The following is a 115,343-nucleotide window of genomic DNA, read 5'->3' as shown; positions in this document are numbered from 1 at the left end:
CTCAGAACAATAAAAAAATCACCCATATATTGAATTTTTTTTCATAACATTTTGATTTTCAGACAGAAAAAATATTATTGTTTTTCGCCTTTTTAATCTGTTCAACACATTTGTACTTTTGATTCTGAGCATTATGCCTGCTGGAATACTGATATTTATCCTGAATTTCCTCCATGCTTTTATTTTCGATAAAAATGTCATGGATCAGATTCTGGCAATGGGAAGAAATAGACTTGATATAACCCATCAGCTTTTCCCAGTAATATCTTTCATTCTCAATGGCAGCACTTATTTCCTGCTGATGTTCTAAGAAGTAAACCTCAGGAGATTCTATATAAAAATGTTGATGCTTTAATTTTTTAAACCAGAGGTTTTTAACAATTCCGATAATATAATTTCCAAGACAGGTTTGAACTTTAAACTCGTCAGCATTCAGTTTTTGATAAAGAATGAGTAATGCATCCTGAAACACATCTTCAGCATCTTCCTGATTACCTTTATTCTTGAGAATGAATTTTTGAGTATAACCAAAATACTGTTGGTATAAAATTCCAAAAGCTATATTGCTGTCTTTCTTAAAATCATCAACAGCTAACGAATTAGTTGTTTTTCTGTCCACTTTACAGTTATCTTTTTTTGAGTCGTTCTGTCTGCCTGGTATCTGCGGTCCTGTCTAAGAGGGACTACCCCCAAAATATGATTTCTGGAATCACATAGTAACCAGGTCTTTTCCCTGACCAAAGCAGATAATTTCTCATCCCTGAAAAATTTTGAAATCTTCTTTTTTCCCGAAAAACCGGTGGGATAAAACTCATCTCCCTCTTTTTGCTTTCTCAAACGCAGTGGGAATTGAAGTTTTTCAGCAGCAAAATGCCATTCAAAATCCTTATTCATTCCATCATTGCTTTCAATATAATCTACGAGATTGATGTTGATTTGGTTTTCAGAAAAATCAGAATGATCCATCAGTTCTATTTCCTCGTCAGTATCCTGATCATCATTCTTACTGATAAAGATCAGCTGATCGCGGTTAACGATCAAACGATATTCTTTTGAAAAAAAAGAACGGTTGTTTTCTGCTTTAAAAATTTTGGGGATTTCTTCCTCCCGGATGAATCCGTATTTTTTTAAAATTTCAAATTTTACGAAATCACTTTGCTGATCCAGCTGTTTCTTTGATAGGATTTTGAAGTCCGGGTTAAATACAGTAAGACGATTTTCTATTTCCTGAATCTGTTTTTGAACAAAATCTTTGGTCTGATTGAGGTACAAAGAACTTTTTCTGAAGTTTTCAAGAAAGTGATCATTGGTTTCCATCAGAAGCGGAACAATTTCATTTCTAATCTTATTTCTCAAATAATCATTCTTTTTATTAGACAGATCTTCCCTGAATTCAATATGGTTTTGCTCTGCAAACTGATAAATTTCCTTTTTTGAAAAATCTAAAAGCGGTCTGAGAATAGAATTGTCATTCGATGGAATTCCGCTCAGTCCATTGATGCCGGCTGCCTTAGAAAGATTGATGACAAAGGTCTCCAGCTGGTCATTCAGATGATGGGCTGTAACCAGAAATTGCAGATTTTCTTTTTTCTGGATTTCTTTGAAAAAATGGTATCTAAGTTCCCGTGCCCAAAGCTGAATAGAGTTCTCTGGTTTCTGATCTTTTTCTGAAACTTCATACAGATGAAATTTTATATGATTTTTCTCACAAAAACCCTGTACTGTTTTTTGGTCCAGATCTGAATCATTTCCACGAAGTTTATAATTGATATGGGCAACCTGAAACCTGAATCTGGAATCCTGGATTTCAGATGCAAAATCCTGGAACAAAGAGGCCAGAACCATAGAGTCAGCACCTCCACTTACCGCCAGAAGATAGGTTTTATTTTCCGGCTCGGGGAGGAGATTTTTTAATTGACTGATAAAGGTGGATTTTGCCAACATATATGTTGAGAATTTCTTTTATGCAAAGATAACCGATATAATTCAATTGAATTTCCCTAACTTTGAGTAGTCTAAAAATGATTATTTATGAAGATTTTAAAAATTTTAGCAGTTTCTGCAATGGCGCTGGGAATGACATCTTGTGTCAGCAAGAAGCAGTATGATGCTTTGAGCACAAACTATAAGCAGTGTATTGAGAATATTGGAGAAAGACAGAGAGAAATTCAGGATTTGAAATCTCAGAACTCTGCATTGACAGGCGAAAATAACCTGCTGAAAAGCCAGCATGATGCCTTAAAGTCATCACTTGATGCATGTCTTTCCAATACCGGGAAAAGCTCTGCTAACATTGATAAGCTGGTAGGTGAAATCAATGCTTCCAATTCTTATATCAAGCAACTGATCTCCAGCAATGCGAAGAATGACAGCCTGAACCTTGCATTGTCTAACAAGCTGAAGAGATCTTTGGATAATGTATCAGATGAAGATGTACAGGTAAAAGTATTGAAAGGGGTAGTAATGATCTCTCTTTCTGATAAAATGTTATACAAAACAGGAGATTATAACATTCTTCCTGCTGCTCAGGAAGTGTTAGGTAAAGTAGCTAAAGTAATTAACGATTATGATAAATACTCAGTATTGATCGAAGGTAATACAGATAACGCTCCATTGAATTCTCCAAATCTGCCGAGAGACAACTGGGATCTTTCTGCATTGAGAGGTACTTCGGTGGCTAAAGTTCTTCAGACTCAGTTTGGAGTAGACCCTGCAAGAATTACAGCAGGCGGACGTTCTGAATACAATCCTAAAGCGACTAATATGAGCGTTTCAGGACGAGCAGAAAACAGAAGAACAGAAATCATCATTATGCCTAAACTGGATGAGTTTATGAAACTGATGGATATTGCTCCTAAGAAATAATCACTAAAATATATTCATGATAAATCCCGAAGCAATTCGGGATTTGTTGTTCATATGCCTTTCTGTTAGGGTATATAATGGGATGGAATTTTTTTATTTGAAATCCTGACTGTCTTTCCTGCGGGGTGCTCAAAATAAAAATTGGTAATGTTCCATACAATCATAATAGCTGAAAAATAGTACAGATTGAGAATGAGTGCAATTCCTATATGCATGGAAACCGTAAGGAAAAGCCATGTTTTTTGAGTGGGTTTATACCAGATGAAAAAAGGATAACCTATTTCAATGATAATGGTGCTCCATCCTATGAAGTTCAGAATATATGAATGTTCAGCAAGCCAGCTGAAATCAATATTCAGATCTCTGTTGGAGTAAGGAAGATGAATGGCTTTCCATATGGATTCTCCATTCCACCAGTTGAAGCCTAAAGCTTTATCAAGACCTGAAAAGAAATAAGCAATGGAAATATGAACCTGGAATAATCTTTTGACCAGAGTGAAATTTATGTCTCCATGTTTTTTGCTGAAAATATAATTTCTCAATGAAAAATACTGATCAGCTGGAAAAAGAATCAGATAAAATAAAGACATGCTTGTAAAAAAATCTGCACCATAGGCAAAGAAAGAACTTCCTTTAAGCAATGCAATCTGTAGGATAAGCAATAAAATTGCAGCAATTCTTGAATAAAACCCAGTGATAATAAAAATACACAGTGTGATAAATACTATTTTGGTTATCACAATCGTTGTGTTTTCTTCAATTCCAAAACTTTGTAAGAAACTTACAATTTTTGAAAAGGTGATCATCCATTCAGGAGTAAAAACCCCCATGACATCCTGTGGAATAATGCTGCTGCTTGAAAATAGCCGGCCAAAATCAGGCAGTACTGCGACAAACTGTAATAGGATAACTGCTGCTATGGTAATCCGGAAGAAACTTAAAAATTCAGTTTGATTATCTTCTTTAAAAAAGAAATTTTCAACTTTTGTGTAGATTAAATTCAGTTTTTTCATCACCTTGTTATTTGAATTCATCAATAAGAATAAGATTTTCATTCGTTTTTCCCTTTTTGAAACCGGTAATAGTAGGGTAGTCGTACAGATAGAGTTTTGTTGTCACGCTGAATGCATTGGGATTTTCTCTTATTACATGGGCAGCGATCTGTCTGATGATGATATCCAGATATTGATAATATTTCTGGTCATATGTGTTTTTGTCAGACATTTTATCAAGAAACATATTAAAGACGGTAGTATACCTCACTCTGCTTTCTTTGTTTTTGAAATAAGGCATAGTCTTTTGCTCCAGTATATTTCCATTTTTATCTTTCAGCTCAAAGCTCATCACAAAATCACTGGCAACATTAGGTGCATAAAAACCATATCCTGTATCAAAACCGGTATAGGATGTAAATATATTGATGGGTTTTGATTGTGCTATATTTTCTGAAATCTTATAAAGAAGCGGTTTTTCATAGTTTTTGTTTTCATAATAAAAACCATAATAGCCATCAAATGTTCCCTTCAGACCAATAACGAAGACTACCAGCAGGATAATAAGAATTCCGGATAACTGAAGCTTTCTTTTCATGACAAAAGATTTAAAAAAGGCTGTTTTCAGAATAAAAAACAGCCTTTTGCTGTTATTTGTAACTGGCCAATACATTATTAAGCTTAACATTGATTCTTGGATCAATTGCTGTATTGACTTTGTAAGATTTTATAATCACGTTGGTAAGATTCCTTCTTCCCATAGTTGGTGGGCAGATGGTATATTCTTCAGCACCTCTTACTGTTAATTTATTTAAAGAGGCAATGTCTTTTTGACTCAGCAAAGCAGCACTGGTTGCAACCTGATTGTTTTGAATGGCATAATAATCTGTTCCCAGTTCTTTAGCATTGTATTTTTTTAGAATTTCGTCTACTTTTGCCCTTAGATCACCATATTTTTTCCAGTCGATGTTTGCTTTCATTAAGCATCCGCGGATGATATACTGTCTGTTGATTTTGTAAATAATAAAATTCGTACCCAAACTGCTCTGGTGCAGTTTCTGTAAGCTTAATAAACTCTTTATGTCTTCGTCAGAAATTTTTTTGACATCTTTCAGGATGTAGTTATTGTCTACGATGTAATTGCCCTTTTCTTTATAAAAAGACATTTCCTGCGGTTTTAGCTGGGAAAAAATAATAACAAGTCCCACTATCGCTCCAATTAAAAATAAAGTCTTTGTTTTCATGTGGTTGTTTTTTAAATATCCCTACTCTGTTTCAGGATTTTCGGGTTCCTCCTTGATGTGAGTATTTCATGGTTGGAAAACTTATATCAAAGGTAGAAGCATATGAACATTTGGGAGTAGGTGTTTTTCCTGTTTTTTGTAAGGATTTTGACTTTTGAAGATGAGATAGGAGATTGTATTTATTCAAAAAGAATACTCGTTCATGGCTATTTCTGGCGATTGGAAATGGTTTACATCACTTATATCAATGAACGGTATAAAAACTTGTAGAACCTGGAAATGTTCTGTATAATGAATGTTTTTGAAAATGATGAGGTTTAAAGCAAAAAAAAATCCCGAAGGTGGCCGGGATTTTTTTAATCAAATTAATTCTTCCTTTTTCAGGAGCGAAATAATTCGTTGCAAAAATGAAGTGGATATTTCTTTCTTAGTTTTTGCTGCAGAAGAATCTGTTCTACCTTTCGGTATAACTTTTTGGTGATTCTCATGGTTAGTTTGTGTCTCTCCTGCAATCATCTTGTTTTCTCTTAGTGTTTTTACCCCTTATTCTTATTGCAAACTTATCATTAATACCACAAAAATACCATCCGTGTTTTCCCGGTATTTCATATGGGGTTTTTACTGATTTGTTATAATGAAGATTTTTATGCCAGATTATTGGTCTTGTAATGGTCTGGTTAACAATAAAAAGTGTATATTTAAATCTCTGTATAAGGAATTAAATAAAGAGGACCCCGAAAATCTAAAGAGTAGGGATTAATACTAAACTACAATAATTATGAAAAATTTAAAGAAACTTTCAAGAGGAGCAATGAAAAACGTACAAGGCGCTGCTCTGGACTGTAATCCGCAAATCATCTGTCAAAGAACGACTGACTGCTGCCCGGGATGGGTTTGTGCATCAAGAGGACAGTATTGTGTGGCATTGTAATGACCTGTAAGAACATACAGAATAGTTAAGAGAGATTAATTTCTCTCTTTTTTTATCTACTTTTTCCATGGAAAAAGTAGCTTTAAAATCCTTAAATTTGTTTTAAATTAAATTGTATGAGTTTTTTTGAAGAAAAAAATCCTGAAATGGACAGATATTTGGAAGCACATGCTTCTTCGGAATCCGAAATTCTGAAAAAACTGAGAAGAGAGACTTACCAGAAGACGACACAGCCTCATATGATTTCCGGTTACCAGCAGGGAAGACTTCTGACGATTATCTCCCAGATGCTTCAGCCGAAAAGTATTCTTGAAATAGGAACATTTACAGGGTATGCTACCTTATGTCTTGCTTCAGGGTTGGCAAAAGACGGAAAGATTACTACTCTGGACGTTAATGAAGACCTTGCTTACCTGCCGAAAAAATATTTTGAATCAAGTGAATATGCCGGGCAGATTGATTTCAGGCTTCAGGATGCTAAAGAGTTCTTAAAAGGAACAGATGAGTTCTTTGATCTGATTTTTGTAGATGCTGATAAAGAAAATTATGCGGAATATTTCAGGCTGATCAAGCCCCATACAAAATCCGGAAGCGTAATTCTTTTTGATAATGTTCTGTGGTACGGAAAAGTCCTGGAAGAAAATCCGAAGCTTAAATCTACCCAGTCTATTCAGGAGTTAAATGATTTAGCGGCAAAAGACGAAGATTTTGAAAATCTTATTTTACCTTTGCGTGACGGAGTCAACTTTCTTCGCAGAAAGTAATTAAAATATTCAAAGATTAAAAACATTTAAAGATCGTATTTTAATCTTTAAATTATTCAATCTTTAAAGTGAGAATTAATGAATAAAGGAATTTGTATTGTTACAGTAGCGCCGGTCCGTGCAGAGAATTCTGACAGGGCTGAAATTGTTACAGAAATATTGTTTGGGGAAAGTGCAGATATTTTGGAAGTCAATAAAAACTGGACCAGAATAAAAATGCATTATGACGGGTATGAAGGATGGATGGATACCAAACAGCTAAAACCGGTGACAGACGAAGAACTGGCCAGCAGAAAAGTGACTGTTGTTACTGAAGATTTTTCTTCCGTATTGATGAATGATGGGAAGACTTTGCTTTCTATGGGATCAGAAGTGGAGTTTCCGGTAGTGGCTTCGAGAAGGAGTCATGATGTACGTGAAAGTATCGCGCTGACAGCAAAAGAATTCCTTAATGTACCCTATCTGTGGGGAGGTAAAAGCTTTTTTGCCGTTGATTGCTCGGGCTTTACCCAATTGGTGTATAAAATTCACAATATCAAAATTCCGAGAGATGCTTCCCAGCAGGCAGAGGTAGGAGAGCCGCTTACTTTTGTAGAAGAAACACAGCCCGGAGACCTTGCCTTCTTTGAAAATGCAGAAGGAAAAATTATTCATGTAGGAATAATGCTGGATAATCAGAAGATCATCCATGCTTCCGGGAAAGTAAGAATTGACACCTTAGATTCCACAGGGATTTTCAATAAAGAAATGAACAAGCATACTCATAAGCTGAGAGTGCTGAAAAGTGTAATTTAGCCTCAGTTAAATCTCATTTGAAATGGAAAATATTCTTTTTATAATTTTTGATATTTTTAATTTTGGATGGGTTGCTTTTTTATGGTGGTTTACCCTGAAAAACTATAGGACTTTACCAGATCGGATTCCTGTACATTTTGATATGGAAGGAAAAGCTGATGGCTTCGGGGGAAGAATCTATGCCTTTCTGATGCCCGTATTGGCCTTGGGATTGTATGCTGTGTTCACCTATGGAACAAGACATCCCGAAAATACTAATTTTCCGGTAGAAATTACAGATCAGAATATGAATGCCCAGTATTTAATTATGAAAATAGGACTGAGGACCCTCTTTATCGTATTGGGAATGGTTTTTTTGAATATTCAGGATTATATGTTCAGATATGCTGTTGATGATAAGGCCAAACTCAGGATTTCATTTGCGACCATATTTTTGTCCGTTGTTTTATTTGTCCCCTTGTTACTTTTTATTACTCACTTATTTAAATGATACATTCTAAAGAAAATTCAGAATACTATATCTGGGGAAACCTTTGTGAGAGTTGGATTCTGAAAAATACAAATAAAATATCCATAAAGCAGGAAAAGATGCCTGCTGGAACTTCAGAAAAACTACACTTTCATAAAGTGGCAGAACAGTTTTTCTACATTCTTAAAGGAGAAGCGGTATTCTTTATCAATGAAGAAAGATTTTGGGTTAAACAAAATGAATCTATTTCTATTGCCCCGGAATCAAAGCACCTTATCTCCAATGAATCTGCTGAAGAAATTGAATTTTTAGTCATATCAAGTCCACCTGCGGATCATGATAGAATTGAAGTTAAAGAATAATTAAATGGCTTTTCTATACAATATATTTATCAGTCTCCTTACTTTCGGAATGAAGGTTTTTGCTTTATTTAATGGTAAAACTAAAAAAGGCGTTGAAGGGAGAAGCCAGTCTTTGGCTCAAGTAAAATCTGTATTTTCGAAAACAGATAAAGTCATCTGGATGCATGCAGCCAGCCTCGGTGAATATGAGCAGGGATTGCCCGTTCTGGAGAAGCTTAAGGAGAATTTTCCACAACACAAAGTTCTGGTAACCTTCTTTTCTCCATCTGGATATGAAAATGTGGTGAAAAAGAAGCATATTGCAGATGTTATCTGTTATTTACCCTTTGATAAAAAAAGCACTGTAAAAAAATTTACATCACAGTTTAATGCTGAACTATTTTTTACGGTTAAATACGATTATTGGTATAATCTCCTTGCAGAACTTAAAAACCAAGGGACTAAAATTTATGTAATTTCTGCACTGTTCTATGAAAGGCAATCATTTTTTACTTCTTATGGAAAATGGTTTGTAAGGCAGCTTAAGAACAATGTGGATTGGTTTTTTCATCAGACCCAGTTTTCATTGGCCCTGGCAAAAAGTGTGGGGTTGCTACAATCTTCTGTAACGGGAGATACAAGGTTTGACAGAGTAAAGCAACTGCGAAAACGCGATAATCATGTAGATTTTATTTCTGATTTCAAAGGAGAAAATAAAGCCGTTGTTTTTGGAAGTTCCTGGCAGGCTGAAGAAAAAATAGCAGAAGTGGTTACTCTTAAAAATAAGGCCGTAAAAATCATTATAGCACCGCACGATCTGAAAAGGGTAGAGCATCTTAAAAATATATTTCCCGCTGCTTTACTGTACAGTGAAATACAAAATAGCCAATCTTCAGCTCTGAATTCCCAGATTCTGATTATAGACAGTATAGGCTTATTGTCAAAATTATATTCTTATGCAGATGTAGCCGTTGTAGGAGGAGGATTTCATGATGCAGGGCTTCACAATATTCTGGAGGCGGCAACCTTTGGTGTTCCTGTAATCTTTGGAAATCATTATAAGAAGAACCCTGAAGCTGATGACCTGATCTCATTGAACGGTGGAAAGGCCTTCCCTGATGAATATACGGCGTCAGAATTTGTTTTGTTTCTCACCAATGAGGATAATAAAGAAGAACTATCAGCAATGTCTCAAAATGCAGGAAGATTTGTTGATGATAAGCCTGATTCTACCAGGATGATTCTACAGAAAATTTTATCTTAAAAATCCCTGACTTTTAATTTCTTTCATGATCTGATCGATATTCTCAGGTATTTTATCACATTCAAACCAGTTGAAATCAAGTCCATTATTGATACAAAGCTTTTGCAGGTAGTGATTTTCTGAAATTTTACTTAAAGTTTCACGAAGATATTCATCAATTTCCATCCAGTAATCCTCATCCAGTTTTTTAATCAGGACCAAAGATTTGAATACTTTATTGATGATATAAATATAAAGCTTATAAACATTGTCAAAACGTTGTCTGCTGAAGTCACTATTGCTGTTCAATACTTTATTGATAAGAAGAAGGTTAAGGGTGGCTTCTCCGAATTTATCCGTAGTAATTTTTACATGTTCAGTGATTTCGGCACTTATTTTACGGATGATGGTAAGGAAGTATTTGGCATTTCCGACATATTTTGAAGCCAAGAGTACCTGCTCTTGTAGATGGTCTTCCATAGCATTCCTTTTATCATCGGTGGTTTCCGGATCAATAAGTTCGAAATACAGTTTTTTAGATAACAATTTATCCTTTCTCAGAAGTCTGAAAATAAGTTTATCTTTCTCTGCTCCGGTAAAAGCACTTAAAGCGGCTTTAAACTCTTTTGAATACTCCATTAATTGAAAATTTTTGAATACTTCATAAATCCGTTTAACGCCCAGTTAGCCGTATAGTATAATGATTTTACTGTTGAGAACCCCATGAAATCTTTATAGACAAGATATTGATCTTTAATGATATTCTTTTTTTTTCTGGAAACACTGTTCTCGCGCATTCTGTATTTTGCCAGTGTCTGCTTTACAGGTATTCCTTCCGGAATTTCTTTTAAAAGGTTAAGCCACATCACATGATCTTCGCGCTTGCTTTTTACAGGAAATAAAAATTTTCCAACCCTCTTTGTATCATACATTGTGGAAACCGGGGCCAGACGGCATGTCTTCAGCAGATTGGAAAAAGTAACGACTTTATCTGCGAGAAAATCTTTCAGAATAGGCTGCAGCTGTTCATTACACCTGGAATAGTTACAGTAAACCAGTTCCGCATTGTTTTCCCGCATGTAATCTGTCATTGTTTCCAGATATTCCGGGTACCAGTAATCGTCAGAATCCAGAAAAGCAATATATCTTCCTTGTGCCCTTTTCAGGCTGTTGTTTCTGGCATTTCCGGCTCCTCCATTTTTCTCCAGTACCTGCAGTTTTATTCTGGGGTCGTTGTATTTTCTGATGATCTCAACAGTATTATCTTTGGAAAGGTCATCGGTGATCAGCCATTCCCAGTTTTCATAGGTTTGGTTGAGAACAGACTGGATGGTTTCCTCGATAAATTCAGCAGAATTATAACAGGGAGTGATAATGGAGACAAGATCTTTCATTTATGCTTTTTGAATATGTAAAATTATAAAAATCTTTTTTCATAAAGATGCCAGGAAGCAATTCCTACGCTGATGACCACCAGCATACATACCAATCCCATAAAATAAGGGTTGTAATTGGCAAAAAGTCCTAAGGTCGCAAATACCCTGATGATTGGAAAATGGAAGATATAGATCCCGTAAGTGAAATCTCCATACTTCCCGAAATTGTTCAGAAATTTAAAAGAATAGGCAACATACAGCACAATAATACTGATCATTATAGGAGAGAACAGCTTTATTTTAAAAATAAGATCTATCCATACTGTAAGCACAGCAATGATGAATAAGACATTTTTATGTTTGATAAACTTATCAAAATTAAAATAGATCAGCATCCCGCCGATGAAGTAACATAGTGACCCTGGCAATTGTCTTGAAAGAGCTGCTTTTCCGGCCATTTCAAAATAATTAAGATAAACCAGCGAGAGAAAGTACAACACGATCAGACTGAGACTTCTGTATTTATTATTTTTTCCAAACAATAAAAACATCAGAGGAACAGCGATATAAAAACACATTTCTATCTTAAGCGTCCATAATGCGCCATTCACCGCCTGATTGCCAAATACACCAGGAAGCCACGGGGCCTTAAAATTCATAAAAATTGAATTCCAGAACAGATACTTATAAACCTGTGTGTTTCCAAAATATTCTGAAAAAGGAAGCGTACTGAACAGGCTCAGTAACAGGGCACATAAAAATACAACCAATAAATAAGCAGGAACAATTCTGTTGAATCTCTTTTTGGCATAACTTTTTAGACTGGAAGATCTTTCGTAGCTTCTTGCAATAAGAAACCCACTCACAATGAAAAACGAAAAAACGGCTACTTCTACGGGGCTGTATGTTAAAATGGTGAGCTGATCAGAGCCACTTAATGCTCCCAGGTGTCCTATAAAGACAATGAAAGCAAGGAGAACACGGATGAAATCAAAATTGTTTTTCGTAATATCCTGCATTTGTATTTTCTTTTCCTACAAAAATAACTTTTTTAATAAAATGAAAGGGTCAACTGTACATTATTTGTTAAATAAAGGGGAAATGAAGTCTGAGCATTTTAAAATATATATAAATAACGCTGAATGAAATAATTTTTCATAAAAAATAGTAATATAAATCAAAAAAATTATAATTTTAGCGCTTGAAAAAAATGATCTATGAAGAAATTAGCATTACTATTTGCAGGTTTGTCGTTGTTTGCCGCTACAGGATGTAGTGATAACAATGATACTGTTCTGGAAGCTCCTCTGGTTGGGACCTGGCAACCATTAAAAGAAGTAGTTACTACTGTTGAGGTAGGCGAAGACCCGGTTTCTAACACGATTACTTATACTGACTGCCAGAAGCAGACCAGATGGTGGTTCGGTGCAGACTCCAAAGGTGGAAAAACGAACTGGGGAGATACTGCTACACCAGGTCAGTGTGCTATTCTTTCTGATATAAAATTCAACTATACCTATAATAAAGAAGGAAAAGACGTTCAGATGAAGATCCAGGGCATAGTAGAGCCGCAAAATGCAAAGGTGGTTACTTTGGACAATACAACACTCAATCTTGCTGTAAGAGAGGAAACTCAGGATCCTACTGTATTCCAGACAAGAACTTATACATTCAAAAGAGTTCCTCAATAATAATTAGACTTCAGGACATCAAAAAATAAATCTCATCCACGGATGGGATTTTTTTGTTGAGATGGGAATTGCAATTCATTATAAATTAAATTTCTATTTCCTTTAAAATCATTATTTTTGTGAATCTTGTTAAAAAGAAAAAATAATTCAATATTTTAAAATCTAACATATAATATATATAAAGTGTTTTACGATCATCAGCAGATAGAAAAAAAGTGGCAGAAATACTGGGAGGATAATCAAACCTATAAAACCTCTAATAACACAGATAAACCTAAGTTTTATGTACTCGATATGTTTCCGTATCCATCAGGAGCAGGACTTCATGTGGGGCACCCGCTGGGATATATTGCATCGGATATCTATGCAAGGTACAAAAGGCATCAGGGGTTTAATGTGCTCCATCCGGTAGGATATGACAGTTTCGGACTCCCTGCTGAGCAGTATGCGATCCAGACCGGACAGCATCCGGCCATCACTACTGAAGAAAATATCAACAGATACGAGGAGCAGTTGAGAAAGATCGGTTTTTCATTTGATTGGAGCAGGGAAGTCAGAACTTCAGATGCATCTTATTATAAATGGACGCAATGGATTTTCATCAAGTTGTATGATTCCTGGTATAATAAAAATACGGATAAGGCAGAAGCTATTGATTCTTTGATTCAGCATTTTGAAGAAAAAGGGACAGAAGGTTTAAATGCCAATCAGAACGACGAATTAAATTTCACCGCAGAAGAATGGAAGAATGCTTCCGATCTTGATAAAGAAGACATCTTATTAAACTATCGACTTGCTTACAGGGCTGAGACTACTGTAAACTGGTGTCCGGCATTAGGAACAGTACTGGCAAACGATGAGGTGAAAGATGGAAAATCCGAAAGAGGTGGTTTCCCGGTTTTCCAGAAGAAAATGATGCAGTGGAGCATGAGAATCTCTGCATATTCTGAAAGACTGTTACAGGGATTAAATACTTTAGACTGGCCACAGCCGTTGAAAGATTCCCAGGAATACTGGATTGGAAAATCTCAGGGAGCGCAGGTGCAGTTCCAGGTAGAAGGGCATGACGAGGTTGTTGAGGTCTTTACAACAAGACCTGATACTATCTTTGGAGCAACTTTTATGGTATTGGCTCCGGAAAATCCTTTAGTGGAAACTATTACTACGGATGCACAAAAAGTAGAAGTGGATACTTATATTGAAGAAACCTCCAAAAAAACGGAGCGAGACAGAATGGCTGACGTGAAAAACGTGAGCGGTGCATTTACCGGAAGCTATGCAGTGAACCCATTCAGCAATGAAAAAATGCCAATCTATATCTCTGATTATGTATTAATGGGATATGGAACAGGAGCCGTGATGGCTGTTCCGGCACATGATGAGCGTGATCACAGGTTTGCAAAGAAATTCAACCTTGAGATCAAAAAAGTGGTAGACACTGAAGAAGATGTTCAGGAGAAGTCTTTTGATTCTAAAGATTCCGTTTGTGTAAACTCTGATTTCCTGAACGGATTACATTATAATGATGCGAAAGCAAAAATAATTTCCGAGATCGAAACCAAAGGAATCGGCCACGGAACGACCAACTACAGACAGCGTGACGCTATTTTCTCAAGACAGCGTTATTGGGGAGAACCTGTTCCTATATATTATAAGGATGGGATGCCTTACACACTGCCTGCTTCTGCTTTACCGTTGGAACTTCCTGAAGTTGAAAAATACTTACCAACAGAAGATGGAGATCCGCCACTGGGAAATGCAAAAGAATTTGCCTGGGATGAATTGAATCAGAAAGTAGTTGCCACAGATTTAATTGATGATAAAACAATTTTCCCGTTAGAATTATCTACAATGCCAGGCTGGGCAGGAAGCTCATGGTATTTCCTTAGATATATGGATCCGAATGACGATGAGGCTTTTGTTAAAAAAGAATTGGCAGATTATTGGGGACAGGTAGACTTATATATAGGAGGGAGCGAGCACGCAACCGGTCACTTGTTATATTCCCGTTTCTGGAACATGTTTTTAAAAGACAGAGGCTATATCAGCCATGATGAGCCTTTTCAGAAATTGATCAACCAGGGGATGATCTTAGGGATGAGTGCATTTGTTTACAGAATTGACGGGACTAATCAATATGTATCTAAAAATTTAGCTAAAGACTACCAGACTCAGCAGATTCATGTGGACGTGTCCTTATTAAAAGGAACTTCTGATGAATTGGATACTGAAGCTTTTAAAGCATGGAGGCCAGATTATGCTAACGCAGAATTTATTCTGGAAGATGGAAAATACATCACTGACCGTGAAGTGGAAAAAATGTCCAAGTCTAAATATAACGTGGTAAACCCTGATGATATCTGTGAAGAGTACGGGGCTGACGGTTTAAGACTATATGAAATGTTCCTGGGACCATTGGAGCAATCCAAGCCTTGGAATACACAAGGGTTAAGCGGAGTATATGGTTTCCTTAAGAAATTCTGGAATCTTTATTTCAATGGAGATGTATTTGAAGTTTCAGATGATGAACCTTCAAAAGCTGAATACAAAGTTTTACATACCTTAATAAAGAAGGTAGTATATGATATTGAAAACTTTTCTTTCAATACATCGGTATCCTCATTTATGATTGCTGTAAACGAGCTTCAGAAAATAAAATGTAACAAACGCAATATTTTAGAGCCGTTAGCCGTTATCATTTCTCCTTATGCGCCTCACATCTGTGAAGAACTGTGGAGTTTATTAGGACATAATACATCCATCGAATTTGAAAAATTCCCGGTATTGAATGAGGATTATCTGGTGGAAGACGAAATTGAATATCCGGTAAGTGTAAATGGCAAAATGAAGTTCAAAATTTCACTTTCAGCTCAATTATCTGCGAAGGAGGTGGAAGATTTGGTGATTTCAAATGAAAAAATGCAACAGATTTTGGAGGGTAAAACCCCTAAAAAAATCATTGTAGTTCCTCACCGTATTGTGAATATCGTAATTTAAAAAAAAATTAACATTGGGAAATTAAAAAAAATGGGTGTCTTATTTTTTTGATTTTTTAATTCAAATGTTAAATTTGGAAAAAATAAATAAAATAATTTAAAATAATTATTATTTCGAAATCGTATTAAAATTTCTTTATCAAAAAAAAGCAAAATGTTTAATTAAGACTCTTGCATTTTAATTAATTTTGCCTTTAATTTACACCCTGTAAAATTTTAAAACAATATAATTTAGTTAAATATGGAAATGAATGTTTCAAAAAATGATGAGCAAGTAGTTGCTAGAAAGGCAGGAGGTTTAAATCCAGCTGTTATTATTCCTATTCTATTTGCTATAGGAGTATGTATTTATTTATTTGTTCTTGGGAGCCCAGGAAACTTTAAAGATGCAGATAAACTAGGAAGTGGATCTGTAGCTTTTTCAAGTGTTGAAGGAAAAGACATTCACCCAGAATCGTTTTTAGGTATTATCTACAAAGGAGGGGTTATCGTACCAATCTTGATTACTTTCATGATTACTGTAATCGTTTTCTCTTTTGAAAGATATTTCGTTCTTGGTAAAGCAGCTGGAAAAGGAAACTTAGACAACTTTGTTGTTCAGGTAAGAAGCTTGCTAAACCAAAACAAAATCGACGAAGCTATCGAAGAGTGTGACAGACAACAAGGTTCTGTTGGTAACGTAGTAAAAGAAGGTCTTACTACTTATAAAGCACTTGCTCACGATACTACATTAAATAAAGAGCAGAAAATGGTAGCTCTTAACAAAGCTATCGAAGAAGCTACAACTCTTGAGATGCCAATGCTTGAGAAAAACATGATGATCCTTTCTACTTTAGGTACAGTTGCAACGTTAGTAGCACTACTTGGAACGGTAATCGGGATGATCAAGGCGTTCTTTGCATTAGGTTCAGGAGGTGGTACTCCGGATGCTGCTGCTCTATCTACCGGTATCTCTGAAGCCTTGATTAACACGGCATTAGGTATTGGTACTTCAGCGATCGCTATTATCCTTTACAACTTCTTTACTTCTAAAATTGACGGATTAACTTACAAGATCGATGAGATCTCTATGAGTATCCAACAATCTTTCGCTGAATTCAACTAAGAATTAGCAAGGTATTTGCATTAGCAATTAAAAGAAGTTTAATTAATAATATTTTATAATAATGGCGAGAGTCAAACCTAAAAGACATGGAGTAGTGACGGACATGACCGCAATGTGTGACGTTGCGTTCCTACTTCTTACGTTCTTTATCTTGACCACTCAGTTTAAAAAACCTGATGTGGAGCAGATTAAACCGCCATCTTCAATTTCGGAAAAACTGCTTCCTGATGCTAGTTTAATGACTATCAACGCTACTCCGGATGGGAAATTCTATTTCCAGCCAGTAGAAAACGCATCAGAAAGAGTTGCTCTTTTGGAAAAAATGGGACAAAAGTATGGAATTACTTTTGACAACAACCAAAAAGCTGCTTTCCAGAAAGTTCAGGCAATTGGAGTTCCAATGAACCAACTTAAAGGGTACTTGGACATGCCTGCAGATGAGCAGAAAAATTATAAGAGTCCTACAGGTATTCCTATGGACAGTACAAATAAACAGTTAGTTGACTGGGTAAAAGAAAGTTTGAGCGTTAACCCTGACTATAAGTTAGCAATTAAAGGTGACGTGACAACTCAGTACCCTAAAGTTAAAGGTCTATTTGAAGGTTTAAGAGATATTGATTTTCTTAAATTTTGGTTGATTACATCACAAGAAGGTAAACCTAACGAATAATATCGATAGAAATGGCAGAAGTACAAGTACAAGAGAAAGGCGGCAAGGGCGGCAAGGTCCGTTCCAAGAAGCAAAGTACCAGGGTCGATATGACTCCGATGGTGGACTTGGGTTTTCTATTGATTACCTTCTTTATGTTCACAACTACATTCAGTAAACCGAATGTTATGGATTTGGGTCTTCCGGCTAAACCTAAAAAAGATCAGCCGAAACCTCCTCCAACAGAAATTAAACTTTCTAACTCTATCTCTATACTATTAGGAAAAAATAACAGAGTTTTCTGGCACCAGCAGGATGCTACATCCCTGAATGACCAGACTCTTATGGAAACTACTCTTGATAGAGAGGGAATCAGAAAAGTAATTCAGCAGGCAAAATCTAGAGCTGCAGATCCGACTAAATTTACCGTGATCATTAAGCCGACTGACGATGCTGTATATAAGAACTTTGTTGATATTCTTGACGAAATGGCAATTACCAAAAGCGAGCAGTACGGAGTTACGGATGTGAAGCCTTGGGAGAAAGCTGTTTATGAGAAGAAAGTAGGAGGTGCTGCTGCACAGGCTGCTGCTACAAAGTAATTTAACCATAAAATTGTTATATCTAATCTATGGCAGATGAAAATGTATACGGTCAGAATCTTACTTTAGATGAGATCGTATTTGAAAATAGAAACAAGGAATATGGTGCCTATGATCTTAGACATCAGTATCCGAGACTTTTAACAAAGTCTTTTATCATCGGAACAGCTTTATTCCTTTTGGCAGCTTTGTCTCCGTTCATCTATCTTACGATTAAAAATCTTACAGCTCCGCCTAAACAGGAAGTGAAGGCAGATTTGGTAGATATTATCGAAGAAGATCCGATTATTGAGCAGCCTAAAGAAGAAGAACCACCTCCACCACCTCCACCTCCAAAAGAAGAGGAGAAAATTGAGGTAATTCAGAACGTGGTTCCTGAGCCTGTAAAAGCTCCGAAAATTGAAACTCCACCGCCACCAATCTCTAAACAGTTGGAAACTACAACTGGTTTACAGAATCAGGAGGGGGTAAAAGCTCCGGCTTATACGCCACCACCGCCACCACCATCTACAGGTACTAAAGCTAGTACAGTAGAAGTAAAAGCGAACAACCCTAACGAGATCTATAAAGATGTTGACCAATCTGCAGAATATCCTGGAGGTATGGGAGCATTGAGAAAGTTCTTGGGAGATAACTTCGATACATCTTTGATGGAAGGAGGTGAAGGAACGCTTAAAGCGAAACTTAAGTTCGTTGTAGAAAAAGATGGAACTGTTTCGAATGTTACTATTGAAGAGAAATCTCCAAATGGCGACTTCAACAATGAAGCTATGCGTGTAGTTAAGAAACTTAAAAAATGGACTCCTGCGAAGAGAAACGGGGAGAGCGTTAGATCTTACTATAGCGTACCATTTACTATGAACTTTGAATAAGACTTATTTATTCAAAATATAAATAAAAAGAGAAGCATATGCTTCTCTTTTTATTTTTTTTGGTATTTTTGTTACATGATGTTCAATTGGTTATCCCTGGTTACGGGATTGTTTTATATCGTTTTAGGAATTGTAGTGATTGTCTACAAATTCTTCTTTACTATTTTGGAGCCGGCTGTTGCCTATGCATTAGGGGTGGTGCTGGTTATTTATGGTATTTTCAGAATTTACAGGGCAATCTCAAGAATTAAAAAATCGAGAAATGAAGAATAGTTTTAAGCTTGCAGTAGTTCTTGTTTTGGGCATGATGCTGGCAAGCTGCAAGAAGGATCAAAATACTCCTTCCTACCATAAGGGTGATCTTACAATTTTTACAGATGAGTCCTTTCAAAGCGTTACAGAAGCATTAGCGGAAGGCTATATGATCAACTATCCTGAAACACACATTAAAGTAGAAACCAAGAAAGAAGATTTAGGACTTCTTGATCTTTTGAAAGGAAGTGCTAAAGTGGTAGTAATGTCCAGAAATCTTAATCCTGAAGAAATAAAAACCTATGAGGAAAGAACAGATTTAAAGTTTCTTCCTGCTAAATTTGCTGCTGATGCAGTGGTTTTTGTTGTACCTAAAGATTCCCCAAAAGAAAGTATTTCAATAGAAGAAATCAGCAGCGGTCTGATGTCTGATAAAAAAGAATTTATTTTTGACGGAACCAACTCCAGTAATCTGAACTTTGTGGCTGAGAAACTAAAAAAACAGCCAAAAGACCTTAAATTTTCCATTATTCCGGGGAATCAGAAGATTATAGAGGAATTGGGAAAATATCCCGATAAAATAGGCGTTATTGGATTGAATACTTTCAGCCGTCCTTATGATAAAACTTCAGAAAAGCTCAGAGAAATGGTAAAAGTGCTTCCTGTGATAGATAAAGGAAAATCATACACTCCCGATTTTGATGGACTTCGTACAATGGAATATCCGTTTACCAGAGTACTTTATTTCTTGATTAACGAAGGTAACTTTAATATTGCCAATGGTTTTATAAGATTTTCATGTACCCATTTAGGACAGAAAATTGTACAGAAAGAAGGGCTGCAACCTTACAATCTTTATAAGAGAGAAGTTCAGATGCGTTAAAAAATATTAAATTCACAATTTATCCTTATTAAAAATTTTGATTTGGTCTGAAAGTTGTGTACAATAAAACTCAATTATTAGAAAATATAAAATGAAAGATATAATGAATATGAATGTAAAGAAGATTGCTTTTGGAGCAGCCGTGGTATTTTTTACCGGTTTTGCCTCTGCACAGACATTGCAGGATGGTATTAACAGTATAGACAGTGATAAATTTGCGCAGGCAAAAACAAATTTCACTGAAATGATCGCTAAAGAGCCTACAGCTGAAAACTACTTCTATTTGGGAAATACTTTCTTAAGACAAGGAGAGCCAGATTACGCAAAGGCAACTGAAAACTTTAACAAAGGATTAGCTGCTGACGGTAAAAGCTATCTGAATAAAATCGGTTTAGCTGCTGTTAAATTAGGTAAAGGTGATAAAAATGCTGTTGCTGAAATTCAAAAAGTAGTTACTGATTCAAAAGAAAAAGATGCTGAAGTTCTTTTCAGAGCAGCAGAAGCTTTAACTTTATTCGAGAAAAACAGTTCACCAGATCTAGCAATCCAGTTTTTGACTAAAGCTATTGAGAAAGCCGAGAAAAAAGGTGTTCCTGCACACTATTATTATACCTTAGGAGATGCTTACAGATTAAAGAGAATGCCTGGAGAGGCTATGTCTGCTTATGACAAAGCGTTACCTACTGCTAAAAATAAAGCTTCTGTTTATACAAGAATGGCAACTTTATGGATGGCTGCACAACAATGGCAGCAAGCTAAGCAAAACATTGATAAGGCTATTGGTGTAGATGCTACTTACGCTCCTGCATATAAAGCATTGGCTGGTTATGATATTAGATACCAACAGAATGCAAAAGCTACGCAAGACCTTATCAATTATACAAAATATGCTGATGAAGATCCGTATACTCAGTTAGAAATTGCAAAATTATATTTCACAAACGAAGATTATGCAAACTCTAAAATGGTATTGGACAAGATTTTCGATAAAATTGATGATCCTATTAAGTTCAAATTAAGAGCTTATAACGCATATGCAGACAGAAACTATGCAGATGCTAAACAAAATATGGATACTTTCGTTTCTCAGGCTGAGAAGACAAGAGTATTGCCTGCTGACCAAGGTTTACAGGGGCTTATTGCTGCCGGTTTAGCAAAAGATGAAAAAGATGCTGCTAAAAAATCTGCTCTAATGGCTGAAGCTCAGCAAAAAGTGGGTATTGCAAAAGCTGCTAAAGATGAAACCATGAAGTGGGATCTTGAATTGGCCAACATTGCAGGTGGTGGAGGTGCTTCTCAGGCAGAAGCTGACAAAGGACCTACTAACCCTACCATTGAAGCGTTGAAAAAGCAGGTTGCTGCTAATAGCCAGGATTCTGATGCATTATTCAAGTTGGCAACAGCTTATCAGGACGTAAAAAACTGGAACGGAGCAATCCTTACATGGCAGAAAATGTCTGCACTGCTTCCAGACTGGGCTCCGGCTTATTACAGCCAGGGGTATTCTTACCAGCAGGCTGGAAATAATGAGGCTGCAAAATTAGCTTATGAGAAATTTATCAGCACCGTAAAACCGGCTGATCAGGAAGCGAATAAGCAGACTCTTGCCTATGCTTACTTTGCGGTAGCTTATATGAGCAAAGATTCTGATGTTGCTAAAGCTAAAGATTATGTAGCTAAATCTTTACAGTTAGATCCGACTTATCAGGATGCTGTAAAATTAAATGCAGAAATCAATAAGTAATTTAAAATTTAAATTATAGATATAAAAACTTCCCATTCGTAATGTTTGGGAAGTTTTTATTTTAAATCCTATCTTTGAATTTATGAAAACTGATATACTTGCTTTTGGTGCACATCCGGACGATGTAGAACTTGGGTGTGGCGGAACTATTGCCAAAATGGTTTCTGAAGGAAAAAAATGTGTTGTTGTTGATCTTACAAGAGGCGAGCTCGGAACAAGAGGTACAGACGAAACCAGAAAAACAGAAGCGGCAGATGCTGCAAAAATATTAGGGCTTTCGGCAAGAGAGAATCTGGGTATGAAAGATGGTTTTTTGGTAAATTCTGAAGAATACCAGATGAGGATTGTAAAAATGATCCGCAAATACAGGCCAGAAATCGTCTTGGCTAATGCTATTGATGATAGGCATCCGGATCATGCAAAAGGAGCGAAATTAGTATCAGATGCGTGCTTTTTGTCCGGGCTGAGGAAAATTGAAACAGTATTGGAAGGAGAAACTCAGGAAGTGTGGAGACCGAAGCATGTTTTTCATTACATCCAATGGAAAAATATCCAGCCGGAGTTTGTTATTGATATTTCTGAATTTCTTGACAAAAAGATCGATGCATGTATGGCCTATAAAACCCAGTTTTATGATCCAACATCTAAAGAACCTGAGACTCCGATTACAACAAAAGACTTTTATGAAAGCTTAACGTACCGGGCACAGGATTTAGGGCGATTATCGGGAGTCACTTATGCTGAGGGATTTACGTCAGAAAAATTAATTTCTTTGAAAAATTTTGACGGAATTGTTTGGTAGTTGAGGAAAATGTCCTATATTTGCACTCAGAAAAACGGTGATTGTAGCTCAGTTGGTTAGAGCGTCGGATTGTGGTTCCGAAGGTCGTGGGTTCGAGACCCATCATTCACCCCAAATTAGCACATTTTCTATTGAAAATGTGCTTTTTTATTTTATATCAAAAGAATCCCAATATATTCAAATAGCACTTTTTGACATCTTATTTTTTTATACCAGTTTAGGAAAAAGTATATTATCACGGCAGGCATCTGCATAATTCGTATGAAAAATAGATACTTTTATTTTCAACTTCCTCAACAATAGGTTGCGTGAATGATAATTACACAACCCTGTACTTAAACTTCTGTTACTTTTTCAAATTTTGTTTTCTTGATTTTCGTCATAAACTCTCAGGTTGATACAATAGCAGCTGGAAATTTTATTATCTTTAGTCCACACTAAGTTCAAATATGGAAATAAAGGTCACAGTAAAGCAATTGGGAAAAAAGCATCCTGTTCTTTCGGAACAAAAAATTGAAATTGCATACGACGGAAATCAAATCTCACTTGAAAATCTATTAAAATTAATTGTTCAGCAGCAGGTAGAAGTATTTAATGATAAATCCTTTGAGCTGGAAGAAGACGATTACTCCAAAATTCCTCATGAAAGCTATCTTAATATTCTTACAGATACAGGAAAAATAGGTTTTGAAAGCATTTATAATCTCAAAAAAGCAGACTTGCAAAAAGCGCAGGAAAATGCTGTTCAGGCATTTGAAGATGGAATATTCGCCGTATTTTATCATGATGAACAGCTTGAAAATCTTAATCAGAGTATAGATCTCAGTCTGGGGCATTCATTCACCTTTATCAGGCTTACATTTCTTGCAGGAAGTTACTGGTAATTAATCATATGATATAACATAATACAGCACATGGAAATCACAAAAAAATTAGAATCGAAAAAACTGGCTAAAAATTATCACGAAAAACTAAGGAAAGACTTATTGGAGCGCGCGGAAAAAGGAACTTCATCGGATATTTTTCCTGATAAACCCATCATTAAAAAAGAAGTTGCTGAGCTTGGAATTCTCTTCAAAGGTAAAACCAACTATTTTCAGGCAATGACACTGGGGTCAAAGGAATCTTTACAATTTCAGGAATTAATCAAACCTGATATCTGGGAAAATAAGGCGTATTACAATCTTTTGATATATTTCTTTGGTGAAAATGCAGCATTGGTAAAATACGCATGGGACAGAATGCCTTATAAAATGTACCAGACGGGTTATTATCGCCGTTCTTTCCGGGCTCCTCACAATCAAAAATACATTCAGATCAATCAGGTCAATCTGATAAGAGAGCTGTTACAGCTTCCTCACACATATTCCTATGATGAAGGAGATCATTATTTTGATCTTACACTGGAAGAGCAGATTATATATGATCATGCATTGACGAATAACTCAAGTCAGTTTTACATTTGGTCGGCTGCAATTGATACCGGAAATACGTCTGTTTACCAATTGATTGAGGACATTATTTTCAACAAACATCCTGAGGGTAAAGTTTCAAGAAATATCATAAAAGCCCTTTTAAACAGTGAACAGAAGCGCTGTTGGGAGCTGGTGGAAAAACTTTTACTGGCAGCCCAGAGACAGGAAGGCTTAAGGCAGACTATCCTGGAGGCTCTGGATGAAACAAGTGTGGGTGCTTTAGAATATATGATTAATGTTATCATTGAGCATAAACTAACCCGCTTTTCCTCTGTTGTACGTTCTATAGATACATGGACAGGTCTCGGTTGGGAGGCTGAAAAAGAAACCGTTGTTAAAAATATTATTTCACTGGCTCAAACTTACTTCAAAAATCCGGAGATGATTCCTGGTGCTGTGAAAAGTAAGAATAATAATGAAGCCTATATGGCACTTTGGGTTCAGTCAGTATGGGATGTAGAAAAAACAACACCTTATCTTCACGAACTTTTTGATAATGGAAACATAGAAAAAAAGTGTCTGGCAATAAAATTTGCTGTAGAGACTCATGATCCTTATATCCAGATGCCTCTGTACTATAAAGCTGTGGCCAATGGTGATGTGCAGGTTTTGGCTTTTGCAGCCAGTTCAATGTCAGGGCTGCTCAGCGTCAATACAGAATCAAAGTTTTTTATCAACAATCCCGATTATCCTGCGTTCTTTGAAAAGCTGCATACCCTTACGCAGCAAATAGAGATCAAAGAGAAGAAATTTGAGGGGAAAATATTCTCATGGCTTAATGCTACTTTCAGAAAAAGTGATCTTTATGCATCCATGTTCTATCTGGTAGGAGAGGATCATGAAAAGCTGGACATTGTAATTTCATATTTTGATCAGTTTGATCTTTCATTGCGTGAGCTTTTAACGAGAAATATATTGGGTGAATTCTACTGTTACTCTCTTTCATATGGACTCACGAAGAAAAGTAAAAAAGTTACGGCGTTTCAAAAAGAATTTGCCTTTAAGATTATCAGAGACAGAGGAGAATCTTTGATCGCTTCAGGAATTAATGTATTGCTGCAAAATCCTTTAAGCAAAAAAGAGATTATGACTTTCTTCGAGATGTTTAAAAGAAAAGGAGGAACACTCCGCAAAAAACTTATAGAGCTTGTTGTAGAACAGGATGACGAAGTAATAATCCCGTTGGTAAATGAGCTTCTTGCAAAAGGAGATGTAGAACAGAGAACCGCATCGCTTGACATCATGATTCAGCTTCAAAAATCTAAAAGAGCAGTAGCTCAGATGAGCCGATGGGTGCAAGAGTACAGCGAGAGATCAAAAATATCGGAAAGAGAACGGAGCTTACTTGAACAGCTTAATCCCTCTTCAGATAAAAAAATCCTTTCTCCGGAAAATGGATTTGGATTTTATAATCCTGTAGAAATATCAGAATATACTTTGCCAAAGGTTGAAAAAGACTCAATATATGCACAGGCAACTGAAAAAGACCGATATGGATTCACACAATCTGTTGATCACATCAAAGAGCACCTTAAAAAGCTCAATGATTTATATCTGCAAAACAGAAACTATGAGTACGAATCCGAAAACTGGGATGGCGCTGTAACTACAGTTTTATTGGGGAATGAATTCCGCCAGATCAAAAGAAATACCGAAGGTTTTACTCCGGAACAGCTCGCCGCCAACTACCCACTGCATGAAGTATGGAAGCAATGGTATATAGAATCAGGATTACAGCCGAGAGATTTGTTTTTAATAACATTTGCTGAAAACTGTGACCGGAAAAAGTTCAGAGATTTTTTACAGGATTATGTCTTTTATCATAAGGAAATACTGCCTAATCCTATGAAAGGAGGCTATTATTGGAATAATCCCATCAATTTTATTCTCCATTCTTTACAGCATACATTTGTGTTTAAAGAAAAAACAGACTTCCTGATAGATGCCTGCAGTACCTTGTTTGCTAATCTTCCGGAAGATATTATCAACTATAAAGGAAAAGATGAAAATGAATATTATTACAGCTATAACAGAGGGAATGGCTGGCAGGAATTAGGTTTTTTCAATGTATTTTTAATGGCAGTCCCATTAAGAAATCTCAAAGATGAGCAATATATCAAGCTGTGGAATTTATACCGTTGGATGCAATATAACGGTTTGGAAGAAAACAGAAAGTTTGCCGTTCCTCCATTTTATTTATTTTGCAAAGCCTATGAATTAAAAGCTATCACTAAAGAGGAACTTTACGAGGGAATTCTCACTGCAGATTCGGCAATCAGAGACCTTACAGCAATAAAATTTCATCCGAATAATGAAAAATATACCGAGCTATTTCCTTTTCTGAAGCCTATGATTGATGAGATTCAGAATAAATTCCTTGATGTAGAGCTGGTTCGTGGCGATGCCAATACTCCGGTTTCCCATTTTGTACAGCAGTTCCAAGCCATTTATGGAACCCATAGATTCATTCAGATTTTAAAAGGTCTTGGTAAATCAGGGCTGTATGCCAATTATATATACAGCTATGGAAATGAAAATATGACCAGGCAAAAGCTATTTTCAATGCTTATCTCCAATAGTTATCCTTTAGAAACTGACACCCAGGAATCATTCAATGAAATGGTAAAGAAGGAGAAGATTACTGAGCTCCGCCTGATACAGGCTGCTGTCTATGCACCGCAATGGCAGAAACTGATCAGTACTTATCTGGGGTGGAAAGGACTGGATTCTGCAATATGGTGGATGCATGCCCATACCAAAACAAGCGCCTACGAAGCTCAGAATGCAAAACTGGAAAGTGAGGTTGCTAAATATTCTTCGGTAGATGTTCAGGAATTTAAAGACGGGGCTGTAGATAAAGATTGGTTTACCAAGGCCTATAAAGAATTAGGCAAAAACCGCTGGGAAATGTTGTATGAATCCGCAAAATATATTTCTGACGGCAACGGACACCGTAGGGCAAGACTTTATTCTGATACGCTGACCGGAAGTTTAAAAATAAAAGAAGTAACAGCAAAAGTAAAAGAGAAGAGAGATCAGGATTACCTGCGTGTCTATGGGCTGGTGCCTTTGAGCAAGGCAAATCCTGAAAAAGATGTATTGAGCCGGTATGAATATATCCAGCAGTTTAAAAAAGAAAGTAAGGAGTTTGGGTCAATGAAGCAGGCAAGTGAGGCTTTGGCCATTAGGGTGGCATTGGAAAATCTTGCCCGAAATGCAGGATATCCAGATCCGGTAAGACTTACCTGGGCTATGGAAACCAAACAGATTCAGGGACTGTTATCCAGGGAAATGCAGGTGACAATTGATGGAGTTACAGTAGGACTGATTATAGAAGATAGCGGAAAAGCAGAACTTGTAGTCTTCAGAGATCATAAACAGCTGAAATCTATTCCCCCAAAAATCAAAAAGGATAAGGCGGTCATTGAATTAGGAAATTACCGCAAGATTATGCGTGAGCAATGGAACCGTTCGAGAAAGGGACTGGAAGAAGCGATGATAAGAGGAGATCAGTTTCTTTTGAAGGAAATGACAACCCTTTTTGAACATCCTGTTATTGTAAAGCATCTTCAGAAGCTGGTATTTATTTCCAATGATCATACAATAGGATTTTTTCATGATGGGAAGCTTGTGAATGCTCATGGGGAAATTCAGGAACTCAATGATGAACATACGTTACGCATTGCACATTGTGTGGATTTACACCAATCTTCAGTATGGGCAGATTATCAGCATTATTGCTTTAAAGAAAAACTTGTTCAGCCGTTTAAACAAATTTTCCGTGAATTATATATTCCTACGTCGGACGAATTGAAGGAGAAATCCATATCGCGCCGCTATGCCGGACATCAGATTCAACCTAAGCAAACTTTAGCATTGCTTAAAACAAGAGGATGGAAGGTAGATTATGAAGAAGGACTTCAGAAGGTATATCACAAAGAAGGCTTCCAGGTTAAGCTGTATGCATTGGCTGACTGGTTTTCACCTGCTGACATAGAAAGTCCTACCCTCGAAACAATAGAATTCCATTCCTTAAAGGACTATAAAAATATTCCTTTTGAAGATATTGATCCGAGGTTATTCTCAGAGGTGATGCGTGATATAGACCTTGTAGTATCTGTTGCCCATGTAGGGGGAGTGGATCCAGAGGCCAGTCATTCATCCATTGAGATGAGGGCAGTACTGATGAAAGAGACTGCCAGATTATTTAAACTCGAAAATATTAGGATTGAAGGTTCCCATGTTCTGGTAAAAGGTGGGATGGCAGAATATAGTGTGCATTTAGGAAGTGCTGTAGTCCACCAGGTTCCGGGTAAGTATCTGTCGATTCTTCCTGTGCATTCACAGCAGAGAGGAAGATTATTCCTTCCTTTTGCCGATGATGATCCAAAGTCGGCAGAAGTACTGTCCAAAGTATTATTACTGGCAAAAGATAATGAAATACAGGATCCCGCTATATTATCACAGATCAAACGTGAATATGTGTAAATAAACAGAAAAAGGTGCACTTTCAATAGTGTACCTTTTTTCTTTTATAATAAGTCTGCTATGCATAAAAAAAGCATCTTTTTCAGATGCTTGTGTTTTTAGATATTCTTTTTTTAAACCTCGTCGTCAGAATCTATTGTGTAAGATCTGCTCTTGAAGTCTTTGTCATGTTTTTCTGAAATTACATCCTCACCCTTTTCATTAATGATGAAATCTGTGGACTCATTAAACATCTCCTGGAAACTCTTAAAATCTTCCTTGTAAAGGTAAATTTTATGCTTCTCGAATGTAGCTTCCCCATTCTCTCCGAAATTCTTCTTACTCTCAGTGATGGTAAGATAATAATCTCCTGCTTTCGTCTCGCGCACATCAAAGAAATAAGTTCTTCTCCCTGCTTTTAACACCTTCGTGAAAATCTCATTTTCATGGCGTTCCTTGTATTCACTCATTGTTAGATATTTTTTAATCTTGTTAAGAACAAATATAAAAGAATTCTTTTAATCACAAAATTTTTTTTATGATTTATTTAACAATTGAGAACGAAATGGCTATGCGGTTACAGAATTGGTAATTTCAGTCAGGTTAATAATTTGGTGAGCTTTTTGGGCGCTAGACTCTCTGTGTGTGATAATTATAGAAGTCGCGTTGCTTATTTTCCGGTCAATATTTTCCAGAATATTCTGCTCTGTTTCGGTGTCTAAAGCAGACAGGGAATCGTCAAAAATAATGATATTAGGATCTTTAATTAAGGCTCTGGCGATGCAAATCCTTTGTTTCTGACCTCCCGAAAGCATAACCCCCCGTTCACCCACAAGTGTTTTATATTGGTCTTTAAACTCTACAATATTTTTATGAACATCTGCAATATTGGCATACTCTACCACTTTCTCGTGAGATGGATTATCAATGGCAAAGCCAATATTGTTTTCAATAGAATCGGAAAATAAATAGCTCTCCTGCGGTATGTACCCGATAAAATTTCTGTAGTTGGTCAGATTATGGTCTTTCAGGTTTTTACCGTCAATCAGAATCTCTCCTTCGCTAGGATCAATTAATCTGCATAAAAGCAATGCGATTGTCGACTTTCCGCTCCCGGTTTTACCCATAATTGCTAAAGATTCCCCTGCTTTTACTTTAAAGCTTAAGTTATCAAGGGCTTTGATTCCCGTATTCGGATATACATAAGAAACGTTCCTGAACTCAATATCTCCTTTAATAGGATAATTTTCAAAATTAGTATTGATGATCTCGGATTTTTTATCCATAAATTCATTGATTCTCTGCATAGATGCCTCAGCCCTCTGATTTACGGAAGTAACCCACCCTACCATGGAGAATGGAAAAATAAGAGTGTTGATATACATAAAGAAATCAGCAATTTTACCAATGCTTAATTCTCCGGCAATGTATTTTGTACCACCTATCAAGATAACGGCAACGTTCAGCAATCCGATGACAAAAAGAATAATAGTGAAGAAATATGCTTCTGTTTTGGCAAGATCCAAAGCCTTGTTCTGATAATCAGTAACTTTGATTCCGTAATTTTTTTCAATATATTTTTCTCTTGCAAAGAATTTTACGACACGGATTCCGGAAAAGCTGTCCTGAACAAAAGTGGAAATTGCAGACTGGCTTTTCTGCATGATCTTCGACTTTTTATTAATGATCGAACTTACTTTGTAAATTGCATAAGATAAAATCGGAAGTGGCAGTAAAGTCCACATCGTCATGGAGGTATCTGTCTTTACCATGTAAATTGCCGTGATCAGCACAAGAACGATCAGGTTGGCTACATACATCACTCCCGGCCCCAGATACATTCTTACAGCAACAACATCTTCACTCAGTCTGTTCATTAAGTCTCCGATGGTGGTCTGCTTATAATCTGTTAACGACAGATCCTGATAATGTCTGTAAATTTTATTTTTAAGCTCATATTCTATCCTTCGGGAAGCAACAATAATGGTCTGTCTCATCATAAAGGTGAAGAATCCGGTAAGAAGAGAACATCCTACAATAATCCCAACATAAATTAAAACCTGCTGATTGAAGCCAAGATTACCACTTTTTGTAAGCTCATCAACGGATTTCCCTACAAACTGAACCTTATATATATTAAAGAAATTACTGGCAATGATAAATAGTACCCCCCAAAACAATAGTATTTTGTGTTTCCAAAAATAAGGGTTTAAGGTTTTTAGCGCTTTCATATAGTTTGACAAAATTACAAAAATGTCATCACACTACGAATTTCATCAATTTTAAATTTTGTATCTTTGCACCCATAAAAAAGCTCTTTGAATGTTAGGAAGACGACAAATCCGTGAAAAAGTAGTACAGACCGTGTATTCATACTACCAGAATCCTGTAAAATTTGATGTTTTAGAGAAAAACATGTTTGCTGGGATAGAGAAAATCTATTATCTGTACATCTACCAGCTCAATTTTTTGGTAGCTCTGAAAGAATTGGCAGAACATCAGATCGAAATTGGTAAGAATAAGTTTCTTAAGACTGATGCTGATATCAATCCTAACCAAAAATTCATCAACAACCAGGTATTGCTTAAACTGGAAGAGAATCCTGAAAGATTATTTTTTACAGGCCAGCATAAGCAGTTGAAATGGGATATGCATGATGATTTATTGGTCAAAACTTTCCAAAGAATTACTGCAGGGAAACGTTATCAGGATTTCATGAAAGAAGAAGGATACTCCTTTGAAGAAGATCAGAAATTTATCGGTAAATTATTTTTAAGATATATCGCTGAAAATGAGGATTTTCATGATTATCTGGGGGATAAGGAACTTTCATGGTATGATGATATCCACATTGCCAACTCAATGGTGCAGAAGACTATTGGTTTCCTGAGAGAGGATGAAGAAAGCAGAACTTTAATCAAAATGATTAAAGATGAGGATGATAAAACTTTTGCTGCAAAACTGTTGAAAGATACACTGAACAATTGGGAAAACAACGAGAAGAAACTGGAAGAAAGACTTGAAAACTGGGATCTGGAAAGAGTTTCTTTAATGGATAAAGTAATTTTGTCTACGGCGATTGCTGAACTTGATAACTTTGCTTTCACGCCTTCAAGAGTCATCATTAATGAATATATTGAAATTGCAAAAGTATTTGCTACAGACCGTTCCAATATTTTCATCAATGGTATTTTAGATAAATATTGTAAAGATCAAAATAGAATATAAAATGAAAAAGACGTTATCAATTATCGCCTTGTCAATTATAGGCTTTGGGTTAGTTTCATGTAAAAAAGAAAACAAGGAAACTCAAGGTACTGAAACTGCAACTACTGATTCTGCAGCTACAACTCCGTTACTTGTTGATTCTACAAGAACTTCTGTAACTCATGATAAAGCGGCTCCGGTTTCTAACGAACCATCTACCTCTGTTGCTTTATCTGAAAACAGCTTTGATTTCGGAAAAATCAAAAAAGGAGATAAAGTAGAGCACGTATATGAAATTACCAATACAGGGAAAAACCCCTTGATTATTTCTGAAGTGAAGCCAGGGTGCGGATGTACAGCTCCGGACTTTACAAAAGAACCGATTATGCCTGGTAAAAAAGGTAAAGTGACATTGCATTTTGATTCTTCAAGCTTTGACGGAAATGTTCAGAAATATGCTGATGTTTTTGCAAACGTAGAAAAATCTCCAATCAGATTAACGTTCACTGCGAACATTCAACCTTAACAATTAAGATATGCTGACATTATTTTTACAGGCACAGCCACAAGGATCTTCATCAATGATGCTGATTATGATGGGTGTGATGTTTGTAGGGTTTTACTTCCTGATGATAAGACCTCAGATGAGAAAACAGAAGCAGGAAAAGAATTTTCAGGAAAACCTTAAAGTAGGAACAAGAGTAGTCCTTACATCAGGTCTTCATGGAAGAATTGCTCAGGTGCAGGATGACGGTTTTGTCATTGAAACTTTATCCGGAAAGCTGAAATTCGAAAAAGCTGCGGTTTCAAGAGAAATGACTGAAGCTCGTTTTGGAGCAAAATCTGCGGATAAAGCAGACGATAAAAAAGAAACAGCCACTGAAGAAAAGAAATAATTCAGTCTGAAGATATTTTGCTGCGGCGGGTGAACTTTGTTCACCCGCCGCAGCTTTTTTTGTATAAGGTTTGATCTCATAAATCATATTTTCTTGGTGGCCTTTTGTGCCTATTTGTGGAATCAATTAATAGGATTAGTGTTTAATAAAAAAATTATCTTTGTTCTATGAGTCAAAACACAAACAAAACAGTTCTTATACTTGGTGCTAATTCAGATGTTGCTAAACAATGCATAAAACAATACCTTGAAAAAGGATTTTCAGTGATTGCTGCTTCCAGAAATACTACCTCACTGGAAAATTTTATCAGCTCAAACAATCTGGATCAGTCAAGAGTTTCTGTTCTGTATTTTGATGCTGCAGATTTTGATTCTCATCAGAAATTCTATTCTGATCTTGCAGTAAAACCTCATATTGTGGTATATGCAGCAGGCTTTTTAGTAGATAATCAAAAAGCTTTAGCAGACTTTAAGGGCGCCAGACAAATGATGGAGGTCAATTATATGGGTGGAGTGTCCATTCTGAGTATTATTGCAATCGATAACAGTAATAAGAATCTGGAAAGAATTATTGGACTTTCTTCATTATCCGGAGTAAGAGGAAGAAAGAGTAATTTTGTCTATGGAAGCACAAAAGCCGCATTTACGCAGTTCCTGGCCGGACTAAGACAGGAACTGGCTGCCCGTAAAATCATTGTAAATGCTTTGGTCATCGGTTATATCAGAACCAAAATCAATGAAGGGCTGGAGTTGAATGAATCATTGATTATGGAGCCTGATTATGTGGCAAAATTTATTGTCAATGCAGGAAGCTCTTTTACCATTGTTCCAAACTTTAAATGGAAAGTTATTTACCATATTCTTAGGCTTTTACCAGAAAGTCTGGCAGCAAAATTACCTTAAGCGATATTGGATTGATTGTGGTTTTCTTTGAAGTTGCCACACTTCGGTACCGTTTTTGTAATTCTATGACCCGAAAATTATTTCTTCCTGCAAGATTCAATTTCTGAATAATTATTGAGTAAAGCTGAACATTCCGTTCTGCTTCCAATCTATTTTAAGAATCAATAGGATTTACTTTTGCTTAAGTAGGGAAAGGTAAAACTCTTATATAATCTTGTAAAAGATGTCAATAGTTTATTGATATACATTATAAAACACATACGCAATACAAAAATGGACGATTTAGAACTGAACAAGATTCAACAGCATTGGGATACATTAATCTCTTCAGCAATTTCATGGGCACCTAGAGTTTTTACTGCAATTATTTCTGCATTATTGATCTACCTTATTGGAACATGGATGATCAGAATGATTAAAAAGCTGATTGAAAAAGCTTTCAAAAAACGAAATATGGAAGCTTCTCTTCAGCATTTTCTTTTAAATATAATCAATTGGGGACTGAATATTCTGTTGTTCATTGTTGTTGTAACGCAGCTGGGAGTACAGACTTCTGCATTTGTTGCCATGATTGGTGCTGCCGGTTTGGCTGTAGGTTTGGCGTTACAGGGATCCCTGACGAATTTTGCCGGTGGAATTTTAATTTTATTATTAAAGCCTTTTAAGATCGGAGATTTCATTTCTACCAGTTCCGGAGTTTCAGGAACGGTACAGGCAATCGATATTTTTCATACAAAACTGATTACACCACAAAATCAGCTGATTGTTATTCCTAACGGAGTAGTGTCAAATAATAGCATTACCAATTTTACTCAGCTGGGAACAAGGAGAACATCATTGGATATCGGAGTTGCCTATGATGCGGATTTAAAACAGACCAAGGAAATTCTGATGCAAGTCATTAAAAAGAATCAATATGCGCTCTCAACTCCTGCGCCACAGGTAATGGTAACAGAACTTGGAGAAAGTGCTGTCAATTTATCCGTAAGAGTGAGTACTTCCACAGAAAATTTCTGGTTGATGAACGAAGAATTGATTATTGATTGTAAAGAAGCTCTCGATAAAGCAGGAATCGGAATTCCTTTTCCGCAAAGAGATGTACATATTTACAATAAGTAATTCATTGATATAAAAAACACCTGTATTGTTTAATGCAGGTGTTTTTTTATTCTTTACAATTCAAATGGAAATTATTTACCTTTTGGTCTTGCTTTACTTTTTAAAAAATCAAGAATTTCCTCATATTGATTGGTTTCTTCTTTACTGACAAGGTAAGTGAAGACTGAACCTAATTCAATATGGATGAATATGATTTTATTCGAAACTTCATAGGTGACTTTTTTCCAGATACTTCTTACATCAAACTGTTCACTTTTGATAAGAATGCTGTCTTCATCAAAATATAATTCTGTTATAGCATGGTAACCTTTCAACTCATCAATATGTTTATCTAGTTTAATGGAATAATTAGCCTTCTGATAAAAAAAGTAGATAACATAGAAAATGCAGATTACCCCGGAAAATATAAATGCAAATCGTAAAAAATCATACCTGCTTTTATTACCGATAAGACTATCAAAAACAAAAAGAGCAAGAAGAGTGTAACATAAATTTCTAAAAATAGTGGGGAGTTTCTTTTTCCATGAATAATAAAAATATTTCCACAATTGGTTACGTACAATATTTTCATTAAAAGTTACCGGAACATTCAATGTGTTTTCCATGATTATAATTTCCGGCAAAAGTATATAAATTATTCAATATTTTGCAGCAATTCCAGGGCTTTTATCATATCAATTCCCTTACCCAAGACTGGTTTGAACAAATCGCCTTTTTCTTTGATTCTGTCCAGAGCATTATTAATATTAAAATCTGCAGGTTTCAGCCCAGGTTTCAGTTCATCCCAATCCAAAGGCATAGAGACTGAGGCTCCCTGCTTGGGTCTTAAGCTGTAGGCGCTTGCCAGAGTTTGACCTGTTCTGTTCTGCAGATAATCGAGATAGATTTTTTGAGTATCTCTTTTCTGAAGACTTCGTTCTAAAGTAGTGAGTTTAGGAAGTCTTTCATTCACCTGTTTCATCAGGATATGAGCGAAGTCTTTTACCTGGTCAAAATCATATTTACCACCCATCGGAATATAAATATGAATACCGGTGCTTCCGGAAGTTTTACAGTAGCCTTTTATTTTGATAGCTTGTAAAACTTCATTCACCTGAAGAGCGGTTTCAATGACATCATCAAATGTATTCTTCTTTGATGGATCAAGATCCAAAACAAGATAATCAGGATGTTCAAGGTCAGGAAGTGAACTGTTCCATGGATTCATATCAATACATCCTAAATTATTCAGATAGGCCAAACTTGCTTTATCATTACAGTAAATATAATCAATGTATTTGTCATTCGATTCAGAATATACCTGCGTGGTTTTTATCCAATCCGGTATGGTGTCCCCTGCATCCTTCTGATAGAATCCCTGTTTCTCAATTCCGTTCGGAAAACGGTTCAGAGAAAGAGGACGGTTCTTTAGATAAGGTAAAATATAAGTCGCCACAGACTGGTAATAGTCAATAACATCTCCCTTCGTAATATCTTCTTTAGGAAAATAGATCTTGTCCTGATTGGTCAGTTTAACTTTATGCTTATCTAATGTGATCTCCTTTTCTTTTTCAGAATTTTCAGTTTTTTTAGATGATGTTTTTGTCTTCATTTCTTTAGGTTTTTCGGTGAAGGATGATTCCTTAATATCTTCTGGTCCTTTATCCTCTCTGACGGTTATAAAAACAGGATGTCTGAATATTCCGTCCCGGGTAATCTCAGAATATTTGATTTCGCATACCAGTTCCGGCTTGATCCAGGTTACAGGCATATTGGTTTTAGGGGTTTTTTCGAAAGGGGAGGATTGTACAATTAATTTCTCAAGTCTTTGATAAAGCTCTTTCAAAGACGTTTTATTAAATCCTGTACCTGTATGGCCGCAATACGTAAGCTTTTGATTAATGTATCTCCCCAGTATCAATGCCCCGAAACTTTCACGGGATCCTCTCGGTTCTGTAAAACCACAAATAATTACTTCTTCAGTATTTGAAAATTTTATTTTAAGCCAGTCACTGGTTCTGTGGTTTTCAATATATAAACTGTCCGCCCGCTTTGCAATCATACCTTCCAGCTGCATTTTTTTCATCTGTACAAAAAACTCAATCCCTTTTTCAGGAATATGGTCACAATATTTAATCCTATCAGTTTCAATTAAAGCTTCTTTTAAAAGTTCCTTTCGCTGAATGAGCGGAAGTTCTTCAGTAGAATGACCGTTCAGCCAGAGGAGGTCAAAAACCTGGTAAACAAGGGCTGCTCCGGGGTTATCTCCGATTTGTTGTAAAAGTTGAAAATCGGGCTTTCCCTGTTCGTCATAGGCGACAACTTCGCCATCCAGAATCATTTGATATTTCTGCTTATCGAAATCCTGGCTGATTTTATCGAATTTTGATAAAAATGAAATTCCGTTCCGGGAATAGAATAGTGGAACTTCATGAGTGAGATCTGCAATAGCTCTGTAGCCGTCCCATTTTATTTCGAAGATCCAGTCTTTATCGTTGAATGCTTCTTCGGAAAGCTTAGCCAGCATCGGTTTGATATAGGATTTAAGCTTTTTTTCGTTTGTTAAAGAGTTAAAACTTCTGAAAGGTTTCTCAGTAGTTATGACTTCTTTTTTTCCTTTATTTTTAGGCTTTTTTTTTCCTCTAAAAATTGGGTGACCAGAGATTTTGGAGAGGTATTCTCTTCAGCGTCATAAGGGCTTTCTGCAAATTCATCTTTATGTTTGATAAGCAGCCATGAATTCTCATCTGTATTTTTCATTTTGACCAGGGCAAATTCTCCTTTCAGTTTTTTACCATGCAGGATGAATTTTAAGGAACCTGCATGCAATTCTTTCAGCAGCTCTTTTTCATCAGAAAGTTTAGAATTTTCTTCCAAGGGCTCATATGTTCCGCTATCCCAGATTTCTACCTGTCCTGCACCATAATTTCCTTCGGGAATATTTCCTTCAAAATCTTTGTAATCATAGGGATGATCTTCTACCATCATCGCCAGACGTTTATCTTTTGGGTCTAATGAAGGTCCCTTCGGAACGGCCCAGCTTTTCAGCACCCCTTCCATTTCAAGGCGGAAGTCATAATGAAGTCTGCTGGCGGCATGCCTCTGAATCACAAAAATAAGCTTATCCTTACTTTTCTTTGTTTTTCCTTTAGGTTCGCTGGTCTCATCGAACTTTCGTTTTTTATGATAATCTTTAAGTGCCATTATGATGCGGATTTGGATTTGGAACTGTTCAGACTGGCCTTTAACTGTGCCATGAGGTCAATCACTTTACCTTCGTGTGCAGGCTGGGCTTTTTTCGCTTTTATGTTTTTGCCTTTTGCCTTCTGTCTGATGATCTTCATCAGTTCATCAGAATAGGTATCTTTATACATAGCGGGATCAAACTCCTGGGAAAGCTGTTCTATCAGGTTTACTGCCATTTTGAGCTCTGCAGGTTTCGGGGCTTTTTGAGCAGGGATTTTTAAGTCTGTGTAATCTCTTATTTCCTGGTCAAATCTTAAGCGGTTCAGGACCAGAATTTCATCGTTGTATGGACGTATCATTCCGATAGCTTCGCTGTCACGAAGTACAAATGTCCCGATGCCTACCATACCTGTTTTTTCAAGAGCCTTCAATAAAAGCCTGTAAGCGTTTTCTCCATTTTTCTGGGGTTCCAGATAATAAGGGGTTTCAAAATAAACACTGTCTACTTCCTCTTCTTTGACAAACTGGTCAATAGAAAGTATTTTTGTCTTTTCAGGGCTTGCCGCTTCATAATCTTCCTCATCAAGAACGATATATTTGTCGTCCATGAGGTAACCTTTAACGATGTTTTCCCATTTTACTTCTTTTCCTGTATTTTCATTGACTCTTTTGAACCGGATATTGGAAAAGTCTGATTTATCGAGCATATCGAGATCCAGTTTTGTGGTTTCTGTTGCAGAGTAAATTTTAACGGGAATGTTGACTAAACCGAAGCCAATGGCGCCGTTCCAAATTGCTTTCATTGTCTTACGTTTTTAAAAATCAAGCAATTAATATGCCGCCGGAAACTTATGTGGTACCTTTTATAAACTTTTGTTACCAAAAGACAATTGTTTTTACCAGCGACTTTTATACCTTTATATTTCCGTAATCTGCGGTTATAAAATATGAAAGAGCTTTTTACATATATCAAAAAATTCGGAATACTTAATCCTCAGGATGAACTTCTGATTGCTGAAGGAATTCAGGAAATCACAGTAAAGAAAGGGGAACCTTTTGTAGAAGCCGGGAAGGTAAGTCAAAGAATTGCTTTTGTGAAAGAGGGAGTCTTTCGTTCTTTATATTATAACAAACAGGGAGATGATTTTACCCGGTATTTCATCTATGAAGGGAGGTTTATAGGAGACTTTCAAGGTTTTACCGATCAGCTTCCTGCCCATGAAGATATTGAAGCGATTACCGATGCAGTACTATTGGTGATCGATCTTAATCATTTTAAAATTCTGGAAGAGAAAATCGCGGTATGGCCGGTTTTGTTTGCAAGGATCCACGCCTTTGTTGTAGAGAATAAACTGAAGGTGGCAAGTATCATGCTGAACCAGGATGCTAAATCCCGTTATATTCATTTTTTAAATCATTATCCGGGCCTTGCCAACAGGGTTCCGCAGTCTATGCTGGCGTCCTATTTGGGCGTTACTCCTTCGTCTCTCAGCCGCATCAGAAGAAATATAGTTTAGGTATAAGTTAGAGAGTGATAAGGTGATGTGTTTGAGCGCTTCCAGGCAAATTTTCCAATCTTAGTCAATACATTGTACAACAGAATTTTCTTTTTGCCAAATGACAATGGTCTTTCTTATTGACTGTCATAGCTTTGTCCTATAAAAATTAAAGTACGAATATGGATATTGTATTAGGATTACAATGGGGAGATGAAGGTAAAGGAAAGTTTATTGATCTGATCAGTGAAAATTATGACATTACAGCCCGTTTTAATGGCGGAGCTAACGCTGGGCATAGTATAGAGAGAAAAGGGCGGAAAATAACCCTTAAAATGATTCCTTCAGGAATCTTTATGGAAGAGGTACAGAATGTGATCGGAACAGGAACGGTCATTGATCCTGTAAGTTTTAAAAAAGAAATTCTGAATCTTCAGGTATTTGACGAAACCATTCGGCCGGAAAACAATATTATTATTTCCAAAAAATCGCACCTGGTAATGCCAACGCATAAGCTCTCGGATATTTTTATGGAACAAAGTCCTGAGTATACCACGATCGGAACTACAAAAAATGGAATTGCCCAGGCGTATTCAAACAAAATATTAAGACAGAACCTGAGAGTAGGGGATATATTTTCATCAGATTTTCAAAGCAGGGCGCAGCAGATTCTTGATAGAGATTACAAAATGCTGAAAGAAGAAGGTATGATTGTTTTGCCTGCCTTAGAAGAGATCAGTAAAGAATTTTTTGATGCGGTGGAATTCCTTAAAAAATTCAAGTGTACAGAAACTGAAATTTATCTTAACAAAGCTTTATCCGAAGGTAAAAAAGTATTGGCAGAAGGATCTCAGGCAGCGATGTTGGATATTGATCACGGTACTTACCCGTATGTAACGTCATCCTCAACAACAGCATCAGGGGCGAGTAGTGGTTTAGGTGTGTCGCCGAAAAAGATCGGTGATATTTACGGAATAGCGAAAGTGTATTGTACCCGTGTGGGAAATGGTGCATTTCCAACGGAACTTTTAGATGAATTTGGAGATGATCTCAGAATGAAAGGGAATGAATTTGGTTCCAACACAGGCCGGCCAAGAAGAATAGGATGGCTTGATCTGCCTGCCTTAAGGTATGCGGTAATGATCAATGGGGTTACTCAGCTGGTTCTGACTAAAGCAGATGTTTTGAGTGGCTTGAAATCAGTGGCGGTTTGCACCCATTATGAATTGGAAGATGGGACTATCGAAACGAGTGCTTCAACACTGCCTGAAAATGCTAAGCCTGTATTGAAAAAGATGGCTGGCTGGAATGCTGATTTCTCAGTTATGAAAAGTCCTTCAGAGCTGCCAAAAGAAGTGAATGATTTTCTATCATTTCTGGAAGCAGAATTAGAGATTCCGGTGGCTTATCTTTCGACTGGTCCTGGAAGGCAGCAAATGCTAAAAATGAAATAATTTTTTACAGATAAGAAAGCGGGATTGAGTTTCCGCTTTTATTTTTTCCAGTTTTGCAGGAACTCCAGATCAAGATAATAATGTCCGGGAATATATTTGTCAAAGTATACGGTTGTTGAAGAGTACTGATTCTTAAAAATTTCTTTTAAAGTTATTTTATCAACATTGGTATATGCTGTAAGTAAACGGCGGATAGAGTTTTCTTCCGTGTATTCTACAGTGATTTTGGTTTTTATAAATTCAATGTCTGTTTTGTTGTAAGAAATATTAACATAATCATTTTGATCTTTCCCTACACCAAAAATAAAATTTTCTATCATAGCATTTCTCAAATCTACATGACCACAGATTTTGTACCGTTTTATATCCTGAATGATCAGATCTTTATTGAAATTTTCTAGTGGAAATCCTTTTTCACTTTCGATAATAGTATGAATATAATAATAAACAGGAGCAAGAATAAGAATTCCGATTACAAAATAACCTGCTTTAAAATCTAAACTATCTTTATATTTTGAATAGCCGATCCCGTGAAATAAGGAAAAAAGGCCAACCAATCCAATGATGGTGATTGCAATGGTCCATGGCGTCCATTTTTTGTTTTTCGGGATCGGATTACTTGTTTTTTCCTCTGATTTATTCATCTGTCGAATTTTCGTTTAAATATAAAAAGCGAGGAAAGTACCCCGCTTTAAATTTATGCTTTTAAATTCAATTGTAATTCCATTTCGGCAAACTGTGCATCCTCAATAGAAGCAGGAGCGTCAATCATTACATCTCGTTCTGAATTATTCTTGGAAAGTTTATTTTCTAATCTCTTTTTTGGTATAAAAAAGTTTAGTTAACTTTTGTAAGGATAAAGCGTTGTTTTGTGGAAGGCTGAACCGTTTGGTCTGTAGTGCCAATGACAATAGGGGTGAGATTGGTTGTTGATCCATTTTTTACCTCTAATCTCAGTGCCGGCGCATTCTTGGGAGCGAATCCAAATCCATTATTTCCTAGATTGAATAATAACCATTTCTGTGCATCCGTATTAGAATTGGTTCTTAATTCAACTGCTGTTCCATTCGTTGTCCCGTTACTTTTTACGGTTAATACTTTTGTTGGATCTAATATAGATTTGATGATATAGTATCCATGGTCTGATTTGCTGAAAGTAAATCTCTGGTTATTCCCTGTAGAAGCTGAATACAGAATGATACTGGTGCCATCTGTAGTGGAACTTCCGGAAATATCTACATTTTTATCATTCGCTAAAGCTGTTTTGATTGTATAAGTTCCGTTGATTGCAGAAGTGGCATTCACAGGTCCATACAAATGATTTATTCCTGCATAATCACCGGCAGACAGACCTGTTCGTTGCTTGGTAAAAGTGGATCCATCCAGCTTAGTCATTACAGGCTGACTTGGGTCAATAGCAAAATCCGTAGACTGATACATCATGACTGAACCGAAATCAAATGCACCATATCCTGCGTAATCATTATAAAGATTGAAGTTGTGACGGCTTCCTTCTACAGCTTTGTTAACATCTACAATAATGTACTGATCTCTATCTGGGCGGCATTGCTCATGCATGATTCCCATAGAATGCATTATTTCGTGAGCAATAATTGCGGGATAAGTAATATTATAAATTTTAATACCATTGACTCTGTTCTTTTGCCATCCAAGTGGAGAACTGTTGCTCGTTGTATACGTAAAGGTAATGTATTCTGTTTGATTGGTGCGTTCTACAAACTGAACACTGGTTTGAGAAGAAATCAAATCAAACGCTTTGTTGATATTGGTAAGGAATGTATTATAATTCTGAGTGCTCATACTGCCCTGGCTGGGTAGCGTATAATAGACTGTTGCGTCAGGCCATGTCTTAATAAAGGAGCTTACAATGGTGCTTTTCTGAGCTGTTGATGCTCCAGGATCAGCCTTCACCTTTAATGTGTTAAACTGTTCGGGGCTGATCGTAATATCTTCTGCATAAAAATATTCTCCATTTACTTCATTAATGTACGTGTATTTTCCGTCGATTAATAATTTGTGAATTTTTGCATTGGCTAAATTCTGTGCTGTTGGCTCCATTGAATCTGTTTGCGTATTTTCAATGTCCGACCTGCACGAGTTCAGGGCCAAAATAAGGCATCCTGATAATAGAAATAGTTTGCTTTTCATATTATTTAATTTTGGTTTGGTGATCAGGTTGTAAAATATGAACAGCTATATTATTACCCTACGCAAAAGATTATAAAAATAAACCAATTCCTAAGTTTTGATTAAGTCTTCATTATAATTCAGCTGTATGCCGTAAATATATTAATAAAATATTATGCTTGTGTATAACATAATATAATGATTGTTTTATTGTATTTTTATTTTAAACATGTATTAATTTCGGTGGTTTCCTGTTTTTGTATTAATTTTTACTATCAGATTTTAAACTAAGTTATTTCACCGGTATTTGATATGCTTGCCAAAACTTACTTTATACCAGCATAAAAGTTTATTCTATTAACAAATTAATGAAGTGTGGTGAAATAAAAAAAGCGAGGCAAATACCCCGCTTTATATTTATGCTTTTAAATTCAATTGTAATTCTAATTCATCGAGCTGTGCATCAGCAATCGAAGCAGGCGCATCGATCATTACATCTCGTCCTGAATTGTTCTTAGGGAAAGCGATATAATCTCTGATGACTTCGTTTCCGTCAAGAATAGCTACCAAACGGTCAAACCCGAATGCCAGACCTCCATGCGGTGGCGCTCCGTATTTGAAGGCATTCATAAGGAATCCGAACTGCGCTTCAGCTTCTTCTCTGGTAAATCCTAATAAATCAAACATTTTAGACTGAAGATCTTTATCAAAAATTCTGATAGAACCTCCTCCGATTTCGTTTCCGTTCAGAACCATATCGTAAGCATTGGCTCTTGCTTTTCCAGGGTCAGTTTCCAGTAAATGGATATCTTCTGGCTTTGGAGACGTGAATGGGTGGTGCATGGCGTGGTATCTTTCTGTATCTTCATCCCACTCCAATAGAGGGAAATCAACTACCCACAGTGGTGCAAACTCATTTCCTTTTCTTAATCCCAAACGGTTTCCAAGCTCCATTCTCAAGGCTGAAAGCTGGGCTCTTACTTTATTTTCATTGCCGGAAAGAATCAGCATTAAGTCTCCTTCTTTTGCTCCGAATTTTTCGATGATTTTTGTTAAATCTTCCTCATTATAGAATTTGTTCACTGATGAGGTCTTTACTCCATCATTCTGGAATTTTACCCAAACCATTCCTGAAGCACCGATCTGAGGACGTTTTACCCAGTCAACAAGTTCATCGATCTGTTTTCTTGTATAGTCTGCACATCCTTCTACATTGATTCCGACAACCAGTTCAGCATCATCAAATATTTTAAACTCTTTTCCTTTTACCAGCTCATTCAGTTCTACGAACTCCATTCCGAAACGGATATCAGGTTTGTCATTCCCATATTTTCTCATCGCATCTGCGAATGTCATTCTTGGGAAATCCCCGAATTCCTGACCTGTAATATCTTTTAAAAGAGTTTTGGTCATTCCTTCGAATACATTCATAACATCTTCCTGCTCTACAAAAGCCATCTCACAGTCGATCTGTGTAAACTCCGGCTGTCTGTCGGCTCTTAAATCCTCATCACGGAAGCATTTTACAATCTGGAAATATTTATCCATTCCACCTACCATCAAAAGCTGTTTGAATGTTTGTGGAGACTGTGGCAATGCATAAAACTGTCCCGGATTCATTCTGCTTGGTACCACGAAGTCTCTTGCCCCTTCCGGAGTAGATTTGATCAGAACAGGAGTTTCTACTTCAATGAAACCTTCGTCAGACAAATAATTTCTTACTTTCTGTGCCATATTGTGACGGAAGATCAGTTTATCTTTTACCGGATTCCTTCTGATATCCAGATAACGGTATTTCATTCTTAATTCTTCACCACCGTCAGTTTCATCTTCAATGGTAAAAGGAGGCAGCTGAGAATCATTCAGGATTGTCAGTTTTTCTACCAGAATTTCAATTTCTCCTGTTGGAATATTAGGATTTTTGCTTACTCTCTCAATAACTCTTCCGGTAGCCTGAATCACAAATTCACGGCCCAGTTTTTTAGCCTCTTCCATCAACTGTGCTGAAGAACGCTCCTGGTCAAAAACCAGCTGGGTAATTCCGTAACGATCTCGAAGATCTACCCAAATCATAAATCCTTTATCACGGATGGTCTGTACCCATCCTGATAGTGTAACTTCTTCATTCAGATTTTTCAGAGATAGCTCTCCGTTGGTGTGTGATCGAAACATAATTATTTGTTTAAAGTTCAATATTTAAGGTCCAATTCCGAACCTTGAATTTTTCGTTGGCAAAGATAAGATTTTTGCAGGTTTTATAAATAAAAAAAACTCCCTTTCGGAAGTTTCATATATTGTTTATAGATTTTTTAATTTCTATTACCACCTCTTTCGATCAGAATTTTCTTTACTTCTTCACTACCTTTGGTGTCATCAGCTACTTCCAGTGGTGTTCTGTTCTGACATTTTTTATTAACATTGGCTTTATTGTCCAAAAGGAATCGGATAATGTTTCTTCTATCAGAAGTTATACTGAAACCAAGGGGTGAATACGATTGATTTCCAATGGTGAAGCATTTGTTGTAATCTCCTGGTGTAAACTGCTTTTTGAATGTTGCTACATCATCAGAATAAATGGCTTTCATCTTTTCCTGAGTCAGTTCCTGAGCAGAAAGCATACCCGCAGTGAGTAGCATTCCCAATAGAAAGGTAGTAGAGATTATTTTTTTCATAAGAATAATTTTTAAGAATATACAAATCTAAATTAAATTTTATTACCAATTGCTAAGTTTTGCTAATAATTGGATTTGTATTTTTGGGATTATATAAATTATTAATTGCGAAATGACAAAATATGTTGAGTTTTTGAAAAAAGCCTTCAGCGGCGAAGAAACTGATTTTACAAAAGTGAATATCAGAAGTGCTGTATTGCTTTTAGCGATTCCCATGATGCTGGAGATGGCTATGGAATCTGTATTTGCACTTGTTGATCTGTATTTTGTCGGTCATCTGAAAGAAAGTGGTTTTGCAATTCAAACTGTAGGGCTTACCGAATCTGTACTTTCTGTTATGTATTCTATTGCGATTGGGATGAGTATGGCAGCAACGGCTTTGGTAGCAAGAAGAATTGGTGAGAAAAACCCTGAACAGGCTTCCAGAAGTGCGGCGCAGGTATTGCTGGTTTCATTCGCTATTACTTTTGTTTTAAGTTTATTGGGAGTCATCTATGCAGAAGAAATTCTGATTCTGATGGGTTCTAAACCTGAAGCTGCGGCATATGGAAAAAATTTCACCAGAATTATGATGGGAAGCAGTACGGTTATTATGCTTTTATTTTTAATCAATGGTATTTTCAGAGGTGCTGGGAATGCGATGATTGCAATGAAAAGCTTATGGATCGCAAATATTGCCAATATTATTCTCTGTCCGGTTCTGATAAAAGGTCTTGGTCCTGTTCCTGCTTTGGGATTGACGGGAGCGGCTCTGGCAACCACCATAGGACGCAGTATTGGAGTCATATATCAGTTGTATCATCTTTTGATTGCAGATACTCAGATTCGTATCAGGATTCCTTATTTTAAACCGAATTATGAATTAATCAAATCCATTGTCAAAATAGCAACCCCCGGAATTTTTCAGTTTGTTATCGCCTCATGCAGCTGGATCTTCCTTGCAGAACTTGTGGCCACTACAGGAGGAGAGAATGCTTCAGCCGGTTATCAGACCGCTTTAAGGCTGATGATGTTTTTTATGCTTCCGGCTTGGGGACTGAGTAACGCTGCTTCCACTCTGGTAGGGCAGAATATGGGAGCGAATGAAATGACGAGAGCGGAACAGTCAGTAATGAAAACAGTGAAATATAATGTTATCTTTATGCTGGTGGTGAGCCTTATATTTATTTTTATGGGGAATTTTTTAGTCGGTTTTTTTACTCAGGAAATGGCTATCAAGGATTTTGCCAAAAATGCGCTTCAGATTATGAGTACCGGATTTATTTTTTATGGAATCGGAATGGTAATGATCAATGCATTCAATGGAGCGGGGGACACCTGGACTCCTACCTGGGTGAATCTTTTCGGGTTCTGGCTGTTTCAGATCCCTCTGGCCTATTTTCTTTCTAAGCACCTTGGCATGGGCCCCAAAGGAGTTTTTATTTCAATTCCGGCCGCAGAAACTTTGATTACAGTAGTCGCATTTATTCTGTTTAAGAAGGGAAAGTGGAAAACGATAAAAGTTTAAGAAGCTGAGTGCCGGAAGATGGAAGAAGGAAGTACTCAAGTACTAATACACAAATTGTTTTTAAGAATAATTGATTTAAAGATCAATAATAAAGATAGTGACCTGATAGCAACTTCCAGCCTCCCTCTTACGGCTTCCCTTTTTAATTTATAAAATTTTAACAGCCTCATTAATTGGATTTTAACAAGGTATTTTCTAAATTCGTATGATAACCAATACATATTACTATGGGAAAAGGAGATAAAAAATCAAGAAGAGGAAAAATTCATTCCGGCAGCTATGGTAAAAGAAGACCGAGAAAGGCCTCGAAATCATTTGCAGCTTCTGCAGAAAAAACAAAAAAGTAATCAAATAAAAAGACCGAAGATCAGATCTCCGGTCTTTTTTATGAAAATTAAATTAATTATTTACCTCCTAAAATATTGCCGAGGATACTGCCTAGGCCTCCGCCACCTTGCTGTTGGTTTCCGCCACCCAATACACTTCCAAGTATATCGTTCAGGGGATTTCCGGATGACTGGGATTGTCCGCCTCCTCCAAGAACACTTCCAAGAATGTCATTCAAAGGATTGGACTGCTGGGCCTGCGCCTGATTGGATGCATTTCCAAGGATTCCTCCCAAAAGATCACCCAAGCCACCTGCACTTACATTATTTTGCTGTTTTTGCTGTCCGATGTATCCCATTACAACTGGTGCCAGCATAGCAAGAATAGGACCTATTTTGTCTATTGAAATTCCAGTGTTTTGTGACAGCTGGTTTTCAACAGTACTTTTTTGTCCTCCAAAGATATGATCAAGAATAGATCCGCCTTCGGCCTGTCTTGATTCAATTTGTGAAGCGTCGTTTAGGATGCTTCCGTTATGATCTTTATCTAAAGCATTATTTAAAGCTTCCGCTTCTTTAGAATCCTGAGATTTGTTTCTAAGGTAAGAAATAATAAGAGGAGCAGCTACCGCTAATAAAGCAATTACCTGATTTTTACTGATTCCGAATTTGTTTTCAGCCTGTTCAGCAACCTGGTTGCCCGTATTCCCTGTAAGTAGGTCAATTAAACTCATTTTTGTGTTTATTAATGTTAATTAACCAAAGTTATCAAAAAATATGCCTCACAAAATCACCGTCCTTCATAATTATTGTTAAAGTTTAAAGGAGTATTTCAGTGGGCTTTAATTTTTAATAATAGGAACATTAGAGCAGGCTTCACCGAACATCAGCGATTTTACAACAGGTTTTAGCTGTTCTACCAATTCTATATAGGCATTTTCCGGGATCTCTTTATCTGAGCAGCCTTTTACCAGGACTCTTTTTCCTCTCATTTCCTCAAAATCATGAGTCTGGATAGCATTGTGCATTAAAATAACCTCAAGATCTTCACGGCTTCCAAAAACTATTTTTTTTGCCACATCTGTAAGTTTTGCGGTTAAAACAAAATAAGCCCAAAGCGGAATAATGGTGTCTACAGAATTATAAATGTATATATAAGCGTCTTTATACTGTTCAGTATCGATAGCATCAACCTTTTCACGGAAATCTTTTTCTTTCAGGATCATTTCCTGAAAAAGGAAATCTTTAAGGTCAATACCCTTTCTTTCCCCTTTTGGCAGTAAAGTGGTAAGGTCAAAATTGATAAGGCCGCTTTCAGCAACTTTATTCCGGATTTCAAATTCTTCTGACATTTTTTATCATTATCTTTGAACAAATTTACGAATTAAGATCATATCTATTTTAATTTGTTCTCTATCCTTACTATAGAAATGAAGTATTATATTATTGCAGGAGAAGCTTCCGGTGATTTGCATGGAAGTAACCTGATGAAAGCCTTAAAGCACAAGGATCCGAATGCAGAGTTCAGATTTTGGGGCGGTGATCTGATGAAAGCTCAGGGCGGTACATTGGTAAAACATTATCGTGACCTTGCTTTTATGGGATTCCTGGAAGTTGTGATGAATCTCAGGACAATTCTGAATAATATTAAATTCTGTAAAGAGGATATTCAGAAGAACAGACCTGATGTTCTGATTCTGGTTGATTATCCGGGCTTCAATCTGAGAATTGCCAGATTTGCAAAAGAACTCGGAATCAAAGTTATTTATTATATTTCCCCACAACTTTGGGCGTGGAAAGAAGGCCGTGTAGAGATCATCAAAAAATATGTGGATGAAATGATGGTTATTCTTCCTTTTGAAGAAGATTTTTACAGAAAACATGGCGTACATTCCCATTTTGTTGGCCATCCTTTGCTGGATGCTATTTCGGATCTGCAGGAAATCAGTATTGAAAAATTCAAATCCGAAAATGGATTGAACGGAAAGGAAATCATTGCATTATTGCCGGGCTCCAGAAAACAGGAAGTGGAAAAGATGCTCGAAATTATGCTTTCTGTAAGGCCAAATTTTCAAAACTTCCAGTTTGTCATCGCCGGAGCACCGAGTCTTCCTAAAGAATTTTATCAGAAATATGTGGATGATAATGTTCATTTTGTTTCCAATAAAACATATGACCTGCTGCGATGTTCCAAAGCCGCACTTGTTACGTCCGGAACGGCTACGCTGGAAACTGCTTTACTGAATATTCCTGAGGTAGTGTGCTATCGTGGCAGCAAGGTTTCTTATGCTATTGCTAAAAGGCTGGTTAAAAATATCAATTATATCTCCCTGGTCAATCTGATTATGGACAGAGAAGTGGTAAAAGAACTGATTCAAAATGATCTGAATACTAAAAACCTGGTAGAAGAACTCCATAAAATTCTGGCGGGGGAGAAAAGAGAACAGGTTTTGAATGACTATAGCCTTTTGAGAGAGAAGCTGGGAGGAAAAGGAGCCAGTGAACATGCTGCTGAGGTAATATTAAAAGTATAGTTTAACCGCAGCTTTTTGAGAAATTAATCTACTTTTTAATTATGAATTATTTTTTCCGTCTTCTGCTATTACTGACGTTTACATTATTTTTCTCAAACGGTTCTGCCCAGCAGAACAATGGAAGAGACAGAGTTCAGATTTTTTATTATGGCTGGTATGGAAATCCGGAAACGGATGGAAGTTATCAGCACTGGAATCATGATATCCTTCCTCACTGGAGCAACCCGAAGTGGAACAACCTGGGACATCACCAGGGGGGAGATGATATTGGTGCTAATTTTTATCCGGCCCTTGGAAATTATAGCTCCAATGACCCGAAGATCATTGAAAAACATATGAAAATGATCAAAGAGTCCGGAGTAGGAGTCGTTGTGGTAAGCTGGCTTGGAAAAGATTCGTTCACCGATAAAAGTCTCATCAAATATCTGGATATTGCAGACCGTTTTGATCTAAAAATTGCATTTCACATAGAGCCGTTCTATAAAAATACTTCAGAATTAAAAGACCAGCTGTCTTATCTCGTAAAAACCTATTCTCATCATCATGCTTTTTATAAAAAAGAGGGTAAACCGCTTTTTTATATCTATGACAGTTATAAGATTCCTAAAGAAGAATGGGCTAAACTGCTGTCCGGAAACGGAGAGAAAACCGTTAGAAATACAGAATTGGATGCGCTTTACATTGGATTGTGGGTTGAAAAGGATGATGCAAAATTTTTTGACTCAGCAGGCTTTGACGGTTTCTATACCTATTTTGCCAGCGAAGGCTTTGTATATGGAAGCACAACGGCTAATTGGGACTTTATGGCCCACTACGCCAAAGATCATCATCTGATTTTTATCCCTTGTGTAGGCCCCGGTTATTCAGATACAAGAATACGTCCATGGAATGAAGCGAATTTCAAAAGCAGAGACAGTGGAAAGTATTACGAAAGCATGTTTGATGCCGCGATCAAAGTAAATCCTGATTTTATTGGAATCACATCATTTAATGAATGGCATGAAGGGACACAGATAGAACCCGCCATTCCTAAAAAAGCGGGGGATTTCAAATATGAAGATTATGGGAAAGATCCGTTATTTTATATCAAAGAAACAAAGCGTTTGACGGATAAATTTCTGAAAAAGAAATAACTTACTTTTAAATAATTTTTTTTTAGTAAAAAATTAAGTGCTCTGTTAAATTCATTTGAAGAAGAGGGAGTGCTTATTTGGTTATTCAAGGGATGATTTGTGATTAATTAATTACCTATTTTATCAGGATAATTAATTGATATTGCAAAAACAACCTCTTCTTATTCTCGCTGTATGTTTTATTCTTGGGATTCTTTTTCAGGAAAAGATATTGCTGAGTCAGTCCGTTGTTCATTGGCTGGTTGCAATTTGTCTAGCTCTGCTGGTTTTAATTGGTTTTCATTCTTACTTTCTGCACAAAATCAGAGCTGTTCTGTTAGGGATTTTGTTCTTTTGGGCAGGAGTTATTCTTCACTTTTATCATACTTTTTCATCAGATGATCATTTGCTGGTAAAGAAAAAACAAACCATTACTTTTAAGATTTCTCAGAAATTAAATACGACTGAAAAATATAGAAAATTTGAGGGTACCGCTCAGGCAGGCAGGATAAATTTAAATTCAGTCTTTTATATTCCGAAAGGGGGTGAAGATCTTGATTTTATTCACTATTATAAAGCTGAGGCCTACATTACACGACCTAAGGCTCCTCAATATGATTTCCAGTTTGATTACGCCAGATACCTGAAAAGAAGGAATATTGATTATCAGATTTATATTTCAAAAGAAATACAATCTGCGGAAAGGAATGATTTGACAGTTTCAGATAAGCTGCGGCAATATAGGTTCATGATTCTCAGGAGAATTGACAAAACCGGAATGAGTGGGAAAACCAGAGAATTTTTAAAGGGTATTATTCTGGCAGACCGTACAGAGATAGATGCAGGTACTGTACAGGATTTTAACAAATCCGGGTTGGTTCATTTTCTGGCTATTTCAGGGACACATATCGTTGTTATTTTTGGAATGTTTTACTTTTTGCTGATTCGTTTTATTCCCTTAAGGTTCCGAAAATATGCTATTATTTTGAGTTTAGTTTTTATCTGGCTTTTTGCTGCTTTTATCGGATTTGGAAATTCAGTTTTGCGGTCGTGTATTATGCTGAGCATTTATTTTATTTTTGTATTGCTCCAGCGGAAACCTGATTTGCTTCATGCTTTGGCGTTATCTGCATTTTTTATTTTAATGGGTGATACGCAGCAGCTTTTTGATGTTGGATTTCAACTTAGTTTTTTGGCTGTTTTAGGAATTTACTGGCTGAATCAGCCTCTTCTTAGCTATTTCCCTAAACAGGATAATTATGTGAAAAAGATACTGTTTAATACCATAACAATATCTTTATCTGCGCAACTGGCTACATTTCCTCTCGTGCTGTATTATTTTCATCAGTTTTCATTGATCTCAATCATTGCCAACTTTGTTATAGTTCCTTTTTCTGAAATCATCATTGTGTTTTCATTCTTAATGACTGCGCTCATTTCTGCCAGCGCTGATTTTGAATTGATAAACAGGTTATATGATTTTGTGATTCAGATTTTACTCAAGATGATCCATTGGTTTGCTGAGGTAGATGTATTGTTCTTTGAAAATATTCCGATGAATGGGATAGAAGTAATTTCTGTATCGGTTGTTATTTTTTTACTAAGACCTTTGATATTGAAATTTAATTTTAAAAATTCAATGGCATTGATAATGGCCGCTTTAGTATTTCTGATGATAAGATCGGGGAGTACAGCTTTTGAAAACCGTAAAGAAGAAATATTGGTTCATACCTTTGGTAAAAACAAGATTTTTTCGATAAAAACTGGTAACAGAGCCTGTTTCTGGATTCAAAATACAGAAAATAAGACCACCATTTTACGGTATATAGTGCATCCTTATTGTGCTGCCAGAAGAATAGATCATTTTGAGATAAAAAGCTTGCCACCCTCTGTTCAAAAAGTTGTTTTCAGAGATAAAATTTATGAATTGAAATAATGGTTTTTAATTTAGGTGTTTTCCTGTATTTATAATGGATGAATTCTTATTTAGAAAGATTACAAACTGTCTAATTGTGAGATTTCTCACTTTTTGATATTGTTAAACTTTCTTAATTTTGTGGAAATTCAAATTTAAACTTATATGGCAGGTTTAACGAGTTCTACGATAGGTAGAAAATATGCTATGGCATTATCAGCTCTATTTTTGCTGATTTTTCTTATACTGCATTTGACGACCAATTTGTTATCAGTTCTGAATCGTGATGCATTCAATACAGCATCAGATTTTATGGGCTATAATCCTTTTGTGCAGTTCTTAATGCAGCCTATTCTTGGTTTTGCAGTGATTTTCCATTTCATCATGGGATTTGTATTGGAGATCAAGAATAATAAAGCGCGTCCGATCAAGTACGCATCAAACAACCCTTCTGTGAACTCTTCATGGATGTCCAGAAATATGATTATTTCAGGGGCTGTGGTTTTGGCTTTCTTAGTACTTCACTTTTATGATTTCTGGTTACATGAAATTAATTATAAGTATGTAGAAGGACTGACTCCTGATGCAGAACGTTTCTGGCCGGAACTTCATGAGAAGTTTGCTGATATGTGGAGAGTGGCTTTATATGTAATTGCTTTTGTTTTATTAGGATTGCACTTAGCTCACGGATTCCAGTCTTCATTCCAGTCTATCGGAGCAAGACATCCAAAATATACACCGGTAATCAAAGCTTTCGGGAAATGGTATTCTATCCTTATTCCTGCAGGATTTATTTTTATCGCAATTTTTCATTTTGTAACTCAATAATATCAATATACTAATATGAGTAAATTAGATTCAAAAATTCCAGCGGGTCCTTTAAAGGATAAATGGAAAAATCATAAAGATCATATGAACCTTGTTGCACCCAACAACAGAGATAAGATTGATATTATTGTTGTAGGTACAGGTTTGGCAGGAGGTTCTGCTGCAGCTACACTGGCTGAGCAGGGATATAACGTAAAAGCATTCTGCTACCAGGATTCTCCGAGAAGAGCGCACTCTATTGCAGCTCAGGGGGGAATCAATGCAGCTAAGAATTACCAGGGAGACGGTGACTCTACTTACAGATTATTCTATGATACCATCAAAGGGGGGGACTATAGAGCAAGAGAGGCCAATGTTTACAGATTAGCTGAAGTTTCTGCTAATATTATTGACCAATGTGTTTCTCAGGGGGTTCCTTTCGGAAGAGATTACGGAGGTCAGTTAGATAACCGTTCTTTTGGTGGGGTTCAGGTAAAAAGAACTTTCTACGCAAAAGGACAAACCGGACAGCAGTTATTATTAGGTGCTTATTCTGCAATGAGCCGTCAGATTGGTAAAGGTAGAATCAAAATGTACAACCGTCATGAAATGATGGACCTTGTAATTGTTGACGGGAAAGCAAGAGGAATTATTGCAAGAAACCTTGTGACAGGTGAAATTGAAAGACATTCTGCTCACGCAGTTGTAATTGCTTCCGGAGGATATGGAAACGTATATTTCCTTTCTACCAACGCAATGGGATCAAACGTTTCTGCAGCATGGAAAATTCACAAGAAAGGAGCTTACTTCGCAAACCCTTGCTATGTACAGATCCACCCGACTTGTATTCCTGTTCACGGAACACAGCAGTCTAAACTGACTTTGATGTCTGAATCATTAAGAAACTCAGGAAGAATCTGGGTTCCTAAAAAGATTGAAGATTCAGTAGCTATCAGAGAAGGTAAATTAAGACCTGAAAATATTAAAGAAGAAGATAGAGATTATTATTTGGAAAGGAGATATCCTGCCTTCGGTAACCTTGTACCTAGAGACGTTGCTTCAAGAGCAGCTAAGGAAAGATGTGATGCCGGGTTCGGAATTGAAAATAATGATACTAAAGAAGGCGTTTACCTTGATTTCTCTACAGAGATCATGAAAAAAGGTAAAGAAGCTGCTATCGAAAAACATATTCATAATCCAACAGATCAGCAGATCTATGATCTTGGTAAGAGTTGGGTCGAGGAGAAATACGGTAACTTATTCGTAATGTACGAGAAAATTACTGCTGATGACCCTTACAAAACTCCAATGAAGATCTATCCTGCAGTTCACTATACAATGGGTGGTGTATGGGTTGATTATAACCTTCAGTCTACAATTCCCGGATGTTTCGTAATCGGTGAGGCTAACTTCTCAGATCACGGTGCAAACAGACTTGGTGCTTCGGCATTGATGCAGGGTCTTGCTGACGGATATTTTGTGCTTCCTTATACTATTGCGGATTATCTTTCTGCAGATATCAGAACGGGGGCTATTCCTACAAACTCAGGATCATTTGACGAGGCTGAAAAAGGAATTAAAGATAAAATTGATTTCTTCCTAAATAATAAAGGAACTCATTCAGTAGATCACTTCCATAAAAAACTGGGACACATAATGTGGAACAAAGTAGGTATGGGCAGAACTCCTGAAGGACTTAGAGAAGCGATTAAGGAAATCGAAGAAGTAAGAAACGACTTCTGGAAAAACGTAAAAGTACCTGGTGAAGGAGAAGGAATGAACACTGAGCTTGAAAAAGCATTCAGAGTGGCAGACTTCCTGGAACTTGGACAATTAATGGCTATCGATGCACTGCACAGAAACGAATCTTGTGGTGGACATTTCCGTGAAGACCATTCAACTCCGGATGGAGAAGCGGAAAGAGATGACGTAAACTACAAATACGTCGGAGCTTGGGAATATCAGGGAGCAGATATCAACGCGGAAGTGTTGCATAAAGAAGAACTGATATATGACAACATCGAGGTTAAAACTAGAAGTTATAAATAATCTCCAACCTATAAATATAACATTATGAGTGCAAAAAAAGGCTTACATCTTACGCTGAAAATTTGGAGACAAAAAAATAGTAAAACTAAAGGTCAGTTTGAGACCTATAAAATATCAGACGTATCTACAGATTCTTCATTCCTGGAGATGCTGGATATCCTGAACGAAAATTTAATTAACGAAGGTAAAGAACCTATCGCTTTCGATCACGACTGTCGTGAGGGAATCTGCGGGATGTGTTCCCTTTACATCAATGGCAGAGCTCACGGGCCGGATACAGGGATTACTACCTGCCAGCTTCACATGAGAATGTTTAAAGATGGCGAAACTATTGTTATTGAACCTTGGAGAAGTGCTGCTTTCCCTGTTATCAAAGACTTGATGGTAGACAGAAGCGCTTTTGACAGAGTAATGGCTGCAGGGGGATTCATTTCTGTGAATACGTCAGGTAATACACTGGATGCTAATGCAATCCCGGTTCCAAAAGAAGATGCAGACAGGGCAATGGATGCTGCTGCGTGTATCGGATGCGGAGCGTGTGTAGCTACATGTAAAAACGGATCTGCAATGCTGTTCGTAGGAGCTAAAGTTTCTCAGTATGCATTACTTCCACAAGGTAGAATAGAAGCTAAGAGAAGAGTTCTGAACATGGTGAAAGCTATGGACGAAGAAGGATTCGGAAACTGTTCAAACACTGGAGCATGTGAAGTGGAATGTCCTAAAGGAATTTCTCTTGAAAACATCGCAAGAATGAACAGAGAATACATGGCTGCTCTTGTAGATCAAGGATAGAATTGATTCAAATACATAAAAAATCGCCTTCATTTTTGGAGGCGATTTTTTTGTGAAAAGAATGATCTGTTAAAGTTTGTTAACTTATTGGTAGATTATAAGGATTCCTTATTTAATAAGTATATATTTGGAGAGAAGTTGAGTTGTTTTCTGATAACTTTCAATAACCTTTATCATTCAAAAAGAGATTGTTGAGATATCCTTTTGAGCGATAATAATAAAATTTTTAAAAAAAATAATCAGTGTGAATTAGCAAGCCCTAAAAAGCGTATTTTTGTGTAATATTAAAAATTGAAATGAAAAAATATCTTTTATTGTTTATCATCACATTTTTTGTGATGTCTTGTTCAAAAAAAGTAGAAGTAAAAGGAAAAATTACTGGAGGCTCATCATTAGAGAGAATTGAATTCGTAGAAGCTTCAGGGGTAGGTACCCTGCCTTTAATTAATATAGGTTTAGATAAAGACGGAAACTTTTCTGGGAGCTTTGAGGCCCCTAAAGATGGTATGTACGTGATCAACTATGCAGGAAGACAGAACCTGATCTATCTTGAGAGAGGTCAAAAAGTAAATATCTCAGGAAACGGAGCTACTTTCCCAAGTGAATATGTAATTACAGGAGATGCTAAAAAGAATAATGATTTCCTTACAGCAAGTATGAAGTTCTTGGCAGATTATGGCAGCAAAGTTAATTTACAGGCATTAATGAGTGGAGACGAAGCCGCATTCTTGAAAGGAATGCACAAAGTTGAAAATGATATTAATAAAAACGTAGATGACCTTGCAAAAAAGAATAACCCAAGTAAGGGGCTTTTAGAGTGGAAGAAAAATGATGTGAAAGTAACCATTCTTAATTTGCTTGCCAATTATGAAATGTCTCACGGACCAATGTCTGGAAATCCTTCTTACAAGGCTTCTAAGGCTTTCAAAGATTATGAGACTCAGTTGGAAACTGATAAAGATGCGATGGTAAAAACTATCCCTCTTTACAGACAATATCTTCTTGTTAAGATGACTCCTGATTTCCAGAAATATGCTGAAGCAAACAGTAAAGGAAAAACAGGCATCACGACTTCTGAAATGTTCGCTCAGTATTTAAAGACCAAGAAAGACTTATCTCAGACTGCAAAAGATTACCTTTTAGCATTTGTAATGGCTCAGGCTGATATTCATCCTACAACTCCGGCTGCAAACATTGATAAGATTAAAAAAATTATCGATTCAGATATTAAAGATGCTACGATTAAAAGCGATCTTTTAAAGATGCAAGTAGCTATTACAGGTCTTAAAATCGGAGAAGCAGCTCCTGAAGCGGCTTTGGTAAAACAGGACGGGAAGGCTTATAAACTTTCTGAAAACAAAGGAAAACCTTATATGTTATTCTTCTATGCTTCATGGAATCCTTATATCAGCGAAGCTACAGTACCTGTATTAAAAGAAGTGGTGAACTTCTATAAGTCTAAAATGAATTTTGTATTTGTAAACGTTGATGATACAAAAGATCAGTTCGTTAAGACAAGCAATTCTCTGTTAAAAGGAATTCAGGGGGTAAATGTTTACGGAGAAGGAGGTTTGAACTCTGATATTGCTAAGAAATATGGTGTATATGGATTTAAATTACCTTGCTTTGTTATCATTGATAAAGATGGTAAAATTGCCAGCAGATCGTTTGTGAACCTTGGCGAGCAGGAATTAGTAACTATTCTGGATAAACAAACAGGTCTTTCAGCTCCGAAAGTGGATCCGAATGCTCAAATGCAGCCGCAATTACAGCTAGACCCTTCTGCAATGCAGCAAGCTCCACAGCCAGCAAATCCACAGCCGGCTCCAACAAAATAATAAACTTTAACACAGTATAGAAGCCTTATCTTCGGATAAGGTTTTTTTTATTGTATTTTTGCAAACTGAAACGTAAAGGTTTCAATTAGGAAAATAGAAAATTTTAGAATGAGCAGGAAGAAAAAAAGAGATATAGTTCTTGAAAATATAAAGCTGTTAACTGCCGGTGCAAAGGGCGTGGCAATTGGAAGGACAGATGAAGGTAAGGCCGTAATGGTCTCAGGTGCAATTCCAGGTGATATTGTTAATGTAAGAGTAAAAAAAGCAAAGTCGAAATATTATGAAGGCGAGGCTGTAGAAGTTCTCGAAAAATCACCTTACAGAGTAGAGCCCAAATGTGTTCATTTTGGTACCTGCGGAGGGTGCAAATGGCAGAATATGAGCTATGAAAAACAGCTTGATTTCAAACAGGAAGAAGTTTACAATAATATTAAAAGAATCGGCGGAATTGATGATTTTGAAACCGTACCAATTCTGGGTTCCGAAGAACAGTATTTTTATAGAAATAAAATGGAGTTTTCTTTCTCCAACGCAAGATGGCTTACCCAGTATGAAATCAGTTCTGAGGAGAATTTCGGAAGTAAAGATGCTCTAGGTTTCCACATTCCGGGAATGTGGAGCAAAATTCTTGATCTGAAAGAGTGTTTCCTTCAGGAAGACCCTTCCAATGCAATTAGACTGGCCGTAAAAGAATATGGAGTAAACAACGGTCTGGACTTCTTTGATGTGAGAAATCAGGAAGGATTCTTAAGAACCTTAATGATGAGACAGAACTCCAAAGGAGAGTGGATGGTTCTTTTCCAGCTTTACAGAGAAGAAAAAGAAAACAGAGAAAAACTTTTTGAATTCTTACTGGAGAAATTCCCACAGATTAAAACACTGGTATATGCAATCAATTCTAAACAGAATGATTCTATTTATGATTTAGATATTAATGTGTATTTTGGTGAAGGGTACCTCATGGAAGAGATGGATGGGCTGCAGTTCAAGATAGGACCAAAGTCATTCTTCCAGACCAATTACAAACAGGCTTTGGAACTATACAGAAAAACCCTGGAGTTTGCTGACCTGAAAGGAGATGAAGTAGTATATGATCTTTATACAGGAACAGGAACCATTGCGCAGTATGTGGCAAGAAATGCCAAACAGGTGATCGGAATAGAATCTGTACAGGAAGCGATTGATGCTGCTATAGAACACGCTGCATTGAACGGACTTACCAATACGACATTCTATTGCGGAGATATGAAAGATATTTTCAATGATGAATTCATGGCGAACCATCCTAAAGCAGATGTACTGATCACAGATCCGCCCAGAGATGGAATGCATCAAAAGGTTGTAGAGCAGATTTTAAAACTTTCACCGGAAAAAGTAGTTTATGTAAGCTGTAATTCTGCAACCCAGGCAAGGGATCTTGCTTTGATGAAGGATCACTATACTTTGGTGAAGATTCTGCCGGTAGATATGTTCCCACAGACACACCATGTTGAAAATATTGCATTACTGCTTAAAAAATAAATTTATTTAAATTTGAATTTCAAATCTTAATATGAAATACTTTAAATTTCTCATTGCATTCTGTTTCTTAGGAATAATTTTTTCCTGTGGAGGAGAGGATGATATCTGTGAAAGCGGAGAAGGGACTCCCAGAATGAAAGTAGGTTTCAGGACATTGGCAAGCGGAAAAGATACAACCATAGATACCTTGTATGTATCAGTAGACTATGGTGCAGGAAAAGTGGATCTGGGGAAACTTGCAAATATTGATTCCAGATTAATTCCTTTACGTGTGGACAACTCGCCTTATACAGATGTTTATTTCAAAACCAGATTCAAAGGTCCGGAGTCTCATGTGAGAGTCAGCTACAGTACAAAGTCTACCTACGTATCTCCGGGATGTGGGATCAAAAAGTACTATGAGAATTTAAGTTCAGAATTAATAACTCCGAATCCTGTTCAGAAAGTGGATGTTGGACAAAATCAGATAGAAAATGAAGACAAGACTAATCTTTACCTTTCTTTTTAGTTTATTTGGAATAATAAGCTGGGCGCAGGACAAAAAAAAGGAAGCAGAGAAGAAGGTTCATGAAAAATATGAGCCCAATTTTATGGTTGGCCTTGATGCATTGAATACGGGAGTCGGATTTTTTTCGGATAGAAAACTGTATCAGGGATTTATTTCTTCTAAGATCAGAGGAAATGTACATGCCATTGCAGAAGCAGGTTTTGAAAAGAATATATACCAGAAAAATGGGTATGATGCTAAAGCAAGCGGTCCCTTCGTTAAGCTGGGAGCATTCTATATGCTTGCCAAAGATGCAGAAAATGAATTCAACGGATTCTATGCAGGCGGGAAAGTTGCCGGATCATTCTATAATCAGGAATATATGGCGGTACCCGTTCGCGGATTCGGGGGCAGTAGCTCCTCTGAAGCCTTTCCCTCATCATCACAGTCTTCTTTTTGGCTCGAGGGAACTATAGGAGGAAGGGTACAGTTATTCAGTTCCAACTTCTATATTGATGTGAATCTTCAACCAAGATACATGGTGTATACTTCCAAGCAGGACGATATTTCTCCAATGATTGTTCCCGGGTTTGGAAAAAGTTCTTCAAAGTTTAATATGGGATTTGCATGGAATATTGCTTATAAATTTTAGAAATATTAAATCTTAACTTTAAAAATATATAAAATACAAACTGTAGGATATTCTATAGTTTGTATTTTTTTTAATAAATATGTTTATTAGATATATGGTGTTGAAAAATATGGACTTATTTTGTTTGTGTGAGTTATAAATTAGCTATATTTGGCAAAAATTATAATTGTGTTTTAATTTATGAAAAGAGTATTTACTGCTTTAGTGTGTACTTTTATTGGTGGGGCAGCGTTCGGTCAATGGACGCCAACTTCATTCATTAAAGTAGACAGTAAGAAAAGAGGAACTTTTACAGTAGAGAAATCTAATGTAAAGCCTGACGGCTATTATAAATTGGACTTAGATTTACTAAGATCTCAATTGAAGAATGCTAAAGAGATGGGGCCTAATGTTGCTCCTGTTATTATTTCTCTTCCTACCCTGGATGGAAAAATTGAAAGGTTTAATGTATATAGTTTTCCAGTGGTTGTAAAAGAACTGGCAGATAAGTATGAATTAGGCTCTTATGTTGGAACAAGTGTCGATGATCCTACTAAATATTTAAGATTTAGTGTTGCTCCTAATGATTTTCAGTCTATGATTATTCAGGGAGGTAATTATGAGTTCATTGAACCTGCTAATGCTGATAAATCCGTATATGCAGTACATCCTAAAACAATGAAGAATGGAGATGGATTTGTTTGCTCTACAAATGAAAGTCCACAGGCTAAAAAGCAGATCCAGGCTTTATTGCAAAAAGGAAAATCTTTTGCAAACCAGCCAACTAATTTTGCTAAAAATTCTGATAAGAAATACAGAACAATGAGGTTAGCGATGTCTGTTACGGGTGAGTATACTCAGTACTTTATGACGCTTGCCGGTGTACCTGCTACCGCTACGGATGATCAGAAAAGAGCTCCTGCATTGGTTGCCATCAACAATACTCTTACCAGAGTAAACGGAGTTTTTGAAAAAGATTTTGCATTACATTTGAATTTACAGAATTTTCCAAATGTAATTTATATTGATCCGAGTAATGACCCGTACGATGATGCTACAACTGGAGCAGGAGGTACATGGAATCAACAGCTGCAAACTGCCTTATCAAATGGTGTAGGAGATGCCAACTACGATATCGGACATTTATTCGGTAAATCAGGTGGTGGAGGAAATGCAGGATGTATCGGATGTGTATGTGTTAATCCAACTACTCAAGTTCCTAAAGGAAAAGGTTCAGGATTTACTTCTCCGGCAAATGGAATTCCATCAGGTGATAGTTTTGATATCGACTATGTTGCACACGAGATGGGGCACCAGTTAGGAGGTAACCATACATTCTCTCACAATATTGAGGGAAGTGGTGTAAACATGGAACCTGGTTCGGGATCTACTATTATGGGATATGCTGGTATAACAGGGGCTAATACTGATGTTCAGGCGAATTCAGATGCGTATTTTCACGTTGCAAGTATCGAGCAGATTCAAGAGAATTTAATTGATAAAACATGTGATGTAGAAACTCCAATTACAAATAATCCACCTGTAATTGCAGCTTTACCAACTTATAATATTCCTAAAGGTACTGCATTTGTACTCACGGCTTCTGCTACAGATCCTGAAAATGATCCTCTTACATATGCTTGGGAAGAATATGATGATGCCATAGCTCCGATTAATAAATTTAACTTAGGGTCAACTAAAACTGGTGCGTCATTCAGATCTAAGGCTACAGGAACAAATCCAACAAGATACTTTCCTAGTTTTACATCTGTAATGAATGGAGTGTTAAATAATGCGAATAATACTTGGGAATCTGTTTCAATGGTTCCTAGAACTACAAATTTTGCGGTTACAGTAAGAGATAATAACGCAAACGTGCAACAGCAGCAAACTAAGCATGCTGTTCAGACAATTATTGTAGGTGATAATGGGCCTTTCAGATTAGCTAATCAATATGCTGATGTGAATACACCTACTCCAATTCAGTGGATTGTTGCCAACACTAACACTGCTCCTTATAATGTTGCTAATGTAAAGATCGATTATACTACAGATAACGGTACAACATGGACGGTATTATCTGCATCAACCCCTAATGATGGAACTGAAAACTTTACCTTCCCATCTTCATTAAACGGTCAGACTATTAAAGTAAGAATTTCTTCAATAGGTAACGTTTTCTATGCTGTAGGTCCTGTTAGTATTGCGCCGCTATCTGCATGTAGCAGTGCTGCTCCAACTAATGTAGTTGTAAGCAATATCACATTTAGCACGGCAAGTGTTTCTTGGATGTCTTACACTGGTGCTACTTATAAGGTACGCTACAAAAAGACAAGTGGAAGTGTTTGGACTGAAATTGATACAACAGTTCCTTCTGTTAATTTAGATAACCTGATAGATGCTACAACATATGAGGTACAGGTTGCTTTAGTTTGTAATGCTACTGTAGGTACTTATTCTACATCAGTTAACTTCAGTACCCCGGCTGTTGCATATTGTTCAGCAGCAGGAAATACTGGTAGCCCAGTGTATATCTCAAATGTAACATTGGCAAATATTAATAATACTACTGCAGCAGCTACTGGTTACACCAATTTTACAAACAATACGGCTCTTCAGGTTAATCTGACAAAAGGAAATACATATCCTATCACGGTTAAAGTAGCAAATTCATCGTCTTTAGTAAGTGCAATCGTTGCTTATATAGATTTTAATAAGGATGGATTCTTTGATGACACTGAAGCCGTTATGGACCTTCCTTGTAATACTTTTGCTAACAATACAGCTACTGCTTCATTTACAATTCCAAATGATGCAATAGAAGGTTCACCTCTAAGAATGAGAGTTGCTGGCTTTTATGTGGGAGCAAATAATGCTGGGTTTTATTTACCTTCAAGCTACCTTTGTGGTATCAATTTCCAATATGGAGAAGTTGAAGACTATAACGTAGTTATTACAGGGAACCTTGCTACTTCTGAAACAGCTGTTAAGAATGATGGTATCCAGATTTATCCGAATCCGGTAGTTGATGTTCTAAATGTTACTAAGGTTTCAGACAGAGCTACTTATAAAATTTATAGTGCTGCTGGACAATTAGTGGATAAAGGAAATATCAATAATGGAAAAGTGAATGTTTCCAGTCTAGTTAAAGGTGGTTATATAATTACAATAGATGATAAAGGAATTGAGCAATTCAAATCCAAATTCATCAAAAAATAAAGATAACCTTTAAATATCAGTAAATCCCCGGACTTATCCGGGGATTTCTTTATTTAAGGCATAAGTTGTTATATCGTTGTTTTTTTTCAAAAAAAAGCTATATGTAGCTGTAAATTAATAATAAAAATGATTAGATTTGTATGAATAATATTATAATGAAAACATTATGAAGAAACTCTTTACCTCTTTAATTCTGTTTCTCTGTTTGATATGTACAGGCTTTGTATCCAAAGTCTCAGCTCAGGCAGGCCAGATCGGGACAGGAACGGGTACCTCAGTGTATCTCCCCATACGTTCCTACTATGGATATAGCTATTCCCAGCAGATTTATACTGCTGCGGAAGTTTCGGCTGCCATCGGTACGTCGACCTATATCACGGCCATAAAGTTTTATGTAGACACCGTTTCAAATTCTCAGGATTCCTATAAGGATTGGGTAGTTTACATGGGGAATACCACCCAGAATAGCTTTACGTCCAATACAAACTGGATTCCCTTAGGTTCCTTAACTCAGGTATTTGCAGGAGATTTACCTACCATAACGAATGGAAACTGGGTTACTCTTCAGCTTAATACTCCATTTATCTGGAACGGAACAGACAATCTCGTGATTGCTGTCAATGAGAAAACACCGGGGTATTCATCTTCTCCAGGTACAGCTTGGGGAACTTATAATGCAGGGGCTAATAGAGGTATTCTTTATTATGAAGATACAACAAACCCAAATCCTGCTTCTCCTCCTTCAGCATCAGGCAGGTATTCTGATATTCCTAGAGTACAGCTGGTAAGCCATCAGTTAACTCCGTGTACTACTGCACCACCAACGAATATCAGTGTGAGCAACATAACCACAGTGTCAGCTGTTGTTAACTGGTATACAGCTATAGGTTCTACTTATGTAGTAAGATACAGAAGTTTACCGTCAGGTACATGGCAGCAGATTAACGTTACTACTCCTCTTTCAGGAAGTGCTACCATTTCGGGGCTAACAGAGCAGACCCAGTATGAAGTTCAGGTTGCTACCGTCTGCGGAGGTACTCAGGGAGCATTCTCTGCTAGTGTAAACTTTACAACTCCGGCATTGAGTTACTGTGCTTCAGGAGCTACAAGTACTTTCATTGATGGTTATATCAGCCAGGTGGCTGTGAATGGTCAGGGGGCACCTTCTATGGTCAGCAACTCTGCTCAAAGTGGTTATACAGATTATAGTACAGACCCTACACGATTGGTTACTTTGGTAAGAGGTGGTACTGCTACTGTTTCTGTTTCAAAAACATGGCCGGATTATCAATACAGTTTCTTGACAGGAGTTTGGATTGACTTTAACCGTAATGGTATTTTTGAAGCCAGTGAAAGAGTTCTTACTTCACCAAGTAATACAACAACTCCTGTAACAGCTACATTTACAGTGCCTACCGCAGCGGGTGGTGCTTACACAGGAAATCTGACTACAAGAATGCGTGTTGTATTGAATGAATACAGCCCTATTAATGCCTGTGGAACCTATTCTTATGGTGAAACAGAAGATTATGCGGTAAAACTTATAGATTTATCACCATGTACTACAGATCCACCTTCAAATATTATCGTAAATAATGTAACTCCTTCTTCAGCTAATGTTACATGGACATCAACTACAGGAGCTACTTATATAGTAAGATACAGAGTTTCTCCTTCCGGAGCATGGCAGCAGATTACTGTAAATACTCCTTTAATAAGTAACCAGTTACTTTCTGGATTACTGGAACAGACTACCTATGAAGTTCAGGTAGCGACTGTTTGCGGAGGGACTACAGGTGCGTTCTCACCAAGTGTGACATTTACAACTCCGGCTCTTACTTATTGTACAGCGGGTCCTACCAGTAACACGGCAACAAGCGGATATATTAATAACGTTACGGTGACTCCTACGAATACACCTATTATGGTAAGTAATTCCGTATCTGATAATTATAAGGATTATACAACAGACGCAACAAGAGTTGTTATTTTTGAAAGAGGATCAGCAAATAATAAAATTTCTGTTAACAAATACTGGCCGGGCTCTCCTACATCTTATGGAGTTTCAGCGTGGGTAGACTTTAACAGAAACGGGGTATTTGAAACAAGTGAGAGAATTCTTAATACCACTTATAATACAACCACTCCTGTAACATCTACTTTTGCAGTGCCTACTGTTGCCAGTGGTAATGTTTATACAGGAACCCTTCCTACCCGCATGCGTGTAGTGATGAGATATTTTGATAATGCTAATCCTTGTGGAACATTTTCTCAGGGAGAAGTGGAAGATTATGCAGTGAAATTTGTAGATCCTCAAACCTGTACAACAGCACCTCCGACAAATATTACAGTAAACAATATTGGTGCAACAACTGCAACTGTATCATGGGTTGCTACGGCAGGAGCTACCTATAATATCAGATGGAGAACTACTCCTGGAGGTGTCTGGCAGACGGCTACAGTTACTGCAGGTCAGAACTTCTACGGGATTACCGGTCTTACAGAACAGACTAATTATGAAGTTCAGGTTTCTACCACCTGTAATGGATCTACAGGATCTTATTCAGGGTCAGTAACCTTTACAACCCCACCGTTATCTTACTGTCAGATGACAGGAACAGGAACCAATGACCATATTTCGAATGTAACTGTTACCTCTTCGAACCTTGGGGTTCCACCGATGAATAATACATCAGTACAGACCAACTATACCAGCTATACAAGTCCTGAGACTCTTATTACTTTAGATGTGAATTCTCAGAACAATAAAATCTCTGTAGCAAAAGGCTGGACCGGAGCTACCGGGAATGATGCTGTAACAGCGTGGATCGACTTTGACAGAAACGGTCAGTTTACCGATGCTGAGCGAATTTTAATTTCACCAGCCAATACAACAACCCCGGTTACTGCGACATTTGCAGTTCCTTCTACCGCTTATACAGGACCATTGACTACAACAATGCGCGTAGTATTGAGACGTACAAATGCACCTGTAATGTGTCAGAATGCGATAGATGGAGAAGTTGAAGATTACAGGGTAAGAATAAGACCTTGTAGCAATGCAACCCCTAATGCTCCGACATTTACCACAACCCATACAACCGCTACTGTTACCATTACCGGTCCTGGAGTAAGCTATGTGGTAAGATACCGTGTTCAGGGAACAACTACCTGGACGCAGGTGTATGCCTCCACGCTTCTAGGAAACCTTCCTTTAGTTATCAGTAACTTAACGCCTGCTACTACTTATGAAGTAGAAGTAGCTTCAATATGTGGAGATGTTGTGGGAACGGCTACCCCGATCAAGACCTTCACAACAAGATGTGATCCGACTCCTCCTAATGTAACCATAAGTAATATCACTCCAACAACAGCATTGATTACGTGGGCTCCATTAGCGGCAAGCTCTACTTATACCATGAGATGGAGAAAAGTAGGTACTACAACATGGAATATCATCAGTTTACCTGCGCCACCAGCAAATACTTATGTATTAGGAAGTGCTACTGCTTTAGAGCCATATACTACGTATGAAGTACAGATCGCTAACCAGTGTAACGGAGAATCAACACTGAATCCATATTCAAACCCTAAAGTATTTACAACGGAAAGAATTTGCCAGATTCCTCCACCTGGATTGACCATTACCCAACTGCTTCCAACATCAGCGGAAGTTAAGTGGGATCCTTTCCCGGGAGCAACATATGTTCTTCGTTATAGAAAAGTGGGTATTCCGAGCTGGACAGAAGTACCGTCATTGGTTAACAATCTTGTACTGACAGGTCTTACAGAATTGACGAAGTATGAAATGCAGGTAGTGAATATCTGTAACGGTACTCCAGGAAATTATACACCTCCATACTATTTTACAACCCCTACTGTAATCTACTGTAAGATGAAGGCTGGAAACTCTACGGGAGAGTATATTTCCAAAGTTACTGTGAAGCCTACAGGTAAGAAAACGATGGAGAATGAATCCGGAGCATCTACGTATACAGATTATACAGGAGTACCTAAGACTTTCATTGAAATGATCCAGGGATCAACAGATAATGAGATCATCATTGAGAAGAAATGGACGGGAACAACATACAACGAAGGAATTGCGGTATGGATTGACTTCAACAGAAACGGTGAGTTTGATATCAACGAAAGGGTATTCACATCTTCACCTAATTCAAACAGCCCTGTATCCGGTAAGTTCAATGTACCATCCGATGCATTTGTAAGCATGACAGACTATAAGTATGTAGTGATGAGAGTGGCAATGTCCCGAGATGGTATCCCGGTAAACTGTACCGACTTCAATAACGGAGAAGTGGAGGACTACACGGTAAGAATCTCTAAACCTGTCGTAGCGAATCCTATAGATCAGACAAGTGTTATGATTTATCCAAACCCTGTCAGCTCAGTATTGTTTGTCAAAAACGTTAGCAAGAGAGCTAAGTATAAGATCTACAATGCGGCAGGACAGGTAATTGCAGATGGCATCCTGTTAAACAACCAGATCAATGTCAGCAGACTGATCAACGGAGTTTATGTGATAGATATCGATGATAACGGTAAAACGGTTCAGAAGAAATTTATCAAAGAATAGATAACCTAAATTTCAGATAGAATAAGCCTCCAGGAATGGAGGCTTATTTTTTTGCGAAGATCTGTATGAAGGTCTATGCTTATTTTTTCTTTATATTATTGGGTTTTTTAAATTTGATAATCTTTTTGTTTATATATGTTAATGATTTGAGTAATCTAATTGGTTATTGATAAAAATATGATTAATTTTGTAAGATTAACATAGAATTCTAACCAAAACATTATGAAGAAACTCTTTACCTCTTTAATTCTGTTTCTTGGGTTGATCTTTGGGCTGTCATTACATGCTCAAACGGTCACTATCGGAACAGGAACCAGTACACAAAGATATCCTTTGACTCCCTATTATGGGTATCAAAGGTCTGCATCGCTCTATACTGCTGCAGAAATAAACACTCCGGGAGGAGGAAGCATCTTATCCGTAGGATGGGAAGCTACTGCCACCATGAATATTACTTTCCCGGTTAAGGTTTATTTAAAATCTGTACCTTCCACTACTACAGCCATCACGGCTCAAACCTGGAATACAGTAACTACCGGAGCTACTCTGGTATATAGTGCGAACGTAACCAGCCTTGCGGTTGGTTGGAATACCCTTCAATTACAGCTTCCTTACAGTTATAATGGAACTGATAATCTTATGGTTTTAGTAGAAACCAATTATGGAGGATCCGGAGGGGGATCCGGAACTGCTGGAGCAGGCTTTAAATATAGCAATGCTGCTGCAAGCCATATGTATTTCGAGGCTGATGGCTCAGCTCCGACAGGTAATGGTAATGTGACTGCCAACAGACCTAATGTACAATTAACTTTTGGTGCACCACCTACATGTTTATCAATGCCTCCAGGAGGAACTTTATCTATGGGAACGGTAAATACCACCAGTGCAGTATTAAACTGGACTGCTTTTTCATATGTACCGGCAGGGGGATACGATATTTATTACAGTACAAGTAACACTGCACCAACTGCTGCAACACCTCCATCACAAAATGTTCCTTCCGGCACGACTGCAACACTTTCTCCATTAGTGCCAAACACAACGTATTATGCCTGGGTAAGGGCAAAATGTAGTGCTACGGACCAAAGTACATGGTCAGGGCCAATAAGTTTCACGACACCTCCTACATGCCCGCCTATGCCTGCAAGCGGAACTCTTTCTGTTGGTACGGTAACGCCAACCAGTGCAGTATTGAACTGGACTGCTTTTTCATATGTACCGGCAGGAGGATATGATATTTATTACAGCACGAGTAACACTGCTCCAACAGGGGCAACTGTACCATCACAAAATGTTTCTGGAACAACGACAACAACTACACTTTCTCCATTAAGTCCTAATACGACGTATTATGCCTGGGTAAGAGCAAGGTGTAGTGCAACTGATCAAAGTGCATGGAAAGGACCTCTTTCTTTCTATACAGGATATTGTGTGCCTACAGGAGGTACTTCAAGTACAACATATTACCTGAATAATATTACAACAACAGGAGGTATCTCAAATTTGAATTATTCAGCAAACAGTTACACAGCATATGTGAATAACTCGGCAACCATATTTTCTGCTATTCCCAGTACCTCTGTAACAGTAAATTTAGCAGCTGCAGGAAGCAGTACTTATTACTATTATATCTGGGTTGACTGGAATAATGATATGAACTTTAACGGTCCCGGTGAAACGATCATTGCTACTACCAGTTATACTGCGACAGCTACAGGAACTATTCCAATAGCTGCAGGGCAGGCTCCTGGGAATTACAGAGTAAGGATGGCAACATCATGGTTAGGCAACCTTAATTCATGCGGACCTGCTGCTTATGGTAACTACGTGGACTTTACGTTAAGTGTTATTGCTTTACAGCCGTGTTCAGCTGCGCCTCCGGGTAATATTACAGTTTCAAACCTTACTGCAAGTACAGCTCTTGTAAACTGGATTCCTGCTATTGGAGCAACTTATACATTACGATATAAAAAGGTGACAGATGTGACGTGGACAACAATTAATATCACGACTCCACTTACCAGTAACCAGCTGCTTACTAACTTGGCAGATCAGACTCAATACGAAGTTCAGATTGCTACTATTTGCGGAGGGACTACAGGGGCGTTCTCACCAAGTGTGACATTTACAACTCCGGCTCTTACTTATTGTACAGCTAATCCTACTGGTAATACATCTACCAGCGGATATATTAATAACGTTACGGTGACTCCTACGAATACACCTATTATGGTAAGTAATTCAGATTCGGATGGCTATAAAGATTATACAGCAGACGCAACAAGAGTTGTTATCTTTGAAAGAGGATCAGCAAATAATAAAATTTCTGTTAACAAATACTGGCCAGGCTCCAGCAGTTCTTATGGAGTTTCAGCGTGGGTAGACTTTAACAGAAACGGGGTATTTGAAACAAGTGAGAGAATTCTTAATACTACAGCAAGCACAGCTACTCCTGTAACATCTACTTTTGCAGTGCCTACTGCTGCCAGCGGTAATGTATATACAGGAACTCAGCCAACCCGTATGCGTATTGTGATGAGTACAAGTAGTACCAACAACCCTTGTGGAACATTTTTTCAGGGAGAAGTGGAAGATTATGCAGTGAAATTTGTAGATCCTCAAACCTGTACAACAGCACCTCCGACAAATATTACGGTGAATAACCTTACTGCCACTACAGCAACCGTATCATGGGTTGCTACTGCAGGTGCTACTTATAACATCAGATGGAGAACACTTGGAGGTGTCTGGCAAACGGCTACAGTTACTGCAGGTCAGAACTTCTACGGGATTACCGGTCTTACAGAGCAGACCCAGTATGAAGTTCAGGTTTCTACCACCTGTAATGGATCTACAGGATCTTATTCAGGATCAGTAACCTTTACAACGCCACCGTTATCTTACTGTCAGATGATAGGAACAGGAACCAATGACCATATTTCGAATGTAACTGTTACCTCTTCGAACCTTGGGGTTCCACCGATGAATAATACATCAGTACAGACCAACTATACCAGCTATACAAGTCCTGAGACTCTTATTACTTTAGATGTGAATTCTCAGAACAATAAAATCTCTGTAGCAAAAGGCTGGACCGGAGCTACGGGCAATGATGCTGTAACAGCGTGGATCGACTTTGACAGAAACGGTCAGTTTACCGATGCTGAGCGAATTTTAATTTCACCAGCCAATACAACAACCCCGGTTACTGCGACATTTGCAGTTCCTTCTACCGCTTATACAGGACCACTGACTACAACAATGCGCGTAGTATTGAGACGTACGAGTGCACCTGTAATGTGTCAGAATGCGATAGATGGAGAAGTTGAAGATTACAGGGTAAGAATAAGACCTTGTAGCAATGCAACCCCTAATGCTCCGACATTTACCACAACGCATACAACCGCTACTGTTACCATTACCGGTCCTGGAGTAAGCTATGTGGTGAGATACCGTGTTCAGGGAACAACTACCTGGACACTGGTGTATGCCTCCACGCTTCTAGGAAACCTTCCTTTAGTTATCAGTAACTTAACGCCTGCTACTACTTATGAAGTAGAAGTAGCTTCAATATGTGGAGATGTTGTGGGAACGGCTACCCCGATCAAGACCTTCACAACAAGATGTGATCCGACTCCTCCTAATGTAACCATAAGTAATATCACTCCAACAACAGCATTGATTACGTGGGCTCCATTAGCAGCAAGCTCTACTTATACCATGAGATGGAGAAAAGTAGGGAGTACAGATCCATGGAATATTGTTAGCTTACCTGCGCCACCAGCAAATACTTATGTATTAGGAAGTGCTACTGCTTTAGAGCCATATACTACGTATGAAGTACAGATCGCTAACCAGTGTAACGGAGAATCAACACTGAATCCATATTCAAACCCTAAAGTATTTACAACAGAAAGAATTTGCCAGATTCCTCCACCTGGATTGACCATTACCCAACTGCTTCCAACATCAGCGGAAGTTAAGTGGGATCCTTTCCCGGGAGCAACATATGTTCTTCGTTATAGAAAAGTGGGTATTCCGAGCTGGACAGAAGTACCGTCATTGGTTAACAATCTTGTACTGACAGGTCTTACAGAATTGACGAAGTATGAAATGCAGGTAGTGAATATCTGTAACGGTACTCCAGGAAATTATACACCTCCATACTATTTTACAACCCCTACTGTAATCTACTGTAAGATGAAGGCTGGAAATTCTACGGGAGAGTATATTTCCAAAGTTACTGTGAAGCCTACAGGTAAGAAAACGATGGAGAATGAATCCGGAGCATCTACGTATACAGATTATACAGGAGTACCTAAGACTTTCATTGAAATGATCCAGGGATCAACAGATAATGAGATCATCATTGAGAAGAAATGGACGGGAACAACATACAACGAAGGAATTGCGGTATGGATTGACTTCAACAGAAACGGTGAGTTTGATATCAACGAAAGGGTATTCACATCTTCACCTAATTCAAACAGCCCTGTATCCGGTAAGTTCAATGTACCATCCGATGCATTTGTAAGCATGACAGACTATAAGTATGTAGTGATGAGAGTGGCAATGTCCCGAGATGGTATCCCGGTAAACTGTACCGACTTCAATAACGGAGAAGTGGAGGACTACACGGTAAGAATCTCTAAACCTGTCGTAGCGAATCCTATAGATCAGACAAGTGTTATGATTTATCCAAACCCTGTCAGCTCAGTATTGTTTGTCAAAAACGTTAGCAAGAGAGCTAAGTATAAGATCTACAATGCGGCAGGACAGGTAATTGCAGATGGCATCCTGTTAAACAACCAGATCAATGTCAGCAGACTGATTAACGGAGTTTATGTGATAGATATCGATGATAACGGTAAAACGGTTCAGAAGAAATTTATCAAAGAATAGATAACCTAAATTTCAGATAGAATAAGCCTCCAGGAATGGAGGCTTATTTTTTATAAAAAGATCCTGGTTGAATTTGAATAACTAAGAAATATTTTTTGCAGAAAAAACTCGTTAGAAATTTTTCTAACGAGTTCTTATTTATTCAATACTGAAAATTACTTTCTCAGTTTGTTCTTTTAGTTCTTCCAGATTGGTATTGTTGTAGATAATACAATCTGCCATTTTGATTTTATCTCTTTCAGGCATTTGTTTTTCCATAACAGCTTCCACTTCGCGGTAGGTTTTGTTATCCCTGTCCATTACTCTCTTGATTCTGATATTATCCTCAGCGGTTACCAGAAGAGACTTGTAGCATTGTCTGTTAAGTTTTAACTCAAATAATAATGCTGTTTCTTTGAAAACCAGATATTTGCTTTGTTGGCTGACCCAATTTTCAAAATCAATCCTTACTGCAGGGTGAATGATTTCATTTAGCTGCTGAAGCAGATCTTTGTTATTAAAAACTTTATCTGCAACAAATTTTCTATCATACCATCCGTTTTCATCGTAAGAACCTTCGCCAAGAAGCTCTTTTATTTTTATTTTCAGCTCTTCGCTTTCATTGACAATGCTTTTTGCCCTGTCATCAGAGTAATACACCGGAAAACCGAATTCCTCTATAAAATGCGCTACTGTAGTTTTTCCGGAGCCTATACCGCCGGTTAACCCTATGATCTTGGGTGCTGGTTCCGGCTCTGTCTGTTGGGTTTCTGAATGTAATTCTTCCATGACTAAAAATTAATATCCAAAAACATCATTAAAGCTGAACGTTTCGTCAAGTCTTACGCCTTTATCAGTCATTTTTAGGCTTGCAAGCTCATTATGGGCATCATGTTCAAAGAACAATAAATATTCGTTATCCACGCACTGTTTAAGGAATTTTCCCTTTTCTTCCAGTGTTAAAAGAGGTCTGGTATCATATCCCATCACATATACCTGGTTGATATGCCCGGCTGTAGGAATAAGGTCGGCTGCGAAAACCAATGTTTTTTCCTGATATTGAATGACAGGGAGCATTTGCTTTTCCGTATGCCCGTCTACAAAAATGACATCCATCTTCAGATCAGGTGCAAAACCATAATTTCCTGTAGTTGGGAGCGGTAAAAAATTAAGCTGGCCGCTTTCCTGCATTGGCATAATATTTTCCTTCAGAAAGCTTGCTTTTTCCCTTGCATTAGGTTCTGTAGCCCACTGCCAGTGATTTTCATTAGTCCAGAAGTTGGCGTTTTTGAAGGCGGGTCTGTATCCGGATCTGTCGTCATTCCATTCAATAGCGCCACCGCAGTGATCGAAGTGAAGGTGAGTAAGGAATACATCTGTAATATCCTCCTTTACAAAGCCATATTTTTTAAGATTTTTATCAAGAGTATCATCTCCCCACAGGGAGTAGTGTCCGAAGAATTTATCATCCTGTTTGTTTCCGAGACCACAGTCTACAAGGATCAGTTTTTTCCCGTCTTCAATAAGCAGGGAACGGGTTCCCAGTTCGATCAGGTTTCTTTCGTCTGCCGGGTTTGTTTTTTCCCACAGACTCTTTGGGACGACTCCGAACATAGCACCGCCGTCCAGTTTAAATTTTCCACATTGTATTGGATATAACTTCATATGTATATTTTGATTATTTTTTTATTAATTTCATTTTCTCCGCAATTTTTCTGGCATTATCATCAGATTGCTCAAGCTGTGTGATAATGTTATTAAAATCATTCTCTTTTCTGTTCTGAGAAAGTTTTTGTTTGATAAATATTTCAGTGGGAATGATTTTAATACCAAAAGCTCCTTTCATTTCTTTTTCCACAAACTCTCTTCCCATATCTTTTACCATCATTGGGCATTGCTGGAAGCTTTCATATTTGGAAGTTAATTTGTCCAAATGGGCATAGAGCTCATCATGACTCATTACTTCAACTTTTCCATAGACCTGTACGGCTTCATAATTCCAGGTAGAAACATTGATATGATCATACCAGCTGCTGGATATGTAAGTGTGAGCACCTAAAAAATCACAAAGAACTTCATCTCCGTTTTTTAAAATTTTTGCCTGAGGATTAGCCCTTGAAATATGAGTTTCAATATAAGCCTTTTCGGGATTGTCTTCATTAAGCATCATCATAGAATGAGTTGCCCGTATCTTATCGACTGAAGAAATCAGTAAAGCGAAAGAATTTTCTTTGATGATTTCTCTCATCAAATTGTAATCTTCACTTCTGTATAATTTAGGTATAAACATAAACTAATCAATTCTCATTAACCTTAAACCTTAAACCTTGAACTTTAACCTCAAAACTTTGAATTAAAATAGCTCTCCAGGGTTTTTGGGTCTTGTAATATTCAAATGTCTGTAAGCTTTATCAGTAACCTCTCTTCCTCTGGGAGTACGGATAATAAATCCTTCCTGAATTAAAAAGGGTTCATAAACCTCTTCCAGTGTTTCCGGGTTTTCACCGATAGATGTTGCCAGGGCGGAAATCCCAACCGGTTTTCCCTTGAAATTTTCAATCATAACACGCATGATCTTATTATCCATTTCATCCAGTCCGAACTCATCTACATTCAGAGAATCCAGTGCATATTTTGTAATTTTGATCTCAATTTCACCATTTCCTTTGATCTCGGCAAAGTCACGTACTCTTCTCAGCAGTGCATTCGCAATTCTTGGAGTCCCGCGGCTTCTTCTGGCAATTTCAATGGCTGCATCTTCATAAATAATAACACCCAAAACCCTTGCACTTCTTTGGATAATCATTGACAAAAGCTCAATAGAATAATATTCCAGCCTGCTTTGGATCCCAAATCGGGCAAGCATGGGCTTGGTAAGCATACCGCTTCTTGTCGTAGCGCCTACTAAGGTAAAAGGATTCAGCCCGATCTGTACACTTCTGGCATTAGGGCCCGTCTCCAGCATGATATCAATCTTGTAATCTTCCATGGCGGAATACAGATATTCTTCCACCACAGGAGAAAGCCGGTGAATCTCATCAATGAAAAGAACATCATTTTCCTCCAGATTGGTCAATAAACCTGCTAAGCTTCCTGGTTTATCCAATACGGGACCGGAAGTAATCTTACAGTTCACTCCAAGTTCATTGGCAATAATGTTGGCTAAAGTAGTTTTTCCCAATCCTGGCGGTCCATGTAATAATACGTGGTCCAGTGCGCCGCCACGCCTCTTTGCAGCGGTAACAAAAACTTCAAGATTTTCCAGCGTTTTTCTCTGTCCCGCAAAATCTTTAAAGCTTTGGGGACGGATCTGTTCTTCCTGCATGAGCTCCTCTCGTGAGTAGTTTTCCTTATCTGGGTGTAAAAAATCTGGCATTAATTCAATTCCTTTACCTCAAAGATAGCAAATTTAGACTAAGGTTGAAGGGCTGATTAAGAAAAGGTGAAGATTGAAGCCGAGTTTCTCTTAAGGTTGAAAATGGGAATAGCTAAGATTTAAATAATTGGGATATTTTAAGTATTTTTGAGAGGAGAAATTATTAATAAAAATTAATAAAATTTTGATTGTTTAGCAGATGAATACTGGCTGGAACATCAGCAGGTCTCAATCTAAACATGACATTAACTTTAAACTAATGAAATTAATAGGACCATTTAAGCAGGTTGTAACACTTGCTAATCTACCATTAAGAGGAAAAATTTCCGATGAACAGCTGGAAATTATTGTTGACGGAGGAATTGTAGTAGATCAGAATACCATTCATAAAACCGGAAATTTCGAAATATTAAAATCAGAAAACCCAGGGATAGCCATTGAACCGATTGCCGGAGAGCAGGTAGTTCTTCCTGCTTTTGTAGATTCACATACCCACATTTGTTTCGGAGGAAACCGTGCCAATGATTTTGCTATGCGTAATGCCGGTAAGACTTATCTGGAAATTGCAGAAAGCGGCGGCGGAATCTGGAGCTCTGTTCAGCATACAAGAAATGCTTCAGAAGAAGAATTGTTGAAAACTCTGATTGAAAGAATCAGCTTTTTGGTTGATCTTGGGATTACGACCATTGAAGTGAAAAGCGGCTATGGTCTGGATGTAGAAAATGAGCTGAAAATGCTCAGAATTATTAAAAAAGCACAGAGCGAAACTAAGGCTACTTTAGTTCCTACTTGTCTTTCAGCTCACTTAAAACCAAGAGATTTTGATGGAAGCAATCCTGAATATCTTGACTATATCATTACTGAAATTCTACCCAAAGTAAAAGAAGAAGGATTGGCTGAAAGAGTGGATATTTTCATTGAAAAGTCAGCTTTTCAACCTGAAGAAAGTAAAGAGTTCTTACTTAGAGCAAAAGAACTGGGCTTTGAAATCACGGTTCATGCTGATCAGTTTACACCGGGAAGCTCAAGAATTGCAGTGGAAGTAGGAGCAAAGTCAGCAGATCATTTGGAAGCAACGATAGATGAAGATATTCAGTTTCTGGCAGATTCTGATACCGTGGCAACTGCGCTTCCGGGAGCAAGCTTAGGACTGGGTGAGAAATTTACCCCGGCAAGGAAATTATTGGATGCAGGCGCTATTGTAGCCATTGCGAGTGACTGGAATCCGGGATCTGCACCTATGGGGAATTTAATTACCCAGGCATCTATTCTCGCTACTTTCCAGAAACTGACTACCGCTGAAGTATTGGCCGGAATGACTTTCCGTGCTGCTTATGCATTAAACCTTGAAGATAGGGGACAGCTTGAGGCAGGAAAAAAGGCAGATTTTGTCACTTTTAAAACAAACAACTTCCAGAATGTACTGTATAATCAGGGAAGTTTAAAAGCTGAGAAGGTGTATATTGATGGAAATCTGATATAAAAAATTATAAATAAACCATACTTTGTCTTCAATGAGCCGGTTCCCAGTGTCTGCTTATTGAAAACAAACAATAGGCAAATGACTGAATAATGAATAATATTTGGCAAGGCAGATTGGACGGAGAAGAACTTCTCTATCACAGAATATTTCAAAGAGTAAAAGAAGAACGTAATTATGACAATATCACAGCAAATGATTTTGTATTACATGGTTTTGCTGTAGATGAAGGAGTAAGGAGAAATAAAGGCCGTCAGGGAGCTAAAGATGCCCCGGATATGATCAGAAAAAATATGTCGAATTTCCCGGTTATCATGCCTGATTTTTCAATGCTGGATTTTGGAAATGTTACCTGTGAAGACGGTAATCTGGAAAATACACAGAATAGCCTTGCTAAAAATGTTTCAAAAGTACTTTTAAAAGGAGGGAAATCCCTTGTGCTGGGTGGGGGGCATGAAGTAACTTATGCCCATTATTTAGGTGTTAAGACTGCTTTCCCGGAACAAAAAATCGGGATCATCAATATTGATGCCCATTTTGACAACAGACAGCCAGAAAAAGGGGTAGGACCAAGCTCCGGAACAGGATTCTGGCAGATTGCCCAGGAAGGTCCGATCAACTCTCTGCATATTGGCATTCAGAGAAACTCAAATACGTTGAAACTTTTTGATACTGCTCATCAATATGGGATGAAATACATCCTTGCAGATGAACTGTTTTTTGAAAATCTACCTTCTATTTACCAGCGTATTGATGATTTGCTGGACAATGTGGATTTTGCCTATCTCACAATTTGTATGGATGTTTTTAATGCATCAGTCGCTCCCGGAGTTTCCGCTGCAGCATATAATGGTATCTTTGCAGATACAGCTTTTATGCATTTTTACAGACATATCTTAAAAAATAAAAAACTGGTTGCCCTGGACGTGGCTGAAGTAAATCCTTCTTTCGATATCCAGGACCGGACAGCAAGACTGGCAGCCTGTCTTGTGAATGAATGGCTAATGATTTAAGATAAAGCTATATTCTTCCGATAGAGAAAATCATTATTTTATTAACCCCTAAGGAATGGAATTTGCTGATTTCACCGTGCTTTTAAAATAAGAGCACTCATAAATTCATTAGCTGAATTTAAAACAGAAATTTATATTATGGAACAATTAATTGAAAGCAAGCTTATTAAAGCAGATAAAGCGTTTTCAGTGTGGAGAAAAGTGCCGTTTGAGGAAAGGCAGAAGTTAATTGCAAAAGCAGCAGAAATTCTAAAGAATAATTCGGAGAAATTTGGAAGGATCATTACGTCGGAAATGAATAAACCCCTTTCCGAATCAATTGCTGAAGTGGAGAAATGTGCTTTGATGATGAATTATTATGCCGCCGCAGAAAATACATTAAAACCTGAAAAAGTTGAATCTGAATTTACTTACTCTGAAGTTCATTATGCTCCCAAAGGAGTGATCTTAGGAGTGATGCCCTGGAATTTTCCTTTCTGGCAGGTACTGAGATTTGCAACGCCTGCAATTTTGGCCGGAAATACAGTGGTTTTAAAGCATGCTTCAATTTGCTTCGGAAGTGGAAATGCTATCGAAGAAGTGCTTTTGGAAGCAGGTTTTCCGGAAGGTATTTTCCAGAATCTTGAAGTAGGACATCAAGTTGTAAAAGAAATCCTTGAACACAACGCGGTAAAAGGAGTAAGCTTGACAGGTAGCGGAAAAGCAGGTGGGGAAGTTGCTTCAATAGCTGGTTTAAATATTAAAAAATCCCTACTCGAATTAGGAGGAAGTGACTCTTTTATCATTTTTGATGACGCAGATTTGGAAGAAGCAGCAAAAGCAGGAGTAAAATCAAGGCTTCAGAACTGTGGACAAACCTGTACTGCAGCTAAAAGATTTATTATTGATGAAAAGATTGAAGAGCAATTCTTACCTATATTTATTGAGGAATATAAAACTTATGAAGTTGGAGATCCCTTCAGTAAAGAAACAAAATTAGCAGGAATGGCAAGACCGGACCTGGCTGACGAATTGGAAGCGCAGTTCAACAGAGCCCTGGAAAATGGTGCAGAAATCATTATTCCTTTGGAGAGAATTTCTGAGAATGAATTTAAGCCAGGTTTAATCAGGGTTCAGGAAGGAAATCCTATCTTACAGGAAGAACTTTTTGGGCCTCTTGGAATGGTAATGACTGCAAAAAGCGATGAAGAGGCTTTACAGATGGCAAATGATATTCCTTTCGGGCTTTCCAATTCTGTTTGGACAAAAAATAAAGAGCGCCAGTTATTCTTCATTGAAAACCTTGAATCAGGAACTGTTAATATCAACCGTATGACGAGCTCTGATCCACGTTTCCCTTTTGGAGGTACCAAAGCCTCGGGGTATGGGACAGAACTGTCTCTGTTGGCTTTAAAAGAATTTGTAACAGCTAAGACAATTGTAGGCAATTAAGATTTACAATTTTGAATAAAAAAAACTCCCGGAAATCAGTTTCCGGGAGTTTTTTTATATGTTTTCACAAAAAGTAATTTTGCTTATTGCTTATTGCTTATTGCTTATTGCTTATTGCTTATTGCTTATTGCTTATTGCTTATTGCTTATTGCTTATTGCTTATTGCTTATTGCTTATACTGTAGTCAATCTCAATGTATTTGTTTTTCCACCTTCATATGATGGAGTAGCATTGATGTTGATAACGAAGTCTCCGGTTTCGATATAACCATAGTTATGGGTCAGCATATTTACCTGGATGATCGTCTCATCAGTAGATTTCTTCATGTCATAATAGTATGCATGAACCCCCCAAAGCAGATTCAGCATTGTGATCACTCTTCTGTTACCACTGTATACAATGATATGCGAATTTGGTCTGTGTGCTGCCAGCTGGAAAGCAGTGTATCCTGAATGAGTAAGGGTTACAATCGCAGAAACATTTGTTGTTTTGGCAATTCTTACCGCTGCAAGACAAACTCTGTTGGTAATGAATCTTTCATCAATACAGTTATAATCTTTTTCGATAGGCTCATTCTTGTGCTGATAGAAATGAGTTGTTTCGATATTTTTTACAATTTTAGCCATGTTTTCCACAACCTGTACCGGATATCGACCTACAGATGTTTCTCCTGAAAGCATTACCGCGTCAGCTCCATCCAATACAGAGTTGGCAACGTCATTTACTTCCGCTCTTGTTGGTGTTAAGCTGTTGATCATGGTTTCCATCATCTGAGTAGCAATAATTACCGGTTTGGAATAAAATCTTGCTTTCTCTACCAGGTTTTTCTGGATGGCAGGAACTTCTTCCATTGGAACTTCCACCCCAAGATCACCACGGGCAACCATTAATCCGTCACATTCAAGAAGGATTTCGTCAATATTTTTAACCCCTTCAGGTTTTTCAATCTTCGCAATAATAGGCGTCTTGAATTTACCATTCGGATGGCCTGCGATTAATTCTTTCAGGTCAATGATATCCTGTGCATGACGAACGAAAGAAAGAGCAATCCAGTCTACCTCCATGTCAAGCATGAAATTCGCATCCTGAATATCTTTTTCTGTCAATGCCGGAAGAGATACCTGTGTATTAGGTAGGTTAACTCCTTTTTTAGAGCTCAGAGGTCCCCCTTGAATAGTTTTCGCTTTTACAGTATCCTTTTCGTTGGTTTCAGTAACTTCCAATACCAGCTTCCCATCGTCAATAAGGATTCTTTCCCCTACTTTTACGTCCTGTGGAAACTGTTGGTAAGTCATGTACACCTTGGTGGAATCTCCTTCCATCTTCTCATTGGTGAAGGTAAGAATATCACCCGGATTCAGGTAAGACCCTTCTTTTACGACACCCACTCTCAGCTTTGGACCCTGAAGATCTCCCAGGATACCTACTGAATAACCATACTCGCTGTTTAGCTCCCTAATTATTTCAATATTTTTTCGAACTAAGTCGTAATCTGCATGGGAAAAATTTATTCTGAAAATATCAACACCTGCTTTCATTAAATCTAACATAACCTCCTTCGACGATGATGCAGGCCCTAGTGTTGCGATAATTTTTGTCTTCTTTAAATACTTATTCATAATACTGGATAATTTGATAAAGTTCCTCATCAGAACTCAGTGTATAATCTTGAATTGGAAACACAAGATTTTCAGGGAGCAAAATTACGGAAAAATCAGGAAACTGTTCCGAACTATGCAGAATATATTCTACATCTACCTGATTATTTAATAAAAATTTAATGTTTTCTTCTTCTGTAAAGAGTTCTGTCTGAATTTTTTTTTGCTTACTTTCAGAAGATTTATTTGAAATGAAGGTAAAACAGGTTTTGGTAAACTTGTGGTAGGCCTCATATCTTGGAAAAAAATAATCGTAATATCCTCCATGGAAGACAAGATCTTTCTTTCTTGAAAAATTAAGATCGTTGGTTTGATTTATTTTATAAAAAAACTCATGAGCAGGTATATCTTTTGCTAATCTTACCAATCCTATGGCAATATCTTCAAATTCTATATCATCAAGATCATAAAGTTTTTGAATTTCCAAGTATATTTTCTTTTTTGTTTAAAATATAAAATGCCCTTTGCGCTGCCTTTTCCTCTGCTTTCTTCTTGGATGTCTCGGTTGCATTGGCAATTTTATCATCTCCCAGCCACACGTGGCATCTGAATACTACAGATTTATTGGCCTGTATTTCCTCGCAGGTTTCGTACTTGATATTGACTTTTTTCTTCTGGCTCCATTCAAGAAGCAGACCTTTATAGCTTACAATTTTATTTTCAAGCTTATTGATCTCTGAAGGGGTCAGCAGTTTTTCCAGAATGATCCTTTTACAAGCATCATAATGGAAGTCTAAATAAATGGCACCGATTAAGGCCTCGAATAAATTTCCGGAAATATTTTCACCTAAAGCTGAAGAATTATTTTGCTTTTGCAAAAGTTGGGTTAGCTTGAGGTCTTCTCCTAATTTATTGAGGTTTTTCCTATTAACAATTTTAGATTTCATCTGTGTCAGATATCCTTCATTAGCCTGTGGATAAGTCTGGAATAAATGACAGGAAATAATTGTACCCAAAACAGAATCCCCCAAAAATTCAAGCCTTTCGTAATTACTGTCTTGATTTTTAGAAGAATTTTTCAAAGAAAAAGCTTCGCGGTAAAGAGCAATATTCTGTACCTCTGTACCCAAGACTTTTTTAAGCTCGGTACTGAGAAAATAATCTCTCTCCGTTAATTGTCTTTTTCTTTTTTTGAGAAGGAATTTAGAAAAGTATTTCTGTAACTCCATTCATTGAATTTAGATTTTCTTAAATAGAACGCAAGCGTTGTGCCCGCCAAATCCAAAAGTATTGCTCATGGCTACTTTTACATCTTTCTTCACAGCATTGTTAAACGTAAAGTTTAGTCTGCTGTCAATATTTTCATCATCAGTAAAATGGTTGATGGTAGGAGGAACAGTACCATGAATAATAGTTCCCAATGCAGCGATAGCTTCAATGACACCTGCAGCACCTAAAAGGTGACCAGTCATTGATTTTGTAGAATTGATCTGAATGTCATAAGCATGCTCGCCTAATAATTTCGAAATTGCATTGGATTCTGCGATGTCTCCTAATGGAGTAGAAGTACCGTGCATATTGATATGATCTACTTCATCAGCAGTTAAGCCTGCATCTTCCAAACAGTTTTTCATTACCAGATAAGCACCAAGGCCTTCAGGGTGTGGAGCGGTCATATGATGTGCATCAGCACTCAGACCTCCTCCTAACAATTCTGCATAAATTGTAGCACCACGTTTTACAGCGTGCTCATATTCCTCAAGAACGATACATCCTGCTCCTTCACCGAGTACAAATCCATCTCTGTCTTTGTCAAAAGGTCTTGAAGCTGTCTTAGGATCGTCATTTCTTGTAGAAAGTGCCATCATTGCGTTGAATCCACCGACACCACTTGCTGTAACGGCTGCTTCAGAGCCTCCGCACACAATTACGTCTGCTTTTCCTAGCTGGATCAGCATCTTGGAATCAATTATTGCATTTGCTGAAGACGCACACGCAGATACCGTAGTATAGTTCGGTCCATGAAAACCGTATTCAATAGAGATATGTCCTGGAGTGATATCCGCAATCATTTTCGGAATAAAGAACGGGTTGAATCTCGGAATTTCCGTATTGGCCCATCCTAATACTTCAGTTTCAAAAGTCTCTAATCCTCCGATTCCTGAACCCCAGATTACTCCGACTCTGTTTTTATCTACATTGTCTTCAATAATTCCGGAATGCGCTACTGCTTCTCTTGCAGCAACAAGTCCCAACTGAGTGTTTCGGTCCATTTTTTTAGCTTCTTTCTTATCGAAATGCTGCAACGGATCGAAGTTTTTCACTTCGCAGGCGAACTTTGTTTTAAAGTTTGTGGCATCAAAAAGAGTAATCGGAGCGGCACCGCTCTCACCTTTCACAAGATTTTCCCAGTATTCTTTTGCATTATTTCCTATTGGTGTTATTGCTCCAAATCCGGTTACAACTACTCTTTTTAATTCCATAAACTTTGTTTAATTTCTTTTTTTGTTGAAGAATATTATTTATTTACTACTTCTTCGATGTAAGCGATAGCGTGTCCTACAGTAGTAATTTTTTCAGCTTGGTCATCAGGGATCTGAATGTTAAATTCTTTTTCAAATTCCATGATTAACTCAACTGTATCTAGTGAATCAGCTCCTAAATCGTTAGTGAAGCTAGCTTCAGGAGTTACTTCTGTTTCTTCAACGTCAAGCTTATCAGCGATGATAGCTTTTACTCTTGATGCAATGTCTGACATAGTAAATTATTTTTTTAATTGTTAGATGGTGCAAATATATAAAATTCTTTACGATAAAACATTTTTTTAGTCTTTTTTGTGGATAGACGGCCTTCATTTTAGCTTATGAAGTTTTAGTCTTTTAGTTTTCAGGAGGTTATATTTGTTATCTGAAGATGAATGTAAAATCAATATTAGAAAGACTAAAAGAGTCTACGAACGATCTTGCTTTGAAAGTCCATCTTAGGAGCTTCATTTTTACAATATCATCTTAAAATTAATTATTTGTTTGGATAACTCAATAGGTTTTCATTTTTGAAACGACTTATATATATATATGATGCATAAAAATTATTCTTAATGTAGGATATAATAAAAGAGTATAATTAAAAAACCATCGAGAAGTCGATGGTTTTAGTGGAGTTGGAGGGATTCGAACCCTCGTCCAAACAAGCAATACATAAGCTTTCTACATGCTTATTCTGCTATTGGTTTTCGACGGGAAGCAGAGAGCAGACGCCCAACTTCCGGCTTATCTTCTGAGGTTTTCGTGCTTTAGCCGAAGCTTCTAAAGCCTTATTTCCGCATTCCTATATCCCAGGATCAAACGCCGCAGAACAGAGCATTTGTGGAATATCTTGCTTCCTTACTGAAATCTTCGGGAAAACGCTTGAATCTACTATACTTCGATATTAAGCTGCAAGAGCGAACTCTTCGTTGCCAGTTAAAATTCTGTAGCAAGGGATTATAGAGATCGCGCTACGGTTCTCTGCATGCTTACTTACCCATTGGTCTTGCTGTCGAAACCAGTCAACCCCATGAATAAAGTGAATGCAAAGATAATGCTTTTTGTTTACATTTCATTAATATGGCCTGTATTAAAGAAAAATTTGTCCTGGAATGAAAAGAATGAAAAGATAAGCTCTTGAATATTCAGCCGGTGTGGATAAAATATTTTTTTATGTGAACTCCCTTTAATGCGGGGTTTTCAAAAAAGATTGAATAAAGAAAGTAATTGTTTCTTGTAATATATTTTGTGTTATCATAAAAAATGCCTACTTTTGCCATCCAAAATGAGATGTAAAATATGTTAATAATTCCAGTAAAAGATGGTGAATCCATCGACAGAGCTTTAAAAAAATACAAGAGAAAATTTGATAAAACAGGAACTGTTCGTCAATTAAGATCTAGACAGCAGTTTATTAAGCCTTCTGTGACTTTAAGACAAGCTAGACTAAAAGCGGCTTACAAACAAAGAGCACTTAGCAAAGAAGAGCAGGCTTAAGATTTTTTCTTAACCATATATTAATTCACTTCTTAAATTCTTATATTTGAGAAGTGAATTTTTATTTTTATAATCTATGATGCTGGAAAAGTTTTTAGAATACTTACAATTCGAAAAAAGATATTCTCCTCATACCGTAACAAGCTACAAAAAAGACCTTGAAGACTTTTCCCATTTCTTTCTCAGAACAGAATCTTCCGATGACTTAGCGAAAGCCGACAAGAAAATTATCAGAAATTTTATTGTCGAACTGAGCGAAAACAATATTTCCAAAAGGAGTATTAACAGGAAATTATCCTCCCTCCGCAGTTTTTATCTTTTTCTTTTAAAAATTGGAGAAATTAAGGTTTCTCCCACTGAAGGCATCTCTTCCCTGAAGTTTTATGCTGAAAAACAGATTCCTATGTCCAAAGAGGAAATGGCGGATCTTAATGAAAGAATTTTCGAACAGATGCATGATCTTCTTGAAAAGTGCATTATGGAGGTTCTGTATCAGACAGGAATGCGTAAGGCCGAACTTTGTGGCCTGATATTTGAGAATGTTGATATATACGGAAATGAATTGAAAATAATCGGAAAAGGGAATAAGGAAAGGGTAGTTCCCATTTCCGCTGAGCTGTCTGGACTTCTCAGAAGTTATCTGGAAATAAGAAATCCGCAGACAGAATATCAATCATATTTCTTTGTCAATAAGAAAGGGAAAAAACTCAATGAAAAATTTGTTTATGTGGTAGTTAATAAGTACCTTAGTCTTATAACAACGAAAGAAAAAAAAAGTCCCCACATCCTTCGGCATAGCTTTGCTACTCACGTATTGGATAATGGGGCGGAGATCTCCAAAGTGAAAAAAATATTAGGGCATTCCAGTCTTGCCAGTACTCAGGTCTATACGAATGCTAATATTGAACAATTGAAAAAAGTGTTTAATCAGGCTCACCCTCGAGCATCAAAAAAAGAAGAATTATGAAGATTTCAGTACAATCAATTGGTTTAACTCCACACGAACCACTAGAATCACACATCGACAAAAAAGTAAGCAAATTAGATACCTTCTATGACAAGATTCAGGAGTGTAAGGTATTCTTGAAAGTTGAAAATAATTCGGATAAAGCGAACAAAACAGCCGAGATTATTTTAGCGGTTCCGGGAGACGATATCGTAGTAAAGAAAACAACTACAAGTTTTGAAGAAAGTCTGGACCTTTGCGTTGATACTGCTAAAAAGCTATTAATCAAGAAAAAAGAAATGGCATAGGAAAAAAAGTTAAAAAAAGTTTATAAAAAATTTGAGAATTCAAAAAATCCGTTCTATATTTGCACTCGCAAAAAAGGAACAGCGATCTTTTGAATTCTTTTTTATATTTGCCTCCATAGCTCAGTTGGCCAGAGCACGTGATTTGTAATCTCGGGGTCGTGGGTTCGAATCCCTCTGGAGGCTCATAAAATATAAACTTTTGGGGAGATTCCAGAGTGGCTAAATGGGACTGACTGTAACTCAGTTGCTTCGGCTTCGTAGGTTCGAATCCTGCTCTCCCCACTTTATATTTTTAGAAAAAAAACTTGCAGGATTAAATAAGTTTTCTTAGTTTTGCACAGCGTTTACCAATAGTTTTGGAAACAAAATTGCGGAAGTAGCTCAGTTGGTAGAGCGTCAGCCTTCCAAGCTGAATGTCGCGGGTTCGACCCCCGTCTTCCGCTCAAAAAATCACACGATAAAGGTGATTTTTTTTTAACACTGAAATGTGTAGAGTAGAGTTTCTCGATCAGTTTCAGTCCTTTATTAAAATGCCTCCATAGCTCAGTTGGCCAGAGCACGTGATTTGTAATCTCGGGGTCGTGGGTTCGAATCCCTCTGGAGGCTCATTTTAATATAAACATGAGGGGAGATTCCAGAGTGGCTAAATGGGACTGACTGTAACTCAGTTGCTTCGGCTTCGTAGGTTCGAATCCTGCTCTCCCCACATTTTATATTAGAAAAAAAACTTGCAAGCCTCAGAAGTTTTTCTTAGTTTTGCACAGCGTTACCAATAGTTTTGGAAACAAAATTGCGGAAGTAGCTCAGTTGGTAGAGCGTCAGCCTTCCAAGCTGAATGTCGCGGGTTCGACCCCCGTCTTCCGCTCAACGAAAATCACGCTCCATAGTGTGATTTTTTTAGTTGATGCCGACTTAGCTCAGCGGTAGAGTGCTTCCTTGGTAAGGAAGAGGTCACGGGTTCAAGTCCCGTAGTTGGCTCTCCATTTTTCCCGAATTTCTTCGGGATTTTTTTTGCTCAAAATTCTGATATTGCACTTCTGTTTTTCAAGATCAATCGCAAAAGTTGAGGACTGGTACAAAATCTATACTTTTTATTGAACCGACAGGTCATTTTTTAATCGCAAGAAAAAATGATTCAAATGTTTTATTTCAGGAAGCTAAGAATGCGGTTTTGTCGCTGAAGAAGCTTAGTGGATATGTATTTGCTTAGAAAGAATCAATGAAATTGATTTCATGCTTTGCCCCCTTGAAAATATGAGATAAGAGGCTGAAAATTTTGCGTTAGTTTAAATTCCATATCCCTCCAGCTTTTGAGACTGATCCATAAAAGCGGTCAACATATAAATAAAATAGGAGGCAGATTAATATTCAATAGTAATGGGTTCTGAGCGTAGCCGAAAATAGTCCGTTAAAAATAAAAAGCTTCCATTGGCTTTAATCTCTATCACAGGTTGATCACTTTTGCTTTAAAAATACTTTTACTTAACCTTTAGAATCACAATCCTAAAAATTTTCGTTAAATTCGTGTAAAATAAATTTTGATGAATATTCTTTTATTGGAGGATGATCTCATTCTTTCTGCAGAACTTTGCAGATTTTTAGAATCAAATAATTTTAACTGTGATAAGATCTATGACGGGGAAACTTTTCTCCGCCAGATAAAAAACAGTACTTATGATCTGTATTTGCTTGACATCAATGTGCCTAAAATTAATGGACTTGATGTCTGCCAGACGATTCGTTCTTTTGATAAAAATACCCCCATTATCATCATTTCTGCCTATGGAGACATCTCTGATAAGAAAGATGCTTTTACGAGGCTTGCCGATGATTATTTAGTAAAGCCCTTTCAGTTTGAGGAGCTTCTGCTAAGAATCAACTCCCTGTTGAGAAGAAAAGCACCTTCTGATAATTCGGACCAGGATATTCTCAGAATTGATGATCTTATTATCAATAAGACTGAGCAGAAAGTATACCGGGGAGGCAATGAAATCACTCTTACGTTAAAAGAATTTCAGCTGTTGGTTTATCTTGCCGAAGCGCAGGGGAGAACAGTTTCCAAACAGCAGATCACGGAACATGTATGGGAACACAATTTTAATACGAATACCAATACGGTGGAAGTTTATATTAATTTCCTGCGTAAAAAAATTGATAAGGATTTTAAAATAAAATTGATTCATACCCGTTCAGGTTTTGGATATTACCTAAGTCCATTATAAATGTCTTTAAAAAGAAAGATAGCCTTAACGATTAGCATAGCCTTTTCATTACTTTTTGGAATGGTCATGGCTGTCATTTACTTATCTTTTAATGATTTCAGAAGGGATGAGTTCAAAGAAAGATTTAGGCAAAGACTTGAATTTACCTCTCATTTCATCTCAAAATCCAAAGACTTTGAAGAGGAAGCCCCGGTTTTTTTCAACGAAAATTCAGATAATATTCTTTTGAATGAGAAGATTTTGATTTTTAATGAGAAAAAAGAACTGATTTATAGTACAATCAAAGACAGAAATGTCACCTGGGACAGTGCTATGCTTAAGGAGCTGGATAAAAAGAAAATTATCTATACGGAAAAGACCGTTCCTGAGATCTATGCTGCACTCAGAACAATTAACGGTGAAAATTATTACATTCTTACCAGCGCCTTTGATACCAATGGGAAATCTAAATTGGTCTATCTTAAATACCTTTTGATCGCAGCTTATGTGATGAGTACCATGCTTATCGGATTTTTCAGTTATTATTTTGTAGAAAAATTTCTTCGCCCGCTGGAAGATCTGAACAAAGAGATTTCTGAGGTTACTGCCCATAAACTGACAACCCAGATCCCTGTGCAGCAGTCCAATGATGAAGTGAGTGTTCTTGCCAGATCTTTTAACACAATGATCGGAAGACTGGATGATGTATTTCAGTCGCAGAAGGATTTTACTGCGAGTGCTTCACATGAGATCAGAACGCCCATTACGAGAATGGCATTTCAGTTGGAAAACCTGATTAAATTTGAAGAGCATTCTCCGGATACCCTGTCATCTTTAAAACAGATTCAGCGGGATGTCTATCAATTGTCAGATCTGACGAATTCTCTTTTGCTGCTTACAAAATTCGATAAAGAAAACATTCAGAGCATTTATGAGGAAGTGAGAATTGATGAAGTTATTTTTGAAGCCTTTGAAGCGGTAGAGAAAAGTTACCCCCAGCTTCAGTTGGATTTCATGATTCATGAAGAAAGTTCTGAAAATGCTTTTCTCACGATAAAAGGGATCCAGTCTTTGCTGGCCATTGTCTTTATTAACCTTTTTAAAAATGCCGCTGTGTATTCAGATAATACGGAAGTAAAGGTATTGATCACTGAGACCAATGATAATCTTTCTGTTGAAGTCATTTCTCATGGCAATACAATCTCTGAAGAGGAACAGGCAAAGTTGTTTCAGGCTTTCACAAGAGGGAATAATGCACAGAATATAGCAGGCTCTGGCTTGGGGCTCAGAATCGTTAAAAGAATTCTGGAATATCATGATGCTGATATAGTATATTCTTCCCCTGATGAGTACATTAATAAGTTTACGCTGATTTTTAAAAAATATCTGTAAGGCAGGTTTTAGATGCCGCGTATTTTTGTTAAACACGGGATTGAATTTTTAATAAAAAATTCAATAGATAGAGAAAAATAGATTTTTTTTCAATGCTTTTTTTTCTTCAAAACCGCCTGTTTAAGGTGATTTTAATATTTTTTTAAGCACCATTTAAGTTTCTTTTAATCGCATCAAAGCAATTTTGTATTTTAAAAAGAAAAAATAATGAACAGAATTGCAGTGCTGTGCCTCGCCGTTTCCTCATTCATGGCGGCACAACAGCAGATGTCTCTTTTGGAATGTGAAGAAGCTTTCCAGAAGAACAACCTCCAGCTGCTTGCCGAACAATACAACATCAATATGGCTGATGCAGATATTCTGCAGGCTAAAATCTGGGAATTGCCCCAATTGAGTGGACAGGTTAATGCTTATAATCCTCAGGGTAAAAAGCTTTTTGATGTCGGACACTCAAAAGGAGCGGGAATTACACAGCTGATTTATATGGGCGGGAAAAAGAAAAATGAAATTGCTTTTGCCAAATCCAATAAGGAACTGGCTCAGCTTCAGTTTTCCCAATTGCTTGTCGATTTAAGATCTCAGCTTCGCTCTGCCTATTTTAATCTTTATTACGAAAAACTGAAACTGGAGAATACCAATAAACAGCTGGGTTATATGAATGACCTCCTGAACGCCTATCGTGTACAGTCAGCAAAAGGAAATGTTTCGCTTAAAGATGCTGTAAGGCTGCAGAGTATTGTAATTCAGCTGAATCATGATAAACTGGAGATCAACAAAAATATCCTTGACTTTGAGCAGAATTTAAAAGTTTTAACAGGGATCTCTGAAGATATAGAACCAACAATGTCTGAAGCAGAAGCCAAAGAAGCCCTAGCTGCCCAGCCTTTCGGTGATGAAGAAGAACTGAAAAGCAAAGCACTGGAAAATAATGCCGATTACCGGTATAATCTGAAGCTCATTGATAACAGCAAGCTGTATGCACAGTGGCAGAAATCATTGAATGTGCCGGATGTAACGGTAGGAGCAGCATGGGATCAGGCAGGGGGAACCTTTAATAATGAAGCCAATCTGACACTCGGTATTCCGCTGCCTTTATGGAGAGCAAATCAGGGAAATGTAGAAAAGGCCAACTATGCTATTCAGCAGAATCAGAAAAATGCAGATTTTCAGAAGCTTACCCTCGAAACCAAAGTTCAGTCTGCCTATAAAACATGGAAGGTTCAGTATGATCAGCTTCTGGATGTGAAAACAACAGATCTTCAGAATATGGAGCTAGTCTACAACGGAATGCTGAATAATTTCAGAAAAGGAAATGTCAATCTGATTGAATTTACAGATTTTATGGACAGCTACAGGGAAACAGCCCTTCAGATCTACGATATGAAAAATGAGATCATGCAGTCTGCAGAACAGCTTAATCAACTAGTACAAACGAAAATCTTCTATTAAAAACATGAAAACATATATTATTCCCGCATTGATGGTTCTTTCACTATTGGCCTGTTCAAAAAAAGAGGAAGAGAAAACCAATCACGCCAAAAAAGGATTTGAGCTCAGCAACACAATGTTGAATTCCATTTCCCTGGCAAAAGTTGAGAAAAAGAATATAGAAGATGAATACAGCTTTTACGGAAAGATCTCAGCGGACAAAAACAGCTATATAGATGTTTATCCGTTGGTAGGAGGAAACGTAATGAGTGTAAATGTAGAATTAGGAGATTATGTGAAAAAAGGGCAGGTGCTGGCAACCATCAGAAGTACTGAGCTGGCAGAAATCCAGAAAGATGTAAGTGATGCCAAAACTGATTTGGTGGTAGCTAAAAATAATCTTCGTGTGGCAAAAGAACTGTACGAAGGAAAACTTAATACAGAAAGAGATGTCCTGGAAGCAAAAAGCCAGTTGCAAAAAGCCGAAGATCAGTTACAGAGAGCAACAGCTGTAAGTACGGTTTATAATGTGAAAACCGGAAATATATACAGTGTGGTAGCACCGATAAGCGGATATATCGTTCAGAAAAGTATCAATAAGGATATGCAGCTCAGAAGTGACAGGAGTGATAACATTTTTGATGTTGCCAATACAACCAATGTGTGGGCCATTATGAATGTCAATGAATCAGATATTGATAAGATCAGCCTTGGAATGAAAGCTCAGGTATCTACCCTTTCTTATCCGGATAAAGTTTTTGACGGAAAAATTGATAAGATTTTCAAAATCATTGATCCCCAAACCAATGCGATGCAGGCAAGAGTAGTGCTGGATAATGCCAACGGACTCCTGATACCGGACAGTAAAGCCACCATAAAAGTTTCCAGCCTTGAGAACAATACAACATTGGCTGTGCCATCAAAGGCCGTAATTTTTGATGATAATAAAAGCTTTGTCGTTGTTTTTAAATCCAGAACAGATGTGAAGATCAGAGAAATCAAAGTATTAAAACAGGTAGGTGATGTCACTTATATTACTGACGGACTGAAAGAAGGAGAAGAAGTGATTACCAACAACCAGCTGCTGGTATACCGTTCATTGAACAGCTAGTCCCGTAAGCCAGTGAGCATGTTTACATTTTTTTTCAACGGCTTTTTTAGGTCATCAATTTATCTATCATGAATAAATTCATTAAAAATATAATCGCTTTTTCATTAAAAAATAAAGCATTTACCTTTATCTGGGTGGCTATTTTAGCGATTTCCGGTTTTATAAGTTTCAAAAATATGCCTATTGAAGCTTTTCCGGATGTAACCAATACCCAGATTGTTATCATTACCCAATGGAATGGACGTAGTGCGGAAGAAGTGGAACGCTTTGTCACTACACCCATCGAATTGGCGATGAGCCCGGTTCAGAAAAAAACAAGTGTGAGGAGCACCACCATGTTTGGGCTTTCCATTGTTAAAATTCTGTTTGACGATGGGGTGGACGATACTTTTGCCAGAAATCAGGTCAACAACCAGTTAAGAACCATTAACCTTCCTGATGAGGTAGACCCAGAAGTGCAGCCACCCTACGGGCCAACCGGTGAGATTTTCAGATATACCCTGGAAAGTAAAACAAAAGATTCAAGGACATTGCTTACCCTCCAAAACTGGGTGATAGACCGTGCTTTAAGAGGAGTGCCGGGAGTAGCCGACATCAACGTATTCGGAGGACAGGATAAAGTTTTTGAATTGAGTATAGATCCGAGAGCATTGGATAAATATAATCTGACTCCGCTTCAGGTATATGATGCAGTGACCAAGAGCAACCTGAATGTAGGAGGAGATGTGATTGAAAAAAACGGACAGGCTTATGTAGTCAGGGGGATCGGTCTGGTAAAATCAGTAACAGACATCGGGAATATCACCATCCAGAATGACAGTGGAAATCCTGTTCTGGTAAAAAATGTAGCAGATGTTCATGAAAGCTCTATGCCCAGAGTCGGACAGGCTGCCCTGAACAACCATGATGATACGGTGGAAGGTATTGTCGTAATGAGGAAAGGAGAAAATCCGAGAGAAGTTCTGGTAGGAGTGAAGGCTAAAATCAAAGAACTTAACGAAAAAATTCTTCCCAAAGATGTCAAAATGGTTACGTTCTATGACCGTGACAATCTTATGGATTTTACCACCCACACGGTAATGCATAATCTTATTGAGGGAATTGTACTGGTAACGGTAATCGTTTTAATTTTTATGGCCGACTGGCGAACTACCCTTATCGTTTCCATTATCATCCCATTATCCCTGCTGTTTGCATTCCTATGTTTAAAACTGGCCGGAATGAGTGCCAACCTGCTTTCATTAGGAGCAGTAGACTTCGGAATTATTATTGATGGTGCCGTCGTCATGGTGGAAGGTCTCTTTGTGATGCTTGATCATAAAGCGCACCGTTACGGAATGGAAAAATTCAATAAACTCGCCAAAGGAGGATGGATCAAGCAGACCGGAACCGGATTGGGAAAAGCGATCTTCTTTTCAAAGCTCATCATCATTACTTCCCTGATCCCGATCTTTTCATTCCAGAAAGTAGAAGGGAAAATGTTCTCTCCTCTGGCATTTACACTTGGATTTGCATTAATGGGGGCATTGATATTTACGTTGACACTGGTTCCAGTGCTTTCTCATATTCTTTTAAATAAAAATGTAAAGGAAAAAAACAATCCGTTTGTTAATTTCTGGGACAGAATTGTTCTGAAAGGCTTTAATATGACATTTAAGCATAAAAAGACAAGTATGATCGTTGCTATTTCATTCCTGGCGGTTACATTATTTTCCGGAAAATTTCTGGGAACAGAATTCCTGCCTCAGTTGAATGAAGGATCACTTTGGATCACAGCCGAAATGCCAATGAGCTCTTCATTAAAAGAATCCTTAAAAACGGCAGACCTTTTAAAGAAAGACATTATGAGCTTCTCTGAAGTGACAGATGTGCTTGCACAGACCGGAAGGAGCAACGACGGAACAGATCCTAACGGATTTGGATTTGTACAGTTTGCTGTTAACCTTAAACCAAGGGAAGAATGGAAACGTAAGATTACCTATGATGAGCTGATTAATGAAATTGATAAAAAACTCAGAAGTTACCAGGGAATTACTTTCAATTATTCCCAGCCGATTTCAGATAACGTAGCAGAAGCAGTAGCAGGCTTTAAAGCAGAAAACGGAATCAAAATCTATGGTGATAATCTGGAAACCCTGGACAAACTGGCTCATGAAGTTTTATTGAAAATTAAAGATGTGGATGGAGTAAAAGATCCGGGAATCATTAAAAATATCGGACAGCCTGAAGTAAGTGTTGTTCTGGACAGAGATAAAATGGCGGCTTACGGAGTAATGCCGGCAGATGCACAGGCGGTGCTGGAAATGGCTTTCGGAGGGAAAACCGCTTCGGAAATGTTTGATGGTGAAAGAAAATTCCCGATCCGTCTTCGTTATTCACAGGAATACAGAACCAACGAAAATGATATTGCCGCTTTAATGGTACCTACACAGGACGGAGCCAAGATCCCTTTAAAAGAAATAAGCACTATTGTTAAGGATAACGGAGCTGCATTTATTTACAGAGATAATATCAAACGATATATCGGGGTGAAATTTTCAATTCGGGACAGGGATTTGGGGAGCACTATTGCAGATGCCCAGAAAAAAGTATCAGCTATTGAACTTCCCGATGGCTATTCTGTGGGATGGACCGGTCAGTTTGAAAATCAGCAGCGTGCCTCTCACAGGCTGGCACAGGTAGTACCGGTGAGTATTCTGATGATCTTCTTCCTGCTGTTTATTCTGTTTGGAAATATGAAAGATTCTCTTTTGGTGTTGGCCAATGTACCTTTTGCCTTAATCGGAGGAATTATCGCATTACACGTTACAGGAATTAATTTTGGGATTTCTGCCGGTGTGGGAATGATTGCGCTGTTGGGAATTTGTATCCAGAACGGGGTCATCCTTATTACGGAATTCCATCAGAATGTCAAAAACGGCCTGGATCTCGATACTGCGATATTAAACGGAGTAAAATCCAGAACAAGACCGGTAATTATGACGGCACTTATGGCATCAATAGGACTTATGCCGGCAGCTTTGTCTACAGGAATCGGTTCAGAATCACAAAAACCTCTGGCTATTGTCATTATCGGAGGACTTGTGACAGCTACAGTACTCACTCTCCTTATTTTCCCGATTATTTTCTGGATTTTCAACAGAACCAGAAAATCTCAGCAGATTTAATTATTCTTTCATTATATATTTGTAAAAAGACTCCCCCGGATCCAGGTCCGGGGGAGTCTGCTATTGAAATAAAATATGATGAGTTTAAAATCCTAATCCGACAGTAAATCCTCTTACTGCATTCGGGAAATCTGAAACCGGCGTGGCTGATCCTGTTGAGGTATTGACACTGTAGATTTTTGTTGCTGTTCCTACTGTTGCCATCAGATAAGCTTTTTGGCTCATGCTTCCTATATCAAATCCATTGGCACTGGATATATTGATTCCTAGCGTTCCTGTTTCTGTAAGCGTTCCATTGTTGGGAGGGTTTTGCTGGTAAAGCTTATCCGTATTATGATCAATGACAAACAAGGTGGTTGCAGAAGCTCCTGCAGTGTTATTGGTATAGGCTGCTGCACTTATCATTGGACTTCCTGGGTTAAGAATAGCGTCGGTTGCAGTAATCCCGCCTGTAACAGGATCAAGTCTGAGATTTTGCCCCGTATTGCTGACTACGCGTATTTTATCAACAACAGGATTAAAATCAAATCCAAAATCCGTTCCTGAAAGTAGAGTAGGGAAAGCAGAACTGCCTACAGGTGTAGCTGCTCCCGTTCCTAGATTGATGGTATAAAGTCTGCTTGAGCTTCCTAATGCATAGAGTTGTCCGTTGGCAGGTCTGAAATCAATACCTAAAATGTTTTCCCCGCTTTGCAGGCCTGAAATCATTTTTGTTACCGGCATCGGATTGTTGGGGTTAAAGATCTGTAGATTATTGGAATTATCCACAGCATAGGCTACTGCTTCAGTCGGGATTGCAAGATCAATAATCTGCTGCTGGAGCATTCCGATAAGAGTTGCTTTACCATTATTGAGATCCAGAAGATGCAGGCTATTATTAAATGCAAGGAGTGCAGCACTGTTGTCATATCTTATATCAAAAGCGGCCTGTCCCGAAAAGGTGGTTCCTAAACTCCCCACTTCTACCAAAGTGCCATTATTAGGCGGATCTTGCCTGAACAGCTTTCCGGAAGTCATATCAATATCATAAAGAACTGTACTGGAGGCTCCTGATTTGCTGTTGGTATAAGCTACTCCTGCTACTGATGGAGTTCCGGCTCCGTTAATATTCATATCAGTGGCAACAACAGCTCCTGTTTCAGGGTGAATTCTTAGATTCTGTCCGGTATTGCTAACCATGCGGATTCTGTCTACCGTAGGATTAAAGTCTATAGACACAATACTTCCTGAAATAGCAGGTGTAAATGATGAAGTGCTTACAGCTCTGGCAGAAGTGTTTGCGGTGTTGATAATATACAGTTTACTGGCGTTTGACAGCGCGTAGAGTTCTCCGGTAGCAGGTCTGAAGTCTATGCTGAGCAGTTTTTCTCCGGAAGATATTCCGGAAACAGCTGTTTTGGAAACAAATACCTTAGGGTTATTGGCATTGAAAGCCACCAGCTCATTGTTTCCGGTAATTCCATAGACCATAAGATCAGGTCCCTGAACATTCGTATCCGGAGGAGGCATCATTTCGTCGGAATCTTTACAGGAAACCCCAAAAGAAATGCTCAGAAACATGATGAATACATGTAATAGTTTTCTCATAATATTAATTTTAATGGTTTATATTTGATATTTACGAGAAAATAGGCTTCATGGTTTTTCCTGAATATTTTTTTAAAGAATATTTTCTGATCAATTTATATAATTCAGAATTAAAGAGATACTTTATAAATTGGTGAAAAGGTAGAGCAATGATTTTTTAAATTGAGAAATTTGTGTAAATTTGCAATCTCAATACATTGAAATATAAGGTTTGTACTTCATTTGGATGTGAATATTGAAAGTTTTTTTAATAAAAAGTTTTTGGTATTTAAAAATTCATTATATTTGCACACCGAAAATTTGAAAAACAATAAATAAATAATTTTAAATCATGGCAAAGGAAACGTTTAATCGTAACAAACCACACTTGAACATTGGTACTATTGGTCACGTTGACCATGGTAAAACTACACTTACTGCAGCTATCAGTAGTGTATTAGCTAACAAAGGTCTTGCTGAGAAAAAAGACTTCTCTGCTATTGACTCTGCTCCAGAAGAAAAAGAAAGAGGTATCACTATTAATACAGCTCACATCGAGTACGAAACTGAAAACAGACACTATGCACACGTTGACTGTCCAGGTCACGCTGACTATGTTAAGAACATGGTAACTGGTGCTGCTCAGATGGATGGAGCTATCTTAGTATGTGCTGCAACTGATGGACCAATGCCTCAAACTAGAGAGCACATCCTACTTTGCCGTCAGGTAAACGTACCAAGAATCGTTGTTTTCATGAACAAAGTTGACATGGTGGATGATGCTGAGCTTTTAGAGCTTGTTGAACTTGAACTTAGAGATTTATTATCTACTTACGAATATGACGGAGATAACTCTCCAGTAATCCAAGGATCTGCTCTTGGTGCTCTTAACGGAGACGAGAAGTGGGTTAAGACTGTTGAAGAATTAATGGATGCAGTTGATACTTGGATCGAGCAACCTGTTAGAGATCAGGATAAGCCATTCTTGATGCCAATCGAAGACGTATTCTCTATTACAGGTAGAGGTACTGTAGCAACTGGTAGAATCGAGGCTGGTGTTATCAACACTGGAGATCCAGTTGATATCGTTGGTATGGGTGATGAAAAATTAACTTCTACTATTACAGGGGTTGAGATGTTCAGAAAAATCCTAGACAGAGGTGAAGCTGGTGATAACGTAGGTCTATTGTTGAGAGGTATTGAAAAAACTGACATCAAGAGAGGTATGGTTATCGCTAAGAAAGATTCAGTGAAGCCACACAAAAAATTCAAAGCTGAGGTTTATATCCTTTCTAAAGAAGAAGGTGGACGTCACACTCCATTCCACAACAAATACCGTCCTCAGTTCTATGTAAGAACTACTGACGTTACAGGTGAGATCTTCTTACCAGAAGGTGTAGAAATGGTAATGCCTGGTGATAACTTAACAATCACTGTTGAATTACTTCAGCCAATCGCTCTTAACGAGGGTCTTAGATTCGCGATCAGAGAAGGTGGTAGAACAGTAGGTGCAGGTCAGGTAACTGAAATCATCGACTAATCCACATCTAAAACAATATAAAAAAGCTTCCGTAAGGAACACTCTTTACGGAGCTTTTTTTAACTACGGGCATCGTCCAATGGTAGGATACCGGTCTCCAAAACCGTTGATCAGGGTTCGAATCCTTGTGCCCGTGCAAATATAAATTATGAGTTCATTTGTCGATTTTTTAAAAGGTTCTTATAACGAATTCAGACATAAAGTTGAATGGCCAAAATGGGCTGACCTTCAGTCATCTACCATTGTAGTGACTATTGCGACAGTGATTCTGGCATTATTTACCTTTGGAGTTGATGAATTGTTTTCAAAAGCAATCAGCAACATAATAGGAATGCTAATCAACTTGTTCAATTAATAATTAAGTATTTTCCCATAATGAGCGAATTGAAATGGTATGTGCTGAAAGCTATCAGCGGACAGGAAAATAAAGTGAAAAACTATATTGAGACAGAAATCAAACGTTTAGGGTTTGAGCAGTACGTTACTCAAGTGGTTATTCCTATGGAAAAGGTAATCCAGATTAGAAACGGTAAAAAAGTTCCTAAAGAAAGACCTTATTATCCTGGTTACCTGATGATTGAAGCTGACCTGATGGGAGAGATTCCTCACGTTATCAAAAATATTCCCGGAGTTATTTCTTTCTTAAGCTTAACAAAAGGAGGAGATCCTGTTCCAATGAGAAAATCAGAAGTGAACAGAATGTTGGGAAGAATGGATGAACTTTCTGAATTTGCAAGTGATGTTGAAATTCCTTATGTAGTTGGAGAAAACGTTAAAGTAATCGATGGACCTTTCAACGGATTCAATGGTACAGTTGAGAAGATTCTTGAAGACAAAAAGAAAATTGAAGTTTCAGTATTGATCTTCGGTAGAAAAACTCCAATGGAATTGAGCTACATGCAAGTAGAAAAAGTATAAGTGTAACTTATTTTTATCAAGATATATAAAGACTGCTGTAAAGCGGTCTTTTTGCTTTTATATATAAGAGTTTTTAAATAATTTCTGATTTTACCGGGTAATCACTTTATTTCTTTTAAATCATAATCGAATATAAAGAATAAATTTCCATTTTCAGGGATTAAGTTTTTTTAAGTTTATTTGTGTTATTCTATTCGTATTATAAATTTTGATATCTGCAGTATGCTTCTATAGTGCGATTTACTTTAATTTATTTATCCCTGTTATGGGATTTTATCTGTTTGTCTTTACTGAATTGTTTTTCTATGATCTGATGATCCTTCAGATGGCATGCTTCTTGCAACCAAGCTGTTAACTAATCCATAAATTTTTATATTTTTTCTTTTATACACTGATTACAGTTGTAGAAGGACTCTATGTTTATGAACTAAGGAATATAAAAATGCGGATGGGTTAAAAACACAAGTCTTATATAAACACATAACCCAATGACAAAAATTATTTCGATGATCATTCTGGTGGGAACATCTGTGCTCGCAAATGCTCAGGTTGGTATCAATACTGCGACACCGGAAAAAGAACTTACCGTGAATGGTACTATGAAGACATCCGGAATTGTTTTCAAGCAGCCTATGGAAAAGCTGAAGGCAGATGAGAATTATACTTTCATTATCAAATCTCCAGCTCCTGAAAACAAAATTACAGCGTACAATGACTCTTTTGTACCTAATTCACCGGCACCAATTAACCTTATTCAGTTCAAAATTACCTGTGATCCTGCAGACAAGGATTGGGTCAATCAGTTTGATACAAAAATCAATTCTAAAAAATTTCTGGTGGTAATTTCTTCTTTTGGTTTTACACAGCCTACAAGAACTTTTTCTGGTGACTGGTTTACCCCTGTACCTCAGATTTTTGCATATTCTTCAGGAGGAACATGGAAGCTGAAAGCAGATTATCATGGATTCTCCCCGGATTCATCGCTTCCAACAGGCGTCTGGACGCTGAACCTGCTGGTATTTGACAGATCTTATGCCAAAGATTTCAATGCTACACAAAACCTTAATGCTTCAGCAACGGGTGCTGCTGCGGCTCCTTTAATTCAATAAAAACATAAATTGTATGAAAAAAATTATTGCGATACTCTTTACGGGTTTTGCTGCTTTAAGCATAAATGCTCAAGTAGGAATCAATACTAATACTCCAAAAGGAACTCTGGATGTTGAAGGTGAAACATTAGTGGAATCTTATTTAATAGATACTGAAAATACAAAGGCGGGTGGAGATTATCTTCTGCTTACCCGTTCAAAAGACAGCTCACCGGTAGGTAAGGTTAAGCTGCTGGATATATCGCTCCGTAATGTAGCTCCTGTAAATATGTATAATGTTGTATTGAAAAATGTGAGGCAGGATGAAGTTGTGAACCTTAATACGGGATTAGAAGCAGGTAAATATGTAGTGGCTATTACAGGGGCTGTTTTTACGGCAGCGGTTTCTGCAGCGAATACGACGACAAACCCAAAGTCATTTGGCTCTTATTCTACAGAAGTTACACAGGTGACCAGTGGGGGTAAAAGTTATCATGCTATTAATTTAGCTTTTAAAGGTGCCGGAACTGTTTCATCTCAGAACGGAACATGGACGCTGAGTTTGAATGTCTTTGAAAAGTCCTTGGTTAAAGACTGGGGAACTTTTAACGGTTCTGTTTCTGCTTCAGCATCACCTGGTTATTCAGGAGTTTCAACTAATACCCCTCTGGGGCTTCAATAAACAACTATGAAAAGAAAAATTTATATCACAATAATCATGTGTCTGGGAATATTTCTGAATGCCCAGAAAGGAAAAGTAGGGATCAATACAGCAAACCCTGCAGAAACCCTTGACGTTAATGGAAAAACATATACGAATTCTTTATATCTGAGAAATCCGGGTGAACCAACTATGTCGGGAGGTAGCTTCCTGGCAACTTCACAGAATGCCTTGCAATTATATGACCCGGCTTTGGAAAGCAGTGGATTGTTTAATTATCTGAAACTTACTCTTACCGGAGTTCCGGGTACAGGAATTACAGATTATGACACAAAGATAGATGCCAATAATTTCCTTGTTGTACTTCATAACTATTCATTCAAGTTGAATGACGGGACTACCAGCGTAATGCTTGATTATGGTGATAATGGGGTCAATGATAACAAACAGGGATCACCTGACGTTGTTGCGTTCAAAAGCAACGGGACATGGCATATCAGAGCAAGATTTACAGACAGCAGGATTATTGCAACAAGTCCTACTCCCTCAAGAACTTACAATAACTTTACTGTGGACCTGTATCTGATGGCATATAAAAGATTGATCGAAAAGCAAAATATCAACGATATCAATGCCGATCTTGGCGGGAATGACGGTTCTACCCAAACGATTAACAAACCATCAGGTTTTTAAATTTTTTTGCAGTCAAGAATATATGAAACGGCTATTTACAATTTAAATAGCCGTTTTTATTTATTAAGGAGTATTTGATTAAAATTGCTCAAACGTTAAATTTCAAAATACCTTAGAAATTATTTCTGTCAAAAAACTATTTTATAAAACTTTTTAAAAATCAGCAATTTCCATTTGCTATTTCAAAAATATTTTATACTTTTGCAGTCCAAAAAGTAGGTTTATTATAGGTGAGTACAATAACCTGCTGAATAATAAATGCTTCCAAACTCATTAATTATTCAAATTTAAAAAACAAACAATGGCTAAGAAAGTCTTTAAAATGGTAAAGCTTCAGGTGAAAGGTGGCGCAGCTAACCCTTCTCCACCAGTAGGTCCAGCATTGGGTTCTGCAGGTGTGAACATCATGGAGTTTTGTAAGCAATTTAACGGGAGAACCCAAGATAAGCCAGGGCAAGTTTTACCTGTAGTAATTACAGTATACGAGGACAAATCTTTTGAATTCGTTATTAAAACTCCACCTGCAGCAATCCAGTTAATGGATGCGGCTAAAATCAAAGGAGGTTCCGGTGAACCAAACAGAAACAAAGTAGGTTCTGTAACTTGGGAGCAGGTAAAGAAAATCGCTGAAGATAAAATGGCGGATCTTAACTGTTTTACAATGGACTCTGCTCTTTCTATGGTTGCAGGTACTGCTAGATCTATGGGATTAAGAGTAACAGGAACAAAACCAACTAACGCTTAAAACTTAAAGAAATGGCAAAATTAACTAAAAAGCAAAAAGAAGCTTTAAGCAAAGTAGAAAAAGGAAGATTCTATAACCTTGAAGAAGGTTCAGCTCTTGTAAAAGAAGTGAACACTACAAAGTTTGATGCATCTGTAGATATCGCTGTAAGATTAGGAGTAGACCCTAGAAAAGCAAACCAAATGGTAAGAGGTGTTGTATCTCTTCCTCACGGAACTGGAAAAGATGTTAAAGTATTAGCTCTTGTAACTCCGGATAAAGAAGCAGAAGCTAAAGCTGCTGGTGCTGACTATGTAGGTCTTGACGAATATTTACAAAAAATCAAAGAAGGTTGGACAGACGTTGACGTTATCGTTACGATGCCAGCTGTAATGGGTAAATTAGGTCCATTAGGTAGAGTATTAGGTCCAAGAGGATTAATGCCAAACCCTAAATCAGGAACTGTAACAATGGAAATTGGTAAAGCAGTAACTGAAGTTAAAGCAGGTAAAATTGATTTCAAAGTAGATAAGTATGGTATCATCCATGCTGGTATCGGTAAAGTATCTTTCGATGCTGCTAAGATCAAAGAAAATGCTCAGGAATTAATCCAGACATTGATCAAAATGAAACCAACTGCTGCTAAAGGAACTTATGTGAAGAGCATCTATTTGTCTTCTACAATGAGCCCAGGTATTGCAATTGATACTAAATCTGTTAACTAATAATAATCCTTAAGACAATGACAAAAGACCAAAAAGTTGTAGCAATACAAGAGATCAAAGATTTGCTTCAGGATGCAAAAGTAGTATACGTAGCAGATTTAGAAGGTTTGAACGCTGGTAAATCTTCAGATTTCAGAAGACAGGCTTTCAAGCAAAATATCAAAGTGAAAGTGGTAAAAAATACACTTTTACAAAAAGCAATGGAGCAAATTGAAGGAGTAGATTACTCTGAAATGTTCCCATCTTTCAAAGGAAACTCAGCGTTAATGATTGCTGAAACAGCAAACGCTCCTGCGAAATTGATCCAAGGATTCAGAAAGAAAGAAGAAAAGCCAGCTTTAAAGTCTGCTTTTGTTCAGGAAACTTTCTACGTTGGTGACAACAACCTAGATATGTTGGCTAACATCAAGTCTAGAGAAGAAATGATCGGTGAAATCATCGGATTACTTCAGTCTCCAATCCAGAGAGTTGTTTCTGCTCTTCAAAACAAATCTGAAACTGTAGAAGCTCAAGCTGAAGAAGCTGCTCCTGTAGTAGAAGAAACTCCTGCTGCCGAAGCTCCGGAAGCTGCTGCAGAAAGCACTGAAGAAACAAGTGCTGAATAATTACACTCAAAAAATTAAATAAATAATCAACAAAAACATTACAACAATGTCAGATTTAAAAAATTTAGCTGAAACGCTAGTAAACCTAACTGTAAAAGACGTAAACGAATTAGCTGCTATCCTTAAGGATGAGTACGGAATTGAGCCAGCTGCTGCTGCTGTAGTAGTTGCAGGTGGAGCTGCAGGTGAAGCTGCTGAAGAAAAGACTGAATTCGACGTAATTCTTAAGTCTGCAGGTGCTTCTAAATTAGCTATCGTTAAATTAGTAAAAGATTTAACTGGTGCTGGTCTTAAAGAAGCTAAAGATATCGTAGACGGAGCTCCTGCTGCAATTAAGCAAGGTGTTTCTAAAGACGAAGCTGAAGCTCTTAAGAAGCAATTAGAAGAAGCTGGTGCTGAAGTAGAATTGAAATAATTTCAATTTTATTATAAATATAGAAGCCCGGGCAAATTGCCCGGGCTTTTTTTGTTGTTGTAATATCCTGTAAATCTGTACCTTAATCGATAATTGTATTTTAATATGATTAGTTCTTATTTGGTGATATTTTATTATGATTGATTATTTTGCAATTATTGTATGGTTATTTTATTTATTATTTGATTTTATTTTGTTTTGTCATGTTTTTTATTAATAAATATTTTGTTTTATTGAAAAAGTATTATATTTGTATTGAAAAAACACAACATAATTGGATAGAAATTATTTTCTTTCTTATGGTCACAGGATAGCATTTTTATTGCTGCTGGCGGCTGTAGGGAAATTCAACACTAAGTTAATATCTGTAACGATTGGTAAGATAGAACTCCCTCACTGTACAGGTACGAATGATCATCGGTGTTCAAATGATTTTCCGGCTTATCAATGGTCTGGAAATGAAAATGAAAATGATCTTTCAGTTCTGCATTATATGTCTGACGGTCAGAAAACAGACTGCGGATTCTATTGCAACAGCCCGGGATACCACCTTTTATTTTTCTGCAAAACTAATATTTGTATATCTGTTCTTAAAGCATTAAAACTTGGGGTTATACAAAGTAAATGGGCTTACTCATTGTTAAACTATAAATTAAATATTTTTTTGACATCTCAAATGGTCAGAAAATTTTATGTGAACTCTATTCAGCTTATTGATGGTTTTAAGTTTATCATCAAGATTCCCGACAAACCAAGCCATACTTTTATTCTTTAATATTTCTAACAATTTTCAGCGTTTTCTGAAACCAATATCATTTTTCATTTTTTAATCCAAATGAGAACGCTTTAAAATTGTCCTTTCCATTACAACTCAGAAATAAAAAACAAATACATTAGAAATGAAAAACAAATTATTCACATTAGCCCTTTTATCTGCAAGTTTGCCATTAATAGCGCAGGTAGGGATTAATACAGGTCAACCTCAGGCAACATTTGATATCGTAGGATCGCCTTCCAATGCTGCTAAACTTGATGGGCTGATTGCCCCAAGACTCACAGGAGTAGAACTAAAGGCTAAAAATTATACCACTGCCCAAACCGGTGCAATTGTATATGTTACTGTGGCAGAAACCTCACCAGCCGGACAGACTGCAGAGGTCCTCTCGCCTGGTTATTATTATTTTGATGGTATCAAGTGGAGCGGTTTAAGCGGAAGCTGGCGTACGGCAGGAAATACCGGAACAACAGCAACGGCAGCAACATTAGGATCCAATATCAGTACAGGTAATTATCTTGGTACGAATGATGGGCAGAATCTGGTTTTGGCTACTCAGAAGAATGTGAAAGGGATATTGGATGTAAACGGTACTTTACAAGGAGGAAATTCTAATTCGGCATCAGGGGCTTACGCCTCATTTACATGGGGATCGAATAATGTACTTACCAACAGTTCATCTTCCAATATTGCACTGGGAAAAGATAATACAGTATCTGCACAGGGAAATTTCCCGGCTGTAGCTATAGGATTGGGAAACACGGCGAATAATGGTGCCAAGATAATAGGAAATAACAATACTGCTACCGGACCCAATAACTTAGTATTCGGAAATCTTAACACAGTAACAGGTCTGACAGGGCTTACAGTTGGGAATAATCATATAAATAGCGGAGGAATTGCCATTGGAAGCGGAAATACAACATCGTTGAATAATATCGCTGTTGGTTCTGCTAATACGGCCAATGGAACAGAAGCGTTCGCAATAGGCTTCTCAGGTCAGGCAGCAGCAGGTCAGATGGTTTACGCTAATAAAGAACATGTTTTCTTTAATAAGAATAACGGAACAGATACAATAGTAGGAATTAATATGATTCCTACTGCAGCGACCTCTACAGGTGCGGCAGTTCAGATGAAAGGAATTGCTTCAGCAGCTAATTCGTCATGCACTGCTGCTGAAGAAGGTGCCATCCGATATAATACAACAATTAAGGCCCATGAAGGCTGTAACGGAAGTAACTGGAAAGCCTTGTACTAGTCGAAAGAAAAACACAAACCTTAAAAAAATAAAAAATGACCAGAAAATTATTCGAAAAGTTAGCTGCGATGCTCATGACATTGATGATGTCTGCGGTATTATTTGCGCAGCAGGGCTATGAGCCGATCCGAGGGATGGGCGTAGAGGCAAAACCTGTCAACAACTCAGGGATTTGTCTTGCATGTTATAACGGGAGTATGAATCCTGTAGTGGATGCCAGTCTTGACAACAGCGTAAGTATGGGGAATTTCGCTTCACTTTTAAGCGGAAACGGAATCTCTGTAAAAAATAAAAATACAACATATCCGGCGGGATATATTACAGGGTTCAACGTAGACCTCGGAACAAGCTTTATTACAGTTGATCTGTTAAGCTCTTTGAGAATCAGTACTTATAAAAATGGTGTACTTCAGGAGACCACTACAAGCAGTACACTTTTATCGGTTCCTGCATTTGGAGGAAGTAAAAACAGGATATTTCTGCACTTTAAAACATCAAAAGAATTTGATGAAGTAAGACTGTATCAGACGAATGTTCTTTCTGTTTTCAGTGCAATGAACGTGTACTATGCATTTGCATTTGATCCTGCAAAAGTACCTGCGGATAATAATGGTATTTGCGATGATATTATTGCGGGTAGTGGAGTGGACGGGAATGTTTCCGGAAGCAGCAGTTTTCTGGCGCCGCTTTCCTATGTTCAGAATAAAGAGAGAATTGGCGATGGTGATAAAAACTCTTATGGTTCCATTGTCCTTCCAGTAGGATTACTGGGCTCTTATTCAGTGGGAGTTCTTGATAAGAATCAGGTGTATCCTGCAGGAAACAAGGCAGGTTTTGTGATAGAACCAGATGACCAGGGAAAACTGCTGAGTGCTGAATTTTTGAAAAATATTACCATAGAAACTTATCTTTTCGGGCAGCTTCAGGATTCAAAACAGCTTTCTGATGGCGGAGGACTGATCAATATTAAAGTACTCGGATATGGTTCAGGAAAACAGAAAGTAGCACTGACTACGACTAAACCTTTCAACGAGGTGAGATTAAAAGTCACTCAAACATTAGGGTTTAATTTAGGAGCCTTAAAAGTGTATTATGCTTTTGAGGAACCTGTTACCTGTGAATGTGATGACAAAATTCAGACCAGTGGTTCTGCTGTTCCCGGAAATTTGGTGACAGGAACTAACTGGACATCAGGCCCTGGATTTCTCGGACTTATTCTGGCTAAAATGACCAGCCCGGAAGCTATCGTGGATAATAACCCATCCAATTATGCAACTGCTACTGTTCCTGCTGCATCTGTTTTGAGTCTTTTCTCAGCATTTGCAACAGTAAGCAGCAATGCTGTACTTCCTGTCAACACAGTGGCTGGGTTCACCGTGGAAAAAGCAGGAAATCTCCTAGGAGTAAGCGTTCTGGAAAATATTACTGTGACATTATACAACGGAAATACATTGACGGATACTTTTACAAGTTCAGGAAGTCTTATCAGTGGGAATTTCTTTACTGCAAGCTCCAATAAGTTCTATGTGGGAGGAAAGGCGACAAAACCTTTTAACCGCATGAAGATTACTTTCAACAGTGGAACGGCAATTAGAATCCCTCAGAATTATTATATCTACAATGCTTTTGCAAGCAGAGATGATGATAATGATGGTGTTCCAAATTGTTTCGACCAATGTAACGGAGGTGATGACAACATAGATAATAACGGAAATGGAATTCCTGACTGTGCCGAAGGATGTACAGCTGTCAATGATAAGTCACCTGTATTGGATACAGACGGTGATGGTATCGTAGATGCCTGTGATCTGGATTCTGATAATGACGGAATCCCTGATGCTGTAGAAGATTTTGATAAAAACGGCAAGTTTCAGGATGATGATAATGAAGGAGATATTCTTTTAACACCTGTGCTTGGTGATTCAGTTCCGAATTACCTTGATCTTGATTCCGATAATGACGGTATTTTAGATTTATTCGAATCCGGAATTCCTGCCTCTGTAATTAATCAGATTGATGCGGACCATAATGGAGTGATCGATGCCAATGTTCCGGTAGGTAAAAACGGAATCGCAGACATTCTTGAAACATCACCTGATTCAGGAGTATTGAAGTATCCGGTCAAAAATACAGACGGAGATGATAAGCCGGATTTTCTGGATATTACTTCCAATGGTTCAGATCTTGACCTTTATCAGATCGGAAAAGGAAATCTTGATACTTTAGGTGGCGGATTCATTTCTACTATCGATGATAAAGATAAAGATGGTATCCAGGCAGTTGTAGATACAGATCCTGTAAAGAGGGGATCTCCAAATTCTCCGCTTTCGCCTTATGCTTCACTGCTGAAAGCTTCCAATGTTGCTGCAAAAATCACTGCAACGGAAATCACCGATACTGTGCATGATATAAAAATATATCCGAACCCGGTAAAAGCGGGGGATAATATTAGAATTACATCAGCAGAAGAAGGGATTTACACGCTGTTCTCCGCACAGGGACAGGTGGTTAAAACAGATCAGTTGAATGCCCATACAGGGATTGATACATCTTCGCTTCCTACAGGAGTATATATTATCAAAATAGAAACTAAATCAAAAATAAAATCTTATAAGGTTATTGTGAAATAATCATAAGATTAGCTTGTGTTGTGGAGGGGTTGCTCATATCTGGGCAGCCTCTCTTATTTTAAGAGCCTCAAAATGAGATGATTTATTTGTTTTTGTGGATAACTTTTCGTATCTTTGCCCCTCTTTTGGCGCGAAAAATTGTTTGTAAATTTATAAAATACTGAAAATCAGCTCTTTCATTGTGTAAAGCATGAAGGGGATTTCTTGTTTGTAAATACAGCAGTATTACTGCCTCAAAAGTAAGGAAAATATTTTGCATTACGCTGTGAAAAGATATACCAGTGTTGCAGTTAGAAAGAGCCAAGTACAAAGTTGAAAGCGCCTAAGGTCTTTCGTGAGCGCCAAAAACACTTTTACCTTTTACTTTTGCCTTGTTTCTTTGTTCTTTTCTGATATTTTTTAATGAATCAAAATATTTTTTAACCCTTTCTTAAAAGTTTTATGAGTAAAACAAAATCAACAACTCAGGGAAATCCGAGAATTAACTTCTCGTCAGCGAAAGGAAAAATCATTACTCCAGACTTCTTGGATATCCAAATCGAGTCTTTTAAAGAATTTTTCCAGCTTGATACACTTCCTGAAGCCAGAAAGACAGAAGGTCTTTACAAGACTTTCCAGGAAAATTTCCCTATTACGGATTCCAGAAACCAATTCGTATTGGAATTCTTAGATTATCTGGTAGATTCTCCACGTTATTCAATCGATGAGTGTGTGGAAAGAGGTCTGACTTATTCAGTTCCTCTAAAAGCAAGACTTAAATTGTATTGTACAGACCCTGAACACGAAGACTTCCAGACAGTAGTTCAGGATGTTTATTTAGGTCCGGTTCCTTACATGACGCCAAGTGGTTCTTTCATTATCAATGGTGCTGAAAGAGTTATTGTTACGCAGCTTCACCGTTCACCTGGTGTATTCTTCGGGCAGACATACCACGCAAACGGAACCAAATTATACTATTCAAGAATTATCCCTTTCAAAGGATCTTGGATGGAATTTACAACTGATATCAACAGCGTAATGTACGCGTATATCGACCGTAAGAAAAAGTTACCATTAACAACTTTATTAAGAGCTATCGGTTATGAATCTGATAAGGATATCCTTCAGATCTTTGACCTTGCTGAAGAAGTAAAAGTTTCTAAAGCTGCCCTTAAAAAGGTAGAAGGGAGAACATTGGCTGCGAGAGTATTGAACACCTGGTTCGAAGACTTCGTAGACGAAGATACAGGGGAGGTAGTTTCTATTGAAAGAAACGAAATCATCCTGGATAGAGAAACAATCCTTGAAAAAGAACATTTAGATCTTATCCTGGATGCTGGTGTGAAATCAATCCTGATTCACAAAGAAAACAGCAATGAATTCTCTATCATCCAGAATACATTACAAAAAGACCCTACCAACTCTGAAAAAGAAGCGGTAGAGTATATTTATCGTCAGTTAAGAAACGCAGATCCGCCAGATGAGGAGACAGCAAGAGGAATCATTGAAAAATTATTCTTCTCTGAGCAGAGATACTCTTTAGGTGAAGTTGGACGTTACAGATTGAACAAAAAATTAGGTCTTAACATTCCTACAACCACTGAGGTTCTTACAAAAGAAGATATCATTGCTATCGTAAGACACCTTATCGAACTGGTAAACTCTAAAGCTGAGGTGGATGATATTGACCACTTATCAAACAGAAGAATTAAAACTGTTGGTGAGCAATTGGCAGGGCAGTTCGGAGTAGGTCTTTCAAGAATTGCAAGAACAATCAAGGAAAGAATGAACGTTAGAGATAACGAAATCTTTACTCCGCTTGATCTTGTAAATGCGAAAACATTGACATCTGTAATTAACTCATTCTTCGGTACCAACCAGCTTTCTCAGTTCATGGACCAAACCAACCCATTATCAGAGATTACTCACAAGAGAAGATTATCTGCACTAGGGCCTGGTGGTTTATCAAGAGAAAGAGCAGGTTTCGAGGTTCGAGACGTTCACCATACCCACTACGGAAGAATCTGTCCGATTGAAACTCCGGAAGGACCAAACATCGGTTTGATTTCATCTTTGGGTATTTATGCAAAAATCAACAACTTAGGTTTCATTGAAACTCCATATAGAAAAGTAGAAGGAGGTAAGATCGATCTTAATGCTGATCCTATTTACTTAAATGCAGAAGATGAAGAAGCTAAAGTAATTGCTCAGGCAAACGTTGAATTGAGCGATAATGGTGATTTCGAAACAGACAGGATTATTGCAAGATTGGATGGTGACTATCCGGTAGTAGAACCTAGCCAGGTAGACCTTATCGACGTAGCACCAAACCAGATTTCCGGTATTTCCGCTTCATTGATTCCGTTCCTAGAACATGATGATGCGAACCGTGCATTGATGGGATCCAACATGATGCGTCAGGCCGTTCCTCTATTGAAGCCACAGGCTCCGATTGTTGGTACAGGGCTTGAGCAGCAAGTTGCAAGAGATTCAAGAATTTTAATTAACGCTGAAGGTACAGGTACAGTACAGTACGTAGATGCCGACAGAATTGTAATTAAATATGAAAGAAGTGAGGACGAGGATTTAGTACAATTCGAGTCTGCTACTAAAACATACAACCTTACGAAGTTCAGAAAAACCAACCAGAGTACAACCATTACCCTAAGACCAAACGTAAGAGTAGGTGATGTAGTGGAAAAAGGACAGGTGCTTTGCGACGGTTATGCTACTGAAAAAGGAGAATTGGCTCTTGGTAGAAACTTAGTGGTAGCGTTCATGCCTTGGAAAGGGTATAACTTCGAGGATGCAATCGTAATCAACGAAAAAGTGGTTCGTGAAGACTGGTTTACTTCAATTCACGTAGATGAATATTCTCTTGAGGTTCGTGATACCAAATTAGGTATGGAAGAGCTGACAGCAGATATTCCAAACGTATCTGAAGAAGCTACCAAAGATCTTGATGAGAACGGTATGATCAGAATCGGTGCTGAAGTGAAGCCTGGAGATATCATGATTGGTAAAATCACTCCAAAAGGTGAATCTGACCCGACTCCTGAAGAGAAACTTCTTAGAGCAATCTTCGGTGATAAAGCCGGTGATGTGAAAGATGCATCATTGAAAGCTGACTCTTCCTTAAGAGGGGTGGTAATCAACAAGAAATTGTTCTCCAGAAACATTAAAGACAAAAAGAAAAGAACTGAAGAAAAACTTAAACTTGAAGAAATTGAAAACACTTACAAGGCTAAGTTTGACGAGTTGAGAAATACTTTAATTGAAAAATTAAATACACTGGTAAGCGGTAAAACTTCTCAGGGGGTACAAAATGACCTTGACGAAGAAATTATCGGTAAAGGGGTAAAATTCACTCACAAGTTATTAACTTCAGTTGAAGATTATGTAAACGTTAGCGGTTCAGACTGGACAGTAGACGCTGACAAGAATGAATTGATCAAACAGTTGATTCACAATTACAAAATCAAATATAATGACATCCAGGGAGTTAAAAACCGTGAGAAATTTGCAATTTCAATCGGAGATGAGCTTCCGGCAGGTATTATGAAGCTGGCTAAAGTTTACATCGCTAAGAAACGTAAACTGAATGTAGGGGATAAGATGGCAGGACGTCACGGTAACAAAGGTATCGTTTCAAGAATCGTTCGTGAAGAAGATATGCCATTCCTTGAAGACGGAACACCAGTAGATATCGTATTGAATCCACTAGGGGTACCTTCCCGTATGAACATCGGTCAGATCTATGAAACTGTACTTGGATGGGCTGGTCAGAAGCTGGGTATGAAGTTCGCAACGCCGATCTTTGACGGAGCTAGCCTTGATCAGATCACTGAATATACAGACAAAGCTGGTCTTCCTAGATTTGGTAACACACACCTTTATGATGGTGGTACCGGAGAAAGGTTTACTCAGCCGGCTACAGTGGGTGTAATCTACATGCTGAAGTTAGGACACATGGTTGATGATAAGATGCACGCACGTTCTATCGGTCCTTACTCATTGATTACTCAACAGCCGTTAGGAGGTAAAGCTCAGTTCGGAGGTCAGAGATTCGGAGAGATGGAGGTTTGGGCACTTGAAGCATTCGGTGCATCTAATATCCTGAGAGAAATCCTGACTGTGAAGTCGGATGACGTGATTGGTAGAGCAAAAACTTATGAAGCTATTGCGAAAGGTGAATCTATGCCTGAACCAGGTATTCCGGAATCATTCAACGTATTACTTCACGAGTTACAGGGTCTTGGATTAGACGTAAGATTGGAGGAGTAAGATATCAGATGTCAGACACAAGATGTCAGACTGTGACACTCTAAGAATTTTATAATCCTTGAATTTGGAATGATGATTTCGTCTGAAATCTGAAATCTGAAATCTAAAATCTAAAAAAAATTATGTCAAATAAAAATAAATCAAGTAGATTTAATAAAATAACCATCGGTTTAGC

General features: G+C 37.5%; 97 protein-coding genes, 9 tRNA genes and 1 other RNA gene (1 of these 107 cut by a window edge). 76 read left to right on the top strand and 31 right to left on the bottom strand.

The genetic code is table 11. From position 1 onward, the window contains the following. Positions 1-58: 58 nt before the first annotated feature. Positions 59-619, bottom strand: coding sequence for an RNA polymerase sigma factor (locus AC3FI7_RS13895; RefSeq protein WP_142725470.1), 561 nt, complete (start codon positions 617-619; stop codon positions 59-61). Beyond that, the gene (gene tilS / locus AC3FI7_RS13890; protein WP_491460337.1) at positions 592-1,944 is read right to left on the bottom strand and encodes a tRNA lysidine(34) synthetase TilS; all 1,353 of its coding nucleotides are present in this window, start codon (positions 1,942-1,944) and stop codon (positions 592-594) included. The genes AC3FI7_RS13895 and tilS overlap by 28 nt, the downstream gene beginning before the upstream one ends. Before the next feature lie 87 nt (positions 1,945-2,031). On the opposite strand from tilS, the gene AC3FI7_RS13885 reads away from it, so the two are divergent. Then, complete coding sequence (locus tag AC3FI7_RS13885) at positions 2,032-2,865, top strand: OmpA family protein (RefSeq protein WP_002976267.1); 834 nt, start codon at positions 2,032-2,034, stop codon at positions 2,863-2,865. A 65-nt stretch (positions 2,866-2,930) separates the two neighbouring features. Here AC3FI7_RS13885 and AC3FI7_RS13880 read toward each other — a convergent pair whose 3' ends face one another. From AC3FI7_RS13880 to AC3FI7_RS13870, 3 genes are read right to left on the bottom strand one after another with little or no spacing between them, the layout of a single operon-like run. Continuing rightward, the gene (locus tag AC3FI7_RS13880) at positions 2,931-3,878 is read right to left on the bottom strand and encodes an HTTM domain-containing protein (RefSeq protein ID WP_491460336.1); all 948 of its coding nucleotides are present in this window, start codon (positions 3,876-3,878) and stop codon (positions 2,931-2,933) included. Positions 3,879-3,885: 7 nt separating this feature from the next. Then, positions 3,886-4,455 carry a hypothetical protein gene (locus AC3FI7_RS13875; RefSeq protein ID WP_142725467.1) on the bottom strand — a complete coding sequence of 190 codons (570 nt, stop codon included), beginning with the start codon at positions 4,453-4,455 and terminating at the stop codon, positions 3,886-3,888. Between the two features lie 52 nt (positions 4,456-4,507). Beyond that, positions 4,508-5,101: a hypothetical protein gene (locus AC3FI7_RS13870; RefSeq protein WP_491460335.1), complete on the bottom strand. Its 594-nt coding sequence runs from the start codon at positions 5,099-5,101 to the stop codon at positions 4,508-4,510. A 778-nt stretch (positions 5,102-5,879) separates the two neighbouring features. On the opposite strand from AC3FI7_RS13870, the gene AC3FI7_RS13865 reads away from it, so the two are divergent. The 6 genes from AC3FI7_RS13865 to AC3FI7_RS13840 all read left to right on the top strand — a co-directional run bounded on the left by AC3FI7_RS13865 (position 5,880) and on the right by AC3FI7_RS13840 (position 9,665). Then, entirely contained in the window at positions 5,880-6,032 is a 153-nt protein-coding gene (locus AC3FI7_RS13865) for a CCPGW family putative bacteriocin (RefSeq protein ID WP_142725465.1), read from the top strand. A 116-nt stretch (positions 6,033-6,148) separates the two neighbouring features. Beyond that, entirely contained in the window at positions 6,149-6,796 is a 648-nt protein-coding gene (locus AC3FI7_RS13860; RefSeq protein WP_491460334.1) for an O-methyltransferase, read from the top strand. A gap of 78 nt (positions 6,797-6,874) precedes the next feature. After that, positions 6,875-7,591, top strand: a complete 717-nt coding sequence (locus AC3FI7_RS13855; protein ID WP_491460333.1) for a C40 family peptidase — start codon at positions 6,875-6,877, stop codon at positions 7,589-7,591. 22 nt (positions 7,592-7,613) lie between these two features. Then, complete coding sequence (locus AC3FI7_RS13850; RefSeq protein WP_491460332.1) at positions 7,614-8,081, top strand: DUF1648 domain-containing protein; 468 nt, start codon at positions 7,614-7,616, stop codon at positions 8,079-8,081. Further along, positions 8,078-8,422 carry a cupin domain-containing protein gene (locus AC3FI7_RS13845; protein WP_142725461.1) on the top strand — a complete coding sequence of 115 codons (345 nt, stop codon included), beginning with the start codon at positions 8,078-8,080 and terminating at the stop codon, positions 8,420-8,422. Before AC3FI7_RS13850 ends, AC3FI7_RS13845 begins: the two co-directional genes overlap by 4 nt. Before the next feature lie 4 nt (positions 8,423-8,426). After that, complete coding sequence (locus AC3FI7_RS13840) at positions 8,427-9,665, top strand: 3-deoxy-D-manno-octulosonic acid transferase (RefSeq protein WP_491460331.1); 1,239 nt, start codon at positions 8,427-8,429, stop codon at positions 9,663-9,665. On the opposite strand, the gene AC3FI7_RS13835 is transcribed toward AC3FI7_RS13840, so the two are convergent. From AC3FI7_RS13835 to AC3FI7_RS13825, 3 genes are read right to left on the bottom strand one after another with little or no spacing between them, the layout of a single operon-like run. Beyond that, positions 9,657-10,283, bottom strand: coding sequence for a deoxyuridine 5'-triphosphate nucleotidohydrolase (locus AC3FI7_RS13835; RefSeq protein WP_491460330.1), 627 nt, complete (start codon positions 10,281-10,283; stop codon positions 9,657-9,659). The genes AC3FI7_RS13840 and AC3FI7_RS13835 overlap by 9 nt on opposite strands. Next, positions 10,283-11,038, bottom strand: a complete 756-nt coding sequence (locus AC3FI7_RS13830) for a glycosyltransferase family 2 protein (RefSeq protein WP_142725458.1) — start codon at positions 11,036-11,038, stop codon at positions 10,283-10,285. Before AC3FI7_RS13830 ends, AC3FI7_RS13835 begins: the two co-directional genes overlap by 1 nt. Positions 11,039-11,061: 23 nt before the next feature. Next, complete coding sequence (locus tag AC3FI7_RS13825) at positions 11,062-12,039, bottom strand: acyltransferase family protein (protein WP_491460329.1); 978 nt, start codon at positions 12,037-12,039, stop codon at positions 11,062-11,064. Positions 12,040-12,237: 198 nt separating this feature from the next. On the opposite strand from AC3FI7_RS13825, the gene AC3FI7_RS13820 reads away from it, so the two are divergent. The 13 genes from AC3FI7_RS13820 to AC3FI7_RS13760 all read left to right on the top strand — a co-directional run bounded on the left by AC3FI7_RS13820 (position 12,238) and on the right by AC3FI7_RS13760 (position 28,579). Continuing rightward, positions 12,238-12,711, top strand: coding sequence for a lipocalin-like domain-containing protein (locus AC3FI7_RS13820; RefSeq protein ID WP_142725456.1), 474 nt, complete (start codon positions 12,238-12,240; stop codon positions 12,709-12,711). Positions 12,712-12,894: 183 nt separating this feature from the next. Further along, entirely contained in the window at positions 12,895-15,708 is a 2,814-nt protein-coding gene (leuS, locus tag AC3FI7_RS13815) for a leucine--tRNA ligase (protein WP_491460328.1), read from the top strand. Between the two features lie 240 nt (positions 15,709-15,948). Then, positions 15,949-16,812, top strand: coding sequence for a MotA/TolQ/ExbB proton channel family protein (locus tag AC3FI7_RS13810; protein ID WP_002976280.1), 864 nt, complete (start codon positions 15,949-15,951; stop codon positions 16,810-16,812). Between the two features lie 61 nt (positions 16,813-16,873). Continuing rightward, positions 16,874-17,482 carry an ExbD/TolR family protein gene (locus tag AC3FI7_RS13805; RefSeq protein ID WP_142725454.1) on the top strand — a complete coding sequence of 203 codons (609 nt, stop codon included), beginning with the start codon at positions 16,874-16,876 and terminating at the stop codon, positions 17,480-17,482. Between the two features lie 11 nt (positions 17,483-17,493). After that, complete coding sequence (locus AC3FI7_RS13800; protein WP_491460327.1) at positions 17,494-18,063, top strand: ExbD/TolR family protein; 570 nt, start codon at positions 17,494-17,496, stop codon at positions 18,061-18,063. Between the two features lie 29 nt (positions 18,064-18,092). After that, positions 18,093-18,935: an energy transducer TonB gene (locus AC3FI7_RS13795; protein WP_142725452.1), complete on the top strand. Its 843-nt coding sequence runs from the start codon at positions 18,093-18,095 to the stop codon at positions 18,933-18,935. Between the two features lie 75 nt (positions 18,936-19,010). Beyond that, the gene (locus AC3FI7_RS13790; RefSeq protein WP_172617109.1) at positions 19,011-19,208 is read left to right on the top strand and encodes a DUF308 domain-containing protein; all 198 of its coding nucleotides are present in this window, start codon (positions 19,011-19,013) and stop codon (positions 19,206-19,208) included. Next, entirely contained in the window at positions 19,198-20,070 is an 873-nt protein-coding gene (locus AC3FI7_RS13785) for a PstS family phosphate ABC transporter substrate-binding protein (RefSeq protein WP_343659975.1), read from the top strand. The genes AC3FI7_RS13790 and AC3FI7_RS13785 overlap by 11 nt, the downstream gene beginning before the upstream one ends. A gap of 91 nt (positions 20,071-20,161) precedes the next feature. Then, a complete protein-coding gene (locus AC3FI7_RS13780) occupies positions 20,162-21,814 on the top strand; it encodes a tetratricopeptide repeat protein (RefSeq protein WP_491460326.1) in 1,653 nt (550 codons plus the stop codon). Between the two features lie 82 nt (positions 21,815-21,896). Next, a complete protein-coding gene (gene bshB1 / locus AC3FI7_RS13775) occupies positions 21,897-22,616 on the top strand; it encodes a bacillithiol biosynthesis deacetylase BshB1 (RefSeq protein WP_142725449.1) in 720 nt (239 codons plus the stop codon). A 37-nt stretch (positions 22,617-22,653) separates the two neighbouring features. Next, positions 22,654-22,730 (top strand) — tRNA-His (locus AC3FI7_RS13770). 335 nt (positions 22,731-23,065) lie between these two features. Then, positions 23,066-23,500, top strand: a complete 435-nt coding sequence (locus AC3FI7_RS13765) for a hypothetical protein (protein ID WP_142725448.1) — start codon at positions 23,066-23,068, stop codon at positions 23,498-23,500. A gap of 30 nt (positions 23,501-23,530) precedes the next feature. Then, positions 23,531-28,579: a DUF4132 domain-containing protein gene (locus tag AC3FI7_RS13760; protein WP_491460325.1), complete on the top strand. Its 5,049-nt coding sequence runs from the start codon at positions 23,531-23,533 to the stop codon at positions 28,577-28,579. A 113-nt stretch (positions 28,580-28,692) separates the two neighbouring features. Here the strand turns inward: AC3FI7_RS13760 and AC3FI7_RS13755 are convergent, their stop codons facing one another. Then, positions 28,693-29,028, bottom strand: a complete 336-nt coding sequence (locus AC3FI7_RS13755; RefSeq protein WP_002976288.1) for a DUF3276 family protein — start codon at positions 29,026-29,028, stop codon at positions 28,693-28,695. Positions 29,029-29,127: 99 nt separating this feature from the next. Beyond that, on the bottom strand, positions 29,128-30,789 hold the full coding sequence (locus AC3FI7_RS13750) for an ABC transporter ATP-binding protein (protein ID WP_491460324.1): 1,662 nt from the start codon (positions 30,787-30,789) through the stop codon (positions 29,128-29,130). A 91-nt stretch (positions 30,790-30,880) separates the two neighbouring features. Between AC3FI7_RS13750 and AC3FI7_RS13745 the strand changes: the two genes are divergently transcribed. The 5 genes from AC3FI7_RS13745 to AC3FI7_RS13725 all read left to right on the top strand — a co-directional run bounded on the left by AC3FI7_RS13745 (position 30,881) and on the right by AC3FI7_RS13725 (position 34,682). Further along, positions 30,881-31,786, top strand: a complete 906-nt coding sequence (locus AC3FI7_RS13745; protein ID WP_002976290.1) for a transcription antitermination protein NusB — start codon at positions 30,881-30,883, stop codon at positions 31,784-31,786. Between the two features lies 1 nt (position 31,787). Next, positions 31,788-32,291 carry a DUF1573 domain-containing protein gene (locus AC3FI7_RS13740; protein WP_343659969.1) on the top strand — a complete coding sequence of 168 codons (504 nt, stop codon included), beginning with the start codon at positions 31,788-31,790 and terminating at the stop codon, positions 32,289-32,291. A 10-nt stretch (positions 32,292-32,301) separates the two neighbouring features. Further along, positions 32,302-32,661 (top strand): preprotein translocase subunit YajC, encoded by a 360-nt coding sequence (gene yajC / locus AC3FI7_RS13735; protein ID WP_002976292.1) that lies wholly within the window; start codon positions 32,302-32,304, stop codon positions 32,659-32,661. Positions 32,662-32,828: 167 nt separating this feature from the next. Then, on the top strand, positions 32,829-33,563 hold the full coding sequence (locus AC3FI7_RS13730; protein ID WP_491460323.1) for an SDR family NAD(P)-dependent oxidoreductase: 735 nt from the start codon (positions 32,829-32,831) through the stop codon (positions 33,561-33,563). 273 nt (positions 33,564-33,836) lie between these two features. Beyond that, positions 33,837-34,682 (top strand): mechanosensitive ion channel family protein, encoded by an 846-nt coding sequence (locus AC3FI7_RS13725; RefSeq protein WP_491460322.1) that lies wholly within the window; start codon positions 33,837-33,839, stop codon positions 34,680-34,682. A 71-nt stretch (positions 34,683-34,753) separates the two neighbouring features. On the opposite strand, the gene AC3FI7_RS13720 is transcribed toward AC3FI7_RS13725, so the two are convergent. The 4 genes from AC3FI7_RS13720 to ku form a co-directional block, all read right to left on the bottom strand. After that, entirely contained in the window at positions 34,754-35,287 is a 534-nt protein-coding gene (locus AC3FI7_RS13720) for a hypothetical protein (protein ID WP_142725442.1), read from the bottom strand. A 29-nt stretch (positions 35,288-35,316) separates the two neighbouring features. Next, on the bottom strand, positions 35,317-37,188 hold the full coding sequence (gene ligD / locus AC3FI7_RS13715; protein ID WP_491460321.1) for a DNA ligase D: 1,872 nt from the start codon (positions 37,186-37,188) through the stop codon (positions 35,317-35,319). Positions 37,189-37,259: 71 nt separating this feature from the next. Continuing rightward, entirely contained in the window at positions 37,260-37,865 is a 606-nt protein-coding gene (locus AC3FI7_RS13710; protein ID WP_491460320.1) for a DNA polymerase ligase N-terminal domain-containing protein, read from the bottom strand. Next, complete coding sequence (ku, locus tag AC3FI7_RS13705; protein ID WP_343659961.1) at positions 37,865-38,650, bottom strand: non-homologous end joining protein Ku; 786 nt, start codon at positions 38,648-38,650, stop codon at positions 37,865-37,867. Before ku ends, AC3FI7_RS13710 begins: the two co-directional genes overlap by 1 nt. Before the next feature lie 144 nt (positions 38,651-38,794). Here ku and AC3FI7_RS13700 point away from each other — a divergent pair, with 144 nt between their 5' ends. After that, the gene (locus AC3FI7_RS13700) at positions 38,795-39,364 is read left to right on the top strand and encodes a Crp/Fnr family transcriptional regulator (protein WP_343659960.1); all 570 of its coding nucleotides are present in this window, start codon (positions 38,795-38,797) and stop codon (positions 39,362-39,364) included. Between the two features lie 161 nt (positions 39,365-39,525). Then, positions 39,526-40,797, top strand: coding sequence for an adenylosuccinate synthase (locus tag AC3FI7_RS13695; protein ID WP_491460319.1), 1,272 nt, complete (start codon positions 39,526-39,528; stop codon positions 40,795-40,797). A gap of 38 nt (positions 40,798-40,835) precedes the next feature. Here the strand turns inward: AC3FI7_RS13695 and AC3FI7_RS13690 are convergent, their stop codons facing one another. The 4 genes from AC3FI7_RS13690 to AC3FI7_RS13675 form a co-directional block, all read right to left on the bottom strand. Then, complete coding sequence (locus tag AC3FI7_RS13690; protein ID WP_491460318.1) at positions 40,836-41,441, bottom strand: hypothetical protein; 606 nt, start codon at positions 41,439-41,441, stop codon at positions 40,836-40,838. Between the two features lie 193 nt (positions 41,442-41,634). Further along, on the bottom strand, positions 41,635-42,966 hold the full coding sequence (locus AC3FI7_RS13685; RefSeq protein WP_491460317.1) for a M12 family metallopeptidase: 1,332 nt from the start codon (positions 42,964-42,966) through the stop codon (positions 41,635-41,637). 396 nt (positions 42,967-43,362) lie between these two features. Continuing rightward, complete coding sequence (gene aspS / locus AC3FI7_RS13680; RefSeq protein ID WP_142725434.1) at positions 43,363-45,117, bottom strand: aspartate--tRNA ligase; 1,755 nt, start codon at positions 45,115-45,117, stop codon at positions 43,363-43,365. A 137-nt stretch (positions 45,118-45,254) separates the two neighbouring features. Then, on the bottom strand, positions 45,255-45,617 hold the full coding sequence (locus AC3FI7_RS13675) for an ankyrin repeat domain-containing protein (protein WP_142725433.1): 363 nt from the start codon (positions 45,615-45,617) through the stop codon (positions 45,255-45,257). Positions 45,618-45,729: 112 nt separating this feature from the next. On the opposite strand from AC3FI7_RS13675, the gene AC3FI7_RS13670 reads away from it, so the two are divergent. After that, positions 45,730-47,124: an MATE family efflux transporter gene (locus AC3FI7_RS13670; RefSeq protein WP_491460316.1), complete on the top strand. Its 1,395-nt coding sequence runs from the start codon at positions 45,730-45,732 to the stop codon at positions 47,122-47,124. 227 nt (positions 47,125-47,351) lie between these two features. Then, the gene (locus AC3FI7_RS13665) at positions 47,352-47,471 is read left to right on the top strand and encodes a 30S ribosomal protein THX (protein ID WP_142725431.1); all 120 of its coding nucleotides are present in this window, start codon (positions 47,352-47,354) and stop codon (positions 47,469-47,471) included. A 56-nt stretch (positions 47,472-47,527) separates the two neighbouring features. Here AC3FI7_RS13665 and AC3FI7_RS13660 read toward each other — a convergent pair whose 3' ends face one another. Next, a complete protein-coding gene (locus tag AC3FI7_RS13660) occupies positions 47,528-48,184 on the bottom strand; it encodes a DUF937 domain-containing protein (RefSeq protein WP_291900119.1) in 657 nt (218 codons plus the stop codon). 108 nt (positions 48,185-48,292) lie between these two features. Next, complete coding sequence (locus tag AC3FI7_RS13655) at positions 48,293-48,802, bottom strand: DUF2480 family protein (RefSeq protein WP_491460315.1); 510 nt, start codon at positions 48,800-48,802, stop codon at positions 48,293-48,295. A gap of 78 nt (positions 48,803-48,880) precedes the next feature. Here AC3FI7_RS13655 and lpxB point away from each other — a divergent pair, with 78 nt between their 5' ends. The 13 genes from lpxB to AC3FI7_RS13590 all read left to right on the top strand — a co-directional run bounded on the left by lpxB (position 48,881) and on the right by AC3FI7_RS13590 (position 73,854). Next, positions 48,881-49,984, top strand: coding sequence for a lipid-A-disaccharide synthase (gene lpxB, locus AC3FI7_RS13650; protein ID WP_291900114.1), 1,104 nt, complete (start codon positions 48,881-48,883; stop codon positions 49,982-49,984). 41 nt (positions 49,985-50,025) lie between these two features. After that, a complete protein-coding gene (locus AC3FI7_RS13645; RefSeq protein WP_491460314.1) occupies positions 50,026-51,117 on the top strand; it encodes a glycoside hydrolase family 99 protein in 1,092 nt (363 codons plus the stop codon). A 142-nt stretch (positions 51,118-51,259) separates the two neighbouring features. Next, entirely contained in the window at positions 51,260-53,032 is a 1,773-nt protein-coding gene (locus tag AC3FI7_RS13640) for a ComEC/Rec2 family competence protein (RefSeq protein ID WP_491460313.1), read from the top strand. 144 nt (positions 53,033-53,176) lie between these two features. Continuing rightward, a complete protein-coding gene (locus tag AC3FI7_RS13635; protein WP_089689576.1) occupies positions 53,177-53,839 on the top strand; it encodes a succinate dehydrogenase cytochrome b subunit in 663 nt (220 codons plus the stop codon). A 15-nt stretch (positions 53,840-53,854) separates the two neighbouring features. After that, a complete protein-coding gene (locus AC3FI7_RS13630; protein WP_142725425.1) occupies positions 53,855-55,867 on the top strand; it encodes a fumarate reductase/succinate dehydrogenase flavoprotein subunit in 2,013 nt (670 codons plus the stop codon). A 24-nt stretch (positions 55,868-55,891) separates the two neighbouring features. After that, on the top strand, positions 55,892-56,659 hold the full coding sequence (locus AC3FI7_RS13625; protein ID WP_291900105.1) for a succinate dehydrogenase/fumarate reductase iron-sulfur subunit: 768 nt from the start codon (positions 55,892-55,894) through the stop codon (positions 56,657-56,659). A 296-nt stretch (positions 56,660-56,955) separates the two neighbouring features. Next, complete coding sequence (locus AC3FI7_RS13620; RefSeq protein ID WP_142725423.1) at positions 56,956-58,497, top strand: TlpA family protein disulfide reductase; 1,542 nt, start codon at positions 56,956-56,958, stop codon at positions 58,495-58,497. Positions 58,498-58,605: 108 nt separating this feature from the next. Next, entirely contained in the window at positions 58,606-60,018 is a 1,413-nt protein-coding gene (gene rlmD, locus AC3FI7_RS13615; protein WP_343659943.1) for a 23S rRNA (uracil(1939)-C(5))-methyltransferase RlmD, read from the top strand. Positions 60,019-60,049: 31 nt separating this feature from the next. Continuing rightward, on the top strand, positions 60,050-60,526 hold the full coding sequence (locus AC3FI7_RS13610; protein WP_142725421.1) for a DUF6452 family protein: 477 nt from the start codon (positions 60,050-60,052) through the stop codon (positions 60,524-60,526). Continuing rightward, on the top strand, positions 60,492-61,157 hold the full coding sequence (locus AC3FI7_RS13605) for a DUF6048 family protein (protein WP_142725420.1): 666 nt from the start codon (positions 60,492-60,494) through the stop codon (positions 61,155-61,157). Before AC3FI7_RS13610 ends, AC3FI7_RS13605 begins: the two co-directional genes overlap by 35 nt. A gap of 180 nt (positions 61,158-61,337) precedes the next feature. Next, positions 61,338-64,355 carry a reprolysin-like metallopeptidase gene (locus AC3FI7_RS13600; protein WP_491460312.1) on the top strand — a complete coding sequence of 1,006 codons (3,018 nt, stop codon included), beginning with the start codon at positions 61,338-61,340 and terminating at the stop codon, positions 64,353-64,355. 166 nt (positions 64,356-64,521) lie between these two features. Then, a complete protein-coding gene (locus AC3FI7_RS13595; protein ID WP_491460311.1) occupies positions 64,522-68,952 on the top strand; it encodes a GEVED domain-containing protein in 4,431 nt (1,476 codons plus the stop codon). A gap of 222 nt (positions 68,953-69,174) precedes the next feature. Continuing rightward, a complete protein-coding gene (locus tag AC3FI7_RS13590; RefSeq protein ID WP_343659937.1) occupies positions 69,175-73,854 on the top strand; it encodes a GEVED domain-containing protein in 4,680 nt (1,559 codons plus the stop codon). 138 nt (positions 73,855-73,992) lie between these two features. Here AC3FI7_RS13590 and coaE read toward each other — a convergent pair whose 3' ends face one another. From coaE to ruvB, 4 genes are all read right to left on the bottom strand, one after another. After that, positions 73,993-74,622, bottom strand: coding sequence for a dephospho-CoA kinase (gene coaE, locus AC3FI7_RS13585; protein ID WP_491460310.1), 630 nt, complete (start codon positions 74,620-74,622; stop codon positions 73,993-73,995). 9 nt (positions 74,623-74,631) lie between these two features. After that, on the bottom strand, positions 74,632-75,498 hold the full coding sequence (locus AC3FI7_RS13580; protein ID WP_142725415.1) for an MBL fold metallo-hydrolase: 867 nt from the start codon (positions 75,496-75,498) through the stop codon (positions 74,632-74,634). A gap of 13 nt (positions 75,499-75,511) precedes the next feature. Then, positions 75,512-76,123, bottom strand: coding sequence for an FMN-binding negative transcriptional regulator (locus AC3FI7_RS13575; protein ID WP_142725414.1), 612 nt, complete (start codon positions 76,121-76,123; stop codon positions 75,512-75,514). A 63-nt stretch (positions 76,124-76,186) separates the two neighbouring features. Then, positions 76,187-77,209 (bottom strand): Holliday junction branch migration DNA helicase RuvB, encoded by a 1,023-nt coding sequence (gene ruvB / locus AC3FI7_RS13570; RefSeq protein WP_002976338.1) that lies wholly within the window; start codon positions 77,207-77,209, stop codon positions 76,187-76,189. A 259-nt stretch (positions 77,210-77,468) separates the two neighbouring features. On the opposite strand from ruvB, the gene hutI reads away from it, so the two are divergent. The 3 genes from hutI (at position 77,469) to AC3FI7_RS13555 (ending at position 81,133) form a co-directional block, all read left to right on the top strand. Then, positions 77,469-78,692, top strand: a complete 1,224-nt coding sequence (hutI, locus tag AC3FI7_RS13565) for an imidazolonepropionase (RefSeq protein ID WP_343659934.1) — start codon at positions 77,469-77,471, stop codon at positions 78,690-78,692. Positions 78,693-78,781: 89 nt separating this feature from the next. Then, positions 78,782-79,702 carry a formimidoylglutamase gene (hutG, locus tag AC3FI7_RS13560; RefSeq protein ID WP_142725412.1) on the top strand — a complete coding sequence of 307 codons (921 nt, stop codon included), beginning with the start codon at positions 78,782-78,784 and terminating at the stop codon, positions 79,700-79,702. A gap of 138 nt (positions 79,703-79,840) precedes the next feature. Beyond that, entirely contained in the window at positions 79,841-81,133 is a 1,293-nt protein-coding gene (locus tag AC3FI7_RS13555) for an aldehyde dehydrogenase family protein (protein WP_142725411.1), read from the top strand. A 174-nt stretch (positions 81,134-81,307) separates the two neighbouring features. Here AC3FI7_RS13555 and pyk read toward each other — a convergent pair whose 3' ends face one another. From pyk to ssrA, 6 genes are all read right to left on the bottom strand, one after another. Next, the gene (gene pyk / locus AC3FI7_RS13550) at positions 81,308-82,753 is read right to left on the bottom strand and encodes a pyruvate kinase (RefSeq protein WP_291900079.1); all 1,446 of its coding nucleotides are present in this window, start codon (positions 82,751-82,753) and stop codon (positions 81,308-81,310) included. Then, positions 82,746-83,219 carry an IPExxxVDY family protein gene (locus AC3FI7_RS13545; protein WP_142725410.1) on the bottom strand — a complete coding sequence of 158 codons (474 nt, stop codon included), beginning with the start codon at positions 83,217-83,219 and terminating at the stop codon, positions 82,746-82,748. The genes pyk and AC3FI7_RS13545 overlap by 8 nt, the downstream gene beginning before the upstream one ends. Then, positions 83,197-83,961, bottom strand: coding sequence for a ribonuclease III (rnc, locus tag AC3FI7_RS13540; protein ID WP_291900076.1), 765 nt, complete (start codon positions 83,959-83,961; stop codon positions 83,197-83,199). Before rnc ends, AC3FI7_RS13545 begins: the two co-directional genes overlap by 23 nt. 9 nt (positions 83,962-83,970) lie before the next feature. Further along, positions 83,971-85,215 carry a beta-ketoacyl-ACP synthase II gene (gene fabF / locus AC3FI7_RS13535; protein WP_291900074.1) on the bottom strand — a complete coding sequence of 415 codons (1,245 nt, stop codon included), beginning with the start codon at positions 85,213-85,215 and terminating at the stop codon, positions 83,971-83,973. Between the two features lie 35 nt (positions 85,216-85,250). Then, entirely contained in the window at positions 85,251-85,490 is a 240-nt protein-coding gene (locus AC3FI7_RS13530) for an acyl carrier protein (protein ID WP_002976354.1), read from the bottom strand. A gap of 394 nt (positions 85,491-85,884) precedes the next feature. Beyond that, positions 85,885-86,287, bottom strand: a transfer-messenger RNA (tmRNA) gene (ssrA, locus tag AC3FI7_RS13525). A gap of 269 nt (positions 86,288-86,556) precedes the next feature. Here ssrA and rpsU point away from each other — a divergent pair. The 15 genes from rpsU (at position 86,557) to AC3FI7_RS13450 (ending at position 97,307) form a co-directional block, all read left to right on the top strand. Next, positions 86,557-86,754 (top strand): 30S ribosomal protein S21, encoded by a 198-nt coding sequence (rpsU, locus tag AC3FI7_RS13520; RefSeq protein ID WP_034693154.1) that lies wholly within the window; start codon positions 86,557-86,559, stop codon positions 86,752-86,754. Positions 86,755-86,833: 79 nt separating this feature from the next. Next, positions 86,834-87,721, top strand: a complete 888-nt coding sequence (locus AC3FI7_RS13515; protein WP_291900371.1) for a tyrosine-type recombinase/integrase — start codon at positions 86,834-86,836, stop codon at positions 87,719-87,721. Next, complete coding sequence (locus AC3FI7_RS13510; RefSeq protein WP_002976393.1) at positions 87,718-88,008, top strand: HPF/RaiA family ribosome-associated protein; 291 nt, start codon at positions 87,718-87,720, stop codon at positions 88,006-88,008. Before AC3FI7_RS13515 ends, AC3FI7_RS13510 begins: the two co-directional genes overlap by 4 nt. Before the next feature lie 109 nt (positions 88,009-88,117). Then, positions 88,118-88,191: transfer RNA gene (locus AC3FI7_RS13505), tRNA-Thr, on the top strand. Positions 88,192-88,209: 18 nt separating this feature from the next. Continuing rightward, a tRNA-Tyr gene (locus tag AC3FI7_RS13500) sits at positions 88,210-88,290 on the top strand. Between the two features lie 88 nt (positions 88,291-88,378). Continuing rightward, a tRNA-Gly gene (locus tag AC3FI7_RS13495) sits at positions 88,379-88,451 on the top strand. An 89-nt stretch (positions 88,452-88,540) separates the two neighbouring features. Further along, a tRNA-Thr gene (locus AC3FI7_RS13490) sits at positions 88,541-88,614 on the top strand. A 19-nt stretch (positions 88,615-88,633) separates the two neighbouring features. Next, positions 88,634-88,714: transfer RNA gene (locus AC3FI7_RS13485), tRNA-Tyr, on the top strand. 86 nt (positions 88,715-88,800) lie between these two features. Next, positions 88,801-88,873: transfer RNA gene (locus AC3FI7_RS13480), tRNA-Gly, on the top strand. 41 nt (positions 88,874-88,914) lie between these two features. Next, positions 88,915-88,986: transfer RNA gene (locus AC3FI7_RS13475), tRNA-Thr, on the top strand. 563 nt (positions 88,987-89,549) lie between these two features. Continuing rightward, positions 89,550-90,230 (top strand): response regulator transcription factor, encoded by a 681-nt coding sequence (locus AC3FI7_RS13470; RefSeq protein WP_047435426.1) that lies wholly within the window; start codon positions 89,550-89,552, stop codon positions 90,228-90,230. After that, positions 90,231-91,601 carry an ATP-binding protein gene (locus AC3FI7_RS13465; protein ID WP_343659905.1) on the top strand — a complete coding sequence of 457 codons (1,371 nt, stop codon included), beginning with the start codon at positions 90,231-90,233 and terminating at the stop codon, positions 91,599-91,601. 207 nt (positions 91,602-91,808) lie between these two features. After that, positions 91,809-93,050: a TolC family protein gene (locus AC3FI7_RS13460; RefSeq protein WP_142723718.1), complete on the top strand. Its 1,242-nt coding sequence runs from the start codon at positions 91,809-91,811 to the stop codon at positions 93,048-93,050. Between the two features lie 4 nt (positions 93,051-93,054). Then, positions 93,055-94,140, top strand: a complete 1,086-nt coding sequence (locus AC3FI7_RS13455) for an efflux RND transporter periplasmic adaptor subunit (protein ID WP_142723719.1) — start codon at positions 93,055-93,057, stop codon at positions 94,138-94,140. A 68-nt stretch (positions 94,141-94,208) separates the two neighbouring features. Beyond that, the gene (locus AC3FI7_RS13450; protein ID WP_142723720.1) at positions 94,209-97,307 is read left to right on the top strand and encodes an efflux RND transporter permease subunit; all 3,099 of its coding nucleotides are present in this window, start codon (positions 94,209-94,211) and stop codon (positions 97,305-97,307) included. Positions 97,308-97,391: 84 nt separating this feature from the next. Here AC3FI7_RS13450 and AC3FI7_RS13445 read toward each other — a convergent pair whose 3' ends face one another. Continuing rightward, positions 97,392-98,894, bottom strand: coding sequence for a DUF4394 domain-containing protein (locus tag AC3FI7_RS13445; RefSeq protein ID WP_491460309.1), 1,503 nt, complete (start codon positions 98,892-98,894; stop codon positions 97,392-97,394). Between the two features lie 331 nt (positions 98,895-99,225). Between AC3FI7_RS13445 and tuf the strand changes: the two genes are divergently transcribed. The 16 genes from tuf to rpoC form a co-directional block, all read left to right on the top strand. Further along, positions 99,226-100,413, top strand: a complete 1,188-nt coding sequence (tuf, locus tag AC3FI7_RS13440) for an elongation factor Tu (RefSeq protein WP_034693176.1) — start codon at positions 99,226-99,228, stop codon at positions 100,411-100,413. 65 nt (positions 100,414-100,478) lie between these two features. Further along, positions 100,479-100,549 (top strand) — tRNA-Trp (locus tag AC3FI7_RS13435). Between the two features lie 12 nt (positions 100,550-100,561). Further along, on the top strand, positions 100,562-100,768 hold the full coding sequence (gene secE / locus AC3FI7_RS13430) for a preprotein translocase subunit SecE (RefSeq protein ID WP_002976410.1): 207 nt from the start codon (positions 100,562-100,564) through the stop codon (positions 100,766-100,768). 20 nt (positions 100,769-100,788) lie between these two features. Then, positions 100,789-101,331 (top strand): transcription termination/antitermination protein NusG, encoded by a 543-nt coding sequence (gene nusG / locus AC3FI7_RS13425; RefSeq protein WP_002976412.1) that lies wholly within the window; start codon positions 100,789-100,791, stop codon positions 101,329-101,331. A 488-nt stretch (positions 101,332-101,819) separates the two neighbouring features. After that, positions 101,820-102,440: a hypothetical protein gene (locus tag AC3FI7_RS13420; protein ID WP_343659902.1), complete on the top strand. Its 621-nt coding sequence runs from the start codon at positions 101,820-101,822 to the stop codon at positions 102,438-102,440. A 13-nt stretch (positions 102,441-102,453) separates the two neighbouring features. After that, a complete protein-coding gene (locus AC3FI7_RS13415; RefSeq protein ID WP_142723724.1) occupies positions 102,454-103,101 on the top strand; it encodes a hypothetical protein in 648 nt (215 codons plus the stop codon). Between the two features lie 6 nt (positions 103,102-103,107). Beyond that, positions 103,108-103,773, top strand: a complete 666-nt coding sequence (locus AC3FI7_RS13410; RefSeq protein ID WP_142723725.1) for a hypothetical protein — start codon at positions 103,108-103,110, stop codon at positions 103,771-103,773. 301 nt (positions 103,774-104,074) lie between these two features. Further along, on the top strand, positions 104,075-104,518 hold the full coding sequence (gene rplK / locus AC3FI7_RS13405) for a 50S ribosomal protein L11 (protein WP_047435399.1): 444 nt from the start codon (positions 104,075-104,077) through the stop codon (positions 104,516-104,518). Positions 104,519-104,529: 11 nt separating this feature from the next. Next, the gene (rplA, locus tag AC3FI7_RS13400; RefSeq protein ID WP_142723726.1) at positions 104,530-105,222 is read left to right on the top strand and encodes a 50S ribosomal protein L1; all 693 of its coding nucleotides are present in this window, start codon (positions 104,530-104,532) and stop codon (positions 105,220-105,222) included. Positions 105,223-105,239: 17 nt separating this feature from the next. Beyond that, positions 105,240-105,827: a 50S ribosomal protein L10 gene (gene rplJ, locus AC3FI7_RS13395; RefSeq protein ID WP_062675819.1), complete on the top strand. Its 588-nt coding sequence runs from the start codon at positions 105,240-105,242 to the stop codon at positions 105,825-105,827. 46 nt (positions 105,828-105,873) lie between these two features. Continuing rightward, a complete protein-coding gene (gene rplL / locus AC3FI7_RS13390; protein WP_142723727.1) occupies positions 105,874-106,242 on the top strand; it encodes a 50S ribosomal protein L7/L12 in 369 nt (122 codons plus the stop codon). 274 nt (positions 106,243-106,516) lie between these two features. After that, a complete protein-coding gene (locus AC3FI7_RS13385) occupies positions 106,517-107,017 on the top strand; it encodes a hypothetical protein (protein WP_142723728.1) in 501 nt (166 codons plus the stop codon). Positions 107,018-107,141: 124 nt separating this feature from the next. Further along, on the top strand, positions 107,142-108,275 hold the full coding sequence (locus AC3FI7_RS13380; protein WP_343659898.1) for a phage tail-like protein: 1,134 nt from the start codon (positions 107,142-107,144) through the stop codon (positions 108,273-108,275). 35 nt (positions 108,276-108,310) lie between these two features. Then, positions 108,311-110,905: a T9SS type A sorting domain-containing protein gene (locus AC3FI7_RS13375; RefSeq protein ID WP_491460308.1), complete on the top strand. Its 2,595-nt coding sequence runs from the start codon at positions 108,311-108,313 to the stop codon at positions 110,903-110,905. 441 nt (positions 110,906-111,346) lie between these two features. After that, complete coding sequence (gene rpoB, locus AC3FI7_RS13370) at positions 111,347-115,168, top strand: DNA-directed RNA polymerase subunit beta (RefSeq protein ID WP_142723731.1); 3,822 nt, start codon at positions 111,347-111,349, stop codon at positions 115,166-115,168. A 122-nt stretch (positions 115,169-115,290) separates the two neighbouring features. Next, positions 115,291-115,343 carry the 5' end (the start) of a DNA-directed RNA polymerase subunit beta' gene (gene rpoC / locus AC3FI7_RS13365; protein WP_142723732.1) on the top strand. It continues 4,213 nt past the right edge of the window, so the window shows 53 of its 4,266 coding nt (coding positions 1-53); its start codon is at positions 115,291-115,293; its stop codon lies off the right edge, out of view.

It is taken from the genome of Chryseobacterium sp. TQ-BC-N36, from assembly GCF_058382295.1.
This window is presented reverse-complemented; position numbering and strand designations above follow the sequence as displayed.

Bases quoted from the DNA above. Each gene is read 5' to 3' on its own strand.
- AC3FI7_RS13825 (WP_491460329.1), bottom strand. From the start codon at position 12,039: ATGCAGGATATTACGAAAAACAATTTTGATTTCATCCGTGTTCTCCTT.
- AC3FI7_RS13695 (WP_491460319.1), top strand. From the start codon at position 39,526: ATGGATATTGTATTAGGATTACAATGGGGAGATGAAGGTAAAGGAAAG.
- rplA (WP_142723726.1), top strand. From the start codon at position 104,530: ATGGCAAAATTAACTAAAAAGCAAAAAGAAGCTTTAAGCAAAGTAGAA.
- AC3FI7_RS13635 (WP_089689576.1), top strand. From the start codon at position 53,177: ATGGCAGGTTTAACGAGTTCTACGATAGGTAGAAAATATGCTATGGCA.
- AC3FI7_RS13470 (WP_047435426.1), top strand. From the start codon at position 89,550: ATGAATATTCTTTTATTGGAGGATGATCTCATTCTTTCTGCAGAACTT.
- bshB1 (WP_142725449.1), top strand. From the start codon at position 21,897: ATGAAAACTGATATACTTGCTTTTGGTGCACATCCGGACGATGTAGAA.
- AC3FI7_RS13420 (WP_343659902.1), top strand. From the start codon at position 101,820: ATGACAAAAATTATTTCGATGATCATTCTGGTGGGAACATCTGTGCTC.
- AC3FI7_RS13605 (WP_142725420.1), top strand. From the start codon at position 60,492: ATGAAGACAAGACTAATCTTTACCTTTCTTTTTAGTTTATTTGGAATA.
- rplL (WP_142723727.1), top strand. From the start codon at position 105,874: ATGTCAGATTTAAAAAATTTAGCTGAAACGCTAGTAAACCTAACTGTA.
- AC3FI7_RS13620 (WP_142725423.1), top strand. From the start codon at position 56,956: ATGAAAAAATATCTTTTATTGTTTATCATCACATTTTTTGTGATGTCT.
- AC3FI7_RS13855 (WP_491460333.1), top strand. From the start codon at position 6,875: ATGAATAAAGGAATTTGTATTGTTACAGTAGCGCCGGTCCGTGCAGAG.
- AC3FI7_RS13745 (WP_002976290.1), top strand. From the start codon at position 30,881: ATGTTAGGAAGACGACAAATCCGTGAAAAAGTAGTACAGACCGTGTAT.
- AC3FI7_RS13455 (WP_142723719.1), top strand. From the start codon at position 93,055: ATGAAAACATATATTATTCCCGCATTGATGGTTCTTTCACTATTGGCC.
- aspS (WP_142725434.1), bottom strand. From the start codon at position 45,117: ATGTTTCGATCACACACCAACGGAGAGCTATCTCTGAAAAATCTGAAT.
- AC3FI7_RS13790 (WP_172617109.1), top strand. From the start codon at position 19,011: ATGATGTTCAATTGGTTATCCCTGGTTACGGGATTGTTTTATATCGTT.
- AC3FI7_RS13765 (WP_142725448.1), top strand. From the start codon at position 23,066: ATGGAAATAAAGGTCACAGTAAAGCAATTGGGAAAAAAGCATCCTGTT.
- AC3FI7_RS13810 (WP_002976280.1), top strand. From the start codon at position 15,949: ATGGAAATGAATGTTTCAAAAAATGATGAGCAAGTAGTTGCTAGAAAG.
- AC3FI7_RS13580 (WP_142725415.1), bottom strand. From the start codon at position 75,498: ATGAAGTTATATCCAATACAATGTGGAAAATTTAAACTGGACGGCGGT.
- rplK (WP_047435399.1), top strand. From the start codon at position 104,075: ATGGCTAAGAAAGTCTTTAAAATGGTAAAGCTTCAGGTGAAAGGTGGC.
- AC3FI7_RS13795 (WP_142725452.1), top strand. From the start codon at position 18,093: ATGGCAGATGAAAATGTATACGGTCAGAATCTTACTTTAGATGAGATC.
- AC3FI7_RS13630 (WP_142725425.1), top strand. From the start codon at position 53,855: ATGAGTAAATTAGATTCAAAAATTCCAGCGGGTCCTTTAAAGGATAAA.
- AC3FI7_RS13655 (WP_491460315.1), bottom strand. From the start codon at position 48,802: ATGTCAGAAGAATTTGAAATCCGGAATAAAGTTGCTGAAAGCGGCCTT.
- AC3FI7_RS13710 (WP_491460320.1), bottom strand. From the start codon at position 37,865: ATGGCACTTAAAGATTATCATAAAAAACGAAAGTTCGATGAGACCAGC.
- AC3FI7_RS13670 (WP_491460316.1), top strand. From the start codon at position 45,730: ATGACAAAATATGTTGAGTTTTTGAAAAAAGCCTTCAGCGGCGAAGAA.
- AC3FI7_RS13610 (WP_142725421.1), top strand. From the start codon at position 60,050: ATGAAATACTTTAAATTTCTCATTGCATTCTGTTTCTTAGGAATAATT.
- AC3FI7_RS13460 (WP_142723718.1), top strand. From the start codon at position 91,809: ATGAACAGAATTGCAGTGCTGTGCCTCGCCGTTTCCTCATTCATGGCG.
- AC3FI7_RS13830 (WP_142725458.1), bottom strand. From the start codon at position 11,038: ATGAAAGATCTTGTCTCCATTATCACTCCCTGTTATAATTCTGCTGAA.
- AC3FI7_RS13530 (WP_002976354.1), bottom strand. From the start codon at position 85,490: ATGTCAGACATTGCATCAAGAGTAAAAGCTATCATCGCTGATAAGCTT.
- coaE (WP_491460310.1), bottom strand. From the start codon at position 74,622: ATGGAAGAATTACATTCAGAAACCCAACAGACAGAGCCGGAACCAGCA.
- AC3FI7_RS13885 (WP_002976267.1), top strand. From the start codon at position 2,032: ATGAAGATTTTAAAAATTTTAGCAGTTTCTGCAATGGCGCTGGGAATG.
- nusG (WP_002976412.1), top strand. From the start codon at position 100,789: ATGAGCGAATTGAAATGGTATGTGCTGAAAGCTATCAGCGGACAGGAA.
- AC3FI7_RS13445 (WP_491460309.1), bottom strand. From the start codon at position 98,894: ATGAGAAAACTATTACATGTATTCATCATGTTTCTGAGCATTTCTTTT.
- AC3FI7_RS13755 (WP_002976288.1), bottom strand. From the start codon at position 29,028: ATGAGTGAATACAAGGAACGCCATGAAAATGAGATTTTCACGAAGGTG.
- AC3FI7_RS13510 (WP_002976393.1), top strand. From the start codon at position 87,718: ATGAAGATTTCAGTACAATCAATTGGTTTAACTCCACACGAACCACTA.
- AC3FI7_RS13375 (WP_491460308.1), top strand. From the start codon at position 108,311: ATGACCAGAAAATTATTCGAAAAGTTAGCTGCGATGCTCATGACATTG.
- AC3FI7_RS13380 (WP_343659898.1), top strand. From the start codon at position 107,142: ATGAAAAACAAATTATTCACATTAGCCCTTTTATCTGCAAGTTTGCCA.
- AC3FI7_RS13450 (WP_142723720.1), top strand. From the start codon at position 94,209: ATGAATAAATTCATTAAAAATATAATCGCTTTTTCATTAAAAAATAAA.
- AC3FI7_RS13835 (WP_491460330.1), bottom strand. From the start codon at position 10,283: ATGGAGTATTCAAAAGAGTTTAAAGCCGCTTTAAGTGCTTTTACCGGA.
- AC3FI7_RS13685 (WP_491460317.1), bottom strand. From the start codon at position 42,966: ATGAAAAGCAAACTATTTCTATTATCAGGATGCCTTATTTTGGCCCTG.
- AC3FI7_RS13575 (WP_142725414.1), bottom strand. From the start codon at position 76,123: ATGTTTATACCTAAATTATACAGAAGTGAAGATTACAATTTGATGAGA.
- hutG (WP_142725412.1), top strand. From the start codon at position 78,782: ATGAATAATATTTGGCAAGGCAGATTGGACGGAGAAGAACTTCTCTAT.
- AC3FI7_RS13875 (WP_142725467.1), bottom strand. From the start codon at position 4,455: ATGAAAAGAAAGCTTCAGTTATCCGGAATTCTTATTATCCTGCTGGTA.
- AC3FI7_RS13600 (WP_491460312.1), top strand. From the start codon at position 61,338: ATGAAAAGAGTATTTACTGCTTTAGTGTGTACTTTTATTGGTGGGGCA.
- AC3FI7_RS13645 (WP_491460314.1), top strand. From the start codon at position 50,026: ATGAATTATTTTTTCCGTCTTCTGCTATTACTGACGTTTACATTATTT.
- rpoB (WP_142723731.1), top strand. From the start codon at position 111,347: ATGAGTAAAACAAAATCAACAACTCAGGGAAATCCGAGAATTAACTTC.
- AC3FI7_RS13865 (WP_142725465.1), top strand. From the start codon at position 5,880: ATGAAAAATTTAAAGAAACTTTCAAGAGGAGCAATGAAAAACGTACAA.
- AC3FI7_RS13850 (WP_491460332.1), top strand. From the start codon at position 7,614: ATGGAAAATATTCTTTTTATAATTTTTGATATTTTTAATTTTGGATGG.
- AC3FI7_RS13675 (WP_142725433.1), bottom strand. From the start codon at position 45,617: ATGAAAAAAATAATCTCTACTACCTTTCTATTGGGAATGCTACTCACT.
- tilS (WP_491460337.1), bottom strand. From the start codon at position 1,944: ATGTTGGCAAAATCCACCTTTATCAGTCAATTAAAAAATCTCCTCCCC.
- AC3FI7_RS13690 (WP_491460318.1), bottom strand. From the start codon at position 41,441: ATGAATAAATCAGAGGAAAAAACAAGTAATCCGATCCCGAAAAACAAA.
- AC3FI7_RS13415 (WP_142723724.1), top strand. From the start codon at position 102,454: ATGAAAAAAATTATTGCGATACTCTTTACGGGTTTTGCTGCTTTAAGC.
- AC3FI7_RS13820 (WP_142725456.1), top strand. From the start codon at position 12,238: ATGAAGAAATTAGCATTACTATTTGCAGGTTTGTCGTTGTTTGCCGCT.
- AC3FI7_RS13595 (WP_491460311.1), top strand. From the start codon at position 64,522: ATGAAGAAACTCTTTACCTCTTTAATTCTGTTTCTCTGTTTGATATGT.
- secE (WP_002976410.1), top strand. From the start codon at position 100,562: ATGAGTTCATTTGTCGATTTTTTAAAAGGTTCTTATAACGAATTCAGA.
- pyk (WP_291900079.1), bottom strand. From the start codon at position 82,753: ATGAATAAGTATTTAAAGAAGACAAAAATTATCGCAACACTAGGGCCT.
- AC3FI7_RS13700 (WP_343659960.1), top strand. From the start codon at position 38,795: ATGAAAGAGCTTTTTACATATATCAAAAAATTCGGAATACTTAATCCT.
- AC3FI7_RS13880 (WP_491460336.1), bottom strand. From the start codon at position 3,878: ATGAAAAAACTGAATTTAATCTACACAAAAGTTGAAAATTTCTTTTTT.
- AC3FI7_RS13515 (WP_291900371.1), top strand. From the start codon at position 86,834: ATGCTGGAAAAGTTTTTAGAATACTTACAATTCGAAAAAAGATATTCT.
- AC3FI7_RS13720 (WP_142725442.1), bottom strand. From the start codon at position 35,287: ATGGAAAACACATTGAATGTTCCGGTAACTTTTAATGAAAATATTGTA.
- AC3FI7_RS13555 (WP_142725411.1), top strand. From the start codon at position 79,841: ATGGAACAATTAATTGAAAGCAAGCTTATTAAAGCAGATAAAGCGTTT.
- AC3FI7_RS13860 (WP_491460334.1), top strand. From the start codon at position 6,149: ATGAGTTTTTTTGAAGAAAAAAATCCTGAAATGGACAGATATTTGGAA.
- AC3FI7_RS13870 (WP_491460335.1), bottom strand. From the start codon at position 5,101: ATGAAAACAAAGACTTTATTTTTAATTGGAGCGATAGTGGGACTTGTT.
- AC3FI7_RS13760 (WP_491460325.1), top strand. From the start codon at position 23,531: ATGGAAATCACAAAAAAATTAGAATCGAAAAAACTGGCTAAAAATTAT.
- AC3FI7_RS13590 (WP_343659937.1), top strand. From the start codon at position 69,175: ATGAAGAAACTCTTTACCTCTTTAATTCTGTTTCTTGGGTTGATCTTT.
- rnc (WP_291900076.1), bottom strand. From the start codon at position 83,961: ATGGAGTTACAGAAATACTTTTCTAAATTCCTTCTCAAAAAAAGAAAA.
- lpxB (WP_291900114.1), top strand. From the start codon at position 48,881: ATGAAGTATTATATTATTGCAGGAGAAGCTTCCGGTGATTTGCATGGA.
- fabF (WP_291900074.1), bottom strand. From the start codon at position 85,215: ATGGAATTAAAAAGAGTAGTTGTAACCGGATTTGGAGCAATAACACCA.
- AC3FI7_RS13750 (WP_491460324.1), bottom strand. From the start codon at position 30,789: ATGAAAGCGCTAAAAACCTTAAACCCTTATTTTTGGAAACACAAAATA.
- AC3FI7_RS13840 (WP_491460331.1), top strand. From the start codon at position 8,427: ATGGCTTTTCTATACAATATATTTATCAGTCTCCTTACTTTCGGAATG.
- AC3FI7_RS13665 (WP_142725431.1), top strand. From the start codon at position 47,352: ATGGGAAAAGGAGATAAAAAATCAAGAAGAGGAAAAATTCATTCCGGC.
- ruvB (WP_002976338.1), bottom strand. From the start codon at position 77,209: ATGCCAGATTTTTTACACCCAGATAAGGAAAACTACTCACGAGAGGAG.
- rplJ (WP_062675819.1), top strand. From the start codon at position 105,240: ATGACAAAAGACCAAAAAGTTGTAGCAATACAAGAGATCAAAGATTTG.
- AC3FI7_RS13780 (WP_491460326.1), top strand. From the start codon at position 20,162: ATGAAAGATATAATGAATATGAATGTAAAGAAGATTGCTTTTGGAGCA.
- AC3FI7_RS13725 (WP_491460322.1), top strand. From the start codon at position 33,837: ATGGACGATTTAGAACTGAACAAGATTCAACAGCATTGGGATACATTA.
- tuf (WP_034693176.1), top strand. From the start codon at position 99,226: ATGGCAAAGGAAACGTTTAATCGTAACAAACCACACTTGAACATTGGT.
- AC3FI7_RS13410 (WP_142723725.1), top strand. From the start codon at position 103,108: ATGAAAAGAAAAATTTATATCACAATAATCATGTGTCTGGGAATATTT.
- AC3FI7_RS13800 (WP_491460327.1), top strand. From the start codon at position 17,494: ATGGCAGAAGTACAAGTACAAGAGAAAGGCGGCAAGGGCGGCAAGGTC.
- ku (WP_343659961.1), bottom strand. From the start codon at position 38,650: ATGAAAGCAATTTGGAACGGCGCCATTGGCTTCGGTTTAGTCAACATT.
- hutI (WP_343659934.1), top strand. From the start codon at position 77,469: ATGAAATTAATAGGACCATTTAAGCAGGTTGTAACACTTGCTAATCTA.
- rlmD (WP_343659943.1), top strand. From the start codon at position 58,606: ATGAGCAGGAAGAAAAAAAGAGATATAGTTCTTGAAAATATAAAGCTG.
- AC3FI7_RS13785 (WP_343659975.1), top strand. From the start codon at position 19,198: ATGAAGAATAGTTTTAAGCTTGCAGTAGTTCTTGTTTTGGGCATGATG.
- yajC (WP_002976292.1), top strand. From the start codon at position 32,302: ATGCTGACATTATTTTTACAGGCACAGCCACAAGGATCTTCATCAATG.
- AC3FI7_RS13465 (WP_343659905.1), top strand. From the start codon at position 90,231: ATGTCTTTAAAAAGAAAGATAGCCTTAACGATTAGCATAGCCTTTTCA.
- rpsU (WP_034693154.1), top strand. From the start codon at position 86,557: ATGTTAATAATTCCAGTAAAAGATGGTGAATCCATCGACAGAGCTTTA.
- AC3FI7_RS13660 (WP_291900119.1), bottom strand. From the start codon at position 48,184: ATGAGTTTAATTGACCTACTTACAGGGAATACGGGCAACCAGGTTGCT.
- AC3FI7_RS13740 (WP_343659969.1), top strand. From the start codon at position 31,788: ATGAAAAAGACGTTATCAATTATCGCCTTGTCAATTATAGGCTTTGGG.
- ligD (WP_491460321.1), bottom strand. From the start codon at position 37,188: ATGCTGGCTAAGCTTTCCGAAGAAGCATTCAACGATAAAGACTGGATC.
- AC3FI7_RS13805 (WP_142725454.1), top strand. From the start codon at position 16,874: ATGGCGAGAGTCAAACCTAAAAGACATGGAGTAGTGACGGACATGACC.
- AC3FI7_RS13625 (WP_291900105.1), top strand. From the start codon at position 55,892: ATGAGTGCAAAAAAAGGCTTACATCTTACGCTGAAAATTTGGAGACAA.
- AC3FI7_RS13730 (WP_491460323.1), top strand. From the start codon at position 32,829: ATGAGTCAAAACACAAACAAAACAGTTCTTATACTTGGTGCTAATTCA.
- AC3FI7_RS13845 (WP_142725461.1), top strand. From the start codon at position 8,078: ATGATACATTCTAAAGAAAATTCAGAATACTATATCTGGGGAAACCTT.